This window comes from Mesorhizobium sp. 2RAF45, assembly GCF_052115225.1.
In the GTDB taxonomy this organism is placed as follows: domain Bacteria; phylum Pseudomonadota; class Alphaproteobacteria; order Rhizobiales; family Rhizobiaceae; genus Mesorhizobium; species Mesorhizobium jarvisii.
In genome coordinates, this window is record NZ_JBFRGG010000005.1 from 113,311 (window position 1) to 221,154 (window position 107,844).

116 protein-coding genes, 1 tRNA gene and 5 pseudogenes (2 of these 122 cut by a window edge) are annotated in these 107,844 nt (G+C 65.1%); 68 read left to right on the top strand and 54 right to left on the bottom strand.

Annotated features, from left to right (window positions below; genetic code table 11):
- Both AB4Z43_RS16165 and AB4Z43_RS16170 read right to left on the bottom strand, forming a co-directional pair.
- On the bottom strand, positions 1-490 hold the beginning of the coding sequence (locus AB4Z43_RS16165; RefSeq protein ID WP_441938364.1) for a hypothetical protein. Its footprint begins 812 nt before the window's first position; the window shows 490 of its 1,302 coding nt (coding positions 1-490); the start codon lies at positions 488-490; the stop codon falls past the left edge of the window.
- Positions 487-1,656 carry a glycosyltransferase gene (locus AB4Z43_RS16170; protein WP_441938614.1) on the bottom strand — a complete coding sequence of 390 codons (1,170 nt, stop codon included), beginning with the start codon at positions 1,654-1,656 and terminating at the stop codon, positions 487-489. Before AB4Z43_RS16170 ends, AB4Z43_RS16165 begins: the two co-directional genes overlap by 4 nt.
- Before the next feature lie 441 nt (positions 1,657-2,097).
- On the opposite strand from AB4Z43_RS16170, the gene AB4Z43_RS16175 reads away from it, so the two are divergent.
- Complete coding sequence (locus tag AB4Z43_RS16175; RefSeq protein WP_240564470.1) at positions 2,098-3,267, top strand: DUF1972 domain-containing protein; 1,170 nt, start codon at positions 2,098-2,100, stop codon at positions 3,265-3,267.
- Positions 3,264-4,526 carry a glycoside hydrolase family 5 protein gene (locus tag AB4Z43_RS16180; RefSeq protein ID WP_441938366.1) on the top strand — a complete coding sequence of 421 codons (1,263 nt, stop codon included), beginning with the start codon at positions 3,264-3,266 and terminating at the stop codon, positions 4,524-4,526. Before AB4Z43_RS16175 ends, AB4Z43_RS16180 begins: the two co-directional genes overlap by 4 nt.
- A gap of 42 nt (positions 4,527-4,568) precedes the next feature.
- Here AB4Z43_RS16180 and AB4Z43_RS16185 read toward each other — a convergent pair whose 3' ends face one another.
- Entirely contained in the window at positions 4,569-5,903 is a 1,335-nt protein-coding gene (locus AB4Z43_RS16185; protein ID WP_441938368.1) for a VpsF family polysaccharide biosynthesis protein, read from the bottom strand.
- A 1-nt stretch (position 5,904) separates the two neighbouring features.
- Positions 5,905-7,992: a GumC family protein gene (locus AB4Z43_RS16190; protein WP_441938370.1), complete on the bottom strand. Its 2,088-nt coding sequence runs from the start codon at positions 7,990-7,992 to the stop codon at positions 5,905-5,907.
- Positions 7,993-8,320: 328 nt separating this feature from the next.
- On the opposite strand from AB4Z43_RS16190, the gene AB4Z43_RS16195 reads away from it, so the two are divergent.
- Positions 8,321-9,844 (top strand): glucosamine inositolphosphorylceramide transferase family protein, encoded by a 1,524-nt coding sequence (locus AB4Z43_RS16195; protein ID WP_441938372.1) that lies wholly within the window; start codon positions 8,321-8,323, stop codon positions 9,842-9,844.
- A gap of 113 nt (positions 9,845-9,957) precedes the next feature.
- Positions 9,958-11,142, top strand: coding sequence for an FAD-dependent oxidoreductase (locus tag AB4Z43_RS16200; protein ID WP_064986094.1), 1,185 nt, complete (start codon positions 9,958-9,960; stop codon positions 11,140-11,142).
- A gap of 177 nt (positions 11,143-11,319) precedes the next feature.
- On the opposite strand, the gene AB4Z43_RS16205 is transcribed toward AB4Z43_RS16200, so the two are convergent.
- Both AB4Z43_RS16205 and AB4Z43_RS16210 read right to left on the bottom strand, forming a co-directional pair.
- Positions 11,320-12,174, bottom strand: a complete 855-nt coding sequence (locus AB4Z43_RS16205) for a sugar phosphate isomerase/epimerase family protein (protein ID WP_441938375.1) — start codon at positions 12,172-12,174, stop codon at positions 11,320-11,322.
- A 48-nt stretch (positions 12,175-12,222) separates the two neighbouring features.
- Positions 12,223-13,278, bottom strand: a complete 1,056-nt coding sequence (locus AB4Z43_RS16210; protein ID WP_202362113.1) for a LacI family DNA-binding transcriptional regulator — start codon at positions 13,276-13,278, stop codon at positions 12,223-12,225.
- A 202-nt stretch (positions 13,279-13,480) separates the two neighbouring features.
- Here AB4Z43_RS16210 and AB4Z43_RS16215 point away from each other — a divergent pair, with 202 nt between their 5' ends.
- The 3 genes from AB4Z43_RS16215 (at position 13,481) to AB4Z43_RS16225 (ending at position 17,261) form a co-directional block, all read left to right on the top strand.
- The gene (locus AB4Z43_RS16215) at positions 13,481-14,512 is read left to right on the top strand and encodes a hydroxyacid dehydrogenase (RefSeq protein ID WP_202362112.1); all 1,032 of its coding nucleotides are present in this window, start codon (positions 13,481-13,483) and stop codon (positions 14,510-14,512) included.
- 274 nt (positions 14,513-14,786) lie between these two features.
- Positions 14,787-15,002 (top strand): CsbD family protein, encoded by a 216-nt coding sequence (locus AB4Z43_RS16220; protein WP_019859538.1) that lies wholly within the window; start codon positions 14,787-14,789, stop codon positions 15,000-15,002.
- Positions 15,003-15,152: 150 nt separating this feature from the next.
- Positions 15,153-17,261, top strand: coding sequence for a catalase (locus tag AB4Z43_RS16225; RefSeq protein WP_202362111.1), 2,109 nt, complete (start codon positions 15,153-15,155; stop codon positions 17,259-17,261).
- Positions 17,262-17,461: 200 nt separating this feature from the next.
- On the opposite strand, the gene AB4Z43_RS16230 is transcribed toward AB4Z43_RS16225, so the two are convergent.
- Positions 17,462-17,755 carry a hypothetical protein gene (locus AB4Z43_RS16230; protein WP_441938379.1) on the bottom strand — a complete coding sequence of 98 codons (294 nt, stop codon included), beginning with the start codon at positions 17,753-17,755 and terminating at the stop codon, positions 17,462-17,464.
- Between the two features lie 270 nt (positions 17,756-18,025).
- Between AB4Z43_RS16230 and AB4Z43_RS16235 the strand changes: the two genes are divergently transcribed.
- The 5 genes from AB4Z43_RS16235 (at position 18,026) to AB4Z43_RS16255 (ending at position 21,650) form a co-directional block, all read left to right on the top strand.
- A complete protein-coding gene (locus tag AB4Z43_RS16235; RefSeq protein WP_019859541.1) occupies positions 18,026-18,271 on the top strand; it encodes a hypothetical protein in 246 nt (81 codons plus the stop codon).
- Positions 18,272-18,413: 142 nt separating this feature from the next.
- On the top strand, positions 18,414-18,773 hold the full coding sequence (locus tag AB4Z43_RS16240; RefSeq protein WP_019859542.1) for a low affinity iron permease family protein: 360 nt from the start codon (positions 18,414-18,416) through the stop codon (positions 18,771-18,773).
- Between the two features lie 66 nt (positions 18,774-18,839).
- On the top strand, positions 18,840-19,439 hold the full coding sequence (locus AB4Z43_RS16245) for an SOS response-associated peptidase (RefSeq protein WP_064985800.1): 600 nt from the start codon (positions 18,840-18,842) through the stop codon (positions 19,437-19,439).
- Positions 19,440-20,060: 621 nt separating this feature from the next.
- A complete protein-coding gene (locus AB4Z43_RS16250; protein ID WP_038648259.1) occupies positions 20,061-20,825 on the top strand; it encodes a helix-turn-helix domain-containing protein in 765 nt (254 codons plus the stop codon).
- Positions 20,826-20,975: 150 nt separating this feature from the next.
- Positions 20,976-21,650 (top strand): GntR family transcriptional regulator, encoded by a 675-nt coding sequence (locus AB4Z43_RS16255; RefSeq protein WP_019859547.1) that lies wholly within the window; start codon positions 20,976-20,978, stop codon positions 21,648-21,650.
- Here the strand turns inward: AB4Z43_RS16255 and AB4Z43_RS16260 are convergent.
- Positions 21,647-22,894, bottom strand: a complete 1,248-nt coding sequence (locus AB4Z43_RS16260; RefSeq protein WP_019859548.1) for an NAD(P)/FAD-dependent oxidoreductase — start codon at positions 22,892-22,894, stop codon at positions 21,647-21,649. The two genes, AB4Z43_RS16255 and AB4Z43_RS16260, sit on opposite strands and share 4 nt — an antisense overlap.
- 61 nt (positions 22,895-22,955) lie before the next feature.
- Positions 22,956-24,344 carry an aminotransferase-like domain-containing protein gene (locus AB4Z43_RS16265; RefSeq protein WP_019859549.1) on the bottom strand — a complete coding sequence of 463 codons (1,389 nt, stop codon included), beginning with the start codon at positions 24,342-24,344 and terminating at the stop codon, positions 22,956-22,958.
- Between the two features lie 287 nt (positions 24,345-24,631).
- Between AB4Z43_RS16265 and AB4Z43_RS16270 the strand changes: the two genes are divergently transcribed.
- The 8 genes from AB4Z43_RS16270 to AB4Z43_RS16305 all read left to right on the top strand — a co-directional run bounded on the left by AB4Z43_RS16270 (position 24,632) and on the right by AB4Z43_RS16305 (position 33,099).
- Complete coding sequence (locus AB4Z43_RS16270; RefSeq protein WP_441938383.1) at positions 24,632-25,765, top strand: ABC transporter ATP-binding protein; 1,134 nt, start codon at positions 24,632-24,634, stop codon at positions 25,763-25,765.
- 43 nt (positions 25,766-25,808) lie between these two features.
- Entirely contained in the window at positions 25,809-26,861 is a 1,053-nt protein-coding gene (locus AB4Z43_RS16275) for an ABC transporter substrate-binding protein (RefSeq protein ID WP_441938385.1), read from the top strand.
- 6 nt (positions 26,862-26,867) lie between these two features.
- The gene (locus tag AB4Z43_RS16280; protein ID WP_441938387.1) at positions 26,868-28,148 is read left to right on the top strand and encodes an ABC transporter permease; all 1,281 of its coding nucleotides are present in this window, start codon (positions 26,868-26,870) and stop codon (positions 28,146-28,148) included.
- A gap of 2 nt (positions 28,149-28,150) precedes the next feature.
- Entirely contained in the window at positions 28,151-28,978 is an 828-nt protein-coding gene (locus tag AB4Z43_RS16285) for an ABC transporter permease (RefSeq protein ID WP_441938389.1), read from the top strand.
- 447 nt (positions 28,979-29,425) lie between these two features.
- Positions 29,426-29,731 (top strand): hypothetical protein, encoded by a 306-nt coding sequence (locus AB4Z43_RS16290; RefSeq protein ID WP_019859554.1) that lies wholly within the window; start codon positions 29,426-29,428, stop codon positions 29,729-29,731.
- A gap of 135 nt (positions 29,732-29,866) precedes the next feature.
- Entirely contained in the window at positions 29,867-30,364 is a 498-nt protein-coding gene (locus tag AB4Z43_RS16295; protein ID WP_064985825.1) for a DUF2306 domain-containing protein, read from the top strand.
- Positions 30,365-30,502: 138 nt separating this feature from the next.
- Positions 30,503-32,479: an acyltransferase family protein gene (locus AB4Z43_RS16300; RefSeq protein WP_441938392.1), complete on the top strand. Its 1,977-nt coding sequence runs from the start codon at positions 30,503-30,505 to the stop codon at positions 32,477-32,479.
- Positions 32,480-32,796: 317 nt separating this feature from the next.
- Complete coding sequence (locus tag AB4Z43_RS16305) at positions 32,797-33,099, top strand: hypothetical protein (protein WP_038648275.1); 303 nt, start codon at positions 32,797-32,799, stop codon at positions 33,097-33,099.
- A 58-nt stretch (positions 33,100-33,157) separates the two neighbouring features.
- Here the strand turns inward: AB4Z43_RS16305 and AB4Z43_RS16310 are convergent, their stop codons facing one another.
- From AB4Z43_RS16310 to AB4Z43_RS16320, 3 genes are all read right to left on the bottom strand, one after another.
- Positions 33,158-33,751 (bottom strand): DUF6456 domain-containing protein, encoded by a 594-nt coding sequence (locus AB4Z43_RS16310; RefSeq protein WP_441938394.1) that lies wholly within the window; start codon positions 33,749-33,751, stop codon positions 33,158-33,160.
- Positions 33,752-33,925: 174 nt separating this feature from the next.
- Entirely contained in the window at positions 33,926-34,303 is a 378-nt protein-coding gene (locus AB4Z43_RS16315) for a hypothetical protein (protein ID WP_147377521.1), read from the bottom strand.
- A complete protein-coding gene (locus tag AB4Z43_RS16320; RefSeq protein ID WP_441938396.1) occupies positions 34,224-34,925 on the bottom strand; it encodes a YdaU family protein in 702 nt (233 codons plus the stop codon). The genes AB4Z43_RS16315 and AB4Z43_RS16320 overlap by 80 nt, the downstream gene beginning before the upstream one ends.
- Before the next feature lie 80 nt (positions 34,926-35,005).
- On the opposite strand from AB4Z43_RS16320, the gene AB4Z43_RS16325 reads away from it, so the two are divergent.
- Both AB4Z43_RS16325 and AB4Z43_RS16330 read left to right on the top strand, forming a co-directional pair.
- A complete protein-coding gene (locus AB4Z43_RS16325) occupies positions 35,006-35,287 on the top strand; it encodes a DUF982 domain-containing protein (protein WP_019859563.1) in 282 nt (93 codons plus the stop codon).
- Positions 35,288-35,371: 84 nt separating this feature from the next.
- Positions 35,372-35,689 (top strand): DUF982 domain-containing protein, encoded by a 318-nt coding sequence (locus AB4Z43_RS16330; protein WP_032921203.1) that lies wholly within the window; start codon positions 35,372-35,374, stop codon positions 35,687-35,689.
- Between the two features lie 205 nt (positions 35,690-35,894).
- Here AB4Z43_RS16330 and AB4Z43_RS16335 read toward each other — a convergent pair whose 3' ends face one another.
- A complete protein-coding gene (locus tag AB4Z43_RS16335; protein WP_441938399.1) occupies positions 35,895-36,566 on the bottom strand; it encodes a GcrA family cell cycle regulator in 672 nt (223 codons plus the stop codon).
- 127 nt (positions 36,567-36,693) lie between these two features.
- A complete protein-coding gene (locus AB4Z43_RS16340; RefSeq protein ID WP_236952336.1) occupies positions 36,694-37,080 on the bottom strand; it encodes a hypothetical protein in 387 nt (128 codons plus the stop codon).
- 74 nt (positions 37,081-37,154) lie between these two features.
- Here AB4Z43_RS16340 and AB4Z43_RS16345 point away from each other — a divergent pair, with 74 nt between their 5' ends.
- Entirely contained in the window at positions 37,155-37,859 is a 705-nt protein-coding gene (locus AB4Z43_RS16345; protein ID WP_019859568.1) for an XRE family transcriptional regulator, read from the top strand.
- 55 nt (positions 37,860-37,914) lie between these two features.
- Here the strand turns inward: AB4Z43_RS16345 and AB4Z43_RS16350 are convergent, their stop codons facing one another.
- Complete coding sequence (locus AB4Z43_RS16350) at positions 37,915-38,217, bottom strand: hypothetical protein (protein ID WP_019859569.1); 303 nt, start codon at positions 38,215-38,217, stop codon at positions 37,915-37,917.
- Between the two features lie 173 nt (positions 38,218-38,390).
- Here AB4Z43_RS16350 and AB4Z43_RS16355 point away from each other — a divergent pair, with 173 nt between their 5' ends.
- The 4 genes from AB4Z43_RS16355 (at position 38,391) to AB4Z43_RS16370 (ending at position 40,605) form a co-directional block, all read left to right on the top strand.
- On the top strand, positions 38,391-38,753 hold the full coding sequence (locus AB4Z43_RS16355) for a hypothetical protein (protein ID WP_441938402.1): 363 nt from the start codon (positions 38,391-38,393) through the stop codon (positions 38,751-38,753).
- 99 nt (positions 38,754-38,852) lie between these two features.
- Positions 38,853-39,434 (top strand): hypothetical protein, encoded by a 582-nt coding sequence (locus AB4Z43_RS16360; protein ID WP_038648294.1) that lies wholly within the window; start codon positions 38,853-38,855, stop codon positions 39,432-39,434.
- The gene (locus AB4Z43_RS16365) at positions 39,431-40,027 is read left to right on the top strand and encodes a hypothetical protein (protein WP_441938404.1); all 597 of its coding nucleotides are present in this window, start codon (positions 39,431-39,433) and stop codon (positions 40,025-40,027) included. The genes AB4Z43_RS16360 and AB4Z43_RS16365 overlap by 4 nt, the downstream gene beginning before the upstream one ends.
- A complete protein-coding gene (locus AB4Z43_RS16370) occupies positions 40,024-40,605 on the top strand; it encodes a hypothetical protein (RefSeq protein WP_038648300.1) in 582 nt (193 codons plus the stop codon). Before AB4Z43_RS16365 ends, AB4Z43_RS16370 begins: the two co-directional genes overlap by 4 nt.
- A gap of 199 nt (positions 40,606-40,804) precedes the next feature.
- Here AB4Z43_RS16370 and AB4Z43_RS16375 read toward each other — a convergent pair whose 3' ends face one another.
- Positions 40,805-42,070, bottom strand: a complete 1,266-nt coding sequence (locus tag AB4Z43_RS16375; RefSeq protein WP_441938406.1) for a hypothetical protein — start codon at positions 42,068-42,070, stop codon at positions 40,805-40,807.
- 185 nt (positions 42,071-42,255) lie between these two features.
- Here AB4Z43_RS16375 and AB4Z43_RS16380 point away from each other — a divergent pair, with 185 nt between their 5' ends.
- Positions 42,256-42,834, top strand: a complete 579-nt coding sequence (locus AB4Z43_RS16380; protein ID WP_441938408.1) for a flagellar basal body-associated protein FliL — start codon at positions 42,256-42,258, stop codon at positions 42,832-42,834.
- 150 nt (positions 42,835-42,984) lie between these two features.
- On the opposite strand, the gene AB4Z43_RS16385 is transcribed toward AB4Z43_RS16380, so the two are convergent.
- From AB4Z43_RS16385 to AB4Z43_RS16395, 3 genes are all read right to left on the bottom strand, one after another.
- Positions 42,985-44,001 carry an ABC transporter permease gene (locus AB4Z43_RS16385; RefSeq protein ID WP_038648308.1) on the bottom strand — a complete coding sequence of 339 codons (1,017 nt, stop codon included), beginning with the start codon at positions 43,999-44,001 and terminating at the stop codon, positions 42,985-42,987.
- Positions 43,998-45,593, bottom strand: a complete 1,596-nt coding sequence (locus AB4Z43_RS16390) for a sugar ABC transporter ATP-binding protein (protein WP_441938410.1) — start codon at positions 45,591-45,593, stop codon at positions 43,998-44,000. The genes AB4Z43_RS16385 and AB4Z43_RS16390 overlap by 4 nt, the downstream gene beginning before the upstream one ends.
- A gap of 232 nt (positions 45,594-45,825) precedes the next feature.
- Positions 45,826-46,773 carry a substrate-binding domain-containing protein gene (locus tag AB4Z43_RS16395; RefSeq protein WP_027047106.1) on the bottom strand — a complete coding sequence of 316 codons (948 nt, stop codon included), beginning with the start codon at positions 46,771-46,773 and terminating at the stop codon, positions 45,826-45,828.
- A 340-nt stretch (positions 46,774-47,113) separates the two neighbouring features.
- Between AB4Z43_RS16395 and AB4Z43_RS16400 the strand changes: the two are divergent.
- A pseudogene (locus tag AB4Z43_RS16400) lies at positions 47,114-47,814 on the top strand (RibD family protein).
- 12 nt (positions 47,815-47,826) lie between these two features.
- Here the strand turns inward: AB4Z43_RS16400 and AB4Z43_RS16405 are convergent.
- Positions 47,827-48,711, bottom strand: a complete 885-nt coding sequence (locus AB4Z43_RS16405; RefSeq protein ID WP_441938412.1) for an SDR family oxidoreductase — start codon at positions 48,709-48,711, stop codon at positions 47,827-47,829.
- A 90-nt stretch (positions 48,712-48,801) separates the two neighbouring features.
- On the opposite strand from AB4Z43_RS16405, the gene AB4Z43_RS16410 reads away from it, so the two are divergent.
- Positions 48,802-49,629 carry a helix-turn-helix transcriptional regulator gene (locus AB4Z43_RS16410; RefSeq protein WP_032920671.1) on the top strand — a complete coding sequence of 276 codons (828 nt, stop codon included), beginning with the start codon at positions 48,802-48,804 and terminating at the stop codon, positions 49,627-49,629.
- 28 nt (positions 49,630-49,657) lie between these two features.
- Here the strand turns inward: AB4Z43_RS16410 and AB4Z43_RS16415 are convergent, their stop codons facing one another.
- The gene (locus AB4Z43_RS16415; RefSeq protein WP_441938415.1) at positions 49,658-50,104 is read right to left on the bottom strand and encodes an SRPBCC family protein; all 447 of its coding nucleotides are present in this window, start codon (positions 50,102-50,104) and stop codon (positions 49,658-49,660) included.
- Positions 50,105-50,318: 214 nt separating this feature from the next.
- Here AB4Z43_RS16415 and AB4Z43_RS16420 point away from each other — a divergent pair, with 214 nt between their 5' ends.
- On the top strand, positions 50,319-50,945 hold the full coding sequence (locus tag AB4Z43_RS16420; protein WP_441938417.1) for a class I SAM-dependent methyltransferase: 627 nt from the start codon (positions 50,319-50,321) through the stop codon (positions 50,943-50,945).
- Here the strand turns inward: AB4Z43_RS16420 and arsK are convergent.
- From arsK to AB4Z43_RS16460, 8 genes are all read right to left on the bottom strand, one after another.
- Positions 50,909-52,204 carry an arsenite efflux MFS transporter ArsK gene (gene arsK / locus AB4Z43_RS16425; RefSeq protein WP_441938419.1) on the bottom strand — a complete coding sequence of 432 codons (1,296 nt, stop codon included), beginning with the start codon at positions 52,202-52,204 and terminating at the stop codon, positions 50,909-50,911. The genes AB4Z43_RS16420 and arsK overlap by 37 nt on opposite strands.
- Positions 52,201-53,586, bottom strand: a complete 1,386-nt coding sequence (locus AB4Z43_RS16430; protein WP_441938421.1) for a flavoprotein — start codon at positions 53,584-53,586, stop codon at positions 52,201-52,203. Before AB4Z43_RS16430 ends, arsK begins: the two co-directional genes overlap by 4 nt.
- A gap of 43 nt (positions 53,587-53,629) precedes the next feature.
- Positions 53,630-53,950 carry an ArsR/SmtB family transcription factor gene (locus AB4Z43_RS16435; protein ID WP_038648332.1) on the bottom strand — a complete coding sequence of 107 codons (321 nt, stop codon included), beginning with the start codon at positions 53,948-53,950 and terminating at the stop codon, positions 53,630-53,632.
- 65 nt (positions 53,951-54,015) lie between these two features.
- Positions 54,016-54,438 (bottom strand): arsenate reductase (glutaredoxin), encoded by a 423-nt coding sequence (arsC, locus tag AB4Z43_RS16440; RefSeq protein WP_038648335.1) that lies wholly within the window; start codon positions 54,436-54,438, stop codon positions 54,016-54,018.
- Positions 54,435-55,121, bottom strand: coding sequence for an aquaporin (locus AB4Z43_RS16445; protein ID WP_069092701.1), 687 nt, complete (start codon positions 55,119-55,121; stop codon positions 54,435-54,437). Before AB4Z43_RS16445 ends, arsC begins: the two co-directional genes overlap by 4 nt.
- Before the next feature lie 7 nt (positions 55,122-55,128).
- Positions 55,129-55,461: an ArsR/SmtB family transcription factor gene (locus AB4Z43_RS16450; RefSeq protein ID WP_069092702.1), complete on the bottom strand. Its 333-nt coding sequence runs from the start codon at positions 55,459-55,461 to the stop codon at positions 55,129-55,131.
- 66 nt (positions 55,462-55,527) lie between these two features.
- Positions 55,528-57,441: a diguanylate cyclase gene (locus AB4Z43_RS16455; protein WP_064985862.1), complete on the bottom strand. Its 1,914-nt coding sequence runs from the start codon at positions 57,439-57,441 to the stop codon at positions 55,528-55,530.
- A gap of 160 nt (positions 57,442-57,601) precedes the next feature.
- Entirely contained in the window at positions 57,602-58,507 is a 906-nt protein-coding gene (locus AB4Z43_RS16460) for a LysR family transcriptional regulator (protein ID WP_069092703.1), read from the bottom strand.
- A 93-nt stretch (positions 58,508-58,600) separates the two neighbouring features.
- On the opposite strand from AB4Z43_RS16460, the gene AB4Z43_RS16465 reads away from it, so the two are divergent.
- Positions 58,601-59,485: an aldo/keto reductase family oxidoreductase gene (locus tag AB4Z43_RS16465; protein ID WP_019859593.1), complete on the top strand. Its 885-nt coding sequence runs from the start codon at positions 58,601-58,603 to the stop codon at positions 59,483-59,485.
- 24 nt (positions 59,486-59,509) lie between these two features.
- On the opposite strand, the gene AB4Z43_RS16470 is transcribed toward AB4Z43_RS16465, so the two are convergent.
- Positions 59,510-59,845 (bottom strand): ArsR/SmtB family transcription factor, encoded by a 336-nt coding sequence (locus AB4Z43_RS16470; protein WP_019859594.1) that lies wholly within the window; start codon positions 59,843-59,845, stop codon positions 59,510-59,512.
- Positions 59,846-60,057: 212 nt separating this feature from the next.
- On the opposite strand from AB4Z43_RS16470, the gene AB4Z43_RS16475 reads away from it, so the two are divergent.
- The 4 genes from AB4Z43_RS16475 (at position 60,058) to AB4Z43_RS16490 (ending at position 65,864) form a co-directional block, all read left to right on the top strand.
- Positions 60,058-61,365 (top strand): NAD(P)/FAD-dependent oxidoreductase, encoded by a 1,308-nt coding sequence (locus tag AB4Z43_RS16475; protein ID WP_019859595.1) that lies wholly within the window; start codon positions 60,058-60,060, stop codon positions 61,363-61,365.
- 130 nt (positions 61,366-61,495) lie between these two features.
- Positions 61,496-61,696: a YgaP family membrane protein gene (locus tag AB4Z43_RS16480; protein ID WP_027047108.1), complete on the top strand. Its 201-nt coding sequence runs from the start codon at positions 61,496-61,498 to the stop codon at positions 61,694-61,696.
- A gap of 11 nt (positions 61,697-61,707) precedes the next feature.
- On the top strand, positions 61,708-62,670 hold the full coding sequence (locus AB4Z43_RS16485; protein ID WP_441938427.1) for an efflux RND transporter periplasmic adaptor subunit: 963 nt from the start codon (positions 61,708-61,710) through the stop codon (positions 62,668-62,670).
- Positions 62,667-65,864, top strand: a complete 3,198-nt coding sequence (locus AB4Z43_RS16490; protein WP_441938429.1) for an efflux RND transporter permease subunit — start codon at positions 62,667-62,669, stop codon at positions 65,862-65,864. The genes AB4Z43_RS16485 and AB4Z43_RS16490 overlap by 4 nt, the downstream gene beginning before the upstream one ends.
- A gap of 111 nt (positions 65,865-65,975) precedes the next feature.
- Here AB4Z43_RS16490 and AB4Z43_RS16495 read toward each other — a convergent pair whose 3' ends face one another.
- Positions 65,976-66,383 carry a hypothetical protein gene (locus AB4Z43_RS16495; RefSeq protein WP_245307196.1) on the bottom strand — a complete coding sequence of 136 codons (408 nt, stop codon included), beginning with the start codon at positions 66,381-66,383 and terminating at the stop codon, positions 65,976-65,978.
- Between the two features lie 194 nt (positions 66,384-66,577).
- Here AB4Z43_RS16495 and AB4Z43_RS16500 point away from each other — a divergent pair.
- From AB4Z43_RS16500 to AB4Z43_RS16535, 8 genes and pseudogenes are all read left to right on the top strand, one after another.
- A pseudogene (locus tag AB4Z43_RS16500) lies at positions 66,578-66,770 on the top strand (hypothetical protein); the annotation flags it as partial.
- A gap of 210 nt (positions 66,771-66,980) precedes the next feature.
- Positions 66,981-67,316 carry an ArsR/SmtB family transcription factor gene (locus tag AB4Z43_RS16505; protein WP_019859602.1) on the top strand — a complete coding sequence of 112 codons (336 nt, stop codon included), beginning with the start codon at positions 66,981-66,983 and terminating at the stop codon, positions 67,314-67,316.
- A complete protein-coding gene (locus AB4Z43_RS16510) occupies positions 67,313-67,807 on the top strand; it encodes an SRPBCC family protein (RefSeq protein WP_064985874.1) in 495 nt (164 codons plus the stop codon). Before AB4Z43_RS16505 ends, AB4Z43_RS16510 begins: the two co-directional genes overlap by 4 nt.
- Positions 67,797-68,621 (top strand): alpha/beta fold hydrolase, encoded by an 825-nt coding sequence (locus tag AB4Z43_RS16515; RefSeq protein ID WP_019859604.1) that lies wholly within the window; start codon positions 67,797-67,799, stop codon positions 68,619-68,621. Before AB4Z43_RS16510 ends, AB4Z43_RS16515 begins: the two co-directional genes overlap by 11 nt.
- A 41-nt stretch (positions 68,622-68,662) precedes the next feature.
- Complete coding sequence (locus AB4Z43_RS16520; RefSeq protein WP_019859605.1) at positions 68,663-69,052, top strand: VOC family protein; 390 nt, start codon at positions 68,663-68,665, stop codon at positions 69,050-69,052.
- Positions 69,053-69,221: 169 nt separating this feature from the next.
- Complete coding sequence (locus AB4Z43_RS16525) at positions 69,222-69,626, top strand: OsmC family protein (protein ID WP_019859606.1); 405 nt, start codon at positions 69,222-69,224, stop codon at positions 69,624-69,626.
- Entirely contained in the window at positions 69,623-70,318 is a 696-nt protein-coding gene (locus AB4Z43_RS16530; RefSeq protein WP_019859607.1) for a VIT1/CCC1 transporter family protein, read from the top strand. The genes AB4Z43_RS16525 and AB4Z43_RS16530 overlap by 4 nt, the downstream gene beginning before the upstream one ends.
- A gap of 133 nt (positions 70,319-70,451) precedes the next feature.
- Positions 70,452-71,198 carry a pseudouridine synthase gene (locus tag AB4Z43_RS16535; protein WP_441938433.1) on the top strand — a complete coding sequence of 249 codons (747 nt, stop codon included), beginning with the start codon at positions 70,452-70,454 and terminating at the stop codon, positions 71,196-71,198.
- A gap of 90 nt (positions 71,199-71,288) precedes the next feature.
- Here AB4Z43_RS16535 and AB4Z43_RS16540 read toward each other — a convergent pair whose 3' ends face one another.
- Positions 71,289-71,444 carry a hypothetical protein gene (locus tag AB4Z43_RS16540; RefSeq protein ID WP_441938435.1) on the bottom strand — a complete coding sequence of 52 codons (156 nt, stop codon included), beginning with the start codon at positions 71,442-71,444 and terminating at the stop codon, positions 71,289-71,291.
- Between the two features lie 43 nt (positions 71,445-71,487).
- Here AB4Z43_RS16540 and AB4Z43_RS16545 point away from each other — a divergent pair.
- The 4 genes from AB4Z43_RS16545 (at position 71,488) to AB4Z43_RS16560 (ending at position 74,095) form a co-directional block, all read left to right on the top strand.
- Positions 71,488-71,566: transfer RNA gene (locus tag AB4Z43_RS16545), tRNA-Gly, on the top strand.
- Between the two features lie 185 nt (positions 71,567-71,751).
- The gene (locus tag AB4Z43_RS16550) at positions 71,752-72,498 is read left to right on the top strand and encodes an SDR family NAD(P)-dependent oxidoreductase (protein WP_441938437.1); all 747 of its coding nucleotides are present in this window, start codon (positions 71,752-71,754) and stop codon (positions 72,496-72,498) included.
- Between the two features lie 42 nt (positions 72,499-72,540).
- Complete coding sequence (locus AB4Z43_RS16555) at positions 72,541-73,596, top strand: sigma-70 family RNA polymerase sigma factor (protein WP_202362079.1); 1,056 nt, start codon at positions 72,541-72,543, stop codon at positions 73,594-73,596.
- 97 nt (positions 73,597-73,693) lie between these two features.
- The gene (locus AB4Z43_RS16560) at positions 73,694-74,095 is read left to right on the top strand and encodes a VOC family protein (protein ID WP_441938439.1); all 402 of its coding nucleotides are present in this window, start codon (positions 73,694-73,696) and stop codon (positions 74,093-74,095) included.
- Positions 74,096-74,101: 6 nt separating this feature from the next.
- On the opposite strand, the gene AB4Z43_RS16565 is transcribed toward AB4Z43_RS16560, so the two are convergent.
- Positions 74,102-74,683, bottom strand: a complete 582-nt coding sequence (locus AB4Z43_RS16565; RefSeq protein ID WP_038648372.1) for a histidine phosphatase family protein — start codon at positions 74,681-74,683, stop codon at positions 74,102-74,104.
- 252 nt (positions 74,684-74,935) lie between these two features.
- Between AB4Z43_RS16565 and AB4Z43_RS16570 the strand changes: the two genes are divergently transcribed.
- Positions 74,936-76,468, top strand: coding sequence for an alkaline phosphatase family protein (locus tag AB4Z43_RS16570; protein WP_027047111.1), 1,533 nt, complete (start codon positions 74,936-74,938; stop codon positions 76,466-76,468).
- A gap of 103 nt (positions 76,469-76,571) precedes the next feature.
- Here AB4Z43_RS16570 and AB4Z43_RS16575 read toward each other — a convergent pair whose 3' ends face one another.
- Positions 76,572-77,516 carry a VirK/YbjX family protein gene (locus AB4Z43_RS16575; RefSeq protein ID WP_223217899.1) on the bottom strand — a complete coding sequence of 315 codons (945 nt, stop codon included), beginning with the start codon at positions 77,514-77,516 and terminating at the stop codon, positions 76,572-76,574.
- Positions 77,517-77,876: 360 nt separating this feature from the next.
- On the opposite strand from AB4Z43_RS16575, the gene AB4Z43_RS16580 reads away from it, so the two are divergent.
- Both AB4Z43_RS16580 and AB4Z43_RS16585 read left to right on the top strand, forming a co-directional pair.
- Positions 77,877-78,326: a universal stress protein gene (locus AB4Z43_RS16580; RefSeq protein ID WP_064985884.1), complete on the top strand. Its 450-nt coding sequence runs from the start codon at positions 77,877-77,879 to the stop codon at positions 78,324-78,326.
- A gap of 291 nt (positions 78,327-78,617) precedes the next feature.
- A complete protein-coding gene (locus AB4Z43_RS16585; RefSeq protein WP_223217898.1) occupies positions 78,618-79,094 on the top strand; it encodes a sugar O-acetyltransferase in 477 nt (158 codons plus the stop codon).
- A gap of 8 nt (positions 79,095-79,102) precedes the next feature.
- On the opposite strand, the pseudogene AB4Z43_RS16590 reads toward AB4Z43_RS16585, so the two are convergent.
- A pseudogene (locus tag AB4Z43_RS16590) lies at positions 79,103-79,853 on the bottom strand (sulfite exporter TauE/SafE family protein).
- Positions 79,854-79,863: 10 nt separating this feature from the next.
- Positions 79,864-80,058 (bottom strand): hypothetical protein, encoded by a 195-nt coding sequence (locus AB4Z43_RS16595; RefSeq protein WP_069092720.1) that lies wholly within the window; start codon positions 80,056-80,058, stop codon positions 79,864-79,866.
- 125 nt (positions 80,059-80,183) lie between these two features.
- On the opposite strand from AB4Z43_RS16595, the gene AB4Z43_RS16600 reads away from it, so the two are divergent.
- Entirely contained in the window at positions 80,184-81,113 is a 930-nt protein-coding gene (locus AB4Z43_RS16600; protein WP_441938443.1) for a LysR substrate-binding domain-containing protein, read from the top strand.
- On the opposite strand, the pseudogene AB4Z43_RS16605 reads toward AB4Z43_RS16600, so the two are convergent.
- Positions 81,086-81,814 (bottom strand): annotated as a pseudogene (locus AB4Z43_RS16605) (SDR family oxidoreductase). The gene AB4Z43_RS16600 and the pseudogene AB4Z43_RS16605 overlap by 28 nt on opposite strands.
- Before the next feature lie 135 nt (positions 81,815-81,949).
- On the opposite strand from AB4Z43_RS16605, the gene AB4Z43_RS16610 reads away from it, so the two are divergent.
- The 7 genes from AB4Z43_RS16610 (at position 81,950) to AB4Z43_RS16640 (ending at position 87,942) form a co-directional block, all read left to right on the top strand.
- Positions 81,950-82,846 (top strand): AraC family transcriptional regulator, encoded by an 897-nt coding sequence (locus tag AB4Z43_RS16610; RefSeq protein ID WP_019859623.1) that lies wholly within the window; start codon positions 81,950-81,952, stop codon positions 82,844-82,846.
- Between the two features lie 257 nt (positions 82,847-83,103).
- Positions 83,104-83,604 carry an Lrp/AsnC family transcriptional regulator gene (locus AB4Z43_RS16615; protein ID WP_010910740.1) on the top strand — a complete coding sequence of 167 codons (501 nt, stop codon included), beginning with the start codon at positions 83,104-83,106 and terminating at the stop codon, positions 83,602-83,604.
- A complete protein-coding gene (locus AB4Z43_RS16620; protein ID WP_202379888.1) occupies positions 83,601-84,761 on the top strand; it encodes a saccharopine dehydrogenase family protein in 1,161 nt (386 codons plus the stop codon). Before AB4Z43_RS16615 ends, AB4Z43_RS16620 begins: the two co-directional genes overlap by 4 nt.
- A 99-nt stretch (positions 84,762-84,860) precedes the next feature.
- On the top strand, positions 84,861-85,649 hold the full coding sequence (locus tag AB4Z43_RS16625) for an ABC transporter substrate-binding protein (protein ID WP_441938446.1): 789 nt from the start codon (positions 84,861-84,863) through the stop codon (positions 85,647-85,649).
- 150 nt (positions 85,650-85,799) lie between these two features.
- Positions 85,800-86,471, top strand: coding sequence for an amino acid ABC transporter permease (locus AB4Z43_RS16630; RefSeq protein ID WP_441938448.1), 672 nt, complete (start codon positions 85,800-85,802; stop codon positions 86,469-86,471).
- On the top strand, positions 86,468-87,142 hold the full coding sequence (locus AB4Z43_RS16635) for an amino acid ABC transporter permease (RefSeq protein ID WP_019859628.1): 675 nt from the start codon (positions 86,468-86,470) through the stop codon (positions 87,140-87,142). The genes AB4Z43_RS16630 and AB4Z43_RS16635 overlap by 4 nt, the downstream gene beginning before the upstream one ends.
- 26 nt (positions 87,143-87,168) lie before the next feature.
- Positions 87,169-87,942: an amino acid ABC transporter ATP-binding protein gene (locus tag AB4Z43_RS16640; protein ID WP_019859629.1), complete on the top strand. Its 774-nt coding sequence runs from the start codon at positions 87,169-87,171 to the stop codon at positions 87,940-87,942.
- Positions 87,943-88,100: 158 nt separating this feature from the next.
- Here AB4Z43_RS16640 and AB4Z43_RS16645 read toward each other — a convergent pair whose 3' ends face one another.
- The 4 genes from AB4Z43_RS16645 to AB4Z43_RS16660 all read right to left on the bottom strand — a co-directional run bounded on the left by AB4Z43_RS16645 (position 88,101) and on the right by AB4Z43_RS16660 (position 90,840).
- Positions 88,101-89,216, bottom strand: a complete 1,116-nt coding sequence (locus AB4Z43_RS16645; protein WP_441938451.1) for an alkene reductase — start codon at positions 89,214-89,216, stop codon at positions 88,101-88,103.
- A gap of 42 nt (positions 89,217-89,258) precedes the next feature.
- Entirely contained in the window at positions 89,259-89,549 is a 291-nt protein-coding gene (locus AB4Z43_RS16650) for an ArsR/SmtB family transcription factor (RefSeq protein ID WP_032931173.1), read from the bottom strand.
- A gap of 170 nt (positions 89,550-89,719) precedes the next feature.
- On the bottom strand, positions 89,720-90,418 hold the full coding sequence (locus tag AB4Z43_RS16655) for an RES family NAD+ phosphorylase (RefSeq protein ID WP_441938453.1): 699 nt from the start codon (positions 90,416-90,418) through the stop codon (positions 89,720-89,722).
- On the bottom strand, positions 90,412-90,840 hold the full coding sequence (locus AB4Z43_RS16660; RefSeq protein WP_064985898.1) for an MbcA/ParS/Xre antitoxin family protein: 429 nt from the start codon (positions 90,838-90,840) through the stop codon (positions 90,412-90,414). The genes AB4Z43_RS16655 and AB4Z43_RS16660 overlap by 7 nt, the downstream gene beginning before the upstream one ends.
- 275 nt (positions 90,841-91,115) lie before the next feature.
- Between AB4Z43_RS16660 and AB4Z43_RS16665 the strand changes: the two genes are divergently transcribed.
- Positions 91,116-91,592, top strand: a complete 477-nt coding sequence (locus AB4Z43_RS16665; protein WP_147377510.1) for a hypothetical protein — start codon at positions 91,116-91,118, stop codon at positions 91,590-91,592.
- A gap of 345 nt (positions 91,593-91,937) precedes the next feature.
- Here AB4Z43_RS16665 and AB4Z43_RS16670 read toward each other — a convergent pair whose 3' ends face one another.
- From AB4Z43_RS16670 to AB4Z43_RS16705, 8 genes and pseudogenes are all read right to left on the bottom strand, one after another.
- The gene (locus AB4Z43_RS16670) at positions 91,938-93,371 is read right to left on the bottom strand and encodes an aldehyde dehydrogenase family protein (protein ID WP_441938455.1); all 1,434 of its coding nucleotides are present in this window, start codon (positions 93,369-93,371) and stop codon (positions 91,938-91,940) included.
- Positions 93,372-93,545: 174 nt separating this feature from the next.
- A complete protein-coding gene (locus tag AB4Z43_RS16675; RefSeq protein ID WP_038653068.1) occupies positions 93,546-93,929 on the bottom strand; it encodes an ACT domain-containing protein in 384 nt (127 codons plus the stop codon).
- Positions 93,930-93,957: 28 nt separating this feature from the next.
- Positions 93,958-94,425: a GNAT family N-acetyltransferase gene (locus AB4Z43_RS16680; RefSeq protein WP_038648409.1), complete on the bottom strand. Its 468-nt coding sequence runs from the start codon at positions 94,423-94,425 to the stop codon at positions 93,958-93,960.
- 482 nt (positions 94,426-94,907) lie between these two features.
- Positions 94,908-95,649 (bottom strand): annotated as a pseudogene (locus tag AB4Z43_RS16685) (SDR family oxidoreductase).
- A 17-nt stretch (positions 95,650-95,666) separates the two neighbouring features.
- Positions 95,667-96,656: an aldo/keto reductase gene (locus AB4Z43_RS16690; protein WP_019859639.1), complete on the bottom strand. Its 990-nt coding sequence runs from the start codon at positions 96,654-96,656 to the stop codon at positions 95,667-95,669.
- Position 96,657: 1 nt separating this feature from the next.
- The gene (locus AB4Z43_RS16695; RefSeq protein WP_441938458.1) at positions 96,658-97,032 is read right to left on the bottom strand and encodes a DUF2255 family protein; all 375 of its coding nucleotides are present in this window, start codon (positions 97,030-97,032) and stop codon (positions 96,658-96,660) included.
- A 4-nt stretch (positions 97,033-97,036) separates the two neighbouring features.
- The gene (locus AB4Z43_RS16700) at positions 97,037-97,375 is read right to left on the bottom strand and encodes a carboxymuconolactone decarboxylase family protein (protein WP_038648415.1); all 339 of its coding nucleotides are present in this window, start codon (positions 97,373-97,375) and stop codon (positions 97,037-97,039) included.
- 52 nt (positions 97,376-97,427) lie between these two features.
- On the bottom strand, positions 97,428-97,823 hold the full coding sequence (locus tag AB4Z43_RS16705; RefSeq protein WP_064985906.1) for a (R)-mandelonitrile lyase: 396 nt from the start codon (positions 97,821-97,823) through the stop codon (positions 97,428-97,430).
- Between the two features lie 152 nt (positions 97,824-97,975).
- Between AB4Z43_RS16705 and AB4Z43_RS16710 the strand changes: the two genes are divergently transcribed.
- The 4 genes from AB4Z43_RS16710 (at position 97,976) to AB4Z43_RS16725 (ending at position 101,045) form a co-directional block, all read left to right on the top strand.
- Positions 97,976-98,869 (top strand): LysR family transcriptional regulator, encoded by an 894-nt coding sequence (locus tag AB4Z43_RS16710; RefSeq protein WP_019859645.1) that lies wholly within the window; start codon positions 97,976-97,978, stop codon positions 98,867-98,869.
- Positions 98,870-98,943: 74 nt separating this feature from the next.
- Positions 98,944-99,321, top strand: a complete 378-nt coding sequence (locus tag AB4Z43_RS16715; protein ID WP_441938461.1) for an ester cyclase — start codon at positions 98,944-98,946, stop codon at positions 99,319-99,321.
- A gap of 240 nt (positions 99,322-99,561) precedes the next feature.
- Entirely contained in the window at positions 99,562-100,623 is a 1,062-nt protein-coding gene (locus AB4Z43_RS16720; RefSeq protein ID WP_441938463.1) for a YeiH family protein, read from the top strand.
- Positions 100,624-100,793: 170 nt separating this feature from the next.
- Positions 100,794-101,045 carry a DUF1858 domain-containing protein gene (locus AB4Z43_RS16725; RefSeq protein ID WP_202362059.1) on the top strand — a complete coding sequence of 84 codons (252 nt, stop codon included), beginning with the start codon at positions 100,794-100,796 and terminating at the stop codon, positions 101,043-101,045.
- Here AB4Z43_RS16725 and AB4Z43_RS16730 read toward each other — a convergent pair.
- Positions 100,996-101,691 (bottom strand): Crp/Fnr family transcriptional regulator, encoded by a 696-nt coding sequence (locus tag AB4Z43_RS16730; RefSeq protein ID WP_441938465.1) that lies wholly within the window; start codon positions 101,689-101,691, stop codon positions 100,996-100,998. The two genes, AB4Z43_RS16725 and AB4Z43_RS16730, sit on opposite strands and share 50 nt — an antisense overlap.
- Positions 101,692-101,844: 153 nt before the next feature.
- On the opposite strand from AB4Z43_RS16730, the gene AB4Z43_RS16735 reads away from it, so the two are divergent.
- The 4 genes from AB4Z43_RS16735 to AB4Z43_RS16750 all read left to right on the top strand — a co-directional run bounded on the left by AB4Z43_RS16735 (position 101,845) and on the right by AB4Z43_RS16750 (position 105,083).
- The gene (locus AB4Z43_RS16735; RefSeq protein WP_038648435.1) at positions 101,845-102,285 is read left to right on the top strand and encodes a pseudoazurin; all 441 of its coding nucleotides are present in this window, start codon (positions 101,845-101,847) and stop codon (positions 102,283-102,285) included.
- A 291-nt stretch (positions 102,286-102,576) separates the two neighbouring features.
- Positions 102,577-103,680: a copper-containing nitrite reductase gene (nirK, locus tag AB4Z43_RS16740; protein ID WP_038648438.1), complete on the top strand. Its 1,104-nt coding sequence runs from the start codon at positions 102,577-102,579 to the stop codon at positions 103,678-103,680.
- A 73-nt stretch (positions 103,681-103,753) separates the two neighbouring features.
- The gene (locus AB4Z43_RS16745; protein WP_441938468.1) at positions 103,754-104,623 is read left to right on the top strand and encodes an SUMF1/EgtB/PvdO family nonheme iron enzyme; all 870 of its coding nucleotides are present in this window, start codon (positions 103,754-103,756) and stop codon (positions 104,621-104,623) included.
- 25 nt (positions 104,624-104,648) lie between these two features.
- On the top strand, positions 104,649-105,083 hold the full coding sequence (locus AB4Z43_RS16750; RefSeq protein ID WP_019859655.1) for a group III truncated hemoglobin: 435 nt from the start codon (positions 104,649-104,651) through the stop codon (positions 105,081-105,083).
- 27 nt (positions 105,084-105,110) lie between these two features.
- Here the strand turns inward: AB4Z43_RS16750 and AB4Z43_RS16755 are convergent, their stop codons facing one another.
- The 4 genes from AB4Z43_RS16755 to groL form a co-directional block, all read right to left on the bottom strand.
- Entirely contained in the window at positions 105,111-105,608 is a 498-nt protein-coding gene (locus AB4Z43_RS16755; protein ID WP_019859657.1) for a GAF domain-containing protein, read from the bottom strand.
- Positions 105,609-105,784: 176 nt separating this feature from the next.
- Positions 105,785-106,093, bottom strand: coding sequence for a GYD domain-containing protein (locus AB4Z43_RS16760; protein ID WP_245314250.1), 309 nt, complete (start codon positions 106,091-106,093; stop codon positions 105,785-105,787).
- A gap of 295 nt (positions 106,094-106,388) precedes the next feature.
- Positions 106,389-106,547: a hypothetical protein gene (locus tag AB4Z43_RS16765; protein ID WP_019859659.1), complete on the bottom strand. Its 159-nt coding sequence runs from the start codon at positions 106,545-106,547 to the stop codon at positions 106,389-106,391.
- 140 nt (positions 106,548-106,687) lie between these two features.
- Positions 106,688-107,844, bottom strand: partial view of a chaperonin GroEL gene (groL, locus tag AB4Z43_RS16770; RefSeq protein ID WP_038648449.1) — the 3' portion only. It continues 472 nt past the right edge of the window; 1,157 of the gene's 1,629 nt are visible here — the last part of the coding sequence; its start codon lies off the right edge, out of view — the gene reads right to left on this strand; its stop codon occupies positions 106,688-106,690.

Sequence of the window (107,844 nt, forward strand, 5' to 3'; positions counted from 1 at the left end):
CGAACCAGATCGCCAGGGCGGCGAACACGGTGCCGGCGATTGTGAAAGCCGCGTCGCTGACGGAGACGATCACCTGCTGGCGGCGCGCGAAGAATGCCGTACGCATATGGCTGCGCAGCGACCAGGCGCCGACAAAGCAGCCGGCCGCGATGCCGCTCGGGTCGCCCAGGAGACGCATCAGGATAACCGTGCCGACGGCCATCAGCAGCGCCACCACCAGCGCCGCGGATCCGAAGGCCACGTCATGAGCATCGACGCCGGCACTGTTGGTGCTCTTGCCCATCCATATCGAGGCGGGAACGGCGGTCAGCGATCTGATGTAGGACAGGCCGACGCCGCCCATCACCATGGCGATGGCGAAGAGGCCGTAGCCTTGCGCCGACAACATGTGCAACAGCGCGATGTTGAGGGCGAAATGAAAGCCGCTCTGCATCGCCTCGCCGCCGATCATCAGCACGAGGCGCCGCACCAGATGGAGGGGGAACTTCACGGCCTTGTCTCCGCCTGGCGGGTGCTGGCCGTCCGGCCCGGCCTTGCGATGGCAGCCTTCAGCTTGTCGGCGGCGATCGCCGCGATCGCGGCCGCTGCGACCGGTTCGCTGAACACCGTCTCGTAGCGCTTGCGCCCGGCGGCGACGAAACCGCGCCAGGCTTCAGGGGCGAGGATGATCTCCTGCAACTTCGCGGCCAACGCTGCTGCATTGCCTGGCGGAACATGCCAGCCGGTCTCTCCGTCTGCGACCACTTCGACCAGCCCGCCGATCGCCGACACCAGCGGCGGCCGGCCATAGGCCATCGCCTCGATGGCGACGCGGCCGAGCGATTCCGGACGCCGCGACGGCACGGTGACGATGTCGGCCCAGCGATAATGCTCCGAAGGGTCCGGGATGAAAGGCAAGGTGCTGACCTGTCCGGCCAGCCCCATGGTTTCGACCAGTTCGGCCAGGGCGCGCTCGCGCTCGACGCTTTCGAAGGCGCCGCCGACCAGCCGCACCTCGATCCTTGACTTGACTTCGGCCGGCAGCGAGGCGATCGCCTCCAGAAGCACTTCCTGGCCCTTGATCCGGTTGACGCGGCCAAGCAGCAGCACCCGCAGCGGGCGCTTGCCGTCATAGGTCATCGCCTCCGCCGACGCCGGACCGGCAACGCCATTATAGACGACGTAGGAGCGCGCGGATCTGGGCTCGCCGAACGTGTCGCGCGTCGCTTTCGAGTTGAAGATGAGATCGGCATGGCTCCAGTGCATGAGCCCGACGAGGATCCGGCGCAGCACGCCTTCGGGAATTTCATGGATGTGCAGCAGCGCCTTGGAAGGCAGCAGGCGCGAGGCCAGCGCATAATCGGCGACGATCGAAGTGTTGACATAGACGAGGTCGCAAGCGCTGAGGCGCCGCCATGCCCGCCACAGCGCGACCGGCAGCCGCGCCATCTCGATGGTCGCCAGCCTCAGCACCGCCTGGCGCCTGAGCACCCAGAGCGGCTCGAAGACGATGCGGCTGGCATGAGGCTTCAGGATTTCGACGATCGGTCCGCTGCGCGGCAGGACCACTTCGATGTCGGCCGACGGAAACGCGGCGCGCAGCGCCGCCACGCTCTCCGCGAAGCTGCGGTCGGAGCCGTAGAGTTCGTACCCCTGATGGATGCAGGCAATCCGCATCTTCACGCGCATCTTTCTGCCAGCGGTGGTGTGACAATTCCGCCGCCTGACCATACCGGCGATCGGAAACGTCAAGCCCAACACCCCTTTGGACTTCACTGGTTTTCAGTGCGGTCATGAAACGGATCTGTTCCGGTTCACCACACCAACGCTGCACGCCTTCCGCCGTTTCCGGCGCGCAGAAGTCCATCAGCAAGGTTCATGCCGGGCTAATATATCCATTTATATCCATTAGCGGGCCGACTGGCCCCGGCATCGCCTCGTTTCGGTACACATACGTTCGGAAAGTTGACCGATAGTGAAACAACTCCGGCGGCTGGAACAAATATTTTACAACCCGAATGCGACAATGGCTGGAATCGGGCCTGGCAGGCTTATTGCAAGGCCGAGACGGGACAGCCTTCCACAGCGGGTCGGACGGATTTGAAAGCGCCAGCAGCCATGAAACCGGAACAGCCTTCCATCCTGATCCTGGGAACGCGCGGCATCCCCGCGGCCCATGGCGGCTTCGAGACCTTCGCCGAGAGACTGGCGCTTTTTCTGGTCGCACGCGGCTGGAAGGTCGGCGTCTACTGCCAGGAAGAGGTCGAGCGGGTCGACCAGAGGGTGCGCCTCGACAGCTGGCGCGGCATCGACCTTATCCACGTCCAGGTCGCCTCGAAAGGCCCGCGCGCGACGCTGGAATTCGACTGGCAATGCGTGCTCGACGCTGCGCGCCGGCCCGGCGTCTGCCTGGTGCTCGGCTACAATGGCGCGGTCTTCCTGACCTGGCTCAGGCTGATGCGGCGCAAGGTCATCACCAATATGGACGGTATCGAGTGGCGCCGCCCCAAATGGGGGCGCGCGGCGCGCACCTGGTTCTGGCTCAATGAGTGGATCGGCGCCTGGGCTTCGCACCGGCTGGTCGCCGATCATCCGGTCATTGCCGATCACCTGGCGACGCGCCGGCCGCGCAGCGCCATTTCCACCATCGCCTATGGCGCCGATCCGGTGACATCGGCACCCGAAGCGCCGGTGCGCGCGCTCGGCCTCGAGCCCGGAAAATACCTGATCTCGATCGCCCGCATCGAGCCCGACAACAGCATCCTGCCGATCGTCGAAGCCTTCTGCAGTCGCAAGCGCGACATGAAGCTGGTGGTGCTGGGCACGCTGTCCGACCAGATCCCCTATCATGTCGCGGTCCGCAAGGCAGCGAACGCCTCGGTGGTCCTGCCCGGCGCCATCTACGACCAGGCGGCGGTGAAGGCGCTGCGGTACCATGCGCGCGCGTACATGCATGGCCACACGGTCGGCGGCACCAACCCGTCGCTGGTCGAGGCGCTGGCCGCCGGCAACATGGTGATCGCGCACGACAATCCCTACAACAAATGGGTCGCCGGAGCCGCCGCCATCTATTTCACCGATACGCAAAGCTGCGCCGAGCGGATGCAGCAGGCGATGGAGGACGACGCGCTGGTCAAGGCCTGCGGCGAGGCCGCGAGGACGCGCGCGCGCGAAGCCTTCCGCTGGGAGGATGTGCTTCTGGCCTACGAGAATGAGGCCTACCGGCTTCTCGGCGTCACATCGGCCCGAACGGCCGCGATCGACCGCCCCTCGCCCGGCGCGGTATGACGGGCTGGTCGCGCCGGCGGCTTCTCACCACCGCGCTGTCGACAGCGCTGGTGCCTGCCGCGCTGGCGCCGCTTTCGTCCGCGCGAGCGGCAAGTGGTGAATGGCGTTTCCGCCGTGGCGTCAACGCCTGGCCCTGGTTCGCGCTGACACGCGAATTTCCCGCGCCGCGCACCGACTATGACTGGCCGCCCTTCCAGTCGCAGCGGCCGGTGCCGACCCCGGACGACCTTGGTCGGCTGCGCGCCACCGGGCTCGATTTCATCCGCCTGCCCGTCGATCCCGGTCCGTTCCTGGCGGGAGACGACGCCACGCGCGGCAAGCTGCTGGACATGCTGGACGCCGCCGTCGCCGCCACGCTCGCCGCCGGTCTCGGCATCATCGTCAACGTCCAGGCCAATGGCGCCACGCATTACTGGAACCCCGACCGCATGGTCTCCAGCACCGAGGCTCCGGCCTTCGGCCTCTACCGGGCGCTGGTCGGCGAGCTTGCCGGCAGGCTGGACCGGTTCACGCCGGGCATGGTGGCGCTGGAACCGGTCAACGAACCGGCGCAATCCTGCGATTCCAACGTCTGGGCGCAGGTCCAGGCATCCCTGCTGACCGCGGCCAGGGCGTCAGCCCGGACCTTGCCGCTGGTCGTCACCGGCGGCTGCGGCTCGATGGTGAGCGGGCTGGCGGCACTCGATCCGGCGCCGCTGGCATCCTTCGAGCCGATCCTGTTCACCTTCCACTTTTACGAGCCCTATCTGTTCAGCCATCAGGGCGCGCCCTGGATGCGCGAGCCGGTCTACCGCTCGCTGAACAATGTGCCGTGGCCGGCCTCCGCCGGCTCGCTCGACGCGACGCTCGCCTCGGTCAGAACGCGCATGGCGCAGGATACCGAGACCTCGGAAGCGGACAAGCAGGCCGCCTATGCCGAAACCGAGCGCGTGCTGAAAGTCTATTTCGACGCCCGGCCAGACCGCTGGTTCATCGACAAATATCTCAGCCAGGCGCGCGACTGGGCCGATAGTCACGGTGTTGCCCCGGAGCGTGTCATCATGGGCGAATTCGGCGCGCTGCGCACCGACGCCCGTTACACCGCCGCCCCCAACCCCGACCGCGCCCGCTACATTTCCGATGTCCGCCAGAGCGCCGAGGCGGCCGGCTTCCCCTGGGCCTTCTGGGACCTCTTCGACGGCATGGGCATGATGGACGACACCACGCGCGCGCTGGATCCGGCGATGGTCGAGGCGCTTGGGTTGGTGATGCCGGGATAGGCACCCACCGTTCCACACAGGCAATCGTCGCGTTCTACGGCGCTACCTTCGCCCGGCTTGCACCCTCTGCCCCACCACACCCCTTGCCGGCCTATAAAGCACCAGCGCGATCACCACGAATTTGGTCATCAGCGTCGTCTTCGACGCCAGGCTTTCGGAGGTGTTGAGCAGGATCAGCCAGCCCAACATCAGCAGCCAGATGCCGGCATGGCAGCGGCGCGCGACTTCGTGCATGAACAGCGCGAAGCCGACGAACAGCAGCAAGGTGAAGAAGGCGCCCTGGTAGAGGACCATGCGGATGATCGGGTTCTCGATGCCTTGCTCGAGGCCGCTGATGCGGCGCAGGCTCTCGATGAGGTCGATGTCAGGCCCCACGATCAGGTCGCGCAGTTCGAAATGTTTGAACAGTTCGAACATCTCGACGCGGGCATTGGCGCTGCCGGAGTCCGACACGAAGCGCTCGAGCAGCGCATCGAAAAAGCCGTATGCCGCCGCGACCGCGATGACGACCGGCACCAGCGCGGCAAGGATCAGGCCGAGCGCCGCGCCGAGCAGGTTGACGCGCCCCGTGCGCAAGCCGCGCAGCCCCTGGACGAGCAGGTAGCAGCCGCCGAGCACGATCGTCAGCACCATCGCGGAGCGGCCGCCAAAGGCGACGAGGGCCGCGCATTGCAGGCCGATCAGTCCGAGCCGCACCGGCATCGACAGGGATCTCGAACCGGAGAGCAGCGCCAGCACATAGATCGAGGTGACCGTGGCGTTGGACAGCGGATGGCCCTGAAGCGCCGTCGAGCGCAGGTCGCTCATGAACGCCTCGCCGTCGAGGCGATAGGGAAAGAGCAGCGTCTTGGTGGCGAACTCGAACAGAGCGAGCAGCGCGTTCACGGTCATGATGGCGTGAACGACGGTCTGCATCCGGGCGAATGTCTTCTCGTCGTCCTCGGCCAGCATCATAACCAGCAGCGCCGGCGCCACGAACGTGTCGACCATGCCGGCCATGCCGGGACGCTGCCTGGCGACGACGACCACCAAGAGCACGATCGAGATGACCGCCATCAGCGTGCTGGCCGGCCGCCGGTCGGCGACGGCCACCATATAGCCGACCGGGTTGCCGAAGGTGCAGGCGCGCCAGGCAAACACCAATACGAGCAGATAGGTCGACGGATGGATCTTGGTCGCCGGGTTGCCGGTCAGGCCGTCGTAATTGTAGCCCACCAGCCACAGCATGCCGCCGGAGATGGCGAACAGCAGCGCCACCGTCGCGACCAGGCCGAAGCGCGTGATCCAGTCGACGGAATCGCCGGCGCGGACTTGATCGGAACCGGCCCAGCCGGCCGCCGGGTTGGCTGTCCGGGTGTCGGTCCCGGTCGCGGCCATGTCAGGCCGCCTCGTCGACCAGCAAGGCGCCGGTCGGCAGCCGCCCCATGACGGAAATGGCCTGCGAGGCCGCCGTGACGTCGCGCATCGGCGTCGAGTTCAGCGTCGCGACCATCACGATCTCGTCGACCATGGCGACCAGCGGCGAGGCATTGAGATTGTCTGCCAGCGCGCCGCCGTCGACGACGACGAGGTCGAAGTTGCGGCCGGCCTGGGCCAGCATGTGCTGCGTGAAGTAGACGCCCTGCGCCTCGGAGAAGACGGCCTTTTGCCGGCCCCTACCCAGCACCGCGACATTGCTGCCGGCGGTGTGCTGGCTCACCGCCTCGAAGGCATATTCGCCGCGCAGCACGTCGAGCAGGCCGGGCTGCGGCTCCTTCTTGCCGCTGACGGCATTGGTGTCGATGAACAGGACGCGACTGCCCCTGGCGGCCGCGGCATTGGCGAGCAGGCGCGCCACCCGGCCCCGATGCGCGGCGTCTTCCGGCGGCGACGTCAGCAGGATGGACGGCACCAGCGGCCAGTTCGGCGGACGCCGGCTGGAGGCGAACAGCCGCCTCAGCGCCAGGCCCGCGACCGCATCCGTCTTCTGCCCGGCCGCGGCGGCGGCGCCGCTGAAAGGCCACCAGCGGCGGCCACTGCCTGCCTTTGCCGGCAGCACGCCAAACACCGGCGCGTCGATGGCCGATTGCATCTGCGCGCTGGAAAGCACGGTCGGCGAGGAATATTCCGCGATCAGCGCCAGCGCGGTGCCCAGTCCCAGCCCGCCGAAGAGGGCGCCGAAAACCAGCAGCGGCAAAGGCGGCCAGCTCTTGTTCAGGGCGGGCATCGCATTGGAGATGATGCGCGCATTGGTGCTGTCGACATTGATCTGTTCGCGCGTTTCCTGCGCCCGCTGCAGATAGGTGGCGTAGACCGAGCGCACCGCCTCGAGGTCGCGCTGCAATTCGCGCAGCTTGACCGAGGCCTGGTCGGTGTCGAGCGACTTGCTCTTCATGCCGGCGACCTTGGCCTCCAGCGCCTGCTGGTTTGCCAGCGCCCGCTCGTAGTCGGTTTCGGCGGCGGCGCCGATGCGTCCGAGTTCGCGCGCGATGAGGGCGCGCGTGTCGCGCAGCTGCTGCTGCGCGGCGATCATCGAGGGGTGGCGCGGCCCAAGTTCCGTGCCAAGCTGCGAGACCTGGTCGACAAGCGTCGCTTCCTGCGCCCGCAGGCTCGAGATGACCGACGAGCGCATCGCTTCCGAGGTGGCGTCCGGCGCGCCGCCGGAGCGGCGCAGCTGGTCGACCTGCGCCTTCAGCGCCGCGGTGCGGCTCTGCGCCGCCGAAAGCTGCGTGTTGATCTCGGTCAGTTCCTGGTCGCTGACCAGATTGCCCGCCGCCATCACCATGTTGTGGGCGGATTTGTAGGCCTCGACGGCGTTCTCGGCCTGCTGCACGCGCTTGCGCTGCTCCTCCAGCCGCGCGGTGATGGAATCGGAAGCGTCCGTGGCCATCTTGGCGCGCGCGCTCGCCTGATCGGCCAGATAGGCCTGGGCGATGGCGTTGGCGAGCTTCGCCGCTTTGTCGGCGCTCTTGGCGGTGACGATCACGTCGAGCACCAGCACCTTGTCTGCCCGCTTAACCGCCAGCCGACGGCGCAGCGCATCGAGCGTCTTGCCCGTCCTGTCGGTTTCGGCCGACCCCGAGCCGAGCAAGCCACCGAGCAGACGGCTCACCAACCCGCCCTGCCCGTTGAATTCCGGATCCTCGGTCAGCTTGGTCGCCTCGATGGCCTTGAGCAGGACACCCGTCGACTGGACGACGCTGACCTGGCTTTCCACCATGGTGATGCCGCCATCGGGCGGAACGCGGCTCGGATTGACGTCGTTGGTGACCACTTGCAGGTCTTGCGGATCGATGAGGATTTCCGCCACCGAGCTGTAGAGCGCCGGCGTCAGCAAGCCATAGGCCAGCGCCCCGAGGGTCAGCAGCGCGGCGGTCAACAAGATCAGGAAACGGCGGCGCACCAATATGCGCTTCAGGTCACCCAGCTCGACGGTCGAGGATGCACAGGACGCCGTCGGCACTGGCTCCGGGGCGGCATATTGCATCGCCTCCGGAGCGGGTTGTTGCGGCAACGAGAGCAGGGATGATTGCAACGGTCGCTCCGACAACACTCCGTGTGCCTGCAAGTGTAAATTGCAGCTTCGACCTAGCTATTCCTCCAACTGTTAAAACACTGTTAATTATGTTGAGAGCTCTTCTGATTTTTGGCACGGAGTTTGCCTGATAAAGGCACGTGCATGTCGACACGGCGCCGGTGAACAGGAGACGGATGGAAATGGGGCAGCAGATCAGTCCAGACCATCCGTGCGGCCATCTCTCCTGCCCCATTTTCGAACACCGGCCAGACACCGATCAAGATGCTAGGGGTGCGACATGCAAGTGAGCCTGCGCCTGGACAGCGAATGCGTCCGTGCTTTTCACCTGCTGCTGCTGCAGCGCCTGGCGGCACTGGCGCAGGTCGAGATGTCGGTCGATGCCAGGCCGGCCGGGGGCGGCATTCCGGGCAGCGCTGCCGCGCTTTTCCAGCTTGAGACAGCCATCCATGGCTTGCCGGCGGACGGACTGGCCAAGCGCCTGCCGCTGTCGGCGCTGGCGCCTTATCGGACGCAGCCGCCCGCCTCTCCCGATCTGGTGATCGACCTCTGCGGCGATGTGAGGCTGGAAGGAACGCGGGTCTGGCGCGTCACCTATGACGGCGCCGCCGGCGAAGCAGCCTTGCTGGCGCTGATCCTGGACGGCCGCACCCCGATTGCCCGCGTCGAGGAGAGCGGCGCCAGCGTTGCCGAAGGGCGCCTGGGCACCGAATATGGCGGCATCGCGCTGGCCTCCTTCCAGGACATGCTCGCGCGCACCGCAAGCCTGATCCTCGCGGCAATGCCCCCCTCGGCAGTGAATGGCGCGGCGCGGGCCGCCCTGCCGGTGCTGCCCGAACCGGCGCAAGCCGGTGCCCCGCCGCAGATACCCTCGCCCACCAAACTCGGCATCAGGGCAGGCAAGGCGCTGGCGCGGCGCATCGTCCAGAAGATCTACCATCTCTGCTACAATGCCCCGCACTGGAAGGTCGGCTGGCGCGAGACCAAGGGGCAGGATCTGTTCGACCTGCGCGTCCATCCGGCAGCCGGCTGGCAGGTGCTGCCCGACGACGGCAGCCGCTTCTACGCCGATCCGTTCCCGATCCTGTACCGGGGACAAGTGACCCTGTTCGTCGAGGATTATATCCACCGGCTGGGCCGGGCCATCATCTCCGCCGTGCCGTTCGGCCCGGCGGGGCCGATCGGCCGCCCCGAGCCTGTGCTCGACCTGCCCTACCACCTCTCCTACCCCTTTGTCTTCGAGCGCGACGGCGAGGTCTGGATGGTGCCGGAAAGCTGCGCCAACCGCACAGTCGATCTCTATCGCGCCACCGCCTTCCCCGGCGGATGGGTCAAGGAAGCCACGCTCTTGTCCGACATCGTCGCCAGCGACGCCACTCTGGTCGAGCATGGCGGGCGCTGGTGGCTGTTCGCCACTGTCAGGGACGGCGGCGGCGCCTTCTCCGATGCGCTGCATCTTTGGTCGGCGCCCGACTTCCGCGGCCCCTGGACACCGCATCCCAAGAACCCCGTGCTGGTCGACATCGCCTCGGCGCGACCGGCCGGCCGCATGGTTGAGCGCAACGGCCAATTGCTGCGCCCGGTGCAGGATTGCCGCAGGAGTTATGGCGCCGCCCTTGGCATCGCACGCGTCGCTCACCTTGATTTGAACGGCATGGAGCAAGTCGTCGAGACCATCTTAACTCCTGGGGCGCTATGGAATGGGCGCAAGCTGCACACGCTCAACGAGGCGGGCGGCCTGGAATTCATCGATGGCTCGGCGATCGCGCCGCGCTGGAAACAGAAGCGTTCGTCGTTAACGTAAACAATCGTTACTACCAGCCACCCGCGCTGGTTGCTTGAGGTTGATGTGGGGCCGGAAGATATTTCCACTGCAGATTGTGGCAGGCGCAAGATGACCAGCAGAAAGGTAAAGACATGACCACCGCCGCGGCTGGCCCGACCGAAGTCGACGTAGCGATCGTCGGCGCCGGAATGGCCGGCACCACCCTGGCAACGCTGTTGGGAAACGCCGGCCGCAAGGTGGCGCTGATCGATCCGCACCGCGTTCATCACGACGAATTCCGGGCCGAGAAGATCGGTGCGGATCAAATGCAGCTGTTCCAGAAGCTCGGCCTCGACAAGATGGTCATGCCGCTCGTCACCCCGTTTACCGACATTGATGTCTTCCGCCTCGGTCAATTCTTCGCCCGTGAAAAGAAGTGGGAGTACGCATTTTCCTATGGTGCGCTGATCAACGGCCTGCGCGATGCCTTGCCGCCGCAAGTGCCGATCACGATCGGCAAGGTGGCCGAAGTCTCGACCGGACCTGACCGGCAGCGGCTTGTGCTGGCCGACGGCGCCGTCATCGATGCCCGCCTGCTGGTGGTGGCCACCGGCTACAGCGAATTGGTGCGGCGCGCCATCGGCGTCGAGCGCGTCGAATTGTCGAAGGCGCATTCGCTGTCGATGGGGTTCGACCTCGCTGTTGCGCGGCGTGACTGCGCCTTTGGGGCCGTCACCTGCTACGGCAAGCGAGCCTCTGACCGAGTCGCCTATCTCACCGTCTTTCCCATCGGCGACAAGATGCGCGCGAACATGTTCGTCTATCGCACCGTCGCCGAACAATGGACGCGGGACTTCCGCGCCGATCCGCAGAAAATGCTTCGCGAACTGATGCCCGAGATCGCGGCGCAGTGCGGCAACTTCGAGGTGGCGAGCCCGGTCGAGGTCAGGCAGGTCAATCTGACCACGACACAAGGCCATCGCCGCGACGGCGTCGTCTTCATCGGCGACGCATTCAACACGACATGCCCGACGCCGGGCGTCGGCATCGGGCGGGTCATGGTCGATGTCGATCAGCTCCATTCCGTTCACATTCCGCGCTGGCTGGAAACACCAGGCATGGCGGCTGACAAGATCGGCGCTTTCTATGACGACCCGGTCAAGGTGGCCTCCGATAAGGCAGGCATGCGGGTGAGCTTCTACGCCAAGCAGATCACCACCGAAACCGGACTGGAATGGCGCGTGCGGCGCCTGCGCAACAACACGGCGCGTCAGCTGATGATCATCGGCCGCAAGATGCGCCATTTGGGACCGCGCCGGGAGCCCGGAATGGCGTGAGGGTCCTCCCACTTTCTCCCGCCATCCAAGGCCGAGGCGTGTTCCCTTCTCCCTTCCCGCGGAGACGGGAAGCGCGCCAGGCCCAGGACTGTGGGCTGAGAGCAACGCGCTAACGCTTTGATGTTATTGCTTACATCCGCCGCCCAGCGCGGCGAGCCACATAATCCGAGGAAACCCTCACGCCAATTGCAGCCCCGCCTTCCTCGCCGCCTCGCGCAGGAACGGCAGGCCGACACCGATGACGTCGTCCGGGTTCTCCGCCACCGGGCGCCAGACGGCGAGCCCGCCGGCGATGTCGGCGTCGACATGGTTCATGCTTTCGAGCGTGATGGCGCCGGTGTAGCCGATGTCAGCGATGGCCTTCATGCAGGCCGCCCAGTCGAGCATGCCGCGTCCCGGCACGCCGCGATTGGCTTCCGAGACGTGGACATAGCCGAGATAGGGCGCCGCCGCCCTGAAGCCGGCCTCGAAACTCTCCTCCTCGATATGCATGTGATAGGTGTCGAGATGGATGAAGATGTTGTCGGCGCCGACGCGTTCGATGATCCGCGTCGCATCGATGCCGCGGTTGATCAGATGCGTCTCGTAGCGGTTGCAGGGCTCGATGCCGAGCTTCAGCCCATGCGCCTTGGCGGCCTTGGCCGCGCGCACCAGGAAGCGGCACATGCCGTCGATCTCGTCTTCGGTTGGCGCGCGTCCCGACGTCTTGCCGATGGTGCCATAGGTGACGCCGCCCAGCGCGTTGCTGCCGACAGCCTCGCAGACGCCGAAGGCCGGCTCGAGAAAGGCCAGCGCCTCGTCCGGCCGTGCGCCAACATCGAGTGAAGCCGGCAGGCCAAGCGACGGGATAAGCTCGACATTCCAGCGTTCTGCAAAAGCGCGCGTGCGCCTGGTGTCGATCTCTTCCGGTCGCAGCAGCGGGATTTCGAGCAGGCCGATGCCCAACCCCTTCAGCCGCTCCATTTGCGGCTCGATCAGGTCGAGGTCCCAGACCGGGGCGATGGCGAAAGTGTGCAGTCCAAAAGTGTTCATCTCAGCCTCTGTGATCGCGCGGTCGCGATGCTGTTGTCGCCGAAGCTTCTATTGCGGGTTTGCGGAATGCGGGCCGTTGCCTGGCGAGCCAACGGATTCCCGCATCAAAACCTTGCAAGGTTCGAGACGTGCCGTCGGCGGCCCCTCCTCGCCTTCAATCCGGGCAAACAGCGCCTCCATGGCGTGGCCGGCGATCTGGCGCACCGGCTGCACCACGGCGGCGATGGCCGGCCATGTCACCTGCATCCATTCGGCGTCGTCGAAGCCGACCAGCGAAATGTCGTTGGGGCAGTGCCAGCCGCGCCGCCGGAACTCCGACAGCGCCACCAGCGTGCCCTTGAGGAACAGCGAATAGACCGCCGTCGGGCGCTCGCCTTCTGCAAAGTAATCACGCAGCTGTGCCCTGAGCGGTTCGACATCGCTTTCGGCAAGCACGACATCGATGCGCACATCCGGCGCCAGGTTCAGCGCGGTGGTGCGAAACCCATCGAGACGGGTGCGCACCGTCGCCGCCTGCTCTCCAAGGCCGACGACAAGGATGTGACGATGACCCTTGCCGATCAGTTCACGCGCCACTTCGGCGCTGGCCGCCGCACTGTCGGCCGACACCGTGTCGAAGGCGTCGTCGGACAGCACGCGGTCGATCAGCACGCCGGTCATGCCGTTGGCCTTCATGAAGGCGGCCGCCGGGCCATGCTCGTTGCGCACCGGCGCCAGCACCACGCCGGCGACCCGCCAGTCATGCATACGGGCTAGGATTTCCGTTTCGCGGGCTTCGGATTCGCGGCTCGACGCCGCCACCAGCGTATAGCCGCGCTGCTCGGCCAGGCTTTCGAGCTGGGTGACCATCTGGCCGAAGAACTCGCTTTCGAATTCCGGCATGATGGCGCCGATGATGCGGCGCTTGGCCCGGCGCATGTCGGAAGCCAGCGGATCGACGCGGTAACCGAGCTGTTCGATGGCGTCAAAGACGCGCTGCGCATTCTCGGGCTTCACGGTGGCGACGCCGGCCATGACCTTTGAGACGGTGGCCGCCGACACGCCGGCACGGCTGGCCACGTCGTGGATCGACGCACGCCGCTGCTGGTCTTGCCTGTGCGCCATTGCTCCTCCTCCCGAGGCGCGGACAGAGGCATTTCTGTCCGCATGAGAAACGAGTAAATCGATTTTTCGCAGTTGTAAATCGTTTCATCGGCGGTATTTTAGCTACGGAGCCACATGTCGCCCAAAGATGTAAACGGTTTTGGGGGCAACGACATGGGCAAAGCAAAAATGCGCGGCGTCGACCGCGTCGGGAGGAATCATCGTGCCAAACAACGATTTGCCGCTGGTGATCAGCGCGCCGGAACCGCGCTCGCTGGAACTGATCTTCACGCCGCCGCAGCTGGCGCGCTTCCGGGCGAAATACCGCATCGTCGAGACCACGGCCGACGGTGTCACCGAACTGCCGGCCAATGTGCTGGCGCAGGCCCGCTATATTGTCGGCCAGCCGCCGATCTCGTCGGAGACGCTGGGTCGGATGACGGCGCTGCGCTGCGTCTTCAATGTCGAGTCCAACCTCCTCAACAACATGCCTTACGAGACGCTGTTCGCGCGCGGCATCCATATCGTCACCACCGGTCTGGTGTTCGCCGAGCCGGTGGCCGAGCTTGGCCTTGCCATGGCGCTGAACCTTGCCCGCGACATCGTCGATGCCGACCTCGCCTTCCGCAAGGGCGAAGAGCTGTGGGGCGGCGACGGCAACCAGACGGCGCGGCTGCTGTCGGGCGCCGATGTCGGCATCATCGGCTTCGGCGATCTCGGCCGCGCGCTGAACCGGCTGCTGACGGGTTTCCGCGTCAACACCAAAGTCTTCGATCCCTGGCTGCCGCCATCGATCCTGATCGACAATGGCGTCGAGCCCGCCTCGCTGGACGAGGTGCTGACCTCGAGCGACTTCGTCTTCGTCGTCGCCTCGGTGACCTCCGAGAACCAGGGTTTTCTCGGTGCGGAGGCCTTCGCCAGCATGCGGAGGGGCGCCGCCTTCATCCTGCTCAGCCGCGCCGGCGTCGTCGATTTCCCCGCACTGATGGCGGCGGTGAAGAGCGGCCACATCGTCGCCGCCAGTGATGTCTTCCCGGAAGAGCCGCCGGCACTGGATCATCCGGTTCGCACCCTGCCCGGCTTCCTGCGCTCGGCCCACCGCGCCGGCGCGCTCGACATCGCTTTCAAGCGCATGGGCGACATGGTGCTGGAGGACATGGACCTGATCGACCGCGGCCTGCCGCCGCTGCGCTCCAAGCGCGCCGAGCGCGAGACGGTCTCGCGCATGCGATCGAAGCCGGTGGATCGGAACTGACGGGCGAGGCACCGCATTTCCATCGTCCTGCGAGATCTTGCGAAAGCCCGGAAGCCGGCGGGCTTCACGTCGTGATGGAACGATCACCCCGCTGACAGGTTCTGTAAAAGGCCGGGCGGTGGGACGCCCGACCGACTCCAGAAGGCCCGTCACGATTCGCGTCGGTGGCGGGCCTTTTCGTTTTGCCGCGCTCTTCATGGCATGAGGAACCTTCCTGACAACGCGACGTTGGTCCCCGCCGGTCAGGCAGACAATTCGCAAAAAGGAACATTCCATGGGAAGCACAAGTGACAAGGCCTCTGGTCTCGCCAATCAGGCCGTAGGCAAGGCCAAGGAAGGCGTCGGCAAGGCCGTCGGCAATGACCGCCTGCGCGCCGAAGGCGCCGCACAGGAGGCCAAGGGCAAGGTCCAGAAAGCCGTCGGCGACGCCAAGTCGGCCGTCAAGGACGCGACCAACAAGACCGCGGCCGCAATCAACAAGAACCTCTGAGGGTTCTTCGCTTTCTAGAGACAATTGGAGGCCGCCGTTCGAACCGGCGGCTTTCTTCTTTGCGGATTTGAAATCAGCCGGGAACGCATTGCCATTCCAGAGATTGAGGAACCAGCGCAGCCCGCGCGTTGACCCCAGGGATTTTCAGTCATGGCGAAGCAAGCATCCAAAGCGGCCGGGACGGCCGCGACCATCCACGATCAGAAACTGCAGCGCGGCGAAGGCGGCGAACTGCACCAGACCGCTTCCGGTTCGGCAGAGGTGCTGACGACCGCACAGGGCGGCCCTGTCTCCGACGACCAGAACTCGCTGAGGATCGGTGCCCGTGGGCCAACCGTGCTTGAGGATTTCCACTTCCGCGAAAAGATCTTCCATTTCGATCACGAGCGCATTCCCGAACGCGTCGTCCATGCGCGCGGCTATGGCGCCCACGGCTATTTCGAGACGTACGAATCGCTGGCTAAATACACCCGCGCCGACATCTTCCAGCGCGCCGGCGAAAAGACACCGGCCTTCGTGCGCTTCTCCACCGTTGCCGGCAACAAGGGCTCCGCCGATCTTGCCCGCGACGTGCGCGGCTTCGCCGTAAAACTCTACACGCAGGAAGGCAATTGGGACATTGTCGGCAACAACATGCCGGTATTCTTCATCCAGGATGCGATCAAGTTTCCCGACCTGATCCATGCCGCGAAGGCCGAGCCCAACAGCGATTTCCCACAGGCACAGACCGCGCACGACAATTTCTGGGATTTCATCTCGCTCACGCCGGAAAGCATGCACATGATCATGTGGGCAATGTCGGACCGGGCCATCCCGCGCTCGTTGCGCTTCATGGAAGGGTTCGGCGTCCACACGTTCCGGCTGCTCAACGCCAAGGATGAATCGACCTTCGTCAAATTCCTCTGGAAGCCGAAGCTCGGCCTCCAGTCGGTCGCCTGGAACGAGGCGGTCAAGATCAACGGCGCGGACCCCGACTTCCATCGCCGCGACCTCTGGGACGCGATCCACGCCGGGAATTTCCCGGAATGGGAACTGCAGTTGCAGCTTTTCGACCAGGCCTTCGCCGACAGTTTCGACTTCGACATCCTCGATCCGACCAAAATCATTCCCGAGGAGGTGCTGCCGCCGATCGCGGTCGGCCGCCTGGTGCTCGATCGCATGCCCGACAATTTCTTCGCCGAGACCGAGCAGGTGGCGTTCATGACGCAGAACGTGCCGCCCGGCGTCGACTTCTCCAACGACCCGCTGCTGCAGGGCCGCAATTTTTCCTATCTCGATACGCAGATCAAACGGCTGGGTAGCACCAACTTCACCCACATCCCGATCAACGCGCCGAAATGCCCCTTCCACACTTTCCAGCAGGACGGACATATGGCGATGCGCAACCCGGTCGGCCGGGCCAACTACCAGCCCAATTCATGGGATGAAGGCCCGCGCGAATCCCCGCAAAAGGGCTTCCGTTCCTTTGCCGAAGCCGAAGCTGGACCGAAGGCCCGTTTGCGCTCCGAAAGCTTTGCCGATCACTACAGCCAGGCACGCCAATTCTACATCAGCCAGCACCCCGTTGAACAAGGCCACATCGCCTCGGCGCTGACCTTCGAACTGAGCAAGGTGCAGACCCCGGTCATCCGCGAGCGCATCGTGTCCCACCTTCTCAATATCGATGATGCGTTGGCTCGCAAGGTGGCGGATGCGCTCGGCCTGAAGGCGATGCCGAAGCCCGCCGATGCGGCGGTGCCGACGCGCACCGACCTTGCCGCGTCGGACAAGCTCAGCATCCTCAAGAACGGACCCGGCCGCTTCGAGGGCCGCAAGCTCGGCATGCTGGTGACCGACGGCACCGACGCAGCTCTGCTCAATGCGCTGAAGCAGGGGATGACCAAGGCCGGCGCCAAGTTCGAGATCATCGCGCCGAAGGTCGGCGGCGCCAAGGCCAGCGACGGGAGTTGGATCGACGCGCAACAGATGATCGCCGGCGCGCCGTCTGTCCTCTACGACGCCATTGCGCTGCTGCCGGCAAAGCCTGCAATGGCCGAACTGCTGAAGGAATCGACCGCCCGCGATTTCGTCGCCGACGCCTTCGCGCACTGTAAGTTCATCGGCTTCGTCGAGGCGGCGACCCCGCTGCTGGACAAGGCCGGCATTGTCGAGGACGAGGCGGTCATTGCGCTGGCTTCCGCCAAGGATGTCGCGGGCTTCATTGCCAGTCTCGGCGACCTGCGCTTCTGGGCGCGTGAGCCGAAGGTGAAGCTGGGTTGAACTCGGAACTGGACCTGGCTGCGCACACGCCGCAGCCAGGTCCAGCGATTGTGAAGTCGGCGGCGAGATTGCCGCCCGCGTCGGCAGTGGGGGCATCACCGGATATTAGGCTGACGGATACGGATGGAATCTGGCCGACCGTTGCGGGGATCCTGCATCAGCCCGCACAACCAAACCAGCCGAAACCCGCCGGCCAAGCGTCAGGCGGCGCGGCCGAATCCGTTTTCGACGATATCTAGCAGCAGGCCATTATTGTCCGCGCCGACAGGCTCCCTCGACCGCCAATCGCGGGCAGAGCGGTCGAACTCGATCGGCGCCGAATAGAGCTGGGCGAAGCCCAGCACCAGCCGTTCGGCGTCGGCAAGCGACAGGTCGCAATGGCGGCCGGCCAGTCGAGCGGCAAGGACTGGAACGTTGACGATTCCAAAATCGTAGATGGTCTTGATCAGCGTGCAATTCAGGTCGTCGCGCAGTTCGATCGGGTAGTTGTGCATGGCAAACTCCTGTCCAGCGGACTGGGTTTTCCCTCACTTTCACCATGCGCCCCACGATTCGTTAAAGCAAGCCAATTGTGAAAAAAGTATTAATAAAATCAATTAGTTAGTATGTTGAGCCAGTGATGTAACCGGAGCACTTTGAGGGACTGATGCAACAAATGTATTTGGCTACCTCGGAACCAAACAGGCCATTGGCAGATTGTGAGGCACATAAGTCACTTACTCATTCGGCTCACCGCCTGCATCGCCGGAAGAAGGATCTCCACGATGGCTGATAATCTCGAGCGTCCTGAACGCCTGCAGGTCATGCTGAACGAGGAAGAATTCGCGGCCCTCGACACATGGCGTTTCGACAAGCGCATGCCAAGCCGAGCGGCCGCCGTGCGTGAGTTGCTGCGCCGTGGCCTCGCCGCCGATGGCTTCCTGCATGCCAACAGCGGCACGCGTTCAGCGGATTTTGGTCTTCTGAATGGCGAACAAGACGCCCGCAAGACGAAGCCCTCGGGGGAGTGAGGATTGCGGTGTGGCCTGGATGCGGTCGTTCTCCTGAAACGCATGCCCGTGCCTGTGTGGTGCAATCCCGTACTGCGAGCCGTTCACAATTTTCCTGGAACTGCTTTGGCCCTGGTGAACATCTGGAGGGTCGGTGGGAAGCATGAACAAATTCCTCTTCGCCAGCGCTGACTTCCTGTCTCGCCCGCCGGGTTTCTACGTCATCATCGTCGCCATGGTGGTGTGCACTGCCCTGGTGCCCTTCGGCCTGACAAACGCCGTCACCTATGCCTTGTCCGTGGCGGCTATCATCATCACCGGCGTCGTCCTGATCCAGGGCTACCGCGACACCGCCGCCATCCACGCCAAGCTCGACGAGATCATCGTCGCGCTCAACGACGCCAGGAACGACGTGGTCGGTCTCGAACATGCCGACCCGAAGGAGATCAAGGCAAAGCTTGGCAAGCTCGAGGAAGAGGCGGCACGGACACTGGTTCGCCGCGCTGAAACCGAGGCCGGCTAAGCACTTCATCGGCGGCGGAGGAATCCGTTATACGAGAATCCAGCGCATTGAGAGCGAGTGCCGGATATGTGCAATGACTACGAACAGCATGTGGCATGGGCCGAGTATTGCCGGATGATGGAGTCCCTGGCGCTTCGAATACCCAGCCACCAGAGCGAACTTGACCTGCCTCAAGCCGATGACATTCGCATCAACGACCCGGCGCCCATAATGCGCGCCACCGCCGGCAGCGACGCTATCGAATTGGCGTCGATGACATTCGGATTTCCGCCGGCCGGTCCCAAAGGCGGGCCAGTGTTCAACTTCCGCTCCGAAGGCCGGCAATTCGCAAACAGCAAACGTTGTCTCGTCCCGGCGTCCGGCTTCTTCGAATTCACCGGCGCGAAATATCCGAAGGCGAAACATCGCTTTACGCTCAACGGCTCCCCGTTCCTGGCCATTGCGGGGCTTTGGCGTGAAGCCGTCGGCAACAAGCCCCCCACTTTCACCATGCTGACGACGGACCCCGGGCCGGATATCGCGCCCTACCACAATCGCCAGGTTGTCGTTCTTCAGCCCGCTGATTGGGCGGCCTGGATCAACCTGACAAAACCGGAAGCCGAACTGTTGCGTCCACTTCCGGCTGGAGCGCTTCAGGTGGAGACCGTGCGCCCCGAAAGTGCGTAACCGCAAGGAACGATCATACCGATGCCCTCCCCTGCGGCTATGTTGCCGACAGAAGAAGAAATCAGGAGCCTGATGCGTGGGCCTGCAAAGGCCCACGAAAAATCATCGACGTCGACTGACGCGGCGCGGGCACTCCCAAGGCCGGCAAAGTCTACTTGCGCACAATCCAGTCCAGAATATCCTGGTCGATTCCGCCAAGCACCCTGGCCTTCGCCGAAGGCCAGGGTGGGCACCTCGGGCTTGCCGCTTTCAAACGGCTCTAGGGCTTCGGGTTCAATATCCGCGCTTCGCGCAACAGCGATGTCCAATTGTTCCGCCCAAGAAAGGCGACAAGCTCGCGGGCCTGCGCTTCGGTGATCCCGGTTTTGTTGACCAAACGGCGAACAACGTCGTCCGTCGCGGCCGGTGGCTTCTCTTGCTCGTCAGTCATTTTTCGGATGTCCCTTCCGTGCGACCCAACGGCTGGCCGCACGCATTGGTTCCTGGCTTGAACAAGGATAATCCCGCGCCGCGCCATATTGGTCGAAGGTCCCATTCGCAGCGCCGCGATGTTGTGCGAGATTGGCGCAATATAAGCGATTACTTGAATAATGGTTCGGACGACTGTCGAGGGGCGGTTTCGTGCCAATTCGCAAGAATCTTGCCGCGAATCTGCGACGGCTGGTCAGCAGCCATGCGTCGGTGGCCGCCGTGTGCCGCGGGCTGAACATGAACCGCACCCAGTTCGAGCGCTATCTGCAAGGCAAGAGCGTGCCCAATCGGGCGACAGCCAGAATCATCTGCGACTATTTCCATATCGACGAGGATGAACTGTACCGCGCGCCGGAAGCCGCCGCGCCCGCACACCCGACCTTGCTGCCGATCCACCAGACGCTTTACGAGAACATGATGCGCGGCCCGGCTCCCGCCATCGCCGGCGGCACCTACTTCACCTACTTCACGATTCCCGACCGTCCCGACCTGCTGGTGCGGTCGGTCACCTTTGTGCGGCGCGAGCCCGAACTGGTGACCTTCCGGCGCGTCACCCGCTGGGCCGAGGGCCATCGACAGGGTGGAGCGCGCGTGCCCGGCTGGCATTATGGCGTGGCCATCTCCCGCCTGAACTGGATCTATTTCGCCGGCATCAACCGCCGCCAGACCAGGGAGCCGTCTGTCATAACCGTACAATGGGCACCCTTCTCGGACCCGGTTCTGGTCGGCAAGGCATTCGTCCTGACCGGTTCCGGACCGGCCTGCGTGTCGGTCATCATGCGCCAGGAAGTCGGCAGGATCAGCCTCAGGCAGGTGCTGGGGATGTGCCGGCCCGTCAGCCTCGACGACCCGCTCCTCGACCAGATCGTCGTCAGCCTTGTGCGCGAAGGCCAGGCAATTCCAGCAAAAGTGTGAAACGGTTTTCCCGGGGAAATGCGCGCGGCACTTTCCCCGGGAATTGCGCCCAGCAGGGAAATGCAGTGGTTAGGCATTTCCGTGAAACGATGAACCGCTTTAGACTGGCATTCCCGGTGGACAGGAAGCCGGAAGCAGCAGGGATACGCGATGCTCAACAGCTTCGACTATGGCGGCAAGGAAGCCGACACCGTGCATGCGCTGGAGGAAGACATCATCTTCGGCCGGCTGGCGCCCGGCACGCGCCTGGTCGAGGATGCGCTTTTGGCCCGCTTCCCGGTCTCGCGCCACATCATCCGCCAGGCGCTGTACCAGCTGGAAAAACTCGGCATCGTCACTCGCGAGCGCAACAAGGGCGCCATGGTGCGCCAGCTCTCGCCGGAAGAAGTGCGGCAGATCTACGAAGTGCGAGAAATGCTGCAGCGCCAGGCGGCGCTGATGATCCCCCTGCCGGTCAGCGAGGCGCTTATCGCGCAACTGGAGGAGATCCACCGCATCTACAGCGGCCATGTCGATGCAGGCTACCTCAGGGGCATCCACGAGGCCAATGACCGCTTCCACCTGACCATGTTCTCGGCCTGCGGCAATGCCTATCTTGTCGCCTCGATCGAACACTATATGCGCCTCAGCCTGCCGGTGCGGGCCAATTCGCTGGCCGACAGGGAAAAGCTCGACGTCTCGCGCCAGCACCACGCGATGATGATCCAGGCGCTGAAGCGCCGGGACAATTGGGTGCTGGCGCAGCTCTGCGTCGACCATCTGCAGCCCAGCAAGGTGTTTTATCTCCAGGAGATCGAGACGGCGCCGGCAGCCAGCGGCGGTTAGAACCGGCTGGCGGCGAAAGGCGCAAGCCTTTCGCTGTTGGGTCGCCGGCCGGCTATGAGGTCGCCAACCAGCCGCGCGGTGACGGCCGAGAGCGTCAGCCCAAGATGGCCATGGCCGAAGGCGTAGATCACGTTCGCATTGCCTGGCGACGGGCCGATGACCGGCCTGGAATCCGGCAAAGAAGGCCGGAAGCCCAGCCATTTTGAAGACGGCTGGCCGAGCGCGGGGAAAAACTGCCGCACACCGCGACCGAGCAGCGACAGCCGGCGCGGATTGGGTGGCGAGGCCAGCCGGCCGAGTTCGACGGTGCCGGCAACGCGCAGCCGGCCGGCCATCGGCGTCATGTAGAAGCCGAGATCGACCGGACACACCGGCCGCGTCAGCACCGGCGCCGGCGTCGCGAATTCGAGGTGATAGCCGCGCTCGGTTTCGAGCGGGATGCGGTCGCCGGCCTGCGCCGCCAGTGGCCGCGAAAAGGCACCGGCGGCGATCACCACCTTGTGGGCGCGCAGCCGCAGGCCGGGACCGCTGAGGTCGACACCGCCGGCATCGGCCTGCAGTTCTGTCACCTCGCCCCGCAGCAAGGCGACGCCCCGGCCTGTCGCCGCCTTCAGCAGCCGCGCCATCATGGTCTGGGGATCGGTGAGGTTCATCGACTGCGGAAAAAACAGCCCGCCACCCTGCACCGCCGGCAGGTTCGGTTCCAGCGCGGCCACTTCCTCCGGGCTGAGCACCGCCTGGTCGACGCCGAATTCGGCGCGCAACGCCCGGCTCGACGCGCCGCCGGCAAGATCGCCCGGGCGACGATAGAGATAGAGACAGCCATTGCGGCGCAGCAGATCGGCGGCATCGGCCTCGACAGCCATCTCCTCCCAGGCCGGCAGGGAATCGGCCAGCAGCCCGGCCATCGCCACGGCATTGGCATGGGTGGCGGCCGGCAGCGACTGCCTGACAAACCGCAGCAGCCACGGCGCCAGATGCATGAGCGCGCTCCAGCGCAGCGAGAACGGACTGTCGGCGTCAAGAAGCAGTTTCGGCAGCGCGCGCAGCACCGCGGGATTGCCGACCGGCATGCAGGCATATTCGGCGAGCGTCCCAGCATTGCCAAACGAGGCGCCCGAGCCCGGCTCGTTGGGATCGATGAGCACGACTTCGCGGCCGTCGCCGGCCAGCCGCAGCGCCGTCGCCAGCCCGACCACGCCGGCCCCGATGACGGCGATCTCGACACTCTTCGAAGCTGTCACTTGTTGTTCCCCCACGCCTGTCCTTGTCGCAAAACCACGCCGCCCTTTTGGGCGGCAGACATCAGACAAAACCCGGCAATTGCAGATGCCCGGCCGACAGCAGCTCGGCCATGATGGTCAGCGCCGTGCGCAGATCGTCCTGCGAACGCGCCGCACCGACATTGATGCGCACGCCGTGCTGGACCGGCTCGCGGCCGACGGCGAAGGCATCGCCCGGCAGCAGCGCCACGCCGCGCTCCAGGCACGTGCGAGCAAAGCCGGCGCCGCGCCAGGGCTCGGGCAGGCGCAGCCAGGCATGTGTGGCGCTCGGCTGGCTCTGGACATCGTAGCGGCCGAGGATTTCGCTGAGGATCGCCTGGCGCTGGCGCAGTTCCTGTTTCTGCACCTCGATGATCCGCGCTGCTGCCCCGTCCTCGATCATGCGCGCGCCGATCAGCGCCGTCAGCGGGCTGATGCTCCAGCAATTGATGCGCAGCGCCGCCGCGACCTGCCCGGCAATGGCGCGCGGCGCGATGACGAAGCCGAGCCGCAAGCCGGGCGCCAGGCATTTCGACAGCGCGCCGATATGCACCGTCAGTTCCGGCTCCAGGATGGCGAAGGAAGGCAAGGCCTCGTCGGCCAAGGGACGGTAGACGTCATCCTCGATGATCAGCACATTGTGACGGCGCGCCACGGCGGCAAGCTCGTGGCGGCGCGCTTCGCTGAGCGTAATCGTCGTCGGGTTGTGCAGCGTCGGCACCAGGAACACCGCGCGGGGGCGCAGCTGCGCGCAAGCGGCGTCGAAAGCATCAGGCCGCATGCCGCCGCGATCCATGGCGACGCCCCGCAGATCCAGCCCGTGCACCCGGCAGAGCGCGTTGATGCCCTGATAGGTCACCTCGTCGGCCAGCACCACCTCGCCCTGCCTGGTTACCGCGCCAAGCAGGCAATCGAGCCCGTGCTGGGCGCCGGCCGCCAGCACAACGCGGCCGGGGTCGCCGTCACCGGCAACCGCTTTGAGCCAATCGGCGATCGCCGCGCGTGCCCACAGCGGCCCTTCCGGCGGATGGTAATCCTGCAGCGAGGCATAGTGCGGATCCTTGGGCAGGCGCGGCAAGAGAGCCGCCAGCGCGTCGAGATAGGCCGAGGTGGCGGGCCGGTTGACCGAGAGGTCGATGATGCCGCTCTCGTCGCTGGGCGCCGAGACGAAACCGGGCCGTTCGCCGGCCTGCCTGGCCGCCACCGTGGTGCCTCGCCCCGGCCGCGCCTCCAGCAGGCCGCGCTGCTGCAGCGTCGCCAGCGCCCGCGTCACCGTGGTGACGTTGATGCCGAGCGCCCGCGCAATGTCGCGCTGCGGCGGCAGCCGGTCGCCGACCGCCAGCGTGCCGGCGGCAATACGCTCGGCGATCGCGTCGGCGAGACGGCGATAGACCGGACTTTCATCCTCGGTAAGGCGGAGATCACTGAGCATGCGGACAGGATTCGGCTGGAGCTGATGTAAGCGCTCTAGCATAAGACAATCCGCCGGACAATAGCGCTTGTGTGACTCAAAACCGGAGAACTCCAAGCAAAAATATCACACAATTGCCGAAAAACTGGCTTGACGCCCAAAGTTGTATGCATCTATGCTCAGATTCAGAATGATTGTGTGAGCATACAAGTTTGGACGACCCGCCGAGAAGCGGGCTTCCAATGGGATGGAACCATGCATCACAAGGCGCATAATGCTTCAGCCGGTACGTTTCGGGATCGCGCCCGATGAGCGCCCTGGCCGCATCATCGCCAGCCTCGGCTTCTGCCGCCGGCCCGGCCTTCGTCGATTTCGTCGATGTCGAAAAATCCTATGACGGCCGCGCCTTCGCGGTGACCAGGCTGAACCTCGGCGTGGCGCGCGGCGAATTCCTCACCCTGCTCGGCCCATCCGGCTCGGGCAAGACGACGACGCTCAACATGCTGGCCGGCTTCGAACGGCCGACCAGCGGCACCATCACGCTGGAAGGCAGGCCGGTCGACCGGCTGCCGCCCTACCAGCGCAACATCGGCATGGTGTTCCAGAACTACGCGCTGTTCCCGCATATGAGCGTGGCGGAGAACGTCGCCTTCCCGCTCTCCGTGCGGCAGGTGAGCAAGGCCGACATTGCCGGCCGCGTCGGCCGCGCGCTGGACATGGTGCGGCTGAAGCAGTTCGGCGACCGCAAGCCGGCGCAGCTTTCCGGCGGCCAGCAGCAGCGCGTGGCGCTGGCCCGCGCGCTGGTGTTCGAGCCGAGCCTGGTGCTGATGGACGAGCCGCTCGGCGCGCTCGACAAGAAATTGCGCGAGCACATGCAGCTCGAGATCAAGCAGATTCACACCATGCTCGGCGTCACCATCGTCTACGTCACCCATGACCAGAGCGAAGCGCTGACCATGTCCGACCGCGTCGCCGTCTTCAACAATGGCGCCATCGCCCAGCTCGGCTCGCCCGACGATCTCTACAACGCCCCGCAAAGTTCCTTCGTGGCGAGCTTCATCGGCGAGAACAACACGCTGGAAGGCATCGTCGACCGCGTTTCGGGCAAGGAATGCCGCGTGCGGCTGACCGGCGGGGGCGAACTCACGGCGCTCGCTATCGGCGTGGCGCAGGGCAATGCCTGCCATGTCGCCATCCGCCCCGAGCGGCTGAGCCTTATGCCGGCCGGTGCCAACGCCCTGCCCGCGACGGTCGACGGCCGCATTTATCTTGGCGACCATCTGCGGCTTCTGGCCCGGCTCGGCAACGACCAGGTGCTGACCGTCAAGGTCGGCCCCGAGGCGACCATGGCCAATGGCGAGGCCGTCACGGTCTCCTGCGCGCCGCAGGACTGCCGCGCCTTTCCCGCAGATGCCGCGGCCGCCAAGGCAGGGCCGTCCTGAACCAAGCCAAGAACAGATCCATCTCAAAAACAGGGGAAGAAAAATGAAAACCGCAAAAACCCGGATGCTCGCCTTCGCCGCGGCCACCGCACTGTTCAGCATCGGCCACGCCGCGCTTGCCGATGAATTGTCGATCATGGCCAGCGGCGGCGCCTGGCAGGATGCCCAGCGCAAGGCCTGGTTCGAGCCGTTCAGCAAGGAGACCGGTGCAAAAATCCTCGAGCAGGAATATCTCGGCGATCTCGGCAAGGTCAAAGCCATGGTCGACACCGGCAACGTGCCGATCGACCTGGTGACGGTGGAAACCGCGACCGTGCTGCAGGGCTGCGACGCAGGCATTCTGGAACGCCTCGACTATTCAAAGATCGGCCCACGCGACAAATTCATCGAGGGCTCGGCGCTCGATTGCGGTGTCGGTCTCGATGCTTACGGCGACATCCTCGCCTATGACCCGACCGTGCTGAAGGAAGCGCCGACCTCGGTGCTCGACCTCTTCGACACCAAGAAGTTTCCGGGCAAGCGCGCCATGCGCAAATTCCCGGCGCAGAACCTCGAATGGGCGCTGATGGCCGACGGCGTCGCACCCGCCGACGTCTACAAGGTGCTGGCGACACCGGAAGGCGTCGACCGCGCCTTCAAGAAGCTCGACACCATCAAGAACGACATCGTCTGGTGGGATGCCGGCGCGCAGCCGGCGCAGCTGCTCGCCTCCAAGGAAGTGGTGATGACCACCGCCTGGAACGGCCGCATCCAGAACGCCATCGACACCGACAAGAAGCCCTTCAAGATCGTCTGGAACAACCAGATCCTCGAATACGACATGATCGCCATTCCGAAGGGCGCCAAGATCCCTGAGCTCGCCTACAAATACCTGGCCTATATCTCCAAGCCGGAAAACAACGCCAAGCTCGCCAGCTACATCACCTATGGGCCGGTGCGCACCGATGCGGCTTCGTTCGTCGCGGCCGATGCCTTGCCGAAACTGCCCAACGCGCCCGACCATCTGGCCGGCGCCTACCTCGTCGCCGACACCGAGTTCTGGGGCGACTATGGCGAGGACCTGGTCAAGCGCTTCAACGCCTGGCTGGCGCAGTAGACCCTGATGTCGGCGCTGCAGCCCAGCGAACTCGACCGGCCCGCGCTGGCCCGCGGCCGGCCGGCCGCCGGCGCGGATCCCAAAACCGCGTCGGCGGCGATGCGGCGCGCCGAATTCGGCGACCGGCTGCGTTCGCTGGCGCTGGCAGCACCCCTGCTCCTGCTTTTGGCCCTGAGCTTCGGCATCCCGATCGTGCTGCTGCTGTCGCGCGCCGTCTACGACCCGACCATCGCCGACGCTCTGCCGCGCACCAGCCAGGCCCTTGCCGACTGGAACGGCCAGGTCCTGCCTGCGGACGCCGCCTTCATCGCGCTCGCCGCCGACCTCAGCGAAAACCAAGCCAAGGGCACCGCTTATGAGCTGGCCAAGGCGCTCAACGCACGCCTGCCCGGCGCCCGCAGCCAGGTGCTGAAAACCGTGCGCCAGCTCGAAGGCGCCGCCGGCAAACCGCCGCTCGAGATCGTCAAAGCCGTGCCCTTCTTGTCGGCGCCAGGCACCTGGCCGACCATCGCCAACGGCACCCACGCCCTCACCTCGTTTTACCTGCTGAGCGCCCTCGACCTCAGGTGGAACGCCGATGGCGGCATCGAGCGCGTGCCGCCCGAACAGGCGATCTTCCTGCAAGTGTTCCTGCGCACCTTCTTCGTCGCCGCCGCCGTGACGCTTGCCACCTTGCTGCTCGGCTTTCCCCTCGCCTATCTCATAGCGAGCGTGCCGAAAGGGCTGGCGGCGATCCTGATCGTGGCGGTGCTGTTGCCGTTCTGGACCTCGATCCTGGTGCGCACCGCCGCCTGGACGGTGCTCTTGCAGAAATTCGGCCTGGTCAACGACATGCTGCTGTGGCTCGGCTTCGCCTCCGAGCGGCTCGATTTGATGTACAGCCGCATCGGCCTGATCATCGCCATGACGCATATACAGCTGCCCTTCACGCTGCTGCCGATCTACTCCGTCATGCGCACCATCGCGCCCTCGCAGATGAAGGCTGCCTATTCGCTCGGCGCTAGACCCTTCACTGCCTTCCGGCGCGTCTACCTCCCGCAGGTTTTCCCCGGCGTCATGGCCGGTTGCCTGCTCACCTTCATCCTGTGCCTCGGCTACTACATCACCCCGGCCCTGATCGGCGGCGCCAGCGACCAGCTGATCAGCAACTTCATCGCCAATTACGTCAATGTCGAACTGAACTGGGAGATGGCGGCGGCGCTCTCCTTCATCCTGCTGGTCTTCACCCTGGCCCTGTTCGGCATCTTCGCCCGCATCCTCGGCCTCGACCGCCTGAAGATGGTGTAGCCATGCTGCTCTCGCCCTACCCCACTCCTGGTGAACGCATCCGCGTCGCGCTGCTTTGGCTGTGGTGCGGGCTGGTCATCCTGTTCCTGCTGGTGCCGATCCTCATCCCTGTGCCGCTTTCCTTCAACAGCGGCGCCTTCTTCATCTTCCCGCTCGAAGGCCTGTCGACGCGCTGGTACGAGGTGGTGCTGGGCACGCAGCGCTGGCAGTCGGCGATCGGCAACAGCCTGATCGTCGCCTTCGGCACGACGCTGATCGCCACAACGCTCGGCACGCTGACGGCCATCGCACTGTCGAACGAGAAATTTCCCGGCCGCCGCATCGTCTTGCCGCTGCTGCTCTCGCCGCTGATCGTGCCCGTGGTGATCACCGCCGTCGGCTCGTATCTGTTCTACGCCCGCATCGGGCTCGCCAGCACCTATGCCGGCATCATCCTGGCGCATACCGCGCTTGCCAGCCCCTTCGTCGTCGTCACCGTGGGCGCCAGCCTCACCGGCTTCGACCGCAATCTGATGCGCGCCGCCGCCATCTCGGGCGCGAAACCGCTGACCGCCTTCTTCCGGGTGATGCTGCCGCTGATCCTGCCCGGCGTGCTTTCGGGCGCTGCCTTTGCCTTCGTCACTTCCTTCGACGAGGTGGTGGTGGTGCAGTTCCTGGCCAGTGCCGGCCAGCGCACCATGCCGCTAGAAATGTTCATTGGCCTGCGCGAAAAACTCTCGCCCGCCATCACCGCCGCCGCGACGCTGATGATGGCGCTGTCGATCGTGCTTTTGGTGGTGGCGAACCTGCTTGCCCGACGCGGCCAGGCTCGCCGGCCAGCAAACGGCTGAGACCGACCATCGGCGACAGCCGGCGTACGCGACAGTGAAACTTTTCGCATGTCGTTCCCGTGGCTTTTTGGGATCGCCTCCCGGGCGATCGCAGACCTCCGATCAATGCCCCGCCGGTGCTGCCGGTGGGGCCTTTTTTGAGGCCGCCGGCGCGGAACAATCAGAGAGCCGGGAAGTTCTCAAATCGCTGGGCTCCTAGACGTCCGGCCAACTTCGGCGCTGGCCACGGTGCACGTCGGGGCAAGTCGTTGTGCAGCCATCCGCCAACAGATGAGAGCTTTCCCCTGCGCGAATGAATGAAACTCGCAAACGTTGAAATCTTTCGTATGCCATTTTTAGAAAACCGAGTTCATTTTGCGTGGGAAATTGGAACTTTTACCCAAATCCTCCCGTTACACCCTTGATCGTTGCTTAGACGGTCACAAAGCAACAGCGAAGGAATCCATTATGAATACCAAGATGATCTGCTTTGGCGCCATGGCGCTTTCGATGGTTGCCGGCTCGGCTCTCGCCGCATCGGGCAGCGGGACCTCGGCTCTCGACGACCCGGCCAAGATGCAGCCCTTCTACACGGACTCCACCATGAAGAAGATGCGCAGCAATGACGAGTTCATCAAGGCCTGGAAAGCGCTGACGCCGGAAGACCAGAAGATGGTGATGGCGGCCTGCGATGATGAGGCCAAGAACGCCAATCCCACCAACGCCCATCCGGAATTCTGCAGCAGCGTGAAACAGAACGGCGGCAGCAAGTAACGCTCCCAGACCATTGAAAAAACAGCCCCGTTGGCGGGGCTGTTTTTTTGGGCGGCCGGATCGAGAAGTCGCATCGCCGTCCTTGCTGCCTCAGCGTCTCATCGGCCATAATCCGCGATATCGTGGAGAACACCGATGTCGCTCAGCCCCTTGTTCCATGCCTCGCCCGTCATCCAGCTCCACGCGCTGATCGCCATTGCCGCGCTGCTGCTCGGCGCCGTGCAGCTTTGGCGCACCAAGGGCGACCGGCTCCACCGCGCGCTTGGCCGCGTCTGGGTGGCGCTGATGGCGACGGTCGCCGGCTCCGGCCTGTTCATCTGGACGATCCGCCTGTGGGGACCGTTCAGCCCGATCCACCTTCTGTCGCTGTTCGTACTGGTGATGCTGTGGCGCGGCGTGCGCGCCGCGCGCGGCGGCAACATTGCCGCCCACCGCCGCATCATGCAGGGCACCTATATTTTCGGGCTCATCATCACCGGACTTTTGACCTTCATTCCCGGCCGCACCATGTATGCCGTCGCCTTCGGCCCGCAGGGCGCGACACCGCAGAAGCTGGCGATCTTCGCCGCTTTGGTCATCCTCGCGGCAGCGGCCGGCCTCTACGCCTCGCGCAGTGCGCGGGTGCCGGGCTGAGTGTCAGCCGGCGTAGCCGCCGCCTTTCCGACCATTTCCTTGTTCTGGCCATGTTGCACTGCGAAAACATTGTTGCATTGCGATATCGGCCGGTTGCGCCGAGACAAGTGGCGGGCTTTAAGTAACGAAGGAGCTGTCGTGGCGGCATCGTTTCGGCCTGATATACAGGGATTGCGCGCGCTGGCGGTCGGTGGCGTCGTGGCCTATCATTTCGGGCTCTCGGCACTGCCCGGCGGCTTTGCCGGCGTCGATATCTTCTTCGTCATTTCCGGCTGGCTGATAACCACGCACCTTATGGGCGAGATCACCGAGACCGGCCGGCTCGACCTCTGGCGCTTCTATGCGCGGCGCGCCCGGCGCCTCCTGCCGGCGGCCCTGTTCGTCATCCTGGTGACGCTTGGCCTCGGCTATTTCATCCTGGCGCCGCAGGAGCAGGCGCTCTATTCGCGCGGCGCCATGTTCGCCTCGGCCTATGCCATCAATCTGTGGCTGCTGCGCTGGTCGTTCGATTATTTCGCCGCCGACGCCTTGAGCAACCCCTTCATCCACTTCTGGTCGCTGTCAGTGGAGGAGCAGTTCTACCTCGTCTGGCCGGCTCTGCTGCTCTGCGCCGCCTGGCTGCGTCCGGGCCGACGCATGGCTGTCGTGGTGATCGGCGTCGCCGGCCTCGCCTCCTTCGCCGCCTGCCTGTGGCTGACCAGCCTCTCGCCGGCCTGGGCCTTCTACTTCTCGCCGCTGCGCGCCTGGGAGTTCGCCGCCGGCGGCCTGGCGACGCAGGCGCCGGCGGCCTTGTGGCAACAGCGGCCATGGCTGCGATCAGCGGAAGGCTGGCTCGGCCTGGTGCTGATCGCGGTCGCCTATCTCAGCTTGAGCGAGGACCTGCCCTTCCCCGGCTGGTATGCGCTGCTGCCGGTCGCCGGCACGGTGCTGGTGCTGCTGAGCGGCGCCGGCGAAGAGAACGATGCGGCGGAAACCAGCCCGGCCCGCTGGCAGGCTCTTGCGCCTGCCTCCGTGCTTTCGCTAGCGCCCCTGCAGTGGGTCGGCACGCTCTCCTATTCGCTCTATCTCTGGCACTGGCCTGTCATCGTCTATGCCGGCATGCTGGCGCCGGATCTCAGCATCCTCCAGCGCTTCGGCTGCGGCGCGCTGGCGCTGGCGCTGGCATTCCTGACCTATCATCTGATCGAGAACCCGGCGCGGCGCGGCGGCTGGCTGACCGTTGGCGCTCGAGCACTCGCCCCCGCCCTGGCGCTGACCGGCATGGGCGTGGCGGCGGCCTATGCCAACGCGCATCTGGCGACACGCAACATCGACCCCGCCCAGCGCGGCATCGAACAGGCCGCCGAACAGCCCTCCATCGCGCGCGCCGTCGACAAGAACTGCCTGCTCGACTTCCACACGGTGAAGCCGAAACCCTGCACCTTCGGCCCGGCCGACGCCGCCCACACCATCGTGCTGTTCGGCGATTCGCACGCCGACCATTGGTCGACGCCGCTGGTCGAAGCGGCCAAGCGCAACGACACCAAGGTGGTCACCTATCTCAAATCCTCGTGCCGCGCGTCACGGCTTTCGACCTTCAACACGGTGCTGAAGCGCGACTACACCGAATGCGACGCCTGGCGCGAACAGGCGATCACGGACATCATCCGCCGCAAGCCGCGCCTGGTGGTGATCTCGGAATTCTCGATCGGCAATCTGACGCGCGACATGCCCGCCGCCGGCCGCAAGGCCGAGACCGCGCGCTGGCAGGCCGGCCTGCGCTCCACACTGCAGGCCTTCAGCCAGGCCGGCGTCGAGACCGCCGTCATCCGCGACACGCCGATCGGCGACAGTTTCGCCGATTCCTGCGTGGCCCGCGCTTTGTGGTGGCGCGAAGCCCCCTCGCGCTGCGACACGCCGAGGGCTGAGGCCGCGAACGACAGCACTGCGGCGCAAGAGCGCGCCGTGGTGAAAAGCGTGCCCGACACGCGCTATGTCGACCTCACCGACCGCTTCTGCGGCCCGACACAGTGTCACGTGTTCATCGGTGGCAAACTGGCGTTTCGTGACAGGCACCATCTGGCGACGGCCTTTGCGGAGACGCTGGAAGGGCCGTTGGAGAAGGCGCTGTTTTAGGGAGACAAAGCGCTTCTTCCTTCTCCCCTTGTGGGAGAAGGTGGCCTCGCGAAGCGAGGTCGGATGAGGGGTGTTCCAGGGAATGCCGACGCCTCACTCCGCTGGAACACCCCTCATCCGTCTCGGCGCTACGCGCCGATCCACCTTCTCCCGCAAGGGGAGAAGGGAAGAGCCCCTCACCCGGCCTCAACCGGTTCCGCCACATAGCGCCCAAGCGTCACCTTTCCGCGCTCTGGTCTGGTCGGTGGATCGTAAAATCCATGGAACGCGCCCGCCTCCCGGGAGTTATATTAGATCAACCTGAAAAGGAGGTAGCCATGAAGAAGCTCCTGCTTGTCTCGGTTATCGCCATTGCTTCGGCGGCGGCGATGATCGCCCCGGCCGCCGCCCGCAGTCACGTCTTTATCGGTATCGGCGGCTACGACAATTCTTACGGCAATGACTATTACGATGGCTATGGGGACTATGGCGGCGGGCGTTATGTCTATAGCCCCTACGACCCCTATGATGACGGCTACAGGCCCCGTTATTTCCACCGGCACCACCATTGCCACATCGAAGTGATCAATCACTGGCGCCATCATCACAGGATCGTCGAGGAAGTCCGCGTCTGCGGATAATCTGATCCCGTGAACTGATCCGGCCGGCATCGCCGGCCGGATTGGTTCGCGCCGGCCCTCACCGCCACATCATCATCCCATAGTGCACCGCCAGCAGGTCCAGCCCGACCTTCAACAGCTTCGTCACCACATCCCTGCCCTCGCCCGTCTGTTCCGCCAGGCTCTTGATCGAGCCGCCCACGCAGCAGACTTGTCGTACCACCACCGCGACCTCCCAGTGCCCCAGCGCCCTGGTGGCGGCGGCATGCGCCCGGCCGGAGTCGAGCACGCTGTCGGCGATGCCGCCGCCATGGCGGCCGCCGTCGACGCGCTCGCTCCAGCGCATCGGCTTCACGCTCGCCTGCTGGCTGCACTGGAAATCCTCGCGGTAGCGCTGGCCGGCCTCGCGCTGCTGGCGCGACAGCGAGGTGATGCCCAGGAGCGGGTCGACATTGCGCACCCGCACGATGCCACCGGTGGAGGTGTAGCCGTCATTCGACACTTCATAGACGCGCCGCGCTTCGGCCGTGCCGGTGGCCAGCCGCTTGCGGCCGAAGGCGTCGTCGCTGAGCGCGAAATCATGGCCGAGCTCGCGGCGGATGCGCACCTGCTCTGCCTCGCCCTTCGGCAGTTTGGGGGCCTGCGGCTTGCCGGCTTTGGCTTTTTTGGGCATGGGTGGCTCCTTGGGTTGGGTGGTTGGATGGTGAGCTGGCCTTGCAGAACTTGGGTTCCTCGCCCCCGCGAAGCGGGGGAGAGGTGGATCGGGCGAAGCCCGAGACGGAGCGGGGGTAGCGCCGACGGTCGAAGGGAAACGGCCCGACGTACAACGGGATTTCGTGCTCCATCCTCAACCGGCTTTGGCTTGGCGGAGGTCGCCCCCCTCTCCGTCCCGGCTTCGCCGGGCCACCTCTCCCCCGCCTTGCGGGGGCGAGGAACCTAAGATTTGTGAGGCCGCCCGCCGCGCCATCAGCTCGCGCATCACCCGTCGCTCCCGCAGCTCGATGCAGAGCTGCGCGCTCGATGGGCAGAACTGGGCGTTGCCGCTTTTCACCTCGCCGCGCACGAAGCGCTGGATGGCGGCCTGCAGATCGGCAAGCTCGGCGTCGCGCACCGCGCCGAGATAGCCACGCATCTGCATCTCGACGTCAGTCAGGGCGGATTGCGGGAAGCATGAGAACATCGCGGCCAGCGCTTTCGTCGCCTGCTGCAGTTCGGCTGCGGTCATGGCTGCGGATCTCCTCGATGATGGCGTTGGCGGCGTCGGTGTGGGTTTTCGGCCGCTGCCAGCCGGGTTTCTTCCTCGAAAAACCGGGAGTTGGTCTGTTTCTGCCCGCAGCAGGGGACAAATGCTGCGCATTTTCAGAGGAGCCCCCTGCCACCTCTTGATCTCCATGAGTCGAAAAATGCTGCGCATTTTCAGGGGAAAAAGCGGAAGCTTTTTCACTCTGGTTTCTGGAGTCTGGAGAATGCCGTGGCAAAACTCCGGCATTTGCCGCCCCATGAGCCTTTGTTTTCAAGGCGGTGGCGGTTCCACCGCGTGCGCCGGCGGCGGCCCTCGCCTCGCTTTTGACCTGCGCCTTGTGCAATTCCCTGGTCAGCCTCTTGTGGCCGATCTCGCCCGCCTCGCGCTCGAAGAAGCTCAGCAGATCGACGCTGATGGCGCGCCATCTTTTCAGGGAAAGGCGCGCCACCCGCGCCAGCTTGGCGTCGTCGTCGGGCAGCCGGCCGCCGGCGTTCCACATCGCCATCAGGATCAGCATGTAAGCGCCGATCTGCTCGGTGGAGAGCGGCAAGGTGTCGCCGACGAAATCGGAGACATAGAGCTGCATGAAGGGCCGCTCGCTCATGTGGTGCCTGCACGCAAGCTAATGGAACCAGCCGCCGGCCCGCACGTTATGACGCGTCCGTGCCAAGGGGAGGTTTGCCGATGACGGCGTTCATGCCGATTACGCTGCGCTTTTGCGACAACAAGACCATGCTGGTCGGCTCGGTAGCCGACGCCGAAACGGCATTGCGGCACCAATGGCCCGACAAGACCGCACCCGCCTATATCGAAGCCGCAAGGCTGGTCAGGTTGGCGGTCGAGGGCAGTTGCTGCCCGCGAACGGCCTTCGAGGCCTTCAGCAAGACCGCCAGGCAACAGGGCATATTGGTGGTGAAGCCGAGAAGCCGCGCGCATGACTGGCTCGACGCCGCCGCCGGCCCGTGACGCCGCGGCGATGCAACCGCGTGGCGGCCTTGCGCGTTTATAAGCGCGGGCTTTATAGTCTCGCTGAGATCGAAGGTGAACGCCGTGGGTACGCTGAAAACCGGAGTGCCGCTCAAAGTCAACCTGGAAGGGCATGTCGAGGAGATCGACAGCGTCAGCGATGCCGCCGATTTCCTGCAGCGCTGGCCGATCGAGCGGCGCGGTCACGTCTACCGCAGCGCGCTCAATGCCTGCAGTGCCGCGATCGCCGCGCAGATCTCCGAATCCGACGCGATAAAGGTGTTCACCGGCTTTGCCCGCGTCGCGGGCATCCTGGTTGCCGAGGGTGGCCCGCCGATGCGGCTGGAGGCACGAACCGTGCAAAGCCGCATGCCCAAACAGGGCCGGCAGATACCGAAATAGGCCAAGCGTCTTTCTCCCCGTCACTATAAGGGGAGAAATGCCCGGCAGGGCAATGAGGGGCGGCGCCGGCGTCTGAACGAGTAGCGCCTGAACTGGATGCTTGACGTTCATATCTGCTTTTAATCCTGCCATGTCAGCGCTGCCCCTCATCCGCCTGCCGGCACCTTCTCCCGTATAGAGACGGGGAGAAGGCAAGCTCTCACGTTCAAACCCGCCGCTGGAACCGCGCGTGGTGATAACCGCAGTAGCTTTTCTGCCCCTTGGTTCGCATGCCGCAGCACAGCATGTCGGCGCCGGGCCGGCCGCCCGGCGCGTCGTTCTCCGGATCTTCTTCCAGGGTCAGATCGAGCGGCGCGCGGCAGCGGTCGAACAGGCAGTCGATGAAGCGCATCGCCACGCCATGCGGCTGGCGGCCGATCGGTCCACGCTGGGGCGCGGGCGGCTCTAGACGGTACGCCTCGCCATCGGCGATCAGCACGCCCACCTCGCGCACGAACAGGCGTGGCGGCAGCCAGGCCGGCGAGGAATCGCGCCTGGGCCGGGCCTTGTTCTTGCGCGCGCCCTCTGCCGCATGGACGCCGGCGCGCTCTTGCGCCACTGCCTTGCCGCTGGCCTTGCCATTTGCACGCTCTGCGGCCGCCGGCTTGCGCATTGTCCTTTCGCCGGCGGCTTGTCTCGCGACCGGCGGCATCCCCTGGCCATTGGCAAAGCCGATCGCGCCCAGCATGGCGTTGCGGTGGACGATGCCGATGATGGCGTTACGTGACACCTGGCTGCCGCGCAGTGCGCTGAACGCCGCCGCGATCCTCGAGGCCGAAAGCCCCTCCTTCAGCCAGCGGGCGATCTCTTGCAGTTCCGCGTCGCTGTAGCTTGCCATGTCCAGGCTCCATCCAGGGGTGCGCCTTCGGCAGCACTGGAGAGCGCGACGTCGGCAAGGCGTCAGGGTTCGGGCCGGTCCGGGCCACGGTCAGGGTGTTCGGTGTTAAAGCCGGCTCTTGGCCGGATCAGCCGGAGCGGATCGCGTGTCCGGCAGTCAGGCGCGCCAGCCGCGCCTCCGCCGTCTTGCTGTCGGGAGCGGAAACCGCCCTGCCCGTCATCGGCTCGAATAGGATGACAGTGCCGTCCTGCGTGCGGATGCAGGAGCGCACGTAGGGACCGGCGGACAAAACGGGCCGGTCGAATTGGGGGCCGGAGCCGAGGGGAGCGGCGGCTCCGGCCGTTCCGGCCGCCAGGGACGGGCGGGCCGGACCCGAGGCGTCAAAGCGCTCGGGCTTAGCCCCGGCCGGGGAGGACGGCCAGGACGGAAGGGAATGGGCGGCGACTTCAGTCGCCTTGTTCGCCTCACGCGAGGCCGGCGCTATCGCGCCATGAAAGCTGGACAGGTTCTGCATGACCAGATATAAGCATAACTCAAAAATATATGCAAGCCATTCTTTCATAGACGAGAGCCGCTTTCATCGCTCACATGGGCGCCATGGCCAAAACGGAACTGTCGATCAAGGTCGGGGCGGCGATACGCCAGGCGCGCAAGCAGCGCGGCCTGGTCATGCGCCACATTGCCGAGCACAACGACACCGATGTCGCCGCTGTCGGCAATTGGGAAACCGGCCGCAACCTGCCCAAGACCGAGAACCTTCTGAAGACCGCCGCCTTCCTGCGCGTCGACCCGGTGGCGCTGGGCAAAGGCGAGGTCGTCTTCCTCGACGATGCCGGACCGGTGGCCGACGCCGAGATCGTCACCGATGCCGGCCCGATGCCCGCCGGCTCAATGGATATCGAGGTGCTGGGTGCGGCGGTCGGCGGCGACGACGGCGACTTCACCTTCAACGGCGAGCCCGCCGGCTATGTCCAGCGCCCGCCGGGCGTGCGCAACCTGCCCAAGGTGTTCGCGCTGCATGTACTCTCAGACTCCATGGTGCCGCGTTACGAACCCGGCGACCTCATCTATTGCGGCGGCCGCGACGCCGTGCCCGGCGACCATGTGGTGATCGAGACGTTTCCGGAAGAAAACGAGAAGAACGGCAAGGCCTTCGTCAAGAAACTGGTCAAGCGCACAGCGAGCGAGCTGGTGGTCGAGCAGTACAATCCGCCGAAGACGCTGACCTTCAACCGCTACGCGATCAAGCATGTCTGGCGGGTTATACCGCTGAAGGAATTGCTGGGATATTAGCGGACTTTTTTCCTTCTCCCCTTGCGGGAGAAGGAAAAACCACCGCCACCCCCTGTCAAGCCCGCCTCGCCCCCTCCACCAGCACCTCACGCTCGCTCAGCATCTGTGCCTCGCTGCGCACGCGCTGACGCTCGTCGATGAAGGCGGCCTGGATCGACACCGCCGTCCCCGGCAGCCCGTCGGCGCGGCAGGCCGAGCAGACGATGCGGCCCGAAAGCTCCGCCAGCGGCGTGCTGCCCGTCACCCCGAAACGCCGGAGTTCATCCGGTTTCCACCATCTGTTGCGGCCGCAATCGGCGCACTCGACCGATATCGAGGCGACATGCGCGATGACTGGTTTCCTGCCCGGCAATGCCATTGCCTCTCCACCCCGTTTGTTCCTGATTTGTTCGTATAATCCTGTGTTTTGAGCCGGGAGTCGAGTCGCAGTTTTAACACTTTCCCAAAAGTTTCCCTTTTATCGGTTTTTGAGTTATGCTTTCAACAACTCGCAGATGTGAGTCGCCTGCCGCATCAGACCCGGGAGCAGTGATGGATGCCGCCGATTTCGCCCGCGCCTGCGGTTACACCGGCGACAGTCCTGCTCTGCTCGAAGCCTTCGAGGTGATCCGCCGCAACGGCATCACGCACGCCCGCCAGGATCATTTCCGGCGCAAGGCCGTCATCGACGAGTTGAAACAATCCGAACCACTGTTCCTGGGGGCAATCGGCCCGGCGCTGTCGGCGCAGGAGGCCATCGAGGACACCGCCCGCTTCATCGCCTGCTGGCGCAACATGCCGCGCTGGCGCCAGGAACGGCGCCTGCCCGATCTCGTTCGGGCCAGGCAGCAGCGTCTCGCAGCCCGCTTCTTCCGCCGCTACGGCCATCGCCTGTGGGCGCTCGAAGCGGCCTGAGGCCCGGCACGCTGGACCAGCCATTTGCGGGTTCCAATCGGCTCCGTTTCTTTCTAGATTGCGCGTGGGTGGCTCTTCGTTCGACGTGCATGATTTGGAATGTTCAGGACTGCCCGCTCAAAAGTTCAAACCTGGATCACGGCCGGCGCGGGAACCATCGCGGCGCTGTTCGTCGCCGGCCTGATGGGCGCCTTCGGCGCCCTCCCCGCCCACGCTCCGCCGCAATTGCCGCTCGACACCGCCATCGACGCCGGACGCTGGCGCATCCAGCCGGTGCGCGCCTATGTCAGCCACGCCAAGGTTTATGGCGTGCTGATGAAGCCCGGCCAGAAGGCGCTGGTGCTGGAGGCCGACATGACCAATCGCACCGCGCAATCCGACAAGGCCTATTTCGATGTCTTCAAGCCGGACGGGCTCGCCTTGCCCGATCCCATGCCGATGATCGCGCTGACGCGGGACGAGACGCTGACGCCGGAACTGCATCCCGGCATGACGGAGCGCATGGCCTATGTCTGGCCGCTGGCCGGCGACGCCATTGTCCCGGCCAGCCTGAGCTTCGGCGTCACCGCCGAGATCTTCAAGCCGCGCGACAACCTCTATGGCATGCCCGGCTGGTTCAATCCCTACCGGCTCGGCACCATCACCTTGCCGGTCGCCGACGTGCCGGGAACCGGCTCATGAGAATCCGCATCCTCGGCAATCTCGTCATCCTCGGCGCGACCGTGGTGCTGAGCTATGGCATGCAGGTGTCAAAGCCGCATTATGCCGACCTCACCGCGCCGATCCCGGCCGATGGCGCCATGCACGACACCATCCGCGCGCGCAGCTTCGATGTCCGGCTCGACAAGGTGGTCTTTGCCCGCGCGCTGAAAACCAACCAGTTCGGCCGGCAAAAGCTTTTGACCACCAGCGGCCTGTGGGCGGTGGTGACGACCAGCCTCACCGCCACCGCTGCCTCCACCACGGTTGCCGACGGCACCTGGCAAGGCCCGGTCGGGCTGCGCTATCACCAGACGGAACGGCTCGGCTACCGCCAGGACATGCCGCCGCATGGCGTCGATCCGGGCCTGGAGAAGCGCGGCCTGTTCGTGTTCGAAATACCGCCCGACCAGATCCGCGGCGCCAGCCTGCTGATAGCAGCGCGCCAGTTCGGCCCGCTCGACGCGCAAGCGCGCATCAGCCTCGATGGGGTGCCGACAAGCGCCGATGGCCAGCCGGCGGATGTGCTGCCGGAATACGACCTCGATGCGCCGCCACCTCAAGGCAAGTCATGAGCGCCGTTTCTACCGCCCCTGGACCGATCGCCAGCGAAGACCGGCAGGCCGAGCAAAAATGGCGGCGGCGCAGCCTTGTGGCGCTTGCCATCCTGCTGCCGCTGACGCTGGCCGAGACCAGCTATGACAGCCTGCGCGAATGGCTGCATGGCGAGGACCTCATCGCCAGGGATGTCGATTTCGGCCAGTCCGTGCCGTTCGGCGGCAGTGACTGGAAACTGGCCGATCTGCGCGGCGGCAAGGCCGGCCGCCTGCCCGACCACGCCTTCGCCGTCATCGCCACGTTCTCGGTCAAGATAGGTGACCCCGACCTGCAAAAGCAGTGGCTGGGCTGCAAGCTGATGCTGACCGACGCCGCCGGGCGCCGCTGGCTGCCGGATGTCATCGCCGGCGTCAGCCTGCCGGCGGGTGTGATGAACTGCACGTCGGCGATATTCTCCGGCGTCAAAAAGGGCGACACCGTCACCATCGGTGACATCTTCATCGTGCCGGAAGACGCGGTGAAAACCATCCGCCCGGCAGTCGGGCTGAGCAGCGAGCGGCCCTGGTTCTTGCGCTTTCAAAGGCCGCCGAAGTAGCTGCTTTCTCCCCGTCACTATACGGGGAGAAATGCCCGGCAGGGCAATGAGGGGCAGCGCCAACGCTCCGGTAAGTGGCTGATTTGCCTAACGTCACGGCCAGCGCCGGCTTTGCGAGATCAAGCTCAATTCTTTCGCGACAGTGCCGCCCCTCATCGGCCTGCCGGCACCTTCTCCCCGTAAACGGGGAGAAGGGAGCTCATCTACCCTTCGACAGCGAAAACGCCGTCTCCAGCACGGCGGCGAGAAAACATATCCTGATCGGCTCGATCAAAATGCCGGTGGAGGAATCCTGGAACGGGCTGCCGAACAGCAGCGTCACGCCGTGCGAGAAGATCTGCCAGACATCGAGCTCGTGCGGGCCGATCAGCCGTGTCGCGCCGAGCCACAGCCAGGCAGCGCCCCAGTCGATGAGGCGATAGCCGATGATCAGCGTGCACAGAAGGAGAAGGCTGGAACTCACCGTCAGCCGCACGCCATTGGCGATCGGCAGGTAGCGCGAGCGGTAGCCGGCGATGAAATGCTCGACGAAGTCGCGCAGGAATTTCGGCAGGCCGGCATAGCGCTTGCCGAAGCGCTCCACCCGGTTGTGCACGCGCATCAGCGCGGCATCGTCGCGCACGTCATAGCCATAGATCAGCGCCGCCATGACCAGCCAGATCAGCGGCAGGAGCATGTAGAAGAACAGGTTGATGGCGACCGTCGACGGCGCGATCGAGGTGATCTCGACCGGCACCATCGGGGCCGCCGTCGCCACCGGCACCGGGCTCGCCAGCCCATCGGCCGACGCCTGCACCACCGACCAGAAGGAGCGGCTCATCAGCCATTGCAGCGCCGTATCCTTCCAGCGGCTGATCACATAGAGACCGACGAAGATCCAGTTGGTCTCGCAGATCACCACGACGATCTGCCAGAACGATGCGGTCTTGGTTTTCGTCTGCATGAACTTGGCCAGCCGGCGGATCAGCCAGGACACCGCCACCGAGATCAGCAGCCAGCGCGAATCCAGCACGTCGAGCACATTTCCGGCCTGCCCGAAATCGGCCTGGTCGAGCGTGGCGCGCGAATATTGCCGCACGATATCGCCGAGGAACCCCCAGGCCGCGTAATAGGCGAAGAAAGGCAACAGCGCGATGGTGATCATGCGCACCAGCCGCGAGCCGCGTCGGTCGCCAGTGACCTGCTCCTCCGCGGCCTTGTCGGCGCCGCGCTGCGCGGCCAAGAGATGCGGCAGGCCGGGGCGCAGCACATGGAACATCGCCACCGTCACCACCAGTTGCGCCAGCGCCACCAGCGTCAGCATGGCAAGCCCGGCGAAATGATTGGCGAGCGCCACTTTCGCCGCCAGCTGCAGCAGGAGATCGCCGGCCAGCACCCCGGCCAGCACCAGCGCGACAAGCTGCGGCCAGAAGCGTTGCAGCAGCGAAAAACTCAAGCTGATCGGCCTGATGATATCGGCAAACATGAGGTCTCTCACGATGCCACCCGCCCCAGGCCTTTCTAGCAAAGGGCGATCGTTTTGCAACCGGGCCGGGAAATGGCCGCGCATCTCCTTGGTTCAATGCCGGGATGCCGTGGGTACCGTGGCGGCCCTGATTCCGTCGAATTGATACGTTGATTGGTCGGCTCGAAACCCAGGGAAGGACCGCCATGAAACCCCTCGTTCTCGCCGCCCTGTGGGTGATGGCGCTTGCTCTGTCCGCCCATGCCGCCGGCAACAGCACATCAGGGCTTGCCGACGCCACGGTGCTGATCGTGCGCCATGGCGAAAAGCCCGACAGCGGACCCGGTCTGTCGCCCGAGGGCGAAGCCCGCGCGCAGGCCTATGTCGCCTATTTCCAGCCCTTCCTGCTCGACGGTGTCGCCTTCCGGCCCGATATGCTGGTGGCCAGCGCCGATTCGAAGAACAGCGCGCGCGAGCGGCTGACGCTCACCCCGCTCAGCCAGGCGCTGAAACTGCCCATCGACCAGCGCTTCGCCGACAAGGACGTCAAAGCCCTCGTCGCCGCACTCTCCAGTGAAACCCACGGCAAGTCGATCCTGATCGCCTGGCATCACGGCCAGCTCGGAAAACTCATCAAGGCCTTTGGCGCCGACCCGCAGGCGCTGCTGCCGAACGGCAAATGGCCCGGCGATGTCTTCAACTGGGTGGTGGTGCTGCACTTCGATCAGGCCGGGCATCTGGTGCCGGGCTCGGCGCGGGTGGTCGAGGAGCAGTTGCCGGGGTGATGCGCCATCTTCCCTTCTCCCCCTATGGGAGAAGGTGGATCGGCGCGTCAGCGCCGAGCCGGACGAGGGGTGCTCCAGCTTGGCGCCACGCTTGTTCTGCGGCGGGTATATCGGCGCAAAATCATCAACGCCTCGTTCCGTCGAACACCCTCATCTCCGCACCCGCGACTTCAGCCACCGGTCAAACGCCACCGCCAGGATCAGGATCAGCCCGATCACGATGCTTTGCGTGTAGGACGAGACATTGTTGAACTGCAGCCCGTTCTGCAGCACGCCGATCAGCGCCGCACCCACCACCGTGCCGCCGACCGAGCCGATGCCGCCGAACAGCGAGGTGCCGCCGATGACGACGGCAGAAATCACCGTCAGCTCATAGCCGATGCCGGCCACCGCTTCCGATGAGTTGAGCCGCGCCGACAGCACGAAGGCGGCGAGCCCGGCGAAGAAGCCGACGATGACATAGACCGAGACCAGGATGCGGTCGACGCGCAGGCCAGACAATCGGGCCGCCTCGGCATTGCCGCCGACGGCATAGACGGCGCGGCCATAGCGCGTGTAGCGCAGCACGATGTGGCATAGGATCGCGGCGATGGCGAAGATGATGGCCGGCACCGGCACCGGGCCGATCAGCCCCGTGCCGAACCAGCGCATAGAGGCGTCGAAGCCCGAGATCGGGCCGCCATTGGAGATGGTCAGCGTCAGCCCGCGAAACACCGTCAACCCGCCCAGCGTGACGACGAAGGGCGGCACTTTCAGTCGGGTGATGGCAAGCCCCTGCACGCCGCCGGCGGCGGCGCCGACGATGACGGCCGCCAGCAGCGCCGCGAACCAGCCATAGCCCTGCGTGCCTGAGGTCGACAGCGACAGCGTGTTGGCCGCACCGCCCTTGGCGACGACGGCGGCGACCATGCCGCAGAAGGCCAGCAGCGAGCCGACCGACAGGTCAATGCCGGCGGTGAGGATGACGAAGGTCATGCCGAGCGCGATCAGCCCGGTGATCGAGATCTGGCGCGTGATGTTGAACAGATTGATCGGGTCGATGAAGCTCGGCTTCAGCACGGTGAAGACGACGACCAGCGCCGCCAGGAACAGCAGCGGCCCGAAACTCATCAACAGCCGCGCGATCGTCGCGCCGCCGCGCTGGCTCTGCTCTTCGGCGATGCTCATCGTGCCTGATCCTCCGCATCCTGCCCAAGCGCGTCTTGCCCAAGAGCATCCTGCTTGTCGAGCGCCATCAGTTCCATCAGTTTTTCCTCGTTTGCCTCGACGCCCGGCATCTCACCGGTGATGCGGCCCCTGCGCATGGTGACGATGCGGTCCGACACCGCCAGCACTTCGGGCAGCTCGGACGAGATCATCATCACCGCGATGCCGCGCGCGGCCAATTGCACCAGGATCTGATGCACCTCCGCCTTGGCGCCGACATCGACGCCGCGCGTCGGCTCGTCGACGATCAGCACTTTCGGATCGCGCGCCAGCCAGCGCGCCAGGATCACCTTTTGCTGGTTGCCGCCCGACAGGCCCTCGATCGCCTGCTCGGCCGAGGCCATGCGGATCGACAGCATCTTCCTGAAACCCGACAGCGCGTCGCGCTCGCGCCGCTCGGCCATGAAGCCGAAACCGTTGCTGAACGTGCCGAGCGACGCGACGGAGAAATTCGGCAGGATGCCAAGCGCGGCAAAGATCGCCTGGTGCTTGCGGTCCTCCGGCACCAGGCCGATGCCGAGCGCGATGGCATCCGCCGGTGAGGCCGGCGCGATCTGTTTGCCGTCGAGCGTGATGGTTCCGGCGGCGATGCGGTCGGCGCCAAAAATGGCGCGCGCCAGCTCCGTGCGGCCCGAGCCGACAAGCCCGGCGACGCCGAGGATTTCGCCGGCCTTGAGATCGATGTCGACGCCGTCGAGCACGATGGCATGCGGCGCCTCGGGATCGCGCACGGTGCGCAGACCGCGCACCGACAGCACGACATCGCCGGCCACCGCGCGCTGCGACGGCCTTGCATAGAGTTCGGAGGCCACGCGGCCGACCATCTTCTCGATGATCCGCGGCAACTGGATCGGCCGCCCCTTGTCGCGGTCGAGATGTCCGGCCAGCCGCCCGTCGCGCAGCACCGTCATGCGGTCGCAGATGGCGGAGGCCTCCTCCAGCCGGTGGGTGACGAACATGATGGCGACCTTGTCCTGGCGCAACCGGCCCATGATCGACAACAGCCGCTGCACCTCGGTCTCGGTCAGCGCCGAGGTCGGCTCGTCCATGATGATCAGCCGGCTTTTGAGCGACAGCGCCCGGGCGATCTCGACCAGCTGCTGCTCGGCCACCGACAGCGCCGAGACCGGCGTCATCGGATCGATGGAAAGGCCGACACGGGCGATGATGTCGCGCGAGTCGCGCTCCATGCGCTTCCAGCTCACCAGGCCGAACGGCCCGACCGGCGCGCGGCCGATGAAAATGTTCTCCGCCACCGTCAGCGTCGGGATCAGGCTGAGCTCCTGGTAGATGGTGACGATGCCGAGCCGCTTGGCATCCTGCGGGCTGGAGGGCGCGTAGTCGGCGCCGTCGAAAGTGATGCGCCCGCTGGACGGCGGCATGACGCCCGACAGGATTTTGAGCAGCGTCGATTTTCCCGCGCCGTTTTCGCCGAGCAGGCCGAGGATCTCGCCGGGGTGGATGTCGAGCGAGACGTCGCTCAGCGCGGTGACACCGGCGAAATGCTTGGTGACGCCCTCGACGGCAAGCAGGACAGGTGCGGCTTCAGCCAATGATTGCTTCCTCGATGCGGTTCATGCTGGTCCCGTCAGCGCGTGAACACCCCCCTCTGTCCTGCCGGACATCTCCCCCGCAAGGGGGGAGATTGGCTGTCCATTCGGCTTTCGCTAATCTCCAACGTCGCAAGGAAGGTGCCTTCATCGACACTGCCGATCTCCCCCCTTGCGGGGGAGATGCCCGGCAGGGCAGAGGGGGGTGCTGTCCCGCAGGCCTCATCCAATCAGCCTACTTCGTCTCGCTCAACCTCTCGGCCTTGTCGAGATTGTCCTTGCCGATGACGATCGGCGTCAACAGCACCAGCTTCTCCTTCGGCTCGGTCTTGTTCTTGGCGTAGGCGACCGCGATCTGCACGGCGGTGCGCGATTGCTGGCCGGGGAACTGTTCGACCGTGCCGGCGAGCTTGCCGTCGCGCACGGCAACCAGCGCTTCCGGCAGCGCGTCGAAGCCGTAGATCTTGACGTCGGTGAAGTTGCGCGCCGCGCAAGCCTCGAGCGCGCCGAGCGCCATGTCGTCATTGGCGCAGATGATGGCGTCCGGCTTGCCATTGGCGGCGAGCCCGGCTTCCGTCACCGACAACGCCTCGGCGCGGGCGAAGTTTGCGGTCTGCTCGAAGATGATCTGGTACTTGTCCTTCAGGGGATCGAGCACATTGTGCACGCCCTTGTTGCGGTCGATCGCCGGACCGGCACCCGGCTGGCCCTGCAGATGGAACAGCTTGGCGCCGTTGGGGAACGCCGCCACCATGGCTTGCGCCTCCGCCTCGCCGCCCTTGACATTGTCGGCGCCGACATGGGCGAGGATGCCCTGGACACCGTCGACGCGGCGGTCGATCGTCACCACGGGAACACCGGCCTTGACCGCTTCCTCGATCGCCGGCGCCAGCGCGTTGACGTCGAGCGGCGAAATCACGATGGCGTTGACCTTCTGCACCAGCGCCGCCTCGATGTCGGCGGTCTGCTTGGTGGCTGAATTCTGGCCGTCGCTTTCGGTCAGGTTAACGCCTTGCGCCTGCGCTTCGGCCTTGATCTCATTGAGCATGTGCACGAAGAACGGAAAGCCAAGATTGGGCACCGAGCCCAGTATGGTCAGCTTATCCTCGGCGAACGCTGAAGGTGCTGCAAGCATCATGGCGCCGGCGGCCACGGACGTCATCAGAAATTCACGTCTGTTCATGGTTGATCTCCTCCACAAGAACGCACGCCCCGGAAACCGGGACGGTTTCAGGAAGGATCATGCGTCGGTTCAAAGTGTTGGAGCATCCTCCTTGCGCAGGACAGCGCATGCCGCTCCAGCTGATCGCCGTTGCAAAAACTGCCTCCCATCGGCATCAGCAAGGGAATGCTAACCCAGGGTCAACCATTTGTGCAACATCGATATAACAGTGCTGGAGGCGAATTATCGGAATTGTCGGAATTTTGATCAAACCGACTTGCCTCGGCTTCCATTCCGGGGCTGCGGCCCTAGTTTGAACCCCCGAGTCCTTCTGAAGATCAGTCCGTCCCTGGAGAATTGCATGAAGCCGCATATCATCTGCCATATGCTCGCCTCGCTCGACGGCAGTCTTCATCCGAGCCGCTACACCGCCAGCCCGGACGGAACCCGGGCCGAGTGGTCAGGCCTCTATGAGCAGATCCACGGCGATCTCCAGGGCGACGCCTGGATCGTCGGGCGCGTCACCATGGCCGAGATGAGCAAGGCCGGAGCGCACCCGCCGGCGCATGCCGGCAAGGTCGAGCGGCCGCATCATTTCGCGCAACGCGACGCGGGAACCTATGCCGTGGCGCTCGATACCTCCGGCAAGCTCCACTTCGCCAAGCCCGATGTCGGCGGCGCGACCATGTCGTGGTGCTGCTTGGGCGTGACGTCTCCGACAGCCATCTGGCCGAGCTCGCCGCCGACGGCGTGTCCTACATCGTGTCGGAAACGGCCGAAATCGATCTCGCCGCCATGCTCGACGTGCTCGGGCGTGAGCTCAGCATAAGGCGTCTGCTGCTCGAAGGCGGCGCCGGCATCAACGGCTCCTTCTTCGCGGCCGGGCTTGTCGATGAACTAAGCCTGCTCGTCGCGCCCGCGCTCGACGCGCGGGCGGGAAACCAGGGTTTTGTCGAGTTCGGCGAAAGCGGCCTCGCCGGCAAGATGCAGCTGTCGCTGACAAGCTGCGAAACGCTGGCGCATGGGCTGATCCACTTGCGCTACGCCGTCAGCCCTGGCTGAGGCCGCAGCGCCTCAATAGCGCATGGCGTCGAGATCAGCGATCAGCGTCGGGCCGGTCGGGTGCCAGCCGAGCCGTGCCTGGGTCAGCGCGCTGGACGCGGGCAGGTCCATGGGGGCGAACATTCCCATCCAGCCGAAATGCTCCGCAGCCTTTTCCGGCGCGATCGAGACGACGGGCAGGTTGAGGCCCCGGCCAAGCGCCTCGGCGATGGCGCGCACCTCGACGCCTTCCTCGCCGACCGCGTGATAGCGCGCGCCCGGCTGGCGCTTTTCGACAGCAAGCCGGTAGAGCCGCGCGGCGTCGGAGAGATGCCCCGCCGAATAGCGATTGCGGCCTTCGCCGACATAGGCCGAGACGCCTTTTTCACGCGCGATCTCGATGAGCGGCGAGATCAGCCCCTGCTTGACCGGATTGTGCACCTGCGGCAGGCGAACGACCGACAAATTGATGCCGGCCTCCAGCAAGGCATTGCCGGCGAGTTCCGATGCGATGCGCGGATTGGGATGGCTGGCGTTGAAGACGTCCTCGACCGCCAGTTGGCCATGTCCGGGGCTGCCCATGCCGACGCCCGACGTGATGACCAGCGGCCGGTCGGATCCGGCCAATGCCTGGCCGAGTGCCGCGATCACTTGGCTGTCCTTTTCGCAGTTCTCGGCAAAGCGCGAGAAATCATGGTCGAAGGCGGTGTGGATCACGGCGTCCGCTTCGGCCGCGCCGTCGCGCAGGCTTGCTGGTTCCTCGAGGGTTCCGCGATGCACTTCGGCGCCCGCCGCCGCCAGCGCCTCCGCGCCTGCATCGGAGCGGGTGACGCCGACCACCTCATGGCCGGCCTGGATGAGTTCGGGAACAAGCGCCGAGCCGATGAAGCCGGTGGCACCGGTCAAAAAGATACGCATGCAAAATCTCCTGCACAGTTGCCCGCGCAGTATCCCCGGTCTATTATTCCATTAAAGTAGTGATCTTATCATGGTATAATGGCTAACAGGATGCCCACAAACTCAGCCGGCACGCTCGCAGCCTTCCTGAAAGACCGGCGCACCCGGCTCGATCCCGCCTCGTTCGGCTTCTCCGGGCGCCGGCGCACGCCGGGGCTGCGCCGCGAAGAAGTCGCCCAGCGCGCCAACATCAGCCCGACCTGGTACACATGGCTGGAACAGGGCCGTGGCGGCGCGCCTTCGGCCGATGTGCTGAACCGCATCGCCAAGGGGCTGCTGTTGACCGAGGCGGAGCGCGAACATCTCTTCATGCTGGGGCTCGGCCGTCCGCCCGAGGTCCGCTACCGGGGCGACGAGGGCGTCAGCCCCCGGCTGCAGCGCCTCATCGACACGCTCGAGGCCAGCCCCGCTTTGGTCAAGACCGCCACCTGGGACGTGGTCGCCTGGAACCGAGCCGCCGAGATCGTGCTGACCGACTACGGCACCATCCCCGCCGGCCGGCGCAACATATTGCGCTTCATGTTCCTCACGCCCCACATCCGCGCCAAGCAGCATGATTGGGAAAACCTTGCCCGTTTCGTCGTCGGCGCTTTCCGGGCCGATGCGGCGCGTGCCGGCGCCGTCTCCGAGGTCACCCAGCTGGTGGACGAACTGTGCAGCGGCAGCGCCGAGTTCGCCGCGCTGTGGCAGGAGAATGACGTGCTCGCCCATGGCGACGGGACAAAGCGCCTAAAACACCCGGAACTGGGTGACATCGAGCTGGAATACTCGTCCTTCGCGGTCGACGGCCGGCCGGATTTGAACCTGACGGTCTACAACCCGATCGACAGCAAGGTCGCCGACCGCATCCGAGCTTTGGCGCGGCGTCCAAAGGGGTAAAGGCTGGGCTCATTGCGCGGCGTCTTCGTCAAGGACGCTCGCACACCGCCTTCAGGATCTGCAAGGTCGGGCCCCAGTAGAGATTGGCGTGCGGGCGGATCGCCGGTTCGGCGAAGTCGCAGAGCGTCAGCGTCAGCAGCGTTCCCTGATCCGCCGGCGCCAATGCGAAACGGACCAGCGTGTGGTTTTCGGGCACGTCCGCCAGGCGCGAGGCCGACAGCGTGCTCCAGTAGCTGTAGGAGAACAGCCGCTCCGGCTCGAACGCCCGGACCGTGCCATGGTTCTCGAACCGCATGCCATGCAGCAGCCCGCGTATCACGATCGCGCCGCCGGCATGCCCTTCCAGCCCGACGGTCAGTTCCTCGTCCGACATCCATTGCCGGATCATCGCGGGCGTCGTCAGCACCTGCCAGACCTCAGCCGGCGCGGCGGCAACGGCGATGGTCTTGATGATCGGCGGGGAGGAATCGGCCACCCCCGCATTTACCGCGACTGCCGGGGGAAGTGTAGCGCAATATCGGTTGGCACTTCCGCGCAATTTCAGCTGGCGGCAATCTGTGCCTTGGCCCGAACAGCCCCTGCTGGATCAATCCTTGCCGGTCTGAATAATCGTGCCCCACAATTTGATCACCGGCCGGCGACCGCGACTGATATGCTGGACGGTGTCACCAAAAGCGAGGGCCGGCCCGATGGAGAAAGAGGCATCGCAGTTGCACTGGAACGCAACATATGAATCGAAACGCGAGGACGGCGTCAGTTGGTTCCAAGATAATCCCGAGCCCTCTCTTTCGTTGATAAAAGAGATTGCCGATCGCAGCTCTGCCATCATTGACGTAGGGGGCGGCGCCTCTCGATTGGTGGACAATCTTCAGGAACAACACTTTGAGGACGTCACTGTCCTGGATCTGTCTGCGGCGGCGATCGCGGCGGCTCGCGGTCGACTGGCTGGGACAGGCGGCCAAATCGATTGGATCGTGGCTGACATTCGCACCTGGTCGCCGAGGCGACTTTACGATGTCTGGCATGACAGGGCTGCCTTCCATTTCATGGTCGAAGAAGCGGATCGTGACGCTTACCTCTCAACACTCGGACGCGCACTCGCACCGAATGGCTACGCGATTATCGCGACTTTCGCGCTCGACGGGCCGGAGAAATGCAGCGGCCTGCCCGTTCAAAGATACGATGCAAGCAAGCTCGCCCAAGTCCTTGGATCCGGCTTTGCACTGGTTCGCACACTCGACCATCTGCATCTGACGCCATGGGGCTCCTCTCAGTCCTTTCAGTTCAGCGTTTTCAGGCGAGCACCTGACACGTAACCTGGCGCTGCTGCAAAACTGTCCGCGCCCGGCGCCGTCGCATCGGCCGTGCCGCCCTTTCCACCCCTACGCGATTGCCGGCTGATCAGCGCGACGGCGGCGAAGGCGGCGATGCCGAACAGGCCGACCACGACGTTTAGCCACAAGGCCGGGAAGACGCCGAGGCTCGATATCATCAGGGTCAGGCCGAACGGGGCGAAGGCGGAGCTGAACTGGCGCGCCGCCGTGATCCAGCCGACATAGGAGCCGTAGCGTTCCTGGCCGAACAATTCGAGCGGCAGCGTGCCGCCGACAATGCTCATCAGGCCCGAGCCGAAGCCGAAAAGCACGGCAAACAGCATGGCGCCGGGAACGGAGGGCGCCACCATCAGCAGCACCGCAAGGCCGCCGGCCAGTCCGGCGGTCGCACCGAGCGCCAGCGATGTCTGCGACAGGCCGCGGCCGAACAGCATGTTCACCAGCCGGCTCGCCACTTGCGACGGGCCAAACAGGCTGGCGACCAGCACCGAGGCCCCGCCGAGACCGACCAGAGTGAGCAAGGGCACCATCTGCACGAGGATTGCCGAAAGCATGAACCCCTCTATGGCAAATCCGGCCAGCACCAGGACGAACAGGAGCGACCATCCCCGGTCGGGCGCTGGCCCCGACACGCCCACCGTTGCCGGGACGATCCGCTCCGTCGCCTTGCCGGTACGGTTGGAAAGCCGGGCCAGCCACCAATGGATCGGCAGGCAGACAAAGGCGTTGAGCGCGGCAAAGAGAGCGAGAACCTCGCGCCAGCCGAGATGCTGGTGCAGGAGCGTCGTCAGTGGCCAGAACAGGGTCGAGGCGAAGCCGGCGATCAAGGTGAGATGGGTGATGCCGCGCCGCGCACCGCCGAGCTGCACGATGGCCACGAAGGCCGTGCTGTAGAGCACGAAGCAGGAGGCGAGTTCCATGGCCAGCACGCCAAGCGCAAAGCCGGCGCGCCCCGGCGCCAGCGCGCACAACAGCAACGCACCCGCCGCCGCCAGCGATCCCGGCACCATCAGGCGCCCTGCCCCGACCCGGTCCGCCAGGCTGCCCGCGAACGGCGCCAGTATGGCGCTTGCCAGCAGCGACACCGACAGCACCGCGAACACCCATTGCTGCGACCAGGCGAGTTCCGCCGCCACCGCCGGCGCCAGGATGCTGTAGCTGTAGTAGAGCGTGCCGTAGCCGACGATCTGCGTGGTGCCCAGCGCCCAGATGGCGCAAGCGGGGATCTTGGCGTCGCTCACTCGGCGGCTTCCATCTTGCCCGCGCAACCGCAACCGCTTTTGCCGGCGGCCTTGGCGTCGGCATCCGCCACGCAGCACGCATCGATCGCCGCCGGCGCCGGCCCGCCGCAGCAGCCCTGCGACGCACGGCCAGCCGGCACCGTGCAGACGCCGGTTTCGGGCAGCACCAATTGCACCGCGTCGGCCGCCGCCATGTCGCCGGCGAGCGCCGCCGCGACCGAGCGCACCTGCTCGTAGCCGGTGAGCAGCAGGAAGGTCGGCGCGCGGCCATAGCTCTTGATGCCGACCGTGTAGAAGCCTGGCTCCGGATGGCTGAGTTCGCGGTGGCCATGCGGCGGCACGTCGCCGCAGGAATGCTCGTTGGGATCGATGAGCGGACCCAGCGCCTTGACGCCTTCCAGCCACGGATCGAGATCGAGCCTGAGCTCCCGGGTCAGCGACAGGTCCGGGCGCTGCCCGGTCGCGGCAATGATGCGGTCGACGGGGCCGAGTTGCAGCAATCCCTCCTCGCTTTGCCCCTCGACGATCAGCCTTCCGTCACGCTCGCGGATCGCAAGCGTCGCAAAGCCCGTCACCAGCTGGACGCGGCCGCTTTCGGCGAGGTCGCGGATATCGGCGCCGAGTTCGCCGCGCGCCGGCAATTGGTCGGCGTCGCCGCCGCCATAGATGCGCACGAGGTCGGTTCCGCGCACCGCCCAGATGAAGGCGGTGCCGGGCGCGGCCTCCGCCAGCCTGGCAAGGTCGAGCAAGGCATTGGCCGCCGAGTGGCCGGAACCGGCGACCAGCGTCGTGCGGCCGGCATAGAGCGCGCGGTCGCGCCCAAGGACATCGGGGATGCCGTAGGCGATGCGGTCGGCGAAGTCGGCCTCGCCCTCCGCCGCGATGCCGCCGGCGCCGAGCGGGTTGGGCGTGCGCCATGTCCCCGAGGCATCGATGACCGCGCGGGCACTGTCGCGCCTTGTGCCATTGGCGGTCTCGACCACGAGCATGAAGGGCCGCGTCCCGCGCTCACTGCCGCGCACCTTGTCGGCGCCCCAGCGCGATATGGCGACGACACGCGCCTTGGTTTCGATCGCTGGCGCCAGTTCCGGCAGGTTGGCGAGCGGCTCGAGATAGTGCGCCACGAGTTCGTCGGCGGTGGGAAAGGCTTCCGCGTCCGGCATCCGCCAGCCATGGGCTTCGAGCAGTTTCCTGGCCGCCTCGTCGACGCAATAGCGCCAGGGCGTGAACACCCGCACGTGGCCCCAGTCCCGCAGATTGGCCGCGGCACCGCTGCCGGCCTCGTAGAGCTTCACCGGCAGGCCCCGGGCCATGAGATGAACAGCGGCGGCGAGACCAACCGGACCGGCGCCGATGACGGCGATGGGTAGATCGTTCTTCATCAGGTTCTATCCTTCCGGTATTATCGAAATAACAAAGAAAAATTCAGGCGGCCGCGTCCCCCGCTGCCGGGCTGCAGGCGGCATCGGCGCAGCATTCGTCGGCCAGAAAGCCGATCAGATCGTTCATCATGGGATAGTTGGCGCGGCAGATCAGCGTCGTCGCCTGCCGCTCCTGGCTGACCAGCCCGGTCAGGATCAGCCGGTGCAGATGGTGCGACAGCGTCGAGGCGGCGATGCCGAGGCTCTCCTGCAAATAACCGACCGGCCGGCCCGCTTCGCCGGCCCGCACCAGGATACGATAGAGGTTCAGCCGCGTCGGATTGCCGAGCGCTTCCAGCTGCTTCGCTGCTTGTTCGAGTTTCATGGAAATAGCATGCGGCCGGCGACGGAAACCGTCAAGTCCTATTTCGAAGAATATCGAAATAGGCTTCAGACGACCCGCTTGCCGCTCGCGTCGATGACGACCTCGCCGTCCTCCTTGGTGAACGCGCCGATCTCCGGATTGGGCAGGATGTCGAGGACCTTTTCGGACGGCCGGGCCAGCACGACGCCGAGCGGGCTCACCACGATCGGCCGGTTGATCAGGATCGGATGCGCCAGCATGAAATCGAGGATCTCGTCGTCGCTCCATTTGGGATCGCCAAGGCCGAGTTCCGCATAGGGCGTGCCCTTCTCGCGCAGCAGCGCACGCGGCGTCATCGCCATCGCCTCGATCAGTTCGACGAGCCTTTCGCGCGACGGCGGCGTCTTCAGATACTCGATCACCTGCGGCTCTTCGCCGGATTGGCGGATGATCGCCAGCGTGTTGCGCGAGGTGCCGCAATCGGGGTTGTGATAGATGGTGATGGTCATTGCGCGGCTTTCATCTGAGTGAGGGTCTTGGGTTCAGCCAGCAGCCATCCGGCCACGGCCAGCGCCAGCAGCGCGCCCACCAGTTCCGCCGCTATGAAGGCCGGCACATCGGAGGGCCGGATGCCGGCAAACGTGTTGGAGAAGGCGCGCGAAATGGCCACCGCCGGATTGGCGAAAGAGGTCGAGGCCGTGAACCAATAGGCTGCGGTGATGTAGAGCCCGACCAGCCAGGGGATGGCGTCGCTGCGGAAGCGCAAGCCGGCAAGGATGGTGAAGACCAGGCCGAAAGTCGCGACCAGTTCGGCCAGCCACTGCCCCTGCCCGCTGCGCACCGTCGCCGACACCTGCAGCAGCGGCAGCTCGAACATGGCATGCGCGACCAGCGTGCCGGCGAGGCCGCCGAGAATCTGGACAGTGATATAGCCCAGCGCGGCCAGCCAGCCAATGTCGCGCCGCAGGCCGAAAACCAGGGTAACAGCCGGGTTGAAATGCGCGCCGGAGATTGGCCCCAGCGTGGTGATCAGCACCACCAGAATGGCGCCGGTGGGAAGGGTGTTGCCGAGCAGCGAAAGTGCGACATCGCCGGTCAGCCGGCTGGCCATGATCCCCGAACCGACCACCGTGGCGACCAGCATGGCGGTGCCCAAGGCTTCGGCTGCGAGGCGGCGACGAAGATCGGTCATGTCAAGCTCAACATTTGCAGGTCACCGCCTGGAGGATCGGCTGGCAAAGCCCCGGCGCGCCATTGCAGCAATCCTCCATCAGATAGGCCAGCAGATCGCGAAACCCGGTCATGTCGGCCGTATAGCGGATGCTGCGGCCTTCGCGCTCGGCATGGACCAGCCCGGCCTGGCCGAGGATCTTCAGATGCGCCGACATGGTGTTCTGCACCGTGCCGAGCCGCGTCGCGATCTCGCCTGCCGGCACGCCCTCGTCCCCGGCCCGCACCAGCAGCCGGAACACCTCCAGCCTGGTTTCCTGGCCGAGTGCTGCGAGCGCCAGCAATGCTGTTGTCTTGTCCATCAATCCATCTATCCAGATGTATGGATTAGTGGCAGCGGACCATGACAGTGGTGTGACGACCAGGGCTCACGCCTTGTGCCGGGAACCCGTCGTGCGTGGTTCGCTCAGATGCGGGCGCCAGCCATGCACGCGGTCACGCCCGGCGGCCTTGGCGCCATAGAGGGCCTCGTCGGCGCGCCGCAGCAGATCGGCAATCTCGATGTCGGCACTCCCGTCGAAAGTGCCTACCCCGATGCTGACGGTGACGATACCCTTTTCGCTGCCGGCATGCGCAAGCCGGAGGTCGCGCACCTTGCCTCTAAGGGTCTCGGCGATGACGAAGGCGCCTCTGGCGTCGGTCTCGGGCAGGACGATCGCGAACTCCTCGCCGCCATAGCGGGCCGCCGCGTCGGCCGGCCGCCGCGCCGTTGCCTCGATGCAGCCGCTGACGGCGCGCAGGCATTCGTCGCCCGCCGGGTGGCCATAATGGTCGTTGAACCGCTTGAACCAGTCGACGTCTATGATGAGCAGGCTGAGCGGTGTGGCGTTGCGCCGGCCGCGGGCGAATTCGCGCGCCAGCGCCTCGTCGAAGGCCCGCCGGGTCAACAGTTCGGTCAGCCCGTCGCGATGCGCGAGGAGGTTCAGCTTCTCGTTGGCGGCCAGCAATTCCGCCTCGACCTGCTTGGCCTCGGTGATGTCGGAAAACACGCTCAGGCTGCCGCCATTGCCGGTCGGCCGGGTCCGCACGTCGAGCCAGCGCCCGTCGGCGAGCCGGATCTGGCGGTGGCTGGCATGCGTTTGCGTGACCATGATCTCGGCAATCCAGCCCTCGACGGCGTCGGGCGGCGTGATGCTTTCGCCGCGTGCGACCGAGGCACGCAATATGTCGCGATAGTCGGTGCCGGGCACCCTGATGTCGGCCGTCTTCGGAAACAGGGCCCGATACTGGGCGTTGCACAGAATGAGCTTTCCGGCGGGATCGAACATCACCAGCCCGTCGGCCATGTGCGTGAGCGCGTCTCCCAGCCTTGCCTGGCTTTCCGCCAGCTCGGTCTCCAGCCGCTTGCGCTCGGTGATGTCGCGATTGTGCGTGATCAGGCCGATGACGGCCCCGGTCCTGTCGCGAAACGGCGCCTTCAGTGTCGCCAGCCAGCCATCGGTGCCGTCCTCGTGGTGAAGATGCTGCTCGATGGTGGAGGCGGTGCCGGATGCCAGGACGGCGAGCTCGTCCTCGCGGAATGCCCGCGCCGTTTCGCTGGGGTAAAAATCGAAATCCGTCTTGCCGATCAGCGCCTTCGCGTTGGCTGCGTGCATCAACTCGGCGGTCGCCGGATTGGCGGCGATGAAGCGTCCGTCGAGATCCTTGACGTTTAGGCAGTCGGGCAATGTCTCGACCACCGCCTTGAAGATGCGCCTCGATTGCAGCGCCTCCAGGCGACGCCGCTCCTGGTAGAGCGCCAGCCCCGACATTGCCACGGAGACAAAGATGAGCAGGCTGGAGGGAAACACCACCTGCGGCAGAACCGTCTGTACGACCGACCGCGGCAGGACACTGAGGCCAAGCAGCGAGCCACACGCGGCTGCGGCACCCAGGATCATGATGTCGGCCATGCTGGGCCGGCGGCCCCTGAGTGCAAGATTGCCGGCAACACCCACCAGCATGGTGGCCGCGATCCCGACCGCTCCAGCGAAGGCGCCGATGCCACCCTCGAAAGTCCGGAAAGCACCGGCCATGACCCCGGCGACAATGCCGGCGACGGGACCGCCGAAGAAGCCGGCAATGGCGATCATCGTCGCCCTGAGATCGACCAGCACGCCCGGCTGCAACTGCATGGGAGTCAGCATCAGGACGATGGCGCCGGCGCCCATAAGCAAGCCGAAGGCCGCGGCTTTTACCGGGGCCGGCCTGCGATCCAGCCACACATGCGTGTGGATCCAGACCGAAACGAACATCGCGACGACCGCGAGATTGGCCAGCAATTCGGACCAGGGCGAACCCATTGCGCGCCTTTCCTGTCACCGGGCTTTCGCCGTATCGCCTCCTCGATAGTCCCTCAATGACAACAAAGTGTTACGTCAGGCTTTTGACTCTTTGTCGAAGGAAACCAGGCAAGCAGGGCCAACGGGCATGGCCATCCGGCGGCGCGATATCGGCTCGAAATCAGCCCCAGCGCATCGTGCCGACGAAATCGATGAACGCCCTGAGCGGCGCCGGTGTGAGGCGGCGGCCGGGATAGTAGAGGAACGGGCCTGAGAATTCCTGCCACCAGGGTTCCAGCACCGGCTCCAGCCGGCCATCGTCGAAATAGGGGCGCAGCCAGTCCTCGAACAGCGAGACGATGCCGCCGCCGGCGACCGCCACTTCGAGCGCAAGCGCCATCGCCGTGCCGGTGCTGACCAGAAGCGGGCCGGTCGGTTCGACGCTCACCACCTCGCCGTCGCGTTCGAATTCCCAGGGCGGCGTCAGGCCGCTGGCGAAGCGGCCGCGCAGGCAGGCGTGATGCAACAGGTCGCGCGGGTGCTCGGGGCGGCCGTACCGGTCGAGATAGGAAGGTGCGGCGGCGGTGGCGTAGTGCTGCCGGCGCGGGCCGATCGGCACGGCGATCATGTCCTGCTCCAGCCGCTCTTCATAGCGGATGCCGGCGTCGCAGCCGCTCGCCAATATGTCGACGAAACTGTCCTCGGCGGTGACTTCCACGCGAATGTCGGGATAGGCGGCGAGGAAGGGCGGCAACAGCCGCGGCAGCACCAGTTTCGCCGCGACGACCGGCACGTTGAGCCGCAGCGTGCCGGCCGGGCGGCCGCGAAAGCCGTTGACCACGTCGAGCGCCGCCTCGACTTCGCCGAGCGCCGGGCCGAGCCGCTCGAGCAGGCGCGCGCCGGCCTCGGTGGGGGCGACGCTGCGCGTCGTGCGGTTGAGCAGCCGCACGCCTAGCCCGGTCTCCAGCCGCCGCACCGTCTCCGAGAGGCTGGAGGCGCTGACATTGCCCACCCGGGCCGCTTCGCGAAAGCCGCCGGCGCGCGCCACCGCGATGAACGCCTGTAGGTCGCCAAGATCCGCTGCCATTGTTCGCCTTTCCGCACAGGCTGTGCCGATTGCGCCATATTATCGCGCAGGCGCGCTTTGTCTACATTGGGCCGATCCAAAGGAGATGAGACCATGACCGACATCAGCAAGGCCGGAACCTACAAACTCGGCGACCGCACCGTGAAGCGCCTCGGCTACGGCGCCATGCAACTGGCGGGACCGGGCGTCTTCGGCCCGCCGAAGGATCGTGACGCAGCCCTCGCCGTGCTGCGCGAGGCGATCGCCAGCGGCGTCGACCACATCGACACATCGGATTTCTATGGCCCGCACGTCACCAACCAGATCATCCGCGAGGCGCTGCACCCCTACCCCGCCAACCTCACCATCGTCACCAAGGTCAGCGCCCGGCGCGGCGCCGATGCATCCTGGCTTCCAGCAATGTCGCCCAAGGAACTGACCGAGGCCGTGCACGATAATCTGCGCAATCTCGGGCTTGATGTGATCGAGGTCGTCAACCTGCGCTCCATGCATGGGATCCACGGCCCCGCCGAAGGATCCCTCGAGCCGCAGTTGAACACGCTCGCCGAATTGCAGCGCCAGGGCCTCATCCGCCATATCGGCATGAGCAACGTCACATCGACCCAGATCGCCCAGGGACGCAGCATCACCGAGATCGTCTGCGTGCAGAACCAGTACAATATCGCGCACCGCGACGACGATGCGCTGATCGACGCGCTTGCCGCCGACGGCATCGCCTATGTGCCGTTCTTCCCGCTTGGCGGCTTCACGCCGCTGCAGTCGGACACGCTGGCCAATGTCGCCCGGAAACTCGGCGCGACGCCGATGCAGGTGGCGCTCGCCTGGCTGCTGCGCCGCGCGCCCAACATCCTGCTCATCCCCGGCACCTCCTCGCTCAGTCATCTCCGCGAGAACCTGGCGGCGGCCGAACTCGACCTGCCGGCCGATGCGCTCAAAGTGCTGAACGGCATCGGCAGTGAAGCCGAGCAAGCGGCATAAGGCATTGCTGCCGTCGGTCGGCAGCTACCGGCTGCCGACCCTGGCGATCCGTGTCTGCGGATCGCAATAGATGCCGTAGAGCGTCTGCAGGATTCGCTCGACCTCCACCGAAGCCAACCGATAGTAGACCTGCTGGGCGTCGCGCCTCGTGTCCACGAGCTTGAGCGCGCGCAACTTTGAAAGCTGCTGCGACAGCGCCGACTGGTTCATCCCAACCAGTTCGGCCAGTTCGTTCACGCTCGTCTCGCCGTCCAGCAGATGGCACAGGATCATCAGCCGTTTTTCATTTGCCATCGCGGCGAGCAGTTCGGACGCTTCGCGCGCCTGCTTGTCCAGTTCGGCTATTTTTATGTTGCGCATATGAACACATTATCATATTAAGATTTACAAATAATATTAGCCTGGCACGGCTGCCTGTCAAGTCGATGGATCGATGCCGATGCTTCGCTCCGTCAACGTCGCTTGATCAGCGTCAAGTCGCAGCCCGCCACAATGGCGCAAGATCAACCAATCCCGCAAGGGATCGGCAGTGTCGGCGTTGCGCCAAAGCGACGCCGCAACGGAGGAAGAACATGGCGCATATAGTCGTCCTGGGTGCCGGGCTGGGAGGCACCATCATGGCCTACGAGCTTCGCGACGGACTGGCCGGGGAACACCAGGTCTCCGTCGTCAACAATGGCAGCCACTATTCATTCGTGCCGTCCAACCCCTGGGTCGCCGTCGGCTGGCGCGACAGGCAAGCGGTCGAAATAGACCTTGCTCCGGTGCTGGCACGGCGCAAGATCGGTTTTCATCCGCAGGGAGCTAGGCGCGTCCATCCCGTCGAGCGCACGGTGGAACTCAACGACGGCTCATCCGTATCCTACGACTATCTGGTCATCGCCACCGGCCCCGAACTCGCTTTCGACGAGATCGAGGGTCTCGGGCCGGAGCACAACACCCAGTCCGTCTGCCACATCGATCACGCGCTCAAGGCCAGGACGGCCTTCGACGCGCTCGTCGCCAAGCCGGGCCCGGTCGTCATCGGCGCTGTCCAGGGCGCGTCCTGCTTCGGGCCGGCTTATGAATTCACCTTCATCCTCGACAAGGCCTTGCGCGACGCCAGGGTGCGCGACCGCGTGCCCATGACCTTCGTTACCTCCGAACCCTATATCGGCCATCTCGGCCTCGACGGCGTCGGCGACACCAAGGGCCTCCTCGAGAGCGAGATGCGCCAGCATCACATCAAGTGGATCTGCAACGCCAAGGTCGACAAGGTCGAGCCCGGCAATATGTTCGTCCAGGAACTCGCCGACGACGGGTCGGTCAGGCAGGCGCATGAATTGCCGCACGCCTATGCCATGATGCTGCCGGCCTTTCGCGGCGTGGCGGCGGTGCGCGGCATCGAGGGCCTGACCAATCCGCGCGGCTTCATCCTTGTCGACAAGCACCAGCGCAACCCGGCGTTCCCCGAAATATTCGCGGTCGGCGTCTGCGTCGCCATCCCGCCGATCGGCAAGACGCCGGTCCCCGTTGGCGTGCCCAAGACCGGCTTCATGATCGAATCCATGGTCACGGCGACGGCGCGCAACATCGGCCGGCTGGTGGAGGGCAAGCAGCCTGACGCCCAGGGCACATGGAATGCGGTCTGCCTCGCCGATTTCGGCGATTCCGGCGTCGCCTTCGTGGCGCAGCCGCAGATCCCGCCGCGCAATGTCAACTGGTCGTCCTCCGGCAAATGGGTGCACACCGCCAAGGTCGGTTTCGAGAAGTATTTCCTGCACAAGATAAGGGCCGGCAAGTCCGAACCCTTCTATGAACGCCTCGCACTGCAGGCGCTTGGGATCGATAAGCTCAAGCAGATCAAGGTCGAGGCATCAACCGACGTCCCGGGAGCCTGACCCGCGCTAGCCTTTGCGGACGGTGGTTGGCGGGCGCGGTGCACCGCCAGCGACAAATCTGGCATCGCCTCTTGCGGTCAGTGTTGATATTCATATATTTAGATATCATCATATACAAATGGAGATGACAATGTCCCTCGACCGTTCCGTTCTCGCCTTCGCCGGCGTCATGGTGCTGCTGTCCGTCGTGCTCACCGCCTTTGTCTCGCCGCTGTTCGTATGGCTGACGGTCTTCGTCGGCTTGAACATGCTGCAGTCGGCGTTCACCGGCTTCTGCCCCGCGGCGATGGTCTTCCGCAAGCTCGGCATCAAGCCGGGATGCGCGTTCTGAGGAAGATCCGCATGCGCATGCCCCTTTTGTTCGCCGCGTTGCTGGCGGCCTCTCCGGCGTTTGCCGGCACGCTGACACTGGCGCCGTCGACGGTGACCGAATGGAAGGCGGTCTATGGCCGTGTCGAGGCACGCGACACCGTTCCTGCGCGCGCCCGTATCGGCGGCCTTGTCGTCGATCTGGCTGTCACGGAGGGCGAACTGGTCAAGGCGGGGCAGAAGATCGCGACCGTCCAGGACGACAAGATCGCGTTTCAGGTCGCCGCTCTGGACGCCCAGCTTCGTGCCTTGCAGGCGCAGCTTGAGACGGCGCAGTCCGAACTTACCCGTGGCCAGACGCTGGTCGACAAGGGCGTCATGACCGCGCAGCGTCTCGATCAGCTGCGCACCGAAGTCGACGTCGCGCGCAACCAGCTTGCCGCGACCGAGGCGCAGCGTTCGGTGATCGTGCAGCAGGGCGCCGAGGGCGATGTCTTTGCGCCTGGCGACGGCCGCGTGCTGACCGTGCCGGTGACGCGTGGCGCGGTCATCATGGCCGGTGAGGTTGTGGCCACCATTGGCGGCGGCGGGGTGTTCCTGCGGCTTGCCGTTCCGGAGCGTTACGCGGGGTCGCTGAGAGAGGGCGCGGCCATCCGCATCAATGCCGGCGGCAAGGAGGCCCCCGGCCGCCTCGCAAAGATCTATCCGCAGATCGACAATGGCCGCGTCATCGCCGACGTCGAGGTCGATGATCTCGATACCAATTTCATCGATGCCCGTGTCCCGGTCGAGCTGCCGGTCGCCGAGCGCTCCGCGCTGCTGGTGCCGGCTTCGGCAATCCAGACCCGTTCGGGGATCGACTTCGTGCGCGTCGCCGCAGGCGGCGGCAGTGTCGAGCGCGCGGTGGTCGCGGGCGAGCGAACCAAGCGCGCCGACGGCGACTATGTCGAGATCCTGACCGGTCTTGCGGCTGGCGACGTCGTGGTCACGCCATGAAAGGTCCCGCCTCGTTCGGCATTGCCGGCGCGCTGACGCGGGCCTTCATCGCGTCGCCCCTGACGCCGCTGTTCCTGGTCGCCGCCTTCGCCTTCGGGCTGGTGGCGCTGCTCACGCTGCCGCGCGAGGAGGAACCGCAGATCTCGGTGCCGATGGTCGACATCTTCGTGCGCGCCGACGGGCTGAAGGCCGACGACGCCGTCAAGCTGATCACCGAGCCGCTGGAGACGATCGTCAAGGGCATCGACGGCGTCGAGCACGTCTATTCGCAGACGCGGGACGACCAGGTGATGGTCACCGCCCGCTTCATCGTCGGCACCTCGTCGGACGCTGCCGTGCTGCGCGTCCACGACAAGGTGCGCGCCAACATGGACCGCATTCCCGTCGGCGTGCCCGAGCCCCTGATCGTCGGCCGCGGCATCGACGACGTCGCCATCGTCACGCTGACGCTGTCGCCGAAGCCGCAGGCAGCCGCGCGCATGACGGCCAACGACCTCACCCGCGTCGCGCGCGAACTCCGCACCGAGATCGCCAAGATCGACAATGTCGGCCTGACCTACCTGGTCGGCGACACCGGTGAGATCATCCGCGTCAATCCGAACCCCGAAAAGCTCGCCCTCTACGGCGTCACCCTGCAGCAGCTCGCCGCCAAGGTGTCGGGCGCCAACAAGGCCTTTCCCGCCGGACGTGTTCGCGACAAGGGCGAGCAGATCGACATCGTCGCCGGCGAGACATTGGCCTCGCCAGACCAGATCGGCAACCTGCTTCTGACCTCGCGTGACAACCGCCCCGTCTATGTCCGCGACGTGGCCGACGTCGCCTTCGCCACCGACGCCGGCGATACGCTGGTGTCGACGGTCACCAGGGCCGGCGTTGGTGTCGAGCGCGTGCCGTCGGTCACGCTCGCCATCGCCAAGCGCGCGGGATCGAACGCGGTCGCCGTCGCCGACGCCATTCTGCACCGGGTCGCATTGCTCCAGGGCGGGCTGATATCAGGCGATATCTCGATCGACGTGACGCGCAATTACGGCGAGACCGCCAACGACAAGGCCAATGAGCTCCTCTACCATCTCGGCCTGGCGACGATCTCGATCATCGTACTGGTCTGGGTCGCCATCGGCCGCCGCGAAGCGATGGTCGTGGCCGTCGTCATTCCGGTGACCATCCTGCTCACGCTGTTTGCCTCGCGCGTCATGGGCTACACGCTGAACCGCGTCTCGCTGTTCGCGCTGATCTTTTCGATAGGCATTCTCGTCGACGATGCCATCGTGGTGATCGAGAACATCTCGCGCCACTGGGCCATGGGCGGCGGCCGCGATCGCCGGCAGGCGGCAATCGAGGCGGTGGCGGAGGTCGGCAACCCGACCATCGTCGCCACCTTGACCGTGGTCGCCGCACTGCTGCCGATGCTGTTCGTCTCGGGAATGATGGGCCCCTATATGAGCCCGATTCCGGCCAATGCCTCGGCGGCGATGATCTTCTCCTTCTTCGTTGCGGTGATGGTGACGCCGTGGTTGATGCTTAAACTTGCCGGGCGGGCGCCGGTGCATGCCCATCAGGATCATGGCAATGGCGGCCCGCTGGGCCGCGCCTACACCGCCGTCGCGCGGCCGATCCTGGCCTCGAAGAAGGCGAGTTGGGCCTTCCTGCTCGTCGTCGGCGTGCTGACCCTGGGCTCGCTCGCGCTGTTCTACACCAAGCATGTCACGGTCAAGCTCCTGCCCTTCGACAACAAGTCTGAACTGTCGGTGACCATCGACCTGCCGGAAGGGTCTTCCGTCGAGGCCACCGATGCGGTGGCGCAGGCCGTCGCCGCCAGGGTTCTCGAATTGAAGGAGGTCCGATCGGTCCAGACACATGCCGCGACGGCGGCGCCTTTCAACTTCAACGGCCTCGTCCGCCATGCGGTCCTGCGCACCGAGCAGCAGCAAGGCGACGTGGCGCTCAACCTGTTGCCGAAGGCGAACCGTGCCCGCTCCAGCCATGAGATCGCGCTCGACGTCCGCCAGCGCATCGCCACGATCCCCGTACCGCAAGGCACCAGCCTGAAGGTGGTCGAGCCGCCGCCCGGTCCGCCGGTGATGGCGACGCTGCTGGCCGAGATCTACGGAACGGGCGGCGAGACCCGCCGCAAGGTCGCCGCCAGGATCGAAACGGCGTTCCGCTCCGTGCCCTTCATCGTCGACGTCGACAATTCCTGGGGACAGCCGGCACGCCGGCTGCGCGCCACGATTTCCACCGACGATGCGGAGTTCTTCCATGTCGAGGAAAGCGACGTCTTCGACACGCTTGCCATCCTCAATGGGGGCAAGACCGTCGGCTATTCGCATCGCGGCGGTGGCCGCCAGCCGATCCCGATCCGCATCGAGCGGCCGAAGGGCGAAAGGACGCTCGACGAGCGCTTCCTGACCACCCCCATTCCGGCCAATGTCCTGCCTGGCGACCGCGGCGTCGTCGAACTCGGCGATGTCGTGCGGGTGACGCCGGAGCGCGCTTCGTTCCCGGTGTTCAGGCACAATGGTCGCGCCGCCGAAATGGTGACGGCCGAGCTTGCCGGCAGCTTCGAGGCGCCGCTTTACGGCATGCTCGCCGTCAGCAAGGCCATCGACGTGCAAGACTGGACCGGACTGCCGAAGCCCGCGATCTCGCTGCACGGCCAGCCGGAGGATGAAAGCCGGCCGACGCTTTTGTGGGACGGCGAATGGGAAGTCACCTGGGTGACCTTCCGCGATATGGGGGCGGCCTTCGGCGTCGCGCTGCTCGGCATCTACATCCTCGTCGTCGCCCAGTTCGGCTCGTTCAAGGTTCCGCTGGTGATCCTGACGCCGATCCCGCTGACCTTCATCGGCATCCTCGGCGGGCACTGGCTGTTCGGGGCGCCGTTCACGGCCACATCGATGATCGGCTTCATCGCGCTGGCCGGCATCATCGTGCGCAATTCGATCCTGCTGGTCGACTTCATCCGCCATGCGGCGTCGCCCGACAGGCCGTTGAGCGAGGTGCTGATCGAGGCCGGCGCGATCAGGTTCAAGCCGATCCTGCTGACCGCGCTTGCCGCCATGATCGGCGCGGCGGTGATCCTGACCGACCCCATCTTCCAGGGGCTGGCGATCTCGCTGCTGTTCGGCCTGGCCTCCTCGACACTGCTGACGGTGCTGGTCATCCCCGCGATCTACCGGGTGCTGCGCACGTGAAGGTGACGGGGGGCCGGATTATCACATGGATCACGCGAAATCTCTCCACGCCAAACAGGCGGTCCAGCCAAACCAGGATCAGCACAGCGCCACCGCCAATCGTCACTGACTTCAGAGTGCGTCTCGCAGCCGTTCAAACAGGCGGCGAGGACCTGACAACAGATTTTTGAGCCCAGGATGCACCTGGGCATCCGGAGTGGCTTCCGGCAGCGGTGCGCCGGGGCATCCCTCCTGCACCTTGGTCCAAGACGGAGCATTGAGCACGGTGTCGCAGCGCGCCAGGTGCGTGCTGCCGGCCACGACGAGACAAGCAAACCCGCCGCCCGGGATGAACTTGCCGTTGGCCCGGCAAACAGACGTAGCCACCGCGGGTTTCGGCGCGGTGCCGCCCGGGCAATGGTCAAGCACCTCGTTCCAGGACAAGATATCGAGGTTGACCTCGCAGCGAGCCAGGTGGCTCGTCTCGCCGACCCTCAGGCAGGCATATTGCCCGAGCTCAAACCGTCCCATATTGGCCATGCATGCCTCATCTGCCCGCGCCGGCAACGCCGTACCGAGGAGCGCCACGAGGGCGCGAAATACAGTGCTCTTCAACGTGTTGGACCCATTGCTGATGCCTGTTCCATCGCATTTCCCGATTGTGGCAACATGAGGTCCAGACAGCGCTTGGCCATCGGAGACGAAACGAGGCACCCCATGGTACCAGCGCGCCGCTGATCGAAGCCGGCGCGATCAGGTTCAAGCCGATCCTGCTGACCGCGCTTGCCGCCATGATCGGCGCGGCGGTGATCCTGACCGATCCGATCTTCCAGGAGCTGGCGATCTCGCTGCTGTTCGGCCTGGCCTCTCCTCGACGCCGCTGACGGTGCTGGCATCCCCGCGATCTACCGGGTGCTGCGCACGTAAAAGGGCCGCCTCAGGGAAAATCTGGCGGCGGCCGAACTGGAGTTGCCGGCCGACGCGCTCGAAGTGCTGAACGGCATCGCGGACAAAAAGACAGGAGCCTGGGGCTTCACGCCGTATTTCCCCGAGCTCTCCCAGTCCCGTAAAGCGCGTTGACGGCTCAGGTAAAACCATTTATAGAACCAATTAGTTCCAGAACTGATTGGTTCCGCAATGGCTCATCAAACCTCCCTCGACGACACATTCGCCGCCCTCGCCGATCCCACGCGCCGGGCGATACTGGCCCGGCTGCTCGACGGCGAAGCGTCGGTTGCCGAACTGGCGCAGCCCTTCGCGCTCACCGTGCGCGCGGTCTCCAAACATGTCGGCGTGCTGGAGCAGGCCGGCCTCGTCACCCGCAGCCGGGCGGCGCAAAAACATCTCAGCCGCATCGAGCTCAAGCCGCTGCGCGACATCGACCGCTGGCTCGACGACTACCGCAAGCTGTGGGAAGGCCGCTTCGACCGCATGGAAGACCTGCTGCGGCGCGGCGCGGACAGGCCGGAATGACCGCGCCCGCAACCGCCGACCGCAGCTTTGCCATCGAGCGCATTTTCAACGCGCCGGTCGAACGCGTCTTCCGGCTGTGGACCGATCCGCTCCTGGTGGCGCAATGGTGGGGCATCAGGGACTGCACCATTCCCCTTTGCGTGCTCGACGTGCGCGTCGGCGGCCGCTGGCGCATCGACATGCTGACCGCCAGTGGCGCGCTCTACCGCAACCAGGGCAGCTATCTCGAAGTCGTCGAGAACGCCAGGCTGAGCTACCACGACGAACCGGATCCTGAAATCCGCGAATGGGCCGGCAAGCCGCCGGGCCGGAGCCACCACACGGTGAGCTTCACGCCCGACGGCGTGCGCACCCATGTCCATTTCGAGGTGACGCTGGCGACTGCCGCCGACCGCGAACGCCTGCTGGCGCTCGGCATGCGCGGCGGCTGGATGCAGAGCTTCGACCGGCTGGAACTGCTGATAGGCAAGGGAGCCGACGATGCTGGCTGAGAACGCCAAACCGATCACGCAAGCCGTGCTGTCGCGGGATGGAACGCCGATCGCCTGCGAGCGGCGCGGCCAGGGCCATCCGCTCATCCTCGTCGACGGCGCGCTCTGCTCGCGCACCATGGGTCCAAGCGGCCCGCTGGCCAAGGCGCTGGAAGGCGGTTTCACCGTCTTTCGCTACGACCGCCGTGGCCGTGGCGACAGCGGCGACACCACGCCTTACACGGTCGAGCGCGAGATCGATGACATCGAGGCCGTGCTGCGGGCGGCCGGCGGCGAAGCCTATGTCTGGGGCATGTCTTCCGGCGCCATGCTGGCGCTGATGGCGGCAGCCCGCCTGCCCGGCATCAGGCGGCTTGCGCTCTACGAAGCGCCGCTGATCGTCGACGACAGCCGCACGACCACGCAAGGCGACTGGGCAACGATCCGCCAAGCCATCGCGGACGACAGGCGCGGCGACGCCGTGAGCGCCTTCCTCAAATCGGTCGGCATGCCCGGCCTGCTGATCGCCGTCATGAAGCTGACGCCGATCTGGCGCAAGCTCAAGGCAGTGGCGCATACGCTGCCTTATGACGGCGCCATCGTCGCCGGCGACCAGCTCGGCAAGCCGCTGGATCCCGCACGCTGGACCACGCTCGGCGTGCCGACATTGGTGACCGATGGCGGAAAAAGCCCGTCGTGGATGCGCCATGGCAACAAGGCGTTGGCACAGGCCCTGCCCAATGCGCGCTACCAGACGCTGGCCGGCCAGAACCACATGCTGAAACCCGCCGCGCATGCGCCGGTGCTGACGGCGTTCTTCAACGGGCGGGATTGAGCGCGGAAGCTGACCCGACGCGAACAAAAGGAAATTTGACCATGCGGCTTCGTCATATCCTTATCAAGGTCGATGACCAGGACAAGGCGCTGGCCTTCTACACGTCGGTCCTCGGTTTCGTGAAAAAGCATGATTACGACGGCGGCAAGGCCCGCTGGCTGACGGTGGTGTCTCCGGACGAGGCCGACGGCGCTGAACTGGTTCTCGAGCCCAATCGCGATGCGCCGGCGCGTGCCGCGCAGCAAGCGCTCCATGATGCCCAATTCCCGGCGGCCCTGATCACCAGCTTCGACATCCAGGCCGACTTCGACCGCCTCGCCGGGCGCGGCGTGAAATTTCTCGGGCCGCCCCGGCGCATGGGGCCGGTCAGCGCCGCCTTCTTCGACGACACCTGCGGCAACTTCATCGTCATGGCTCAACAGGCCGGTTGAGGCACTATCGCCTTCACAATGGCGGCCTCGCCCGCAACCAGCGGGGTGCCGTGCACGTGAGCGGGGCCAGCAGGGCCGGATTCTGACGTGGATCAAAACCGGATTCCTGAAAAGAGGCTAGAAACGCCTGAATGGCGCCCGCCGCGCGGGCGGCGAAGCAGGTGGCCCCATGTTCGAATACAGCGTCGAAGCCAGACGGACCGATGCACGAGGCAGCGCAGCCACGACCAAGGACGCCGCACTCGTTCTCGACACCAGTCTCGAGGGCCGGGCCGATGCCTTCAATCCAGCCGAACTGCTTCTGGCGGCGATCGCCGGCTGCATGATCAAGGGCATCGAACGAGTCACCCCGATGCTCGGTTTCAAACTGCGCGGCGTCATGGTCGCATTGCATGCCGTTCGGCGCGACAGCCCGCCGGGGATTGCCTCGATCGACTACGAGCTTGTCGTCGACACCGATGAAACCGACCAGCGGCTGGAGTTGCTGCACAAGAATGTCCGCAAGTACGGCACGATTTCCAATACAGTCGCCGCCGCCACGAAACTCGAAGGCAAGATCAGGAGAAAAGCATGAGCCGGCTGCATGTCGAAAACCACCAGGTGTCGCGCATCGGCTGGCTGCGCGCCGCCGTCCTGGGGGCCAATGACGGCATCGTCTCGACCGCGAGCCTGATCGTCGGCGTGGCGTCGGCCGCAGCGCCGGCTTCGCAGGTTCTGGTCGCCGGCATAGCCGGCCTGGTGGCAGGCGCCATGTCGATGGCGGCCGGCGAATATGTCTCGGTCAGCTCCCAGTCGGACACCGAGAATGCCGACCTCGCCCGCGAACGCCAGGAACTCGCGACCCAGCCCGAATTCGAGCGCGAGGAGTTGGCGCAAATCTACGTCAAGCGTGGGCTGGAGACGGACCTGGCCCGCCAGGTCGCCGACCAGCTCATGGCCAAGGATGCGCTGGCCGCGCATGCCCACGACGAACTCGGCATTTCGGAAATGACCACGGCACGGCCGATCCAGGCGGCGCTGACCTCGGCGGCGACCTTCAGTGTGGGCGCGGCAATGCCGCTGCTCATGGTGCTGGTGTCGCCCGCCTCCATGCTGGTGCTGGCGGTGTCGATTGCGTCCCTGCTTTTCCTTGCCCTGCTGGGCGCCATCGGCGCCAAGGCGGGCGGCGCCAACATCCTTCGCGCAACGTTGCGCGTGACCTTCTGGGGCGCCTTCGCCATGGCGCTCACCGCCGGCATCGGCGCGCTGGTCGGGAACGCCGTGTAAGCGGCCGCCCGACTGTCGGACCGCTTACACGATTGCCTGCCGACCGCGACCTTGATCCAGGACAAGGCCATCGCTTGCGATTCCCGCGCCTCCCATGCCATCTGTCCGATACAAAGGACCGACCCGCAGCAGAATGGCAGCACGACCGACATCGCCCACAACCAAGCCGCCCGGCGTCAGCCTCAACCGCGCGCTGTCGAAACTCGGCCTGTGCTCGCGCACGCAGGCCGAGGTGCTGATCGCGGAAGGCCGCGTGCGCGTCGGCGGCAAGGTGGCGCGCGATGCCGCGCTGCGCGTCGACCTGAACCGCGACCGCATCGTCGTCGACGGCGCGCCTGTCGTTGCCGAACGCAAGGTCTATGTCATGCTCAACAAGCCGCGCGGGCTGGTCACCACCCGCGACGACCCGCAACAGCGCGACACCGTCTATACCTGCCTGGAAGGACTCGATTTGCCCTTTGTCTCGCCGGTCGGCCGCCTCGACAAGGCCAGCGAAGGCCTGCTGCTGATGACCAACGACACCCATTTCGCCAACCGGCTGATGGACCCGGCCTCGCATCTGCCCAAGACCTATCACGTCCAGGTCGGCATGGTGCCTGACGAAGCGATGCTGCAAACGCTGCGTGCGGGTGTCAGCGTCGACGGCGAGACCCTGGCCGCCAATTCGATCGCGCTTTTGCGCAGCGGCGGCCGCACCGCCTGGCTGGAGATCGTGCTGGACGAGGGGCGCAACCGCCACATCCGCCGGCTGCTCGCCGCGCACGGCATCGAGGTCAAGCGCCTCATCCGCATCGCCATCGGCCGGCTGCCGTTGGGCGGCCTCGCCAAGGGCACCGCGCGGCATTTGACGCCGGAGGAGCTGGCGCTGCTGGGCGGCTGAGCAAGCGTCCCGCCGGCCAGACCGCAAGCGGCCCAGGCTCAGTTTTCCGTCGGGAGTTTGCGTTGGAACGAGGAGATGGGCGGCGGCCCATCAAGCCTTGTTGGTGATCCACATGCTTGGCGCGCCGACCACGCCGGCGCTCGCCATCGCCTCCTTCAATTTTGGGTTCTTGATGAAGGCCTGCGCTTCGGCGGCACTGGCGAAATCATGGGCCACGGTGACGCCGTTGGGATTGTCCGCCGCCAAAGCGCGGCCTTACAAAAAGAGCGCGGCCTGATAGATTGAGCCAGCCGGCGTTCGGCCGAATGGTAAGGCCATGGCAAACCATGTCTTTAATTAGACTGCGGGTTCGACTCCCGTCGTCGGCAGGGCCGCTCTCCACCAGCGGCCTTTTTCATGTAAGAGTTTCAAATTACCCCACTACCAACGAATGAGAGCCGCCTGATCCGCGCCCGCGAAAGATTTTCGCCGCCCCACCGATGATTTCCGCCCGCCTCCCCTGTCTTCACCTACAGGCGCCGGAATTGTCCGGGCCGGAAAAGCGAGGTGATCCATGGGATCGTTGCAAGGTCAAAATGTCGTCGTGGTCGGAGGCAGCCGGGGTGTCGGCCGCTCGATCGTCGAAGCTGCGCTCGGCGAAGGCGCAGATGTGCTTGCCGTCGCCCGCGGCGCGGAAGCCCTGAAGGAGCTCGCCTGGGAGGCGTCTGGAGTCAGGACGCTGGCCGCCGACGCCACGCAGGACACGGCGCCCGACACGGTGTTCGCCGCGCTGCAGCCCGACGTGCTGGTGATCTGCGCCGGCGCCTTTGCCCCGTCGGCCTGCATCCAGGACCAGAGCTGGGACGATTTCTCGGCGAATTGGGAGACGGACGTCAAGGCATCGTTCCTGTTCTGCAGGGCAGCACTTCAGGGCCGGTTGAAGCCGGGCAGCCGCGTCGTGCTGATCTCCAGCGGCGCGGCATTCAGCGGCGGACCGCCGAACTCCGGCGGCTATTCCGGCGCCAAGCAAATGCAGATGTTCCTCGCCGCCCACAGCCAGAAGGAGGCCGACCGGCTTGGCCTTGGCCTGCGCTTCATGGCGCTGGCGCCGATGCGCATCATGGCCGGCACCGGCGTCGGCCAGCGCGGCATTTCGAGCATCTCCGCCTATCTCGGCATCAGCCCGGCGGATTTCCTGGCCAGCATGGGCGATGTGCAGACGCCCGCCGATGTCGGGCGCGCCGTGGTGGCGCTGGCCGGCGGCAAGGTGCCAGGCATCGCCTTCACGGTCAGCGGCAGCGGCCTTGCCGCTGCGGCATGAGGCGCGCAGGATGCGAGACGAACTCCGCACGGCAGGCTCGATATGACAGACGCTCCCGGCCCGCTTGAGCCGCTGGACCCGACAGGCGGGCCGATCCTCGATCGGCCTGCCTTCGAGCGCCTGACGATGGCCCACCGCCGGGCGCTGAAGCTGCATTGCTACCGGATGATGGGCTCGCTGCACGAGGCCGACGATCTCGTCCAGGAGACGTTCCTCAAGGCCTGGCGCGGCCGCGCGCAATTCGACGGGCGCGGCTCGCCGCGCGGCTGGCTCTATTCGATCGCCACCAACGCCTGCCTCAACGCCATCAAGGCGCGGTCGTCGGCGTACCGCATCCTAGAAGAGCCCGCACGGCCGCCGAGCAAAGGGCGCGCCGCCGCCGGGCCGGCCGCCGCCGAGCTCTCCTGGCTGGAGCCCTACCCCGACGCCGAGCTGCCGGACCTTGTCGATGGCGAGCCCGGCCCGGATGCGCGCTACGAGACAAACGAGGCCGTGCGGCTTGCCTTCGTCGCCGCCATCCAGCTATTGCCGCCGAGGCAACGCGCATCCCTTCTGCTGTGCGACGTGCTGGGCTGGTCGGCGCTGGAGACCGCGCAATTGCTGGGCGGCTCGACCGCCTCGGTCAACAGCGCGCTGCAGCGGGCGCGCGCGACGCTGGGTGAGCGCTATCCGCAGGGACGCCCCCAGCAACGATCGCAGCCCAACCCGCAGGAAGGCGTGCTGCTCGAACGCTATCTCAGCGCCTGGCAGGCCGCCAATCTCGACGGCTTGGTCGCGCTGCTGCGCGAGGACGCCACCTACCACATGCCGCCATGGCGCGACTGGTACCGGGGACGTCAGGCGATCCATGGTTTCTTCAAGACGGTGTGGAGCAATTTCGCCGGCTACCGCGCCGTGGCGACACGGGCCAACGGCCAGCCGGCGGTCGCGATCTATGCCCGGCGCCATCAGGAGCCGGAATGGCGCGCGCAATCCCTGCATGTCATCGAGCCGGCCGATGGCGGCATCGTATCGCTCACGGTCTATGTCGCCCCGCTCGGCCCCGGCCTGTTCGCCGCCTTCGGCCTGCCGCCGGTCTGGTCCGGACCGGAAGCGTAGCCGTCGCAATCCTCTGCTGACGGAAAGCTGTCAGGAGGCCTGGCCTATAGAGCGGCCGGGAAGCCCGGCCGCGGCTTCGACGATCAAGGAGCCAATAATGAATTTCGTCTCTGTCCGCATCATCACCTCGGATGTTCAGCGCCTCGCGCGCTTCTACGGCGAGATCACCGGCATGCCGGTGACGGTCTACACCGAGGACTTCGCGGAACTCGCGACGCCTTCCTGCACGCTGGCGATCGGCAGCACGCGCACCTTGATGCTGTTCGGCGGCGACATCGCCCGCCCCGCCGACAACCACACGGCCATCCTCGAATTCCGCGTCGGCGATGTCGATGCCGAATTCGCCCGGCTGTCGGACTTCATCAGGGACACGACCGTGCAGAAGCCGACCACCATGCCCTGGGGCAACCGCTCGCTGCTGTTTCGCGACCCCGACGGCAATCTGGTGAATTTCTTCACGCCGGTGACGGCCGAAGCGATCCGGAAGTTCGAGAAGTAGCCGCCGCTACTTCAGGTTCCACTTGCGCACGACCGGCTCGCTGAGATCATGCTCGTAGCCGAGCACGCTGATGCTGGCCGTATCGAGCACGAACAGCGCGCCGCCTTCCGGCGGCAGGCCGAGCCAGCGGGCGGCGAGCACGCGCAGGAAATGCGCGCTGGAAAAGATCAGGATCGAGCCGCCGGCTTCGCGAAGCTGTTTGATGATCCGGTCGGCGCGGGCGCCGACATCGGCGGCCATCTCGCCTTGCGGGCAGCCGTCGCGAAACACGTTCCAGCCTGGCCGATCGGCCAGGATTTCCTTGGTTGTCCGCCCCTCATAGGCGCCGTAGTCCCACTCCTGCAGATCGTCGTTTCTGACGCTTTGCGCACCAAAGCCGGCCAGCACGCTGGTGTTGTAGGCGCGCTGCGAGGGGCTCGACCACACCGCCGAGAACGACTGACCCTTGAGCCGCTCCGCCACGCCCCGCGCGGCGGCCTCGCCCGCCGGCGTCAGCGGCATGTCGGTGCGACCGGTATGCTGCCCCGAAAGGCTCCACGCCGTCTCGCCATGCCGGACCAGATGGATTTGCGGATACGCGCTGCTCATACGCTCGGCCCTTCGTTGATGTCGGGCCAAAGCTGTAGCGGTCGGCGCAAGGGAGCGAAAGACCCGGCGGCCATCGCGGGCACTTGAGCGCCGCTTCGCCGCCTGCGTTTCGCAGCTTGGCGGCGGCGGTTCTTGTGCATCACCGCTGGCTTACCAATCCGTAAGGTCCTTTGCCAACGAGTTTTCATGAACCTGTCATGTGCACTCGCCTATCCTTGATCCATCGCGGGCTGCGAGACGAGGGACACTTCAATGAAAACACTATCTCTGGCGTTGGCTGCCGGTACGCTGACGGCGGCATTGGCTGGCGCGCTGTCTAATTCCAGCGCCATCGCCGCGCCCTACAAGCACGTACTGCTCATCAGCGTCGACGGGCTTCATGCGCTCGATCTGGCAAACTATGTCGCCGCAAATCCGAAAAGCTCGCTCGCCGCGCTCGCCGATACCGGGATTTTCTATCCGAATGCGCTCGCCAGCGCCCCATCCGACTCGTTTCCTGGCCTTGTGGCACAGGTAACCGGCGGCACACCCAGATCGACGGGCGTGTTCTACGACGACAGCTACGACCGCACCTATTTCGCGCCGGCTTCGGACTGCAAGGGCGAGCCGGGTGCCGAGGTGGCCTTCGCCGAGAACATCGACGTCGATTCGACGCGCCTTGATGGTGGTGGCAAGCCTGGCGATTACCGCAGCCAGATCGACCCGGCAAAGCTGCCGATGACGCTGATCAACGGCAAATGCTCGGTGGTCTATCCGCATGATTTCGTGCGGGTCAACAACGTCTTCGAAATCGTGAAAGCGCATGGCGGCCGCACGGCCTGGTCCGACAAGCACCCCGCCTATGAATGGCTGAACGGACCTTCGGGCAAAGGCATCGACGACCTCTACGCGTTGGAACAGGACAGCCTGATTCCGGGCACCAAGGTCAAGACGACGGGAAGCTTCAAGGCCGAGCGCGACTTCGATGAAGCGCGGGTCCAGGCGGTGCTCAACGAAATCAAAGGCCTCGACAGCACCGGCTCGCATCCCGCGGCGGTTCCCACGCTTTTCGGCATGAATTTCCAGGCGGTGAGCGTGGGCCAGAAGCTTCCCAAGGCCGGTCCCGGCGACGAGGCCGGTCTGGTGGGCGGCTATCTGGATGCCAGCGGCACGCCTGGCAATGGTCTCGCCGGCCAGCTCGCCTATGTAGATGGCGCTGTCGGCGAACTGATGGCCGCACTCAAGGACAACAAACTCGCCAATTCGACCCTGATCATACTTGCCTCGAAGCATGGCCAGTCGCCCATCGACCCGGCGTCGTTCCAGCCACTGGACGATGATCCCTATACGAAGACACCGGGCTATGCCTTCCACATCGCCGACGACGCCGCGCTGATCTGGCTCAAGCCGCAAGACAGGGTCAAAAACCTCGCGGCCGCGCAGGATTATCTCGAGAAATCGAGCAAGGCTGAAGGCATCGCCCAGATCCAGCCGCCGAATGCCCTTGCTCTCGCCTATCAGGATCCGGCCACCGACAGCCGTACGCCGGACTTCATAGCCACGGTCAATCCGGGTGTGGTCTACACATCCGGCTCGAAGATTGCCGAGCACGGTGGCGCCAATGCGAACGATCGCAACGTGGCGCTTCTCATCAGCGGTCCTTCGCTCAAGCCGAGGTCGGTGCCAGCTCTGGTGCAGACGACGCAGGTAGCTCCCACCATCCTGCGGGCTCTTGGCTATGACGCGAACGAACTCCAGGCTGTGAAGCTCGAAGGCACCCAGGAGCTGCCGGCGGCACCGTTCTAAGCCAAGGATCATACCGTTTCGCGATTGGCCCGCCGGGCATGCTCGGCGAGCTGCCCAGCGCCTGCGGTGGGCCACCTGGCTGGATGCAGGCCCGGCAAGGCGTTCAGCTTCGGAGCAACAGCCTGACGGATTCGCTGACAGAACGCGCGATTTCGACCTCGCGGCGCTGACGCTTGCGTATTTGCGCCCGTTTGTTCGGCTTGTAGTCGGCTGGATCGCGTTGAGCCTTCACCAGGGGCAAGGCATACATCGTCCGACGTATTGGCCTACCCCCGGACTCCACCCAGAAGCTGTCATAGTCCGCGGTGATGCGGCGGCGCAGCGCATAGTCCCTCGAAAAGACGTGGCCTGCGTTTGATGCCGCGACAAGGCCACGCAGTTTGAGTGAGGATGCCAAAGTCTGGGCGACCAGGAGCAGCAGGGTTTTCGGCCGCAGACCTTCCATGGCTTTGGTCAGTATCCGGGAATCCTCGAGACCTTGCACACCGGTCGACGTCGACTTCAGAGCGCCGATATAGAGGATCTTGCCGCCGCCACCGAGACGTAGAAGCGACCGGTCCACAATCGCGAGCGCCATTTCGATGACGGGACGTCCTTCCAGGCGCAGGAGAAGGCGCCATTCCCCCTCTCGGTACAAACCTGCCTGGCCCGTCAGTTCCACCGTGACTTCACCGGCAACGGTCGACATTGCCAGGAGATGACGACCGCGCGTGTGGCTTTCGACCAGGGCGGCTTCGGTCAAAAGACGCGCCGCCGCGGTGTAGTGACCAATGACGGCGGCACAACGATGGATACGCATCAAATTGGCGGCGAGATACGGCCGAACCGGCTTCAGCGCGATGTCTGGATATTGAGCAAGGATTGCAGTGAACGGCTCAGCACCGAGGGCCGACCGAATGGCGGCGATATCGCGCCGGAACATCCACCGAAGCGCCGCCCATTTGCTTTCATGCACCCAATTGTTCAGCTTGCGCCGAAACTTGGAGGGCGACCGTTTTATTGGGCCTGTTGGCCGTAATGGCCGCGGAGCGCCCATGGCAATCATCATTTGCTGTATTCTCGGTGGGACGTGTCAGTCAAAGGCAGCGGATGATCTCAATGTTGGATGTCGTAACTTACCGCCGCCTCGCCGCGGATATACGAATTCGTAAGGTAGCCACTAAGGTCGACCTTCCCGCGCGTGGTCTTCGGCACCCGCTCTTCGTCGCAATAACCTCGGTCGCGGCACAACCGAGCAAAGGCCAACAGGGATACCGGAAGATCGCCGCGGCACGCTTCCTCGCCTGGCCCTGATCCACATGACGCTGGCCCTGTGAGCAGACCGGCGGCGCAACTATATCAGGAGGAGCCGCACCAAGGCTCCCGCCACCCCAAGGGCGCCAGCCCTTGCACAACAGGTCAGATCATCATGTACAAACATCTGCTTATCGCCACCGACGGATCGGAACTGGCCGACAAGGGCGTTGCCCATGGCCTCACATTGGCAAAGGGCATCGGCGCCGCCGTCACCCTCGTCACGGTCTCGGAACCGTTCCCCATCTTCGCCTGGGGCGGCGCAATGGCCGGTTATGCGGCGGGCGACGAACTGGCGGTCTACCAGGAAGAGGCGCGCAAATATGGCAAGGAGGTTCTGGCCAAGTGCAAGGCCTCGGCCGATGCGGCCGGCGTGTCCGCCAAGCTTGTGCATGTCGAGGACAAACGGCCCGCCGAGGCGATCCTGGAACTGTCGCAGGCGCAAGGCTGCGACCTGATCGTGATGGCCTCGCATGGCCGCCGCGGGTTGGGCAAGCTGCTTCTCGGCAGCCAGACGGCGGAAGTGCTGTCCTACACCGCAATCCCGGTGCTGGTCGTGCGCTAAAGCAATTCCAGGAAAAGTGTAAAACGGTTTTCCCGGGAAAAGCGCGAAAGCGCTTTCCCTTGGGAATTGTGTTAAAACAAAGAGTTAGTGTGACCCCGAGAGCTGGAACCGGCTTTCGGAATCATGCTCAAGTAGACAGCCAAGGGGCGCATCCCGGCGCGGCCATCGCGCGCCAACATTCGTTCGACCGGGCCTCTGAGGAAACGACGAATGGCGCATGAGGATCGTACCAGGATAATCCCCGGGAGAACGTCGGAATCGGCGGCCATGCTGGTGGACGTCAAGCGGACGATGGCGATCACCGCCCGTCTCAACCGTCTGACGTTCAACGACGCGGACGAGGTCCGCGCCCTGTTCAGCGAACTGATCGGCAGACAAGTGGACGACAGCTTCCTGCTGATCCCGCCCTTTTACGCGACCGGCGGGGCCGACACCCGGGTGGGGCGCAATGTCTTCATCAATCAGAACTGCACCTTTTATGATCTTGGCGGGCTCGACATTGCCGACGACGTGCTGATCGGGCCGAATGTCAGCCTCATCACATCAGGCCACCCGCTCGAACCGTCACGGCGCCGCGCCTTCACCAACGCGAAGCCGATCGTCATCGAACGCAACGTCTGGATCGCCGCCGGCGCTACGGTGATCGGCGGCGTGACCATCGGCGAAAACGCCGTCGTTGCGGCGGGCTCGGTGGTCACGAAAGACGTTCCCGCGAACACGCTTGTCGGCGGAAACCCGGCGCGGGTTATCCGGTCGATTGCCGAGTGAGACCAACCTCACCGCAACGCCTCCAGCACCAGATACACTCCCAGCGTCAGCAGCCCGACAAAAAACACCTTTCGAAAAGTCTCGACGCCCATCGCCTGCCGCAGCGCCTGGCCGATGAACATGCCGGCCAGCGCGGGCAGCAGCGCCAGGATCGAGCCTGTCAGCTGCGCCGCCGGCGATGCCAGCGCGCCCGTCCTGAACAGGCCGATGGCAAGGGCCGCCGTCGAGACGGTGAAGGACAGGCCGAGCGCCTGGATGAGATCTTCCTTCTCCAGCCGCAGCGATTGCAGATAGGGCACTGCCGGAACGACGAAGACGCCGGTCGCGCCGGTGACCAGCCCGGTCGCCACGCCGACCAGCGGTGACATCAAGGCCTCGTGGCGCGCCGGCGTGGTGAAGCTGAGCTTGAACAGGCCAAGGATGGCGTAAAGCACAAGCGCTGCCCCAAGCCCCACAGAGGCCGCGCCCGCATGCGCGCCTGTGAGCACCCCTGCCCCCGCGACGGTGCCCAGCATGATGCCGGCCATCATCGTCCACAGCCGCCTGCACAGGGCGCCGAAGGCGGGGCCGGTGAACAACTGCCAGAGATTGGTGACCAGCGACGGGATCAGAAGCAAGGCGGCGGCCTCGGCCGGCGGCATCGTCACCGCCAGCAGGCCCATCGCCACGGTCGGCAGGCCCATGCCGACGACCCCCCTTGACGAAACCGGCGGCGAAGAAGATCGCGCCGATCCAGGCGATGGAGCTGGCGCTGAGCATGCCCACGGGATCAATCATGCAGCAGCATGTCCGCGGCATCGGCATCCGGTTTCGCCGGCACGGCATCGTGATTGACGAGAACCGCCGTCGTGCATCCGCGCGGGCCAGGCTGTGCCTGCGCCATGGCAAGCGAGGCCACGGCGACCGCCAGCACGATCGCCATGCCCTTCAAGAATACCGAGCCGGCCCGCGCTTTTTCGCTCATCGCAAATCTCCATCGCAAAAGATTTGACGGACATCGGGCCCGCGCACAATGTGGAAGTTGCGCTGTCAGCCTTCGTCCAGGACGAAGGCTGAAGCCAACGCCGTGCACCTCGCAGGGAGCAAGAAATGCGCTTCGATCTCACCGATCTCCGGCTGTTCCTGCTGGTGGCCGAGCGCGGCAGCATCACCCATGGCGCCGAGCTTGCCGGGCTGGCTCTGGCTTCGGCGAGCGCCCGCATCAAGGGCATGGAGGAGCGGCTCGGCGCGCCGCTGCTGGAACGCCGCCGCCGCGGCGTGGTGCCGACGGCGGCCGGCCAGGCGCTGCTGCATCATGCGCGCGCCGTGCAGAACCAGATGGAGGCGATGGCCGGCGACCTCGGCGCCTATGCCGGCGGCCTGCGCGCCCGTGTCCGGCTGGTGGCCAACACCGCCGCCACGGCCGAGCTTTTGCGCGATACCTTGCCGGCCTTCCTGGTGGCCCACCCCGGCATCGACATTGATTTGGACGAGCGCCCCAGCCACGAGATCGCCGAGGCGGTGGCAAGCGGTGCGGCCGATCTCGGCATCGCCGCGACCTGGGCCGGCCTCTCGCATCTCGAACAGAAACCGTTCTTCGTCGACCGGCTGGTGGTGATCGCCGCGCGGAACTGGCCGGGGCTTGCCGGCCGGCATAGCGCCAGCCTCGCCGACATGCTGGGCGAATCCTTCGTTGGCCTCAGCCTCGGCCATGCCCTGCAGGAGCACATCACCCGTCAGGCCGCGCGCCTGGGCGGCCATCTGCACATCCGCATTCGCGTGCCCGGCCTCGACAATGTCCGCCGGCTGGTCGCGCAAGGTGCCGGCATCGCCATCGTGCCGGAGAGTGCCGCCCGCCGCTCGGCCCGCACGCTGCGCAGCCTGCGGCTCAGCGACGACTGGGCCACGCGGCAGCTCAACCTCTGCGCCCGCAGCTTCGACGAACTGACACCGCAGGCAAAGCTGCTGGCCGCGGCCCTGGCCGGAGCCGAAACGGGTGGCCTGCCGGGCCGTTACCAGGGCAACGGACCCTCATCGTAGAAATAGCCGCCGGTCGGACCGTTTTCGTCCAGGGTCGCCAAGCGAACAATGATCTCGGCCGCCTGCCCCACGGTGCGTTACCCGCTGTGTCCGTTGAAGTCCGTCGCGGTATAGCCGGGATCGGCCGAATTGACCTTGATACCCGCTGCGGCAAACTCCTTCGAGAAGGCAACGGTGGCGGCGTTGAGCGCCGTTTTGGAGCTGTTGTAGCCAAGGATATTGATCGCATAGAATTCACTGGCCGGATCGGTCAACCCGCCGAGTGACCCCAGCCCGCTGGAAACCATCACCACATTGGCGCGCGGGGCAGCCTTGAGCAGCGGCAGGAAGGCCTGCGTGGTACGGATCGGGCCGAACACGTTGACCTCGTAGACATCCTTGATGATGGCTATGGGCTCTTCACTGGGAGCGAGCATGGAGCCCAGGATGCCGGCATTGTTGACGAGCGCATCGAGGCGTCCGTCCTCCTCAAAAACGCGCAGCGCGGCGGCCTCGACGCTGGCGTCGCTGGCGACGTCGATTTCCAGCATGCGCACATCAAGCCCCTTTTGCCTGAGCTCGGCCGCCGCAGCTTCGCCGCGTTCCCTGTCGCGGCTGCCCAGCCAGATCCTGTAGCCCGCTTCGCCCAGCCGGCGCGCGGTTTCGTAGCCGATGCTCTTGTTGGCACCGGTCACCAGTGCGGTCTTGTCGGTCATGTCCATCTCCAGTTTGATCTGTGGTTGGTCTGCGGCAGAGATGGGGCGGACCGCTGGCCGCCGCGTGCCGAAAACTGGTGAGTTCTTGCCTATTCCTGCCGGGAGCTTGATTGCCGGCCGCGCCGATGCGATCTACAGGCTGTGATGAAATCGCTCGACGACCTCAAAGCGCTGGTGATGCGGCATGCGCGCGGCCGGCTGACCGAAACCGGGATTCCCCGCGTGGCCATCATGAAGGGCGAGGCGACGACCGGGCCGTTGCTGGGGCTCTACGACCCAAGGCTTTGCCTGGTCCTGCAGGGCGCCAAATCCGTCATGATTGGCGATCAGCTGCTGCATTACGACGCCGGCCGCTACTTCATTGCCGCGGTCGAAGTGCCGGCCGTCGGCAAGGTTTTGCAGGCCAGCCCGCAGCATCCCTACCTCTCGGTCAGCCTGGCCCTCGACACCACGCTGATCGCTCCGCTGCTGCTCGACATGCCGCCCGTTGCCGAGGCGCCGATCGGCCATGGCTTTGCCGTCAGCCGGGCCGACGAGGCGCTGGTCGATGCGTGGCTGCGCATGATTGAGCTCATCGATCATCCGGCCGAAATCCCTGTGCTGGCGCCCTTGCTCGAACGCGAAATCCTTTTTCGGCTGCTGCAGGGGCCGCAAGGCGCCATGCTGCGCCAGATTGCCGGCGCCGATAGCCGCCTGTCGCAGATTCGCCGCGCGCTGGCCTGGATCCGCGACCACTATGCGGAGCCGTTCCGCGTCGAGGATCTTGCCCGCATGGGCGGCATGAGCGCCTCGGTGTTCCACCGCCACTTCAAGGCGGTCACGGCGATGACGCCGATCCAGTACCAGAAGCGCATCCGCCTCAACGAAGCGCGCCGCCGCCTGCTCGCCACGTCGGGCGATGCGGCCGGCGTCGCCTTCTCCGTCGGCTATGAAAGCGCTTCCCAGTTCTCCCGCGAATATGCCCGCCTCTTCGGCGCACCGCCGGTGCGCGATGTCGGCCGCCTGCGCGCCACTCCGGAGCCCACCGAGCTCGCCTGACCCCTTGAATTCGAAGACGCAAGAGCAAGGCGGGAAGACCGCGCCTTGCCAGCCGTGCGCCGCGCCCTCGAGCGGCCCGTGCGTCGGCTTCGACCGATCTACCACCAGGCGCTTGATCCCACCTGCCTGCATGGAAGAAGAGAGGGGCACAGCCCAGAGGCGATACGAGCCTTGCTGTTATTAAAAATTTCCCATACTGTCTTTTCACATAAGAAAGAAAATAGCATCTATTTCTCTCATTTATGAAAGACTGGCTTTTGCGGGAACATCTCGATCTGACCGATCGGCGGCTGGTGAAACAGCTGTCGCAGGACGCGCAGCCGGGCATCAACCGGCTCGCCGAGATCTTGGCGATTTCGGTGCCCACCGTGCGCTCGCGGCTGCGCAATTTGCTCGACCGCAACCTGCTCAAGATCGTCGGCCTGCTGAACCTGACCGAACGGCCCGAGCTGATCTCGGCCATTGTCGGCATCAACGCCCAGGGGCGCGGCCGGGCCCGTGAACTGGCGCAGCGCATTTCCGAACTGCCCTTCGTCAACTCGGCTTCGGTGGTCACCGGGCGCTTCGACATCATCGTCGACGTGACGGTGGCCGGTGACGTCGCCGATCTCTACCGCGTCACCAGCGAACTGATCCCCGGCGCCGGCGAGCCGGGCGAGGTCGTGCGCAGCGAGACCTTCGTCGTCATGGCGTCCTGCAACAAATGGGTCAGCCTGCCGGAAGGCTGCTGGTCGGACGACCGCAAGGAGCCGGCATGAGGATCGCGGTTCTCGGCGGCCTCGGCCTGCAAGGCCGGGCGGCCATCGCCGATCTTGTCGCCAGTGGCGTCGAGGAGGTGATCTGCGTCGATACCACGCCGGACGGCGCGGCCCGGCTGGCTGATCTGACCGACCTTTCCCGCGTGCGCTTCGTCATGCCCAACGGCGCGATCGGGCCGGCGCTGGCCGATGTGCTGGCCGATGCCGACGCCGTCATAGATTTGCTGCCTCAGCCGCTGATGCGCGAGGCGGTGCAAGCCGCCATCGCGACCCGCACGCCGCTGGTCACCACCAATTACGGCAAGGCCATCGCCGATCTGGCGCCGGAAGCCGAACGCGCCGGTGTTTCGATCATGACCGAATGCGGGCTCGACCCCGGCATCGACCTCGTGCTCTACGCCCGCGCCGCAAAACAGTTCGATGCGATCACATCAATCGATTCCTATTGCGGCGGCATCCCAGAGCCGAAGGCGATGGCCAAGCCGCTTTGCTACAAGGTGAGCTGGAACTTCGACATGGTCCTGGTCAGCCAGAACCGCGACAGCGTCATGATCGAGGACGGCAAGCGCGTCGAAGTACCCGCCGCGCGCCAGCATGACAGCCCTTTCATCCATGAGATCGAAGTCGCCGGCCTCGGCCGGCTGGAAGCCTTCCCCAATGGTGACGCGCTGCATTATGTCGAGATGCTTCCCTCCGCAAACGGGCTGCGCCGCTCCGGCCGCTACACGTTGCGCTGGCCGGGATGGTCGGCCTTTTGGGCGCCGTTGAAGGAGCTTGGTTTTCTCTCCGAGGACAAGGTGCCCGGCACCTCCAGCAGCCCGCGCGAATTCCTCGGCCGGCTGCTCGGCCCGCAACTGCAATACGGCCCCGGCGAGAAGGACCTTTGCGTGATGCGCAATGTCTTTTCCGGCCTCGAAGGCGGCCGCGCCAAGACCGTGACATCGGACCTGATTATCGAGCGCGACCTGACCTCGGGCCTGTTCGGCATGAGCCTCGGCGTCGGCTATCCCGCCAGCATCGTAGCGCAGATGCTCGCGCGGCGCGAGATCACCACGCCGGGCCTTTTGAACCCGCTGCTCGACGTGCCCGACGAACCCTTCTTCGACGAACTGGCCAAACGCGGCATCAAAATTGCCGAGACGGTGGCCTGGGACTGAGGATTTTCGAACGGTGGCCGCCGCCGGCAAACGGCGCCGCCGCTCAAAAAAGCGCCCAAGGGAATCCGCGGGCAAACAACAACTGGGAGGAATGCCAGAATGAAGATTGCCAGACTTTTCATTGCCGGACTTGCGCTCGCGGGCTTGACCGCTGCCGCCAGCGCCGGAACGCTGGACGAGATCACCAAGCGCGGCGAATTGCGCGTCGCCGTACAGACGCAAGGTCCGCCCTTCTCGCTTGTCGGCGCCAATGGCGAACGCACCGGCAGTTCGGTCGAACTCGCCGAGCTGATGGCCAAGGAAATGGGTGTGAAGATCACCTTCCTCGACTTCGACTGGGACGGCCTGATCCCGGCGCTCTTGTCGGGCAAGGCCGATCTTCTGGTCGCCGACATGACGCCGACGCTGGCGCGCGGCATGAAGGTCGCCTTCACCACGCCTTACATGTACACGGGCAGCACCGTCTTCACCAAGGCCGACAGCAAGTTCAAGACCACCGAGGACTGCAAGGCCAAGGGCACCAAGGTCGCGGTGCTGCTCGGCGCCACCGGTGAGAAAGAAGCCAAGGCCGCCTTCCCCGATGCCGACATCAAGAGCTACAAGGGCGGCGGTCCGCTGCTGCTCGACGCGGTCAACAACGGCCAGGCCGATTGCGGCGTCAACGACGTCTCGGCGGTCAAGGGCCAGTCGACCGCCTATCCGGCCGGCACCTTCACCATCATGCCGGAGCTGCTGTCGAAGGAGCCGCTTGCCTTCGCCACCCGCTATGACGAGCCGGACCTGCTTATCTGGATGAACCTGTTCCTCAATCAGGTCACCATCGACGGCCGCCTGCAGAAGAACCTCGACTACTGGGTGAATTCCGACGCCTGGAAGAAAGACCACTGAGGAATTAGCGAATAGGAATTAGGCAGTAGGGAATAGTGAGTGGTGAATAGCCATTCCATTCCGACACACTCCCCTACTGCCTACTGCCTACTGCCTACAGCCTACAGCCTACTGCCTACTGCGTACTCACTACTCACACCGCTGCGCGCCATGCTCGAAAATTTCAGTTTCCGCACCATCGTCGAATACCTGCCTTTGTTCGGCCAGGGCCTGGTCACGACCGTCTGGCTGTCGGCGCTGTCCTTTGTCGGCGCGCTCGTCGTCGGCATCGTGCTGTGCGCCATGAATTTGCAGCGCGGCTGGCTGTTTCGCGCGCCGGCCAAGGCCTATATCGACGCTGTGCGCGCCACGCCCTTGCTGGCGCAGCTCTATTTCCTCTATTTCGGCCTGCCGCGACTCGGCTTCGTGCTGCCGGAACTCGTCGTCGGCATCCTCGCTTTGTCCTTGAACAGCGGCGCCTATATCGCTGAAATCATTCGCGCCGGCATCCTGTCGATCCCGCGCGGCCAGGTCGAGGCCAGCGTCGCCTCGGGCATGACCTACACGCAGCGCATGCGCCTGGTCGTCCTGCCGCAAGCCTTCAAGGTGACGATCCCGCCGCTGCTCGGCCAGGCGATCGTGCTGGTCAAGGATTCCGCCCTGCTGTCGCTGATCTCGGTCGCCGAGCTGACGCGCGCCGGGCAACTGCTGGCGTCCGACCGCTTCATGCCGGCGGAAGGCTTTCTCACCATCGCCGCCTTCTATTTGCTGCTCTACTACGGCCTGAAGGCACTGGCCGTTCTCTCCGGCCGCTGGCTCGGCACGGCGGGGGCGCGCGCATGATCTGGCAACAATTCCTCAGCCTCGCCGGCTCCTATCCGCTGGCCCTGCGCGGCCTCGGCATGACGGTGGTGCTGTCGCTGATCAGCCTGGTGCTCGGCACCTTGCTCGGCTTCGGTCTCGGCATCCTGCGCACCGGCGGCAACCGGCTAATCTCCAGCGTCATCGGCGCCTGGGTCGACCTCATCCGCGGCACGCCGTTCCTGGTGCAGATCTTCCTGATCTTCTTCATCCTGCCGGAGTTCGGCATCGAGCTCGACGCCTTCACCGCCGGCATCATCGCGCTGACCAATCTCGCCGCCTGCTTCATCTGCGAGATCGTCGCCGCCGGCATCCGTTCGGTGCCGACGGGCCAGGTCGAGGCAGCGCTGGCGTCCGGCCTGTCACGCTGGCAGCGCATGCGCCAGGTGGTGCTGCCGCAGGCGATGCGCATCGTGCTGCCGCCGCTGGTCGGGCAATATGTGCTCTTGATCAAGGATTCCTCCGTCGTCTCGGCCATCGGCCTGACCGACCTCACCCGCGTCGGCTGGCTGGTGGTGCAGCGCGTGCCCAACGGCCTGCTGGTCTTCTTCCTCGTCGGCGTCGGCTATTTCATCGTCTGTTATCCGCTGATCATGCTGGCCCGCCGGCTCGAACGCCGCATGGGCGCGGCGCATGGCGAGGTGCAGCTGTGACATCGAACCCCAAAGGGCCAAGCACTATGACCAAAGCGGGCATGACCCAACCGGGCCTGACCAAGACCGGCATGATCGACTTTCGCGGCGTCAACAAATGGTTCGGCGCGCTCAACGTGCTCAGGGATATCACGCTCAGCGTCGAGCCGCGCGAAGTGGTCGTCGTCTGCGGCCCGAGCGGCTCGGGCAAGAGCACGCTGATCCGCTGCATCAACGGCCTGGAGACGATCAAGGATGGCGATCTCGTCGTCGACGGCCAGCGCGTCGGCGACCCCGCCACCAACATGACGCAGCTGCGCACCGAGATCGGCTTCGTCTTCCAGTCCTTCAACCTCTACCCGCACAAGACCGCGCTCGAAAACGTCACGCTCGCTCCGATCCATGTCCGCAAGATCCCGCGCGCCGAGGCCGAGCATGCCGGGCGCGAACTGCTGGCCAAGGTTGGCCTCGCCGACAAGGTCAACGCCTATCCGGCGCAGCTCTCCGGCGGCCAGCAGCAGCGCGTGGCGATCGCGCGCTGCCTCGGCATGCGGCCCAAGATCATGCTGTTCGACGAACCGACCTCCGCCCTCGACCCCGAAATGATCTCGGAAGTGCTCGACGTCATGGTCGCCGTCGCCGAGGAAGGCATGACCATGATGGTGGTGACGCATGAGATGGGCTTTGCCCGCAAGGTCGCCCAACGCGTTGTGTTCATGGACGCCGGCGCCATCGTCGAAAGCGGCACGCCCGACGAGTTCTTCTCACACCCCAAGACCGACCGCAGCCGCGCCTTCCTGAGCAAGATTTTAAGGCACTGAGGGCGGCGAAAGGCCGTCGATCAGTCCGGCGGCCGTTAGCGTTGCGGTGCAACGGATCTGTACGCCGTTCGGGTCAAATATTCAGTCCGATCATGGACCGGGCGAGCGGCTGCCCTTCCGCTGGAAGCGAAAGGGCAAACCGTCTGGGGTGGGGCGGCTCAGGCCGCCGTCGGGTAATCCGTATAGCCCCTGGCATCGCCGCCATAGAACGTCGCCTTGTCGGGGGCGTTCAGGTCGGCATTGCGCTTCAGCCGGCTGACGAGGTCGGGGTTGGCGATGAACAGCTTGCCGAACGCGACAAGGTCGGCATAGCCGTCTCCGACAGCCTTTTCGGCCAGTTCCTTGTCGTAGCCATTGTTCACCAGCCAGGCGCCGGTGCCGCCGGCCTTGCGATAGGTGGCTTTGAGCTCCGCATAGTCGAACGGTCTGTCGCCTTGGCTGAAGTCGCGCGCGCCGCCGGTCGCGCCTTCGACGATGTGGATATAGGCGAGGCCCCGGCTGCCGAGGCCCGTCACCACATGGTTGAACAGCGGCTGCGGATCGCTATCCGAAGCGTCGTTGGCGGGCGTCACCGGCGACAGCCTGATCCCGGTCCTGCCGGCGCCGACAGCGCCCGTGACCGCGTCGACCACCTCGAACAGGAAGCGCGTCCGATTCTCGATCGACCCGCCATACGCATCGCTGCGATGGTTGGTGCCCGAACGCAGGAACTGGTCGATGAGATATCCGTTGGCGCCATGGATCTCGACGCCGTCGAAACCCGCCACCTCGATCGCCGCCTTGGCGGCGCGGCGGAAATCATCGACGATGCCGGGAAGTTCGGCCGTTTCGAGCGCGCGCGGCTCGGAAGTCTCGGCGAACTCGCCGCTGCCATCTGGCTTGACCAGGAACGTCTTGGAGTTTGCTCGGATCGCCGACGGCGCCACCGGCTTGCCGCCGCCGGGCTGTAATGTGTTGTGCGAGATGCGTCCGACATGCCAGAGCTGCACCACGATCTTGCCGCCGCCCCTATGCACGGCATCGGTGACACGCTTCCAGCCGGCAAGCTGATCCGCGCCATAGAGGCCGGGCACGTTGGCGTAGCCCTGGCCCTGATGGCTGATGGCGGTGGCTTCCGTCACGATAAGACCAGCCGTGGCGCGCTGGCTGTAATAGGTCACCGAGAGGTCGCCGGGCACCGCATTGGGCGAGCGATTGCGCGTCAGCGGCGCCATGACGATGCGGTTCGCCAGCGTCAGGTCGCCGGCCCGCAAGGGATCAAAGAGGGTAGTCATGAGAAATGCCTTTCATGCATTCGGGGGATCGGGGGAGGATCGTCAGAGATCGGACAAGGCGGCCTGAAAGGCGGCGATGGTTTCTTCGTTGCGCTTGTAGAACACCCATTGGCCGACCCGACGCGTCGTCACGAGGTCGGCCGATGCCAGCGTCGCCAGATGCGCCGAGACGCTGGACTGCGCCAAGCCGCGATGGTCGAACTGGCTGGCGCAGACACCCATCTCGAGCGGATGCGCCTGCGCGGCGAAGTGCTGTTCAGGCTCCTTCAGCCACGCCAGGACATCGCGTCGAAACGGATGCGCCAGTGCCTTCAATATGATGTCGCGGTCCATCTTCACCCCGCATCGATCTCTCTCGATATATAGATCGGGTAGAGCCGATATGGCAGGAAATCCATACCATTTTCGAAGGCAATCGGAGCAAACTGGTCCCTGGACACGGCACGATGCCGGAAATAGCGCGGCCGGGCGCCAGCCTCCGCGGCGAATGCGCCGCCATCGCGTCAGGTGACCGCCAGCACCTTGCCCGTATCGTGCTGGCGCACGAAATCGACGCGCTTGCCGTCCCAGTGGTAGGAGTAGTGCCGGCCTTGCACCGGCACGGGGATGACGTCGGGCCAGAAGATGCCGATGCATTGCCCGTCCGGCATGCGCACGCTGTTCCAGACAAGCCCGTCGCTGCCCCCTGCCCGCAGCGCCCGCCCCGCCGCCTGCGAGGCGGTGTAATCGTCCGGGTCGAGCACGCCGGGCACGCCGTTGACGTCATCGAGGTCGCGGTCGACGCTGCCGATCAGCACACGAAAGTCAGCCGTCCAGCCGGGATCCTCATTGGTGGCACGCATGAAATTCTGGTGGTGGTGGATGGTTTCGGCCAGCGCCACATCCTCGCTGTCGCCGGCATAATAGAGGCCGTAGCTGCCATCCGAGAAGCGGCCGGGCCGCAGCGTCGAGCAGTGCACGAAGGGCGCCATGACGAAGCTGGCGCCGGGGCCGGAAACCCGTCTTGCCGCGGCGACCTTGCCGAGGTCGCCGATCTCCAGCCTTATGCGCGGATTGGTCTTCTCCTCGACGGCGGCCAGCGCCTCCCAGTCGCGCGGATCGGCAATGTCCTCGAACAGGTCGATCGGCGGATGGATGGAGCGGATGATGCGAAACGTCTGGGGCCAGTGGACGCGGCGCCGGACCGTAAGCCCACTCACCATGCACCACGCTCCGCGTCGAGCCATTCGCGCATGGCGGCGAGATCGGAGATTTCGCCGCGCAGCATCAGGTCGAGCGCCGACTGGCCGCCGAACGTGGCATTGGGCTTGCGGATCCAGGCATAGCCGCGCGCCGGCTCGGTGAAGAGATAGCGCAGGCCCTTGTGGATGCCCATCAGATGCGCCATGCGGGTGCGCAGGTCACGGTCGATCCGGCCGATGCCGCCTTCCTTCCAACGTGCCCCAGTCTTCCAACGTGCCCAAGTGCGCGCCGACATGCCGCCGAGCAGGATGCAGGCCTCGAGGTCCGTCAGGTTCCACGCCTTGAACAGATTGACCGTGGTGCGCGCCAGCGCGCCCGCCTCTTCATCCGAAATGGCTGACCCGACCGCGGCCGGCGTGGTGACGATGGACTGAAGCTGCATGTTGCTCACCCTGCTGTTGGCAGAGATATAGCATATATTTGCCAATTGGCAAGGATGAGAGCTGCAACATACTTGGGTTCCTCTCCCCACGCAGCTCGGCGACGCCCAGAAGGAAAGGGGATGACTCGGCTCTTGGATTCAGCGAGACCTAGGCCGGGAACTCATAAATGCGAAGTAGAAGCCGAGGGTTACGCTGCAAGCGCCCGTTCTGCCAAAAATTTGGGGATGCTTCTGGATGTCCTATCTATTGTTCGACCAGACATGGAGATGAGTTGGTGAGTGCGCTTAATTCCGAGGCTCCCAGATGTGAATGCGGGGCACTTGAAACGCTTTCCAAGGAACCGTCGATTCCCATCGTGTTCGATGCTGAGCTCAATGAGTATCACATCGTTGGAACTGGTCAGCAGCAGGTCTTGATCTATCACTGCATCTTCTGCGGCGGACAAACGCCAGACTCACGCAGGGACGAGCTTTTCATGCATGTGACCAAAGAAGAATTTGAAAAGCTTAGGAAGGCGACAAACGGCCTGAAGACGGTGGACGATGTTGTGGGGGCTTTTGGGCCACCGGACTTCGACCATCCAGCCGGAATCAGTTCCACCGAACCCGTCGGTCTCGGTCCGCGCAGAACCACCGACTTTAGACAGATGACTTTCAGTTCCCTATCAGACACCGCAGATGTCCACGTCGCCATAGGTTTGAACGACAAGGTCCAATTCAGCTTTACGCCCAAGCCCGTAGCGCGAGACTGACGGCAAGATGCAGATGATCGACGCCGCCATTGCTCGCGTCCATCAGGAATCCACGCCGGCAGACTCGGCGCGAGATACTCTACTCCCCCAGCACCTGCGCCTTGCAGGCCGGGCTCAGATCCGACAGATGCTTCTTCAGGCATGGGCCGGCGCTACCGTTCGGAAAGTGCGGGCAGAGCCGCTGCCGGTCGCGCACTGCGAGGCACAGAATTGGAGCTTCAATAATTTTGTGAAGTATAAAGACAAGGCCGCCACGCCAACTATTCCTGCGTGGCGGCCTTGGATGCCAACAAATGAACCGTTTCAGCCGGCGTTGCGTTGCCGCCGGCCACATTGTGTCGTGCCCTACTCCGCCGCCTCATACCCGGCGATGCCCTTGATCTCGAGGAAATCCTCCAGCCCGTATTCGGCATATTCGCGGCCGTTGCCCGACTGCTTGTAGCCGCCGAAGGGCAGGCCGGCGTCCCAGGTCGGGTAGTTGATGTAGACATTGCCGGAGCGCATGCGTGCCGCAACGTCGCGCGCCTTCTGGATGTCCTTGGCCTGGATGTAGGAGGCAAGGCCGTAGACGGTGTCGTTGGCCTGCTCGACCGCCTGTTCGACCGTGTCATAGGGCAGGATCGCCAGCACCGGCCCGAAGATTTCCTCGCGCGCGATGCGCATGTCGTGGGTGACGTCGGCGAACACCGTCGGCCTGACATAGTAGCCGCGGTTGAGTTCGGCCGGGCGGCCAGGGCCGCCGGCGACCAGCGTCGCGCCTTCGTCGATGCCGGCCTGGATCAGGTCCTGGATCTTGTCGAACTGCACCTGGCTGACGACGGGGCCAAGCTTGGTGTTGGCGCCGTCGGCCGGGCCGACCACGAACTTCTCAGCCGCCGCCTTGGCGTAGCCGGCGGCCTCGTCATGACGGTCGCGCGGCACGAACATGCGGGTGGGCGCATTGCAGGACTGGCCGCTATTGCCGAAGCAGCCGGCGACGCCCTTGGTGACGGCGCGGGCGAGGTCGACATCCGGGAACAGGATGTTGGCCGACTTGCCGCCCAGTTCCTGGTGCACGCGCTTGACCGTATCGGCGGCGGCCTTGGCCACCAATATGCCGGCCCGGGTCGAGCCGGTGAACGACATCATGTCGACGTCGGGGTGGCTGGACAGCGCCTGGCCGACGCCCGGGCCGTCGCCATTGACGAGGTTGAACACGCCCTTCGGCACGCCGGCCTCGTCGATGATCTCGGCGAAGATGATGGCGTCGAGCGGCGCGATCTCAGACGGCTTCAGCACCATGGTGCAGCCGGCGGCAAGTGCCGGGCCGACCTTGCAGGTGATCTGGTTCAGCGGCCAGTTCCACGGCGTGATCAGGCCGACGACGCCGATCGGCTCCTTGACGATCAGCGAGGAACCTTTGGCGTGGCGGAACTGGAATGTCTTCAGCGTCTCCGCCATCTTCTCCAGATGCGCCAGGCCGACGCCGACCTGGCTGTCGAGCGCCATCTGGCGCGGCGCGCCCATTTCACGCGACACGGCAAGCGCCAGGTCCGTGGAGCGCTTCTTGTAGATCGCGATGATGCGGTTCAGGATATCGAGGCGCTCCTCCACCGAGGTGAAGCCGAACGAATTGAAGGCGCGCTTGGCGGCGGCCACCGCCTTCTCGACGTCGGCCTTGGAGCCGAGCGAGATCTGCGCGAAAACATCCTCATTCGACGGATCGATGACATCGAGTGTGTTGGGCACGACAGGATCGACCCACGCGCCGTCGATATAGAACTGCAGATTGTGTGACATGGTTTCTCCTTGGGGTGCCGCAGGGCCGTTCCGACCGTGATATCCAGCTAGAAATAACGATGCGCGAACCGCACCGTCAAAGGCAACCCCCGAAGTGGTTGAGCCAGCGCGCCAGTGATTGAGCCAGAGGCGTTGGGCCAGAGAACCCAGCCGTTTTCGACGGCATGGGATGGATTACAGCAGCGTGTGTCCTGCCTCGACCAGATGCTGTCGCGCCGCTTCCTGGTCCGCCGCTTTCACCAGCAGGTGATCGCCGTCGAAGGTGGACACCAGGAAGATGCCCAGCTCGTTTTCCGACAATGGCCGGATGACCGACAGCACGATGCCGGTTTCGTCGAAAGCAAAGGGTCCCTGCAGTTTGAAGGCGACCCAGTCGCCATCGTGCTTGACCGTGCCTGGAACACGATCCTGCAGGCAGGTGATCGAAAGCTCGTCGTCGGTCCTGGTCATGCTGACGAAGCCTGGCCCGTCCGCCCAGCCGGGAATGCCGTCGCCCGCTCCGAGCCGCGAAATCGCGTACGAGCCGGGAAGTTGCCTCAATTTGACCCTGGCTACCATCACCGTATCCATGCCTCCGATTTGCCCTCTATCGCGTCAATCTCTTGCTCATATAGACCGTCATGCCGCCCATGAACGGCTCCTCCCGGTCGATCGTATAGCCATGCCTTTTGTACAACAACACATTGGCCTCGAAGGCGCCATTGGTCAGCAGGCGCAGCTCAAGGCGGCCTGCTTCGAGCGCCTTCCGCTCGGCCCGCTCCAGCAGCAGCCGGCCGATCCCCCTGCCCTGCGCCTGCGGCGCGACGCAGACATTCTCGATCCACAAATGATCACCGGCCAGCATGGTTTCGATCATGCCGACGATGCGGCCGTCGGCGACGGCGAGCTCGAACGGATGCTCGGCAACGGCCTTCCCGTAGTCGGCGCGCATCGGCAGCGGCTCGCGGCCGATCACCGGCACCCATTTGCCATAGGCTGATCGCACGATGTCCCTGATCGCGGCGGCGTCAGCGGGTTCGGCCGGCCGAAACCGGATGGAAGAATTGATGGTCATGACAATGCTCCAGACATGAAAACCCCCGCCGGCGGTGTCGCGGGCGGGGCTGGAAACGAACGAACCGGATCTATCCTGCCGGCCTTTGTCGTCGCGCAATCAGCTCGCCGCTCCGCACTGTCCAGTGGCGGCGTCGCTGTGTATTTGTGGGCGCGAGGGCGAACATGACGCTAAGCTGGAGCATGAGGCGCGGCGCGTCAAGATTTCGGGATTGGCCCAAGCCCGCGACTTCGTCATCCACCGGCGGAGCGAGGGGCGGCAGCGGCGTCGGGAGACCCGAGGATCCATGCCGCGACCTTGCTGACAGGCTCAGCGGAGCAGGATTCCGAACCGTAGTGGCGCGTTGGAGTCCCGGCATGGATCCTCGGGTCTGCGCCGCGTCGCTTCGCTCCTTGCTCCGCCCGTGGATGACGAAGTGTTGGTGCTTCAGCCAATCGCCAAAGGCGTGATGCGAACGAACGTCAGACGTCCCCGTCGCGCGCCTAATACTCCTGCGCCGTCGGCCTGAACAGGATCTCGTTGATGTCGACCTCGTCGGGCTGGCTCATGGCGAACACCACCGTCCTGGCGAAGGAATCGGCGGGGATGGCCACCCGGTCGTAGAGCGCGCGCACGCCCTGGGCGACATCGGGCTCGGTGACGCTGTCGGGCAGTTCCGTCGCCACGGCGCCGGGCGAGATGATGGTGGTGCGGATGTTGTAGGGTTTCACTTCCTGCCGCAGCCCTTCCGAGATGATGCGCACCGCGTGCTTGGTGGCGGCATAGACCGCGCCGCCCGGCCCGACCTTGTGGCCGGCGACCGACGATACGTTGATGATGTGGCCGCTCTTCTGCGTCTTCATGTGCGGCAGCGCCGCGGCGATGCCGTAGAGCACGCCCTTGATGTTGACATCGATCATCCGGTCCCAATCCTCGACCTTGCCACGTTCCAGCGGCGAATGCGGCATCAGTCCGGCATTGTTGATAATCACGGCGACGCGGCCATGCGTCTTGACTGCATGGTCGACGAGCCGCCGGACCTGGCCGACATCGGTGACGTCGGTCTGCATGATGGCGTCCTTGCCCAGCGAAAGCTCGGCGGCCAGCGCCTCGAGCCGGTCGAGGCGGCGCGCGCCCAGCACCAGCTTCGCGCCCTCCTTGGCCAGCAGCCGCGCGGCGGCTTAACCCAGCCCGCTTGCTGGCGCCGGTGATGACGACGACCTTGTTCTTGATGTTGTCTGTCATGGGATTTTCCTTCCGCCTCAGCGATCGATCCTGGCCGCCTGTTGCGGCGAATAGCGCTCGCCTTGCACGGCAATCGCCGAGACCGCGTTTTCGATGTCGGCAAGATCCTCCGCCGTCAGCGCGACGGCCGCCGATCCGATGTTCTCCTCGAGGCGATTGAGCTTCGTCGTGCCGGGGATCGGGACGATCCAGGGTTTTTGCGCCAGCAGCCAGGCGAGCGCGACCTGCGCCGGGGTCACCTTCTTCTGCGCAGCAATCGCGACGATCGCGTCGACCAGCGCCTGGTTGGCTTTGCGCGCCTCCTCCGCGAAGCGCGGCACGGTGTTGCGGAAGTCGCTGCTGTCGAACCTTGTATCGGCATTGATGGCGCCGGTGAGGAAACCCTTGCCCAGCGGGCTGAAGGGCACGAAGCCGATGCCCAGTTCTTCGAGCACTGGCACGATCGCCTCCTCGGGTTCGCGCCACCACAGCGAATATTCGCTTTGCAGCGCGGCGACCGGCTGCACCGCATGGGCGCGGCGGATGGTGCGCACGCCCGCTTCGGAGAGGCCGAAATGCTTGACCTTGCCTTGGCCGATCAAGTCCTTCACCGTCCCCGCCACCTCCTCGATCGGCACGACCGGATCGACGCGGTGCTGGTAGAGAAGATCGATGCGGTCGGTCCTCAGCCGCTTGAGCGAGGCCTCGACGACGTCGCGAATATGCTGCGGCCGGCTGTCCATGCCCTCATGTCCGGCCGTGCCGGCGATGTCGATGCCGAATTTGGTGGCGATCACCACCTGGTCGCGGATCGGCCGCAGCGCCTCGCCGACCACCTCTTCATTCTTGAACGGCCCATAGACCTCCGCTGTGTCGAAGAAGGTGATGCCGCGCTCGAACGCGGAGCGGATCAGGCGAACGGCATCCGGCGTCTCCATCGGCTGCCCGTAGGAATGGCTCATGCCCATGCAGCCGAGGCCGATGGCCGAGACTTCGAGACCGTTCTTTCCAAGTGTGCGCTTTTGCATTTCAATTCTCCTTCGGTGTGATCCGCACTGTGGCGGCGCGGGCGCGCGCCGCGATCATCGGTGCGAGATAAGGGCTGGCTGCGTATTTCGCCCGGTAGGCGTCGTCGATGCGGGCGTTGACGGTTCCCTCGACTGCTTCGAAGGCAACGTCCCTGGTCAGGCCGGCGGCAGTGATGCGTCCGGCCTTCTGCCTGATCGCGGCCAGATACCAGCGCGACTGCTGACCGTTGTAGCCGCGCACATAAAGCGCGCCGTCGGCAACGACCGACCAGATCCAGGTCGGCGTGCCCAGGGTCACGCCGTCATCGCGCAAAGGCGAAATATGCAGATCGTCGGTTGCCGCGATCCTCTCGAGTTCGTCCTTCGACCAAGGCATTTTCCTATTCCTTTTTCTCGGCATCCGCCTGCTCGAAAACCTTGCGGGCAACGCCGATCGCCGTGCTGGCAACCGGCCATCCGGCGTAAAAGGCGAGATGTGTGATGGTTTCGATGAGTTCGTCGCGGGTGACGCCATTGTCGAGCGCCCGCTTCATGTGGAAAGGCATCTCGTTGACCCGGTAGTTCGAGATCAGGCTGCTGACGGTGACGAGGCTGCGGTCGCGCGGCGAAAGGCCGGGCCGTTTCCAGACATCTCCGAACAACACATCGTCGGTGTATTTGCCGAGCGCGGGCGCGATATCGGAGAACGGGTTCCTGTGCGGCACTGGTTTATCGATCATTTTGGTTTCCTTCGTTGCGGTATCGGTTCGAGCGCAAAGCGCTGATGCCTGCTCAAACCGCGTATTGCTCGTCGGTGACATGCTCCATCCAGTCGACGACCTTGCCGTCGAGGGCCTCAGCGATGGCAATGTGGGTCATCGCCGTGGTCGGTGCCGCGCCATGCCAGTGCTTTTCGCCGGGCGCGAACCAGACGATGTCGCCGGGGCGGATAGGCTCGACCGGGCCGCCCTCACGTTGAACCAGGCCGGCGCCCGACAGGACGATCAGCGTCTGGCCAAGCGGATGCGTGTGCCAGGCGGTGCGCGCGCCGGGTTCGAAAGTCACGGTGGCGCCGCCGACGCGGGCCGGCTCGCTGCCCTTGAATGGTGCGTCGATGCGCACCGTGCCGGTGAAGTAGTCGGCTGGACCTTTCTCGGAAGGCTGCGAGCCGCTTCGCTTGATGTCCATGGTTTCTCCTTCTAGACGCCGGACAGCACGCTGCCCCAGGCCTTCAGGGCCGCCAATTCCGACAGCCCGATTGTAATGGCCTCTATTTAGCGCCTGCGATTGATCTGGATTAGATGCTATATCCGGCATGTACTTATGAGGAGGACTCATCAATGCCGCGAGACAATCTGAACGAGCTGACCGCCTTCCTCGCCGTCGCGCGGGAAAAAAGCTTCACCCGGGCGGCGGCACAGCTCGGCGTCTCGCAATCGGCGCTCAGCCACACGGTGCGCGCGTTGGAGGAGCGGCTGGGCGTGCGGCTGCTGACCCGCACCACGCGCAGCGTGGCGCCCACCGAGGCCGGCGAGCGACTGGTGCGCTCCGTCGGGCCAAGGCTCGACGAGATCGAGGCCGAGCTCGCCGCGCTGAGCGCCCTGCGCGAAAAGCCCGCCGGCACCATCCGCATCACCGCCGGCGAGCACGCCGCCGAGGCGGTGCTGTGGCCGGCGATCGCGCGGCTTTTGCCGGACTATCCCGACATCAAGGTCGAGATCATCGTCGACTACGGCCTGACCGACATCGTCGCCGAGCGCTATGACGCCGGCGTGCGGCTTGGCGAACAGGTGGCGCACGACATGATCCCGGTGCGCATCGGCCCGGACATGCGCATGGCGGTGGTCGGATCGCCCGCCTATTTCGCCCGACAGCCGAAGCCGCGCACGCCGCAGGAGCTCACCACCCACAACTGCATCAACCTGCGCCTGCCGACCTATGGCGGGCTCTATGCCTGGGAATTCGAAAAGGCCGGGCGCGAACTGAAAGTACGCGTCGAGGGCCAGCTGATCTTCAACACGGCGAGGCTACGCATGAACGCGGTGCTGGCCGGTCTCGGCCTTGCCTATCTGCCCGAGGACCAGCTGCGCGCGCATCTGGCCGACGGCCGGCTGGTGCGGGTGCTGGCAGACTGGTGCCCACCCTTCCCCGGCTACCACCTCTATTACCCCAGCCGTCGCCAGGCGACGCCGGCCTTCTCGCTGCTGGTCGATGCGCTGCGCTATCGCGGCTAGAACGTCTGGACTGCGCACGCAGCCGTTCTATCTTCTTGCCGGAACGCGATTGAAGAAACCCCGGAGCCGTCGCCGTGACCGAGACTGATCTCTACCGAGGCTATATCGACTGCCTCAACAACCAGGATTGGCAAAGGCTGCATCGCTTCGTCCATGACGAGGTCCACTACAATGGCGACCGTGTCGGCCTATCGGGTTACCGCGCCATGCTGGAGCGGGATTTTCGCGAAATCCCGGACCTCTATTTCGACGTCCAACTGCTGGTCTCCGACCCGCCCTACATCGCCAGCCGCCTGCAGTTCAACTGCACGCCGAAGGGAACCTTCTTCGGCCTGCCCATCAACGGCAAAAAGGTCTCGTTCAGCGACAATGTGTTCTATGAATTTTTGAACGACCGGATCAGGAACGTCTGGTCGGTCATCGACAAGGCGGCGATCGAGGCGCAGCTCTGACGCGGCCAGTTCCCTTCTCCCCGTTGTACGGGGAGCTGAGGACTGATCCGCACAGCGGACAAAAGCCAATTGCTTGGCTTTTCGAGAGACGAACGGCAGGCAGGCGGATGAGGGGCAGCGCCAACGCTGGTCAATGATTGATGATCGTTCGTAAAAATCGATCATTCTGACCATAACAATTCGTTGGAAAGATCGTTTCAGGAATGGCATTCCTCCGGTATACCTGCCTGGAGCATTGCATTGTCTTCCGCCACCCACATCGCGAACGATATTCCGAAAAGCCTGATATCGGCAGACCTGGCCGCAAGCCGCAAGCGGCTCGATTCGGTGTGGAACGGCATTATCCCCGGCATTGTGCTGGTGGCGATGATCACGGCCGTGGCCTTCTCGGCGCACAATGTCTCCGGCTTCGCTTTGTTCAGCCCGATGATCCTGGCCGTCGTCGCCGGCATGGTCTATTCCAACGTGCTCGGCACGCCGGTGCACGCCAAGGCCGGCATCGCCTTCTCGCAAAAGCGCCTGCTGCGCTTCGCTATCGTGCTGCTCGGCTTCCAGCTGACGCTCGGCCAGGTCGTCTCGATCGGCGCCGGCGGCGTCGGCATCGTGGCGGCGACGCTTGGCGCCACCTTCCTCTTCACCGTCACGCTCGGCCGGCTGATCGGCGTCGACCGCAAGCTGGCGCAGTTGATTGCCGCCGGCACCTCGATCTGCGGCGCCTCCGCCATCGTCGCCACCAACATCGTCACCGATGCGCGCGACGAGGACGTCACCTACGCCGTTGCCTCGATCACGCTGTTCGGCACCGTCGCCATGCTCGGCTTCCCGCTGCTGGCGCCACTGCTCGGCCTCGACCAGCACGCTTTCGGCCTATGGGCCGGCGCCTCAATCCACGAGGTGGCGCAGGTCATCGGCGCCGGCTTCCAGAACGGCACCCAGTCCGGCGAGATCGCCACGGTCGCCAAGCTGACCCGCGTCGCCATGCTGGCGCCGATGGTCATCGCGCTCGGCCTGATGGCGCGGCGCGGCAGCCGCGACCAATCGGCGGCACGGCCGCCCATGCCCTGGTTCGTTGCTGCCTTCATCGCCGTCGTGGCGTTGAACAGCCTGGTCACCATACCGGCGGAAGTAAAATCAGCGATGGCGCTCGCCACCACCATCATGCTGACCATGGGGCTTGCCGCCATGGGCCTGCAGGCCGACATTTCGCAGCTGCGCTCGCGCGGCCTGCGTCCGCTGGCGCTCGCCTTCTGCGCCTTCCTGTTCATCGGCGGATTCAGCCTGATGCTGGTGAAGTTCGCTTAGCTCGGCAAGCTTTCCACGAGGTTCGCATACCGGCGTTCGCAGAGACGTCGGCTGTTTGCCTGGCCGCATCTCATTCCATTTTCCGACACGCTCCTTCCTTGCGCCAGCACAACGACCGGCCAAACGCCTCTGCTACGGTCGAAGTGGGGAGAACCACGAAGGAGACGCCCATGCGGATCGATCCGAACATGTCCATGGACGACGTCATGAGACGATGGCCGGCAAGCATCGCCGTGCTGATCCGGCACGGCATGCACTGCGTGGGCTGCCACATCGCCCCGTTCCATTCGATCGCCGAGGCCTGCCGGGATCATCGAATTGACGAAGCCGATTTCCTGAAAGGCCTTGAACGCGCCATCGCCGGCGGGCCGGTCAGCCGTCCCGATGCTCCGCCAGCATCACCAGGCGATGCGCGTCGGTGATGGTGACACGCTGGCGGCCGCTGACGATGATTCCGCGTTCCTCCCAGGCGCTCAGCAGCCGGCTCACCGTATGCAAGGTCGTCCCCGTCATCTCGGCGATGTCCTGGCGAGAGATCGGGAAGTCGATCTCGATGCCGGCATCGGTCTTGCGCCCCGTCTGCTTCACCAGCCGCAGCAGCGCGCTGGCAACGCGTTGCTCGACCTGCTCGGTGGCCAGTTCCATGACGCGCGCCTGCGTGTCCTGCAGCCTCGCGCCGACCGTCTTGAACGTTCCCGCGGCAAGAACGGGAAACCGGGATGACAGATCCGGCCACACGGCATTCGGCCAGACCAGAACCACGCAGTCGACCGCGGCGATCGCGGTTGCCGGATAGGTCAGCCGGCCGAGTGCGGCGGCAACGCCGAATATCTCGCCTTCACTGATGTAGCGGGCGATCACCTGGCGCCCGTCGGGCGTGGTCCGCACGACGCGAATATGTCCCGCCAAGAGCACGTAGAACGAACGCGCCTCGGCCTCCTGCTCGAAAATTGCAGTTTCCTTGGCAAAGCGCACGGACCGGGCATCCCGCAGAATGCCGTCCAGCTCCGCGGGCCCCAGGCCCTCGAACAGCGAAAGCCTCGCGATGATCGACCGGTCAAGCGGCAACCCCAAACCCTCGCTGCCCACGGCTCCAGATGACGCCGGCACCCAGTCTATATTTCGTGCGCCAGTTTGCGCCAGCGCAAATCGCCTGTCCGTGCGGTCGGCTAGAAGGCTGCAACGGTTTGAGCCGTGATGCACCCAAGAAAGGACTTACCCATGAAATTCCACCTGATCGCCGCGGCCGCCGCCCTGCTTGCGCTTGCCGGCGTTGCAAACGCCGAAGAGCACGTCGTGCAACTGCTGACCAAGGGAGACAAGGGGTCCATGGTCTTCCAGCCTGATTTCATCAAGGCGGCTCCCGGCGACACGATCAAGTTCGTGCCTGGCGACAAGACCCACAATGTCGAAACCATCAAGGGAATGGCCCCCGACGGCGCCCAGGAAATCAAAAGCAAGATGGGTGAAACCACCACTGTCACCATGACGCAGGAAGGCGTCTACGGCGTCAAGTGCAGCCCGCATTACGGGATGGGCATGGTGGCTCTGATCGTGGTCGGCAAGCCCGTGAACCTCGACGCGGCGCAGGCGGTCAAGCAGGTCGGCAAGGCCAAGACCGTGTTCCCCACGCTGTTTGCCCAGGTGACGAAGGCGAACTGATCGAGGCCGAATGCCGGGCGGACAGACAGGCTTTGTCCGCGCTCGACATCGGAATTGCAAAGTCCTGTGGGAGTGGCGGCTTCGGCGCCGTCACTCCCACGCGACGTTTTGGCGCCCGGCGCCGTGCGGGCATTTCCATTCACCGGCAGTTGCCGGTCTCCCGAACAGGCATCGCTCCCCCGGCAGAACCAGATCAAGACAAATGAATCTCAAGTTTGCGCCAGCGCAAAGAAGTCCTCGTGGAAAGGCTTATTCTCCAAGCATCGAACGGTTCAAAAAAAGGAGCGGGAAATGCTTACGAGACGCGAAGCCCTGTTAGGGTCTGTTCTTGCGGCTGCGGCCGTCGCGACGGTCGGCTCGATGCCGGCTATGGCCAGCGCCAAGGAAGTCGCTGGCTTGCCGCGGGAAAAGGTGACATTGGTCGCGCCGCCTTTCGTCCATGCCCACGACCAGGTGGCCAAAAGCGGTCCCAAGGTCGTCGAATTCACGATGACCATAGAAGAGAAGCCGATGGTGATCGACGCCGACGGCACCCAGCTCAACGCCATGACCTACAATGGCTCGATCCCGGGACCTCTGATGGTCGTGCATGAGGGTGACTATGTCGAACTCACGCTGATCAACCCCGACACCAATACGCTTGCCCACAACATCGACTTCCATGCCGCCACCGGAGGGCTTGGCGGCGGTGCGCTGACCCTGGTCAATCCCGGCGAGCAGACGACGCTTCGCTTCAAGGCGACGCGCTCGGGGACCTTCGTCTACCACTGCGCGCCCGGCGGTCCGATGATCCCCTGGCATGTCGTTTCGGGCATGAACGGAGCGATCATGATCCTGCCGCGCGACGGGCTCAAGGACGACAAGGGCAAGCCGGTCCGCTATGACCACATCTATTATATCGGCGAAAGCGACTTCTACATTCCCCGCGACGAGCAGGGTAAATTCAAGAAGTATGACTCGGCCGGCGACAATTACGACGACACGGTGAAGGTCATGCGTGGCTTGATCCCCACCCACGTCGTGTTCAACGGCAAGGCAGGATCGCTGACCGGCGAGAACGCCATGAAGGCCAAGGTCGGCGAGACTGTCCTGATCGTCCATTCGCAGGCCAATCGCGACACACGTCCGCACCTGATTGGTGGACATGGCGACCATGTATGGGAACAGGGCAAGTTCGCGAACCCGCCGGCAAAGGACCTCGAAACCTGGTTCATTCGCGGGGGTTCGGCCGGCGCTGCCCTTTACACATTCCTGCAGCCGGGCGTCTACGCCTACGTCAACCACAATCTGATCGAGGCGGTGGAACTCGGCGCGACCGCGCATTTCACGGTCGACGGAAGCTGGGACGACGACCTGATGATGCAGGTCGAAGCCCCAAGGGCGATTGCGTCCTAGCTGCCGCCTCGCGTCCTAAGGTAGACGCGGCCTTGCGACATTCCTGCAGGGCCGCGAACGCGGGAAAACTGCCATGCCCCTCAACCCCATCCTGGCTCTCGGAGGTCTGGCTTGCGCGCTGTTCACGCTGGGCGCGACAGGCGCCATCGGCTGGCTCCCTGTGCCGGATCGGGAGTTCCTGGCGCGCTCCGAACTCGTCACCCTCGCGCCCGGATCGTTCGCCCATCCGCTGCCCGGGGAATTCCTCAGGCAGAACCACCCCGTCAGTGCTCCCGTGGTGCGGGCAACGGTGGCAGAGCCCTTCGAGATCATGAAATACCAGGTAAGCGCTTCGGACTACCGGCGCTGCGTCATGGCCGGCGCCTGCAAGCCGGCCGATGGCCGCGGCAGCGGCAATGTTCCGGTTACGGGCGTGAGCCATATCGATGCCGAGGCCTATGCGGACTGGCTCTCGGCCGAGACCGGATCGGCATGGCGCCTGCCGACGGACGTGGAATGGGCCTATGCGGCGGGCGAACGCTTTCGCGGCGACATCGAGGGTGGCGAGACCGACCCCAACAACCCGGCGCAGCGCTGGCTCGTCCAATATCGCACCGAGGCTTCACTCGGGCGGCAACCGGACCCGCAGCCGAGGATCAGGGGCGGATTTGGACCCAACTCCAAGGGGGTGGCCGACATTGCCGGCAACGTCTGGGAGTGGACTTCGACCTGTTACGTCCATACGACGGAAGCCGCCGACGGCGCCGGCATAGCAAGCTCGATCGACAATTGCGGCGTTCATGTCGTGGAAGGTTTCCATCGCACCTATATGTCGAACTTCATCAGGGACGGGAAAAGCGGCGGTTGCGCCGTCGGCACGCCGCCCGACAACCTGGGATTCCGCCTCGTGCGCGACCGGCTCAACCTCGTGCAAGCCGCCATCCGCTGGCTTCAGCTTTCCTGATCACGACAACAACAGGACTTCTGCAATGACATTGAAATCGTCGCTGGCGGATCATGCGCGTCCGGCCCCGGAAAAGCCGTTGCATCATGCAGGCGTCGATCGCGCTGCGATCGGCCGGCTCGTTCGCGAATTCTATGCGCGACTGCGCAAGAACGAACGTCTCGGACCGATCTTCGCGCGCGAGATCCCCGGCGACTGGGAACCGCATCTCGAGAAGATGACGGACTTCTGGTGCTCGGTCATCCTCAAGACGGGCGACTATCATGGCCGCCCGGTCCCGGCGCACCTGAAGCTCGGGGACGTGACAGAGGCCGATTTCGACATCTGGCTGGCCATGTTCAGCCAGACGGCGGCCGAACTCTTTGGGCCGGAAATCGCCGCGGTGTTCGTCGACCGGGCCGAACGGATCGCGACGAGCCTGAAGCTGGCGATGTTCTTCCGCCTAGGGGATCGTGCCTAGACAGCCGGCCCGGAAAAAAATGGGCGCTCAATCCTCGAACGAACTCGCGGCCGCATAGATCGCGGCCAGCGTTTCGATGCCGGCCTGGTCGGCCTTGTCGAAGCGGCCGGGCAGCGGGCTGTCGAGATCGAGCACGCCAAACACGCCTTCATCGTCCTCGAGCAGCACGACCAGTTCCGAACGTGAATCGGCATCACAGGCGATGTGGCCGGGAAAATCATGCACGTCCTTGATCAGCATCGAGGTGCCGAGTTCGACCGCGGCTCCGCACACGCCCTTGCCGACCGCGATGCGCACGCAGGCCGGCTTGCCCTGGAACGGTCCCAGCACCAGCTCCTCGTCCGAGGCCAGGAAATAGAAGCCGGCCCAGTTGAGGTCCGGCACCATCTGGAAGATCAGCGCCGCGGTGTTGGCGGCATTGGCGATCGAGTCGCTCTCGCCGTCGAGCAGCGCTTTCAACTGAGCGGCGAGGTCGCGATAGAACGCGGCCTTGTCCGAGGTGTCGATGGCCTTGGCGGCGAACATGGCTTGTCTCCGAACTGGGAATCGCGGTTCCGTTTCCGCAAGCTCTCTGCACCAAACGACCACTCGACGATACTAGCTTGAATTCCAGTCGCCGCGAAAGTCGCAAGAAGATGCGCTGTCGGACAAGCGGCAGCACGGCATCGAACCGTGCTGCCTTGATCAGGAAGGCAAGTCCATCAGCCGGCGGGTTTGTAAGCGCCGGCAGCCTTTTTGGCGGCCGCGAGCACTGCCTTCATGTCGAGTTCTTCCAGTACAACCATCTCGGTCAGCGAGCCGCTCGCTCGCACCGCAAGGGACATGCCAATCCCCGCTGATTGGTCCGGCACCTCGCCATTGACAACCACGTCATAGATGCCGCGCGTGAACATCACGCTGCTCACCTTGCCGCCAACACTTTCGAAAAGCGCCTTGACCGCAGCCTGCCTGTCGGAGCCTTGCATCAATCCTTTGGCGGCATGAGGCGCATAGTTTGCCAAGATAGTCACTTTCATGGGTATTTCCTCCAAATGTCATTGTCTCGTGCGGCTCCATAATTCGAGCGGCACGGAGTGATTTATTTTTCGGAACAATTGCAGGCGCCCAGGGACGCGTTGGCGGCCAAGGGCCTACTGCCAGATGAATATGCGCTTAAGCTAATATAATGACAATACCGGACGCGCCGATACTGCCGACAGGAAGGTGTCTGGCTGGACCACGCTCGGCCAACGGCATCGAGCTCGCGCCGTTGACGCGCGATGTGTGGTGCTGAGGTTGAACGGCCAGTAGCGGCGCGGTGCAACCTTACATCGGGCGCTTGGGTTCGCCCTTTTGTGGCGTTGCCGTGTCGGAATCCGATTTCTTGTGCTTGTCGGCGGCAATCCTGCGGATGCGGTCGAAGCGGCTTTCCTCGGTGGTTTCGGTCGTGACGACCGTCTGTGGCTTCTGCGCGAACACGATCATGGATCGATCTCCTGGGCTAGAGGCCTGTGCGCCGGGAGAGATCCCCCGGCGATCGTGTCCGGCTGCAAAAACCGGCGTGGATTCAGCTCAGACCTGGAAGACGGCTTCGATGAAGCCGCCCCCGCAGGCAGGCCGAGTTCTTAGTAACCGCCCATGCCGCCGCCGCCACCGGCAGGCGCGGCATCTTTCGCCGGAACGTCGGTGATCATGGCTTCGGCGGTGATCAGCAGAGCCGCGATCGAGCCGGCGTCCTGCAGTGCGGTGCGCACCACTTTCGCCGGATCGACGATGCCGGCCTTGATCATGTCGACATAGGTCTCGTTCTGGGCGTCGAAGCCCTGATTGTGGTCCTTGCTGTCGGCGAGCTTGCCGACGACGATCGAGCCCTCGACGCCGGAATTCTCGGCGATCTGGCGGATCGGCGCTTCCAGCGCCCTGAGCACGATCGAAATGCCGGCGGTGACATCGGCATTGGCGCCGTTGAGGCCCGACAGCGCCGACCGGGCGCGCAGCAGAGCGACGCCGCCGCCGGGCACGATACCTTCCTCGACCGCCGCGCGCGTCGCGTTCAGCGCGTCGTCGATGCGGTCCTTCTTTTCCTTCACTTCCGACTCGGTGACGCCGCCGACGCGGATGACGGCAACCCCGCCCGACAGCTTGGCCAGCCGCTCCTGCAGCTTCTCCTTGTCGTAGTCGGAGGTCGTCTCCTCGATCTGGCCCTTGATCTGGGCGACGCGCGCCTGGATGGTCGCCTTGGTGCCGGCGCCGTCGATGATCGTGGTGGTATCCTTCTCGATCAGCACGCGCTTGGCGCGGCCGAGCATCTCGATGGTGACGTTTTCGAGTTTGATGCCGAGATCCTCGGAGATCATCTGGCCTGAAGTCAGCACCGCAATGTCTTCCAGCATCGCCTTGCGGCGATCGCCAAAGCCCGGCGCCTTGACGGCCGCGACCTTGAGGCCGCCGCGCAGTTTGTTGACGACCAGCGTGGCAAGCGCCTCGCCCTCGACGTCCTCGGAGATGATCAGCAGCGGCCTGCCGCTCTGCACCACCGCTTCGAGGATCGGCAGCATCGCCTGCAGATTGCCGAGCTTCTTCTCGTGAAGGAGCACATAAGGCTCTTCCAGCTCGACACGCATCTTGTCGGCATTGGTGACGAAATACGGGCTGAGATAGCCACGGTCGAACTGCATGCCCTCGACGACGTCGAGCTCGGTTTCGGCGGTCTTGGCTTCCTCGACGGTGATGACGCCGTCATTGCCGACCTTGTCCATCGCCTTGGCGATCATCTCGCCGA

Bases quoted from the DNA above. Each gene is read 5' to 3' on its own strand.
- AB4Z43_RS16200 (WP_064986094.1), top strand. From the start codon at position 9,958: ATGACCACCGCCGCGGCTGGCCCGACCGAAGTCGACGTAGCGATCGTC.
- AB4Z43_RS16405 (WP_441938412.1), bottom strand. From the start codon at position 48,711: ATGCGTATCTTTTTGACCGGTGCCACCGGCTTCATCGGCTCGGCGCTT.
- AB4Z43_RS16385 (WP_038648308.1), bottom strand. From the start codon at position 44,001: ATGAGCATCGCCGAAGAGCAGAGCCAGCGCGGCGGCGCGACGATCGCG.
- AB4Z43_RS16640 (WP_019859629.1), top strand. From the start codon at position 87,169: ATGACCAAAGCGGGCATGACCCAACCGGGCCTGACCAAGACCGGCATG.
- AB4Z43_RS16585 (WP_223217898.1), top strand. From the start codon at position 78,618: ATGGCGATCACCGCCCGTCTCAACCGTCTGACGTTCAACGACGCGGAC.
- AB4Z43_RS16370 (WP_038648300.1), top strand. From the start codon at position 40,024: ATGAGCGCCGTTTCTACCGCCCCTGGACCGATCGCCAGCGAAGACCGG.
- AB4Z43_RS16210 (WP_202362113.1), bottom strand. From the start codon at position 13,278: ATGGCGCACAGGCAAGACCAGCAGCGGCGTGCGTCGATCCACGACGTG.
- AB4Z43_RS16190 (WP_441938370.1), bottom strand. From the start codon at position 7,992: ATGCAATATGCCGCCCCGGAGCCAGTGCCGACGGCGTCCTGTGCATCC.
- AB4Z43_RS16745 (WP_441938468.1), top strand. From the start codon at position 103,754: ATGCCCCTCAACCCCATCCTGGCTCTCGGAGGTCTGGCTTGCGCGCTG.
- AB4Z43_RS16435 (WP_038648332.1), bottom strand. From the start codon at position 53,950: ATGAAACTCGAACAAGCAGCGAAGCAGCTGGAAGCGCTCGGCAATCCG.
- AB4Z43_RS16525 (WP_019859606.1), top strand. From the start codon at position 69,222: ATGTTCGAATACAGCGTCGAAGCCAGACGGACCGATGCACGAGGCAGC.
- AB4Z43_RS16465 (WP_019859593.1), top strand. From the start codon at position 58,601: ATGACCGACATCAGCAAGGCCGGAACCTACAAACTCGGCGACCGCACC.
- arsC (WP_038648335.1), bottom strand. From the start codon at position 54,438: ATGACCATCACCATCTATCACAACCCCGATTGCGGCACCTCGCGCAAC.
- nirK (WP_038648438.1), top strand. From the start codon at position 102,577: ATGCTTACGAGACGCGAAGCCCTGTTAGGGTCTGTTCTTGCGGCTGCG.
- AB4Z43_RS16175 (WP_240564470.1), top strand. From the start codon at position 2,098: ATGAAACCGGAACAGCCTTCCATCCTGATCCTGGGAACGCGCGGCATC.
- AB4Z43_RS16320 (WP_441938396.1), bottom strand. From the start codon at position 34,925: ATGAGCGAGCGGCCCTTCATGCAGCTCTATGTCTCCGATTTCGTCGGC.
- AB4Z43_RS16305 (WP_038648275.1), top strand. From the start codon at position 32,797: ATGAAGAAGCTCCTGCTTGTCTCGGTTATCGCCATTGCTTCGGCGGCG.
- AB4Z43_RS16445 (WP_069092701.1), bottom strand. From the start codon at position 55,121: ATGACCGATCTTCGTCGCCGCCTCGCAGCCGAAGCCTTGGGCACCGCC.
- AB4Z43_RS16555 (WP_202362079.1), top strand. From the start codon at position 72,541: ATGACAGACGCTCCCGGCCCGCTTGAGCCGCTGGACCCGACAGGCGGG.
- AB4Z43_RS16625 (WP_441938446.1), top strand. From the start codon at position 84,861: ATGAAGATTGCCAGACTTTTCATTGCCGGACTTGCGCTCGCGGGCTTG.
- AB4Z43_RS16170 (WP_441938614.1), bottom strand. From the start codon at position 1,656: ATGCGGATTGCCTGCATCCATCAGGGGTACGAACTCTACGGCTCCGAC.
- AB4Z43_RS16270 (WP_441938383.1), top strand. From the start codon at position 24,632: ATGAGCGCCCTGGCCGCATCATCGCCAGCCTCGGCTTCTGCCGCCGGC.
- AB4Z43_RS16245 (WP_064985800.1), top strand. From the start codon at position 18,840: ATGTGCAATGACTACGAACAGCATGTGGCATGGGCCGAGTATTGCCGG.
- AB4Z43_RS16695 (WP_441938458.1), bottom strand. From the start codon at position 97,032: ATGCCTTGGTCGAAGGACGAACTCGAGAGGATCGCGGCAACCGACGAT.
- AB4Z43_RS16350 (WP_019859569.1), bottom strand. From the start codon at position 38,217: ATGGCATTGCCGGGCAGGAAACCAGTCATCGCGCATGTCGCCTCGATA.
- AB4Z43_RS16495 (WP_245307196.1), bottom strand. From the start codon at position 66,383: ATGGCCAATATGGGACGGTTTGAGCTCGGGCAATATGCCTGCCTGAGG.
- AB4Z43_RS16600 (WP_441938443.1), top strand. From the start codon at position 80,184: ATGCGCTTCGATCTCACCGATCTCCGGCTGTTCCTGCTGGTGGCCGAG.
- AB4Z43_RS16360 (WP_038648294.1), top strand. From the start codon at position 38,853: ATGTTCAGGACTGCCCGCTCAAAAGTTCAAACCTGGATCACGGCCGGC.
- AB4Z43_RS16705 (WP_064985906.1), bottom strand. From the start codon at position 97,823: ATGGACATCAAGCGAAGCGGCTCGCAGCCTTCCGAGAAAGGTCCAGCC.
- AB4Z43_RS16240 (WP_019859542.1), top strand. From the start codon at position 18,414: ATGAACAAATTCCTCTTCGCCAGCGCTGACTTCCTGTCTCGCCCGCCG.
- AB4Z43_RS16535 (WP_441938433.1), top strand. From the start codon at position 70,452: ATGGCAGCACGACCGACATCGCCCACAACCAAGCCGCCCGGCGTCAGC.
- AB4Z43_RS16575 (WP_223217899.1), bottom strand. From the start codon at position 77,516: ATGATGATTGCCATGGGCGCTCCGCGGCCATTACGGCCAACAGGCCCA.
- AB4Z43_RS16460 (WP_069092703.1), bottom strand. From the start codon at position 58,507: ATGGCAGCGGATCTTGGCGACCTACAGGCGTTCATCGCGGTGGCGCGC.
- AB4Z43_RS16480 (WP_027047108.1), top strand. From the start codon at position 61,496: ATGTCCCTCGACCGTTCCGTTCTCGCCTTCGCCGGCGTCATGGTGCTG.
- AB4Z43_RS16645 (WP_441938451.1), bottom strand. From the start codon at position 89,216: ATGACTACCCTCTTTGATCCCTTGCGGGCCGGCGACCTGACGCTGGCG.
- AB4Z43_RS16345 (WP_019859568.1), top strand. From the start codon at position 37,155: ATGGGCGCCATGGCCAAAACGGAACTGTCGATCAAGGTCGGGGCGGCG.
- AB4Z43_RS16510 (WP_064985874.1), top strand. From the start codon at position 67,313: ATGACCGCGCCCGCAACCGCCGACCGCAGCTTTGCCATCGAGCGCATT.
- AB4Z43_RS16470 (WP_019859594.1), bottom strand. From the start codon at position 59,845: ATGCGCAACATAAAAATAGCCGAACTGGACAAGCAGGCGCGCGAAGCG.
- AB4Z43_RS16420 (WP_441938417.1), top strand. From the start codon at position 50,319: ATGGAGAAAGAGGCATCGCAGTTGCACTGGAACGCAACATATGAATCG.
- AB4Z43_RS16450 (WP_069092702.1), bottom strand. From the start codon at position 55,461: ATGGACAAGACAACAGCATTGCTGGCGCTCGCAGCACTCGGCCAGGAA.
- AB4Z43_RS16340 (WP_236952336.1), bottom strand. From the start codon at position 37,080: ATGCAGAACCTGTCCAGCTTTCATGGCGCGATAGCGCCGGCCTCGCGT.
- AB4Z43_RS16290 (WP_019859554.1), top strand. From the start codon at position 29,426: ATGAATACCAAGATGATCTGCTTTGGCGCCATGGCGCTTTCGATGGTT.
- AB4Z43_RS16310 (WP_441938394.1), bottom strand. From the start codon at position 33,751: ATGCCCAAAAAAGCCAAAGCCGGCAAGCCGCAGGCCCCCAAACTGCCG.
- AB4Z43_RS16530 (WP_019859607.1), top strand. From the start codon at position 69,623: ATGAGCCGGCTGCATGTCGAAAACCACCAGGTGTCGCGCATCGGCTGG.
- AB4Z43_RS16430 (WP_441938421.1), bottom strand. From the start codon at position 53,586: ATGAAGAACGATCTACCCATCGCCGTCATCGGCGCCGGTCCGGTTGGT.
- AB4Z43_RS16230 (WP_441938379.1), bottom strand. From the start codon at position 17,755: ATGCACAACTACCCGATCGAACTGCGCGACGACCTGAATTGCACGCTG.
- AB4Z43_RS16475 (WP_019859595.1), top strand. From the start codon at position 60,058: ATGGCGCATATAGTCGTCCTGGGTGCCGGGCTGGGAGGCACCATCATG.
- AB4Z43_RS16315 (WP_147377521.1), bottom strand. From the start codon at position 34,303: ATGACCGCAGCCGAACTGCAGCAGGCGACGAAAGCGCTGGCCGCGATG.
- AB4Z43_RS16410 (WP_032920671.1), top strand. From the start codon at position 48,802: ATGCCCACAAACTCAGCCGGCACGCTCGCAGCCTTCCTGAAAGACCGG.
- AB4Z43_RS16455 (WP_064985862.1), bottom strand. From the start codon at position 57,441: ATGGGTTCGCCCTGGTCCGAATTGCTGGCCAATCTCGCGGTCGTCGCG.
- AB4Z43_RS16570 (WP_027047111.1), top strand. From the start codon at position 74,936: ATGAAAACACTATCTCTGGCGTTGGCTGCCGGTACGCTGACGGCGGCA.
- AB4Z43_RS16635 (WP_019859628.1), top strand. From the start codon at position 86,468: ATGATCTGGCAACAATTCCTCAGCCTCGCCGGCTCCTATCCGCTGGCC.
- AB4Z43_RS16515 (WP_019859604.1), top strand. From the start codon at position 67,797: ATGCTGGCTGAGAACGCCAAACCGATCACGCAAGCCGTGCTGTCGCGG.
- AB4Z43_RS16225 (WP_202362111.1), top strand. From the start codon at position 15,153: ATGGCGAAGCAAGCATCCAAAGCGGCCGGGACGGCCGCGACCATCCAC.
- AB4Z43_RS16520 (WP_019859605.1), top strand. From the start codon at position 68,663: ATGCGGCTTCGTCATATCCTTATCAAGGTCGATGACCAGGACAAGGCG.
- AB4Z43_RS16235 (WP_019859541.1), top strand. From the start codon at position 18,026: ATGGCTGATAATCTCGAGCGTCCTGAACGCCTGCAGGTCATGCTGAAC.
- AB4Z43_RS16490 (WP_441938429.1), top strand. From the start codon at position 62,667: ATGAAAGGTCCCGCCTCGTTCGGCATTGCCGGCGCGCTGACGCGGGCC.
- AB4Z43_RS16560 (WP_441938439.1), top strand. From the start codon at position 73,694: ATGAATTTCGTCTCTGTCCGCATCATCACCTCGGATGTTCAGCGCCTC.
- AB4Z43_RS16285 (WP_441938389.1), top strand. From the start codon at position 28,151: ATGCTGCTCTCGCCCTACCCCACTCCTGGTGAACGCATCCGCGTCGCG.
- AB4Z43_RS16505 (WP_019859602.1), top strand. From the start codon at position 66,981: ATGGCTCATCAAACCTCCCTCGACGACACATTCGCCGCCCTCGCCGAT.
- AB4Z43_RS16275 (WP_441938385.1), top strand. From the start codon at position 25,809: ATGAAAACCGCAAAAACCCGGATGCTCGCCTTCGCCGCGGCCACCGCA.
- AB4Z43_RS16325 (WP_019859563.1), top strand. From the start codon at position 35,006: ATGACGGCGTTCATGCCGATTACGCTGCGCTTTTGCGACAACAAGACC.
- AB4Z43_RS16365 (WP_441938404.1), top strand. From the start codon at position 39,431: ATGAGAATCCGCATCCTCGGCAATCTCGTCATCCTCGGCGCGACCGTG.
- AB4Z43_RS16595 (WP_069092720.1), bottom strand. From the start codon at position 80,058: ATGAGCGAAAAAGCGCGGGCCGGCTCGGTATTCTTGAAGGGCATGGCG.
- AB4Z43_RS16220 (WP_019859538.1), top strand. From the start codon at position 14,787: ATGGGAAGCACAAGTGACAAGGCCTCTGGTCTCGCCAATCAGGCCGTA.
- AB4Z43_RS16680 (WP_038648409.1), bottom strand. From the start codon at position 94,425: ATGACCATCAATTCTTCCATCCGGTTTCGGCCGGCCGAACCCGCTGAC.
- AB4Z43_RS16565 (WP_038648372.1), bottom strand. From the start codon at position 74,683: ATGAGCAGCGCGTATCCGCAAATCCATCTGGTCCGGCATGGCGAGACG.
- AB4Z43_RS16180 (WP_441938366.1), top strand. From the start codon at position 3,264: ATGACGGGCTGGTCGCGCCGGCGGCTTCTCACCACCGCGCTGTCGACA.
- AB4Z43_RS16660 (WP_064985898.1), bottom strand. From the start codon at position 90,840: ATGCAGCTTCAGTCCATCGTCACCACGCCGGCCGCGGTCGGGTCAGCC.
- AB4Z43_RS16395 (WP_027047106.1), bottom strand. From the start codon at position 46,773: ATGAACAGACGTGAATTTCTGATGACGTCCGTGGCCGCCGGCGCCATG.
- AB4Z43_RS16335 (WP_441938399.1), bottom strand. From the start codon at position 36,566: ATGGCAAGCTACAGCGACGCGGAACTGCAAGAGATCGCCCGCTGGCTG.
- AB4Z43_RS16710 (WP_019859645.1), top strand. From the start codon at position 97,976: ATGCCGCGAGACAATCTGAACGAGCTGACCGCCTTCCTCGCCGTCGCG.
- AB4Z43_RS16690 (WP_019859639.1), bottom strand. From the start codon at position 96,656: ATGCAAAAGCGCACACTTGGAAAGAACGGTCTCGAAGTCTCGGCCATC.
- AB4Z43_RS16265 (WP_019859549.1), bottom strand. From the start codon at position 24,344: ATGCTCAGTGATCTCCGCCTTACCGAGGATGAAAGTCCGGTCTATCGC.
- AB4Z43_RS16255 (WP_019859547.1), top strand. From the start codon at position 20,976: ATGCTCAACAGCTTCGACTATGGCGGCAAGGAAGCCGACACCGTGCAT.
- AB4Z43_RS16185 (WP_441938368.1), bottom strand. From the start codon at position 5,903: ATGGCCGCGACCGGGACCGACACCCGGACAGCCAACCCGGCGGCCGGC.
- AB4Z43_RS16755 (WP_019859657.1), bottom strand. From the start codon at position 105,608: ATGTTCGCCGCCAAGGCCATCGACACCTCGGACAAGGCCGCGTTCTAT.
- AB4Z43_RS16550 (WP_441938437.1), top strand. From the start codon at position 71,752: ATGGGATCGTTGCAAGGTCAAAATGTCGTCGTGGTCGGAGGCAGCCGG.
- AB4Z43_RS16700 (WP_038648415.1), bottom strand. From the start codon at position 97,375: ATGATCGATAAACCAGTGCCGCACAGGAACCCGTTCTCCGATATCGCG.
- AB4Z43_RS16205 (WP_441938375.1), bottom strand. From the start codon at position 12,174: ATGAACACTTTTGGACTGCACACTTTCGCCATCGCCCCGGTCTGGGAC.
- AB4Z43_RS16735 (WP_038648435.1), top strand. From the start codon at position 101,845: ATGAAATTCCACCTGATCGCCGCGGCCGCCGCCCTGCTTGCGCTTGCC.
- AB4Z43_RS16675 (WP_038653068.1), bottom strand. From the start codon at position 93,929: ATGGTAGCCAGGGTCAAATTGAGGCAACTTCCCGGCTCGTACGCGATT.
- AB4Z43_RS16580 (WP_064985884.1), top strand. From the start codon at position 77,877: ATGTACAAACATCTGCTTATCGCCACCGACGGATCGGAACTGGCCGAC.
- AB4Z43_RS16765 (WP_019859659.1), bottom strand. From the start codon at position 106,547: ATGATCGTGTTCGCGCAGAAGCCACAGACGGTCGTCACGACCGAAACC.
- AB4Z43_RS16375 (WP_441938406.1), bottom strand. From the start codon at position 42,070: ATGTTTGCCGATATCATCAGGCCGATCAGCTTGAGTTTTTCGCTGCTG.
- AB4Z43_RS16750 (WP_019859655.1), top strand. From the start codon at position 104,649: ATGACATTGAAATCGTCGCTGGCGGATCATGCGCGTCCGGCCCCGGAA.
- AB4Z43_RS16280 (WP_441938387.1), top strand. From the start codon at position 26,868: ATGTCGGCGCTGCAGCCCAGCGAACTCGACCGGCCCGCGCTGGCCCGC.
- AB4Z43_RS16655 (WP_441938453.1), bottom strand. From the start codon at position 90,418: ATGGTGAGTGGGCTTACGGTCCGGCGCCGCGTCCACTGGCCCCAGACG.
- AB4Z43_RS16195 (WP_441938372.1), top strand. From the start codon at position 8,321: ATGCAAGTGAGCCTGCGCCTGGACAGCGAATGCGTCCGTGCTTTTCAC.
- AB4Z43_RS16355 (WP_441938402.1), top strand. From the start codon at position 38,391: ATGGATGCCGCCGATTTCGCCCGCGCCTGCGGTTACACCGGCGACAGT.
- AB4Z43_RS16725 (WP_202362059.1), top strand. From the start codon at position 100,794: ATGCGGATCGATCCGAACATGTCCATGGACGACGTCATGAGACGATGG.
- AB4Z43_RS16485 (WP_441938427.1), top strand. From the start codon at position 61,708: ATGCGCATGCCCCTTTTGTTCGCCGCGTTGCTGGCGGCCTCTCCGGCG.
- AB4Z43_RS16650 (WP_032931173.1), bottom strand. From the start codon at position 89,549: ATGGACCGCGACATCATATTGAAGGCACTGGCGCATCCGTTTCGACGC.
- AB4Z43_RS16670 (WP_441938455.1), bottom strand. From the start codon at position 93,371: ATGTCACACAATCTGCAGTTCTATATCGACGGCGCGTGGGTCGATCCT.
- AB4Z43_RS16380 (WP_441938408.1), top strand. From the start codon at position 42,256: ATGAAACCCCTCGTTCTCGCCGCCCTGTGGGTGATGGCGCTTGCTCTG.
- AB4Z43_RS16620 (WP_202379888.1), top strand. From the start codon at position 83,601: ATGAGGATCGCGGTTCTCGGCGGCCTCGGCCTGCAAGGCCGGGCGGCC.
- AB4Z43_RS16295 (WP_064985825.1), top strand. From the start codon at position 29,867: ATGTCGCTCAGCCCCTTGTTCCATGCCTCGCCCGTCATCCAGCTCCAC.
- AB4Z43_RS16630 (WP_441938448.1), top strand. From the start codon at position 85,800: ATGCTCGAAAATTTCAGTTTCCGCACCATCGTCGAATACCTGCCTTTG.